The following is a 115,343-nucleotide window of genomic DNA, read 5'->3' as shown; positions in this document are numbered from 1 at the left end:
CTCGCTTAATGTTGGCGAACTGATCGTGCTTATTTTTTGGGTAACAACAGGAATGGATTGATTACTCGATATTAGTAAACGAGTTGTAGTTGCTTGCTGGGTTGCGGTTACACCCAATCTTTTCAAGGTATCTTGCAACCGATAAGCACAATCAAAAGCAGGGTCGGGGAGCGCAACAGAAATTCCTGTCTTGCTGATTCCCATGCCCCAATTGCCTCGCAAATAGGCAACATTACTGTAAGGAGGTAGAAAAGCATAACTTCTATCACCAGTACCAGTTGCTCCGGTTTTTAACTCATTTACAATTTGAATGTATGGTGTTTCAGGAGTTGTTTTTACAATTTTTACTTCATCGCTAATGCCTGTACCCGGGCGTAAATGAATATCGAACTGATTTTCTCTCCAGGCAAGGCCAGAAGTTCCGGCACCGTAATAGTTGCCAATATCTTGCCAAACCCAACCCTCAGGTGTCGTTTGTGTACCAAAAATTCTATCATCGCCAATTATCGAACCCTCAATTTTCTTAATTCCAGCAGTACTAATTGCCGTAACCCATTGTTTTAAAACTGTATTTTCTTTGTTTTGATAACGCCATGAGCCTAATGTTGGGTCGCCACTACCGATAATGATTAAGTTTCCTTTTAAAGTTCCATCTGCAGTGATATTTCCGGTATAAGCTAAAGATGTTTGAAATCGAAAATCTTTACCTAAAATACTGAAAGCTGTTGCTGCTGTTATTGTTTTTAATGTCGATGCTGTTGCTAAACCAATCTGCTCATTTTTAGCAAAAAGCGTTTTTCCTGTATTGGCATCTAATACACAAAGGGATGCAATGGCGTGTTTTGTTTGCTCATCATTTAATAAATTATTAAAAGCTTTTTCAAGGTTTTGGATTCTGTTTTGAGCAAATGATTGAAAAGATAGCGCAATTAAGATTATGGATACTTTAAAAATCTTCATTGTAAATATTTATATTAAAAAGCTTGAATAATTTTTTTTATTAATTACAGATGTAGTGTTAATAAGATAAGCATCTGTAAAAGTGGTTGGAAATTTAACTTTTTTATTTTCGTTCCACTTAATTTCCATTGCATTGATATTTCCATCAACTTCTTCAATTAAATCTATTTCTTGTTGCTGAAAACTTCTCCAGAAATAATATTTGGCAAATCTTCGTTTATTGTTATTCTTCTTTATAAATTCAGCTATAATATAATTTTCAAATAATGCTCCTGTATCCTGTCTTAATGCTAAAGAGCTAAAATTTTGGATTAATGCATTTCGGATTCCGTTATCATAAAAATATATTTTTCTGCTCTTTTTTATTTCGTTTCGAAGATTTTTGCTGAAAGCTGTAAGTTTAAAAATTACAAAGCATTGTTCCAACAAATCGATATACTTTTCTACCGTTTGTTTATCTGCATCGATAATTTGTCCAAGTTCTTGGTAAGAAACTTCATGCCCCATTTGTAAAGCCAACGCTTGAACCAATTTTTCTAATTGTATCGGTTTTCTAATGCTAGTTAAGGATAAAATATCTTTAAATAAATAACTGTTGGTTAAATTAAGTAAAAGCTCTTTTTCCTCGCCAGGATAATTTATGGCATCAGGATAACTGCCATAAATCAATCTCTTTTCTAAAGCCTGTTCTTCAGCTAATAAATTTTTGTCATTTGCCAATTCTGATATCGAAAAAGGGAAGAGATTGTATTCAAATTTTCTGCCAGTTAGTGGTTCTTTTATTCCTGTAGCTAGCTCTAATGATGATGAACCAGTAACGAGAAGCTGTATATCAGCAAAATTATCAACTATAATTTTTAAAGTTAATCCAATTCCATTTACTCTTTGTGCTTCATCAATAAAAATGATTTTATTATTTCCAATTATCGATTTCAGTCTTTCAACGCTTGTGTTTTCTAGAGTATTACGAACTTCAGCTTCATCACAATTTAAAAAAACAAATGGTAGTTCAGTTTCTTTTACGAGCTGTTTTAATAAGGTTGTTTTACCTACTTGCCTTGCGCCAGTTAAAATAATAGCTTTTCCTTTAAAAAACTTTGATTTAATAACTGAATTTAAGTCCCTCTCAATCATAATTTTATCTATCAGTTTACATAAAGGTATATAATATTTAGATTATAATCTCTAATTTATATATAATATTTAGATTATAATCTCTAATTTATATATAAATTAGAGATTAGGATTAGTTTTATCATAAAAAAGCGATGGGTGGTTAACACATCGCTTTTAATAAAAAGATCTACAAGGTTTTCAAAACCTTATAGATCTGGTAATATTTATACTAATTCTTTCTGGATTAAATATTCTGCAATTTGAACTGCATTTGTTGCAGCGCCTTTACGCAGATTATCAGCAACAATCCAAAGGTTTAAAGCTTTAGGTGCCGATTCATCTCTACGAATACGACCTACAAAAACTTCATCTTTTTCATGCGCATCTTTCGGCATTGGGTATTTTAAATTTGCAACATCATCAACAACGATAATGCCAGGTGATTTTTCTAAAATACTGCGAACTTCAGCCAAATCGAAATCATTTTCAAATTCGATATTTACCGATTCTGAGTGACCACCCATTACCGGAATACGAACGGTAGTAGCGGTAACTTTAATGCTGTCATCGCTCATGATTTTATTTGTTTCTTTCACCATTTTCATCTCTTCTTTGGTGTATCCATTTTCCATGAAAACATCAATGTGAGGAAGAACATTTAAATCAATTTCGTAAGGATAAGCTTTCGGACCATCAATGCCTTTACGCTCATTCATCAATTGCTCAACAGCTTTAACGCCTGTTCCGGTTACAGATTGGTACGTAGAAACCACTACACGTTTGATTTTATATTTATCGTGCAAAGGTTTCAAAACCACCACCATTTGTATGGTAGAACAATTCGGGTTTGCAATTATTTTGTTATCGATAGAAAGCTCATGGGCATTAACTTCAGGAACAATTAATTTAACTGTTGGGTCCATTCTCCATGCCGAAGAATTATCAATAACAGTCGTTCCAGCCTCTTTAAAACGTGGCGCATGTTCTAATGAAGTATTTCCACCAGCAGAGAAGAGGGCAATATCTGGTCTCATACCGATTGCAGTATCCATGCTAACGATTGGGAACTTCTTACCCTTAAAAGTAATTTCCTTACCAACACTCTTTTCAGATGCTACAGGAATTAACTCTGTTAAAGGGAAATTTCTTTCCTCCAATACTTTTAACATTACGGTACCAACCAAACCAGTTGCTCCAACTACTGCTACTTTCATTTTAAATTTTAATTATTATATTTATTAAACATTTGATATAAGCCCAAATATGAAGAAAATTCTGCTTATATCCCTATTGTTATTTTCTAAAATTGCATTTTCCCAGGTTATCGATTCGTTTTCTGATGGCGATTTCTCCCAAAATCCGACATGGAAAGGCGATGTTAATTATTTTCAGGTAAACCCGCAGAAGCAACTACAATCTAAAGGACAACAACTCGCATCGCAAGTTATTTCGCTTTCCACGGCAAATCAACAAAGCTTAAACGTTAGCTGGGAATTTTTAGTGCAACTAGATTTCAATCCATCAACAACTAACTTAGTGCGCATTTATTTAACTGCTGATAAGGAAGATTTGAAAGGGAGTTTGAATGGATATTTCATTCAAATTGGCGAAACTAGAGCAGCAGATGGTTTTCATTTATACAAGCAAACTGGGACTACAGTAACTCGTATTATTACCGGACCACAAAAAGTAAGAGCAAATGCAAATCGAGTTTTTGCGAAGGTTAAAGTTACTAGAGATGCTAATGGGAAATGGGATTTATTTACCGATGTTTTAGGGGGTAATAATTTTAATCTTGAGGGAAGCGCTACAGATAAGACGTTTACAACTTCATTATTTACAGGTATTTATTGTAAATATGCAACGGCTTCCAGATACAACCTATATATTTTTGATGATTTTAAAATTGATGACCTTTTACCAGATATAACTCCACCAACTGTTAAAAATATCGAAGTTATAAATGCTTCAACATTGGATGTTGCTTTTTCTGAAGCTTTAGACATAAGTTCTGCATTGGTAAATACCAATTACACTTTATCAAACGGTTATGGCCATCCGGCAAATGTTGCTGTAACTACTTTGCCAAATGTATTTCGGTTTACTTTCTCCAAAGATTTTAATTCTGGAGAATATATATTAAATATAAACGGCGTAAAGGATAAAAAAGGCAATGTTATTGCTGCAAACAGTAATGTAAAATTTAGCTTTATTAAGCCATACATAGCTAAATTTGGTGATGTTGTAATTAACGAAATCTTTGCAAATCCAACGGGCAGTTCTGCTTTGCCGCAAAAAGAATTTGTGGAGATTTGGAATACCACCAAGGAATATATTCTAACTCAAGGATGGAAATTTAACGACCAAACTCCCACATCTACTTTACCTATTGATACAATTAAGCCGAACCAGCATATAATTTTAACCGCAAAAGCTGATGAAGTTTTGTTTAAGTCTTTTGGTAAAGTGATCGGAATTTCGCCATGGCCTAGCTTAAATAATGATAGGGATGTACTTACTCTAAATGATCCAACTGGTAAAATAATTGACAAGGTTGCATATACTGATAGTTGGTACAGAGATGATGCGAAGAAAAAAGGTGGCTATAGTTTAGAATTAATTGACCCGAAAGGCATTTGTAAGGGCAGTCAAAATTGGGCTGCTTCTGTTGATGCTTCTGGAGGAACACCCGGCAAGCAAAATTCAATATACAATACCCAACTGAGCAAAGAAATTCCTAAGCTTGTATCGGCAAATGTTATTGATAGTGTTACCGTCCATGTTGAATTCTCAAAATCAGTAGATAGTTTATCGGTAGCGCAAATCACTAATTATTCTATCAATCATGGTATTGGTCAACCGAAATCAGTAATTGTCAATTCTCCAAATTTTAACACTGCTACGATGGTGTTGTCTAGTCCGTTAGCAAGAGGTATAGAAAATATTTTAACCTTAAACAATATAACGGATTGTGCTGGTAATTTAATAAGTCCTGATGCGAATACAGCTAAATTATTTATTGCCAGGAAAGCAGATAAAAACGATATTTTGATTTCTGAAATACTGTTTAATCCAAAAGTTGGAAGCGTAGATTTTGTTGAAATTTATAATAAAAACGACCAAGTTCTGGATCTGAAAGATTTACAATTGGCCAATCTAGATGCAAATGGGAAGGTTGCAAATATTAAAAATTTATCAGCTAAGAGCTTGTTAATATTTCCAAAAACTTATTGGGTTATCACTACAGATGCCTCAATTATTAAAGCAAATTATTTTTGTGAAAATCCTAATAATTTTATTCAACTAAGTAGCATGCCAGGGTTTAACAATGATAGAGGCACGGTGATAATATTAAGCAACAGTTTGCAGATAGATAGGTTTGATTATAACGAAAAAATGCATGTAGCTTTACTTCAAAACCCTGATGGTGTATCTTTAGAGCGGGTTTCTATGGAGAAAAATGCAAACGAAGTTGGTAATTTTAAATCTGCCGCGGCTTCAGTTGGCTTTGCCACACCAACCTATAAAAACTCTCAAGAATCAAACGGAGATGAAGTTTATGTGAAATTGTTATCTAAAACTTTTTCGCCTGATGGAGATAACTTTGAAGATTTATTGACTTTAGATTATCAGGTAACTGAAAATGCTAGTTTTGCTACCGTAAATATTTATTCGGATAAAGGAAGATTAGTTAGAAAGCTATTGAAAAATCAAACTATTGGAACAAAGGGAAATTTAAGCTGGGATGGTATAAATGATAATGGTCAAAAAGCCGCAATAGGCATTTACGTTATCATTTTTGATGTATTTGATTTGAATGGAAAAACCAAGCAATTTAAAAATACGTGTGTGCTGGCGGCGAAAATAAATTAAATTATAGATTCTATAGTGGATGCTTAGGTATAGATTTTGAATAGGAATTCAGTAGCGCAGGGGAAAAATCTTTTTAATCTGTTAATTGACTAAGTTTTCTCCATTTGGCTATGCTTCGGTTGAGACTACCGTAAAATGCAAATAACAGATTTACTAAGTTTCATCCATACAAGAACAAAACTTAGTAAGTCTAATAATCTATATCAAATTTGCTTTTATATAGTCACAACTGGTTTTAATAGATTCAATGGGAGTTGGGTTATAATTGGTTTCATGCTCTACAAAATAATGCTGCATACCCGAAAGTTTAGCCTCTGCAAAAATTGATTTAAAATCAATTGAACCTTTTCCAACTTCAGTGTTCCATTCTGGCTTTGCCTTGTCCATATCTTTAACATGCCACATGGGGAAACGTCCTGGATATTTTTTAAATAATGCTAGCGGATCATTTCCTGAACGAACAACCCAATATAAATCCAATTCGAAGTTTACGAGATTTTTGTCTGTTTCTGTTAAGTAAACGTCATAGCCAGTTGTGTCGCCTATTTTTTTGAATTCAAAATCATGGTTATGATAAGCAAATTTTAAACCAGAAGCCTTAGCAAGTTCGGCAACTTTATTAAAATCATCAGCAGTTTTTTTGAAACCGTCTACGCCCATCGTCATGTCTACATGAGCACCCGCAATAGTAAAATATTTACCACCAATTGCGGCCGAAGATTCGATATCAGCTTTAAGTTTATCCGTTTTCCCGGTTTTCCTGAAATCATCCATACTGTAGTGTCCACTTGGAGCTTTCAAACCATTATCCTTCAATAGTGTTTTAAATTCTTTTGGTGTTAATCCCCAAAACTTTCCATTAGCAAAACCATAAGTTTCAACTTCTTTGTAACCTGCATCAGCAACTTTAGCAATTACACCTTTAACATCTGCAGGTAATTCTTTTCGTAAGGAGTATAATTGTAAGCCAACATTTTTAGTTACTTTATCAAAAGCAAAAGATGGAATTAGCAATGCAGCACCAGCCGCCATTCCTGCCTGTTTTATAAATGTTCTTCTAGAATTCATGGTGAAGCTTTTATAGGTTATATCAATTCTTTTTTAACGTAGTCACAGCTAATTTTTACCGATTCAATTGGATTTGGCTTGTAATTAGTTTCATGCTCAATAAAGAAATGTTTCATGCCCGAAAGTTTTGCAGCAGCGAAAATTGCTTTAAAATTAATTGAACCCTGACCAACTTCAGTATTCCACTCTTTTTTCGTTTTATCCATATCTTTAACATGCCACATGGTAAATCGCCCTGGATTTTCTTTAAATAATGCTACAGGATCCATACCTGAACGAACAACCCAGTATAAATCCAGTTCAAAATCAACAAGTTTTTTATCCGTGCCTTTGAGTAGAATTTCGTAGCCAGTTGTATCGCCTTGTTTCTCAAATTCGAAATCGTGATTGTGATAGGCTAGTCGTATTCCTGCATCTTTACACATTTGGCCAGCTTTGTTAATCTTGGCTACCAGCTTTTTATAATCATCTGCATTTTTCCTTAAATCTGGACTTAACCAGGGAATTGTTACATATTTACTACCTAAAACTTTTGCAGCAGCAATTGCAGCTTTAAGTTCTTCAGTGTTGTCATCAACTAAATAACTGCCTAAACCATAATGGCCACTAACAGCCTTTAATCCATTGGCATCTAAAATTTTCTTTAATTCAATTGGAGTTAAGCCCCAAAACTGATCTTTAATAGAGAAACCATAAGTTTCTACTTCTTTAAATCCTGATAATGCGACTTTTTCCAAAACGCCTTTTACATCTTTAGGTAAATCTTCACGTAAAGAATATAGTTGTAAACCAACTACTTTTTCGTCCGCTGCGAAAGCAAATGATGGCATTAAATATATTGCAGCTGCTGCCATGCCACTTGTTTTTAGGAAATTTCTTCTTGATACCATAATTATTTAAATATCGCAAATTGATATGGCCTTTTTTAAAGAAGCCAGTTTATCTGCATTTTTTGGAATAAATTCTTGTGCTACGAAACCTTTAAAGCCAGTTTCGACTATGGCTTTCATTATTGCAGGATAGTAAAGTTCTTGCGTATCATCAATTTCATTTCTGCCTGGAACGCCCGCTGTATGGTAATGCGCTATATAATTGTGGCTTGTTTTAATTGTACTAATTACATTACCCTCATCAATTTGCATGTGATAGATGTCATAGAGCAATTTGAAGTTTTCAGAACCCAAACGTTTACATAGTTCTACACCCCAGGGTGTATTGTCACACTGGTAATCTTTATGGTTAACTTTACTGTTTAGCAACTCCATAATCAGTATAACGTTATGTTTTTCTGCTAAAGGAATTAATTTTTTTAATCCTTCAACACAATTATTCCATCCTGTTTCATCATCTATTCCTCTGCGGTTGCCACTAAAACAAATCAGGTTTTTATAACCTGCTTCGGCAACTCGAGGAATCATCTCTGAATAGTTTTTAACCAACTGCTCGTGAAATTTTTTATCATTGAAACCATCTACCAGATTAATTTCAGCTCCATTACACATACTTGATGTTAAACCATGTTTTTTAAGGGTTGGCCAATCTTTAGGCCCAACCAAATCAATGCCGGTTAAACCTAGTTTTTTAGCTTCGGTACACAATGTTTCTACATCAAGCGTACTGAAACACCAACGACAAACCGAATGATTAATATTTCCTTTCAGCTTCCAAGGCTGTTCTTGTAAATCTGTTTTGTTCATTGCAAGCGATGAAAATCCTGAAGAAACACCAATAGCTGCGGTACCTGCTATGATGTTTTTTAAGGCATTTCTTCTATTTAAGTTAGATTTCATGTTTTATATTGCTTTAACTTCGATTTCAGCTTTTGTTTTATCATTAAATAAAACGGCAAAAAGTAAAAATACTACTGCTGCAATTCCTGCCGGGATAATCCAAACCATTTTCCAATCGGTAACATCGCCAGATTTGTACATATCAGTTATGTAACCTGCTACAATAAAACCGATAAGCATACCTACACCATAAGTTGCTAAAGTTATAATTCCTTGAGCTGCACTTTTTACCTTTTCACCAGCTTTAGAATTGGTGTAAATTTGACCAGAAACAAAGAAGAAATCGTAACATACACCGTGTAATGCAATGCCTATAATAAGCATAAAACTTAGATTATCTGCGTTGCCATAAGCGAAAAGAACGTAACGAACTGCCCAAGCTAGCATACCAATCAAAATCGTTTTCTTAAAACCGTATTTAGAAAAGAATACAGGAATTGCAAGTAAAAATAATGCCTCAGAAACCTGACCAATGGCCATTTTACCTGTTGGGTTAGATACTTTAATATCAGCAAGAAATAATCCCGCGTTTTGATAATAAAATGCCAAAGGAATACAAATCAGAATAGAGGAAATAAAGAATATTGCAAAGTTTTTATCTTTAAGTAATTTTAAAGCATCTAGTCCTAAAATGTCTCTAACCTTAATGCTACCTTCAGCAACTTTTGGAGGTGTGACTGGTAAAGTAAAACTAAACAATCCTAAAACTAATGATGCGATTCCTGCCATCAAGAACGTATTCTTCAATAATCCGGATTGAATTCCTTCAGGAGAGTCCCAATGAAATACGAAGCTAATAAGCAAGCCTGCGATAATCCAACCGATGGTTCCGAATACACGGATATTAGCAAATTCTTTTTCAGGATCTTTCATTTGATTAAAAGAAACTGAGTTAACCAAAGCAAGTGTTGGCATAAATAAAATCATGTAACCTAACACATATGGGTAGAAAACACTTACATCGGCGGCAGTGTACATTTGGTACATTAGTACAGCACCTACAATATGTAAAACACCTAGTATTCTTTCAGCGTTAAAATATCTATCTGCAATTAAACCTACAATAAATGGTGCAATTATAGCTCCCCATGATTGAGTTGAAAATACGGCTCCAGTTTCAGAACCTGAGGCTTTTAAGTTGTTACCAAGGAAAGTTCCTAAAGTTACAAACCATGCACCCCAGATAAAAAATTCCAGGAACATCATGGTAGAGAGTTTAAAGCGAGTAGTGCTATTCATTTGTGTTTATATTTGGTTTAAGAGTTAAGGTTAAGATCGAGATTGAGATTAAGACTGAGTTTAAGGTTAATATTGGCTATAGTAAGTAGATATCTTTTCAGTTATAAATCTTAATCTAGCTTCCGATATATTTTTCTTGCTTGATCTTAACCTCAGCCTTAATCTCAACCTTCTCATCCTACAATTCTTTTATCATAATATTTTTGTACCATACTTCATCGCCATGGTCTTGTAATGCAATTTTCCCGGTTTTAAAAGTTCCCCAATCTGTCCAGGTGGCAAATTTACTTCCGGCAACTAGGGTTTTCCAGTTATCATCCCATAACGTTGTTTTCACAACAGTAACTCCATTAAGAATTAGTGTTAATTGGCCTTTTTTACTGACGATTTCTGCAGAATTCCATTCGCCAATAGGTTTTACAGGTTCTGATGAACTTTTAACTAGATCATATAAATCGCCTGCACGGTGTTTCGTAATTCTTCCATCTGGATGACCATCGTTATCCAAAACCTGCATTTCTAATCCCGTTGAATAAGTTGCACTAAATTTTGGATCTTCATGTATATAAAAAATTAAGCCACTATTAGCTTTTGGAGCAACTTTCCACTGATATTTTAAATGGAAATTTCCGTATTCTTTATCAGTAACTAAGTCGCCACCGCCATCTGTACCTTTTTTTGCAGGATCGAGGTGTAGAGCACCATCCAGAACTTGCCAAGCACTTCCAGCCGTACTTTTATTATAAGTATGCCATCCGGAAGTTGTTTTACCATCGAATAATGGTTTAAAACCTTTTTGAGCTTTTGATACTTGAGTTACAGCCAATAAAATACAAGCTGATAGAAGAATTTTTTTCATTTTTTTTATATTAAACCTCACAGGATATTAACTCTGTGAGGTTTGTGTCGATTATAGAGTTAAATTATTCCAGCCTTTACGATATTCGCGTTTTACAAACTGGTTTGCCTCATCAAAATTGGTAACTTTCATATTGTCGTTATCCCAAAGCATTTTAGTATATCTTCCTGGATACGTTACTTTACCGTTTACTGTTTTTTGAATATCAAAACTTCTAATTGCTAAATTGGCCATTAATAAAGCTTCTGTTAGTGGGCCAGCAATTTCAAATGGAGAACTAACTTCTTGCTTACCGTAACCAGCGATTGATGCCTCTACCCATTGTTTGTAATGACCGTTTGCACCATCTGGTACGCGGGCATATTTAGGTGCAACTTTAATATCATTATTCTTGCTAAGCGGTAAAAGCTTCGGATTTGCACTGTAGGTTTCGCTCATCATTTTACCTTTTGTACCAACAAATAAAGTACCGTTACCACCATCGCCAAATGTTTCGTTAGCTTCTAATTCTTCCGGACGTTCAGGTTGAATACCACCGTCCATCCAATGTAGCGTAACATCACCTTTAGTTTTGTTGGTTTTTGGGAATTTTAAGGTTACATGACTAGAAGGAGGGCAACTTTCTGGGAAGTAGCCACGTTTAAATTCATCAACATAAACTGAACCAACGCTTGCTTCAACCTCTTTAGCATATTTTAAATTTAAAACACTAAACGGAGCTTCAATTAAGTGACAACCCATATCGCCTAATGCACCTGTTCCGTAATCCCACCAGCCACGCCAGTTGAATGGAACCAATTTATCAACGAAATCTTTTTCAGGAGCAGTACCTAACCATAAATTCCAATCTAATTCTTTTGGTATTTCTGCTTTTGTTGTAGGCCATGGAATACCTTGTGGCCAAACCGGGCGATTGGTCCATGCGTAAACCGTGTGTACATCGCCAATTAAACCGGCTTCATACCATTCTTTCATTTGGCGTGGACCATCATTTGATGCGCCTTGATTACCCATTTGAGTAACTACTTTATATTTTTTTGCAGCAGCTGTTAAAATTCGAGCTTCGTAAATATCATGGGTTAAAGGTTTTTGAACATAAACATGCTTACCTAATTGCATTGCTGCTAAAGCCTGAATAGCGTGGTTATGATCCGGAGTAGAAACAGAAACAGCATCAAAGTTTTTATGCTCTTTATCCATCATTTCTCTCCAATCTTTATAATATTTAGCTTTTGGAAAAGCTTTTACGCTATTTGCGGCTCTGCGGTCATCAACGTCGCATAAAAAAGCAATATCAGCTTTACCGCTTTTAGCAAACATAGCAATATCACTTTGTCCTTTACCGCCTGCACCAATACCAGCAACAAGCAAGCGATCGCTTGGGGCTAAAAATCCTTTACCACCTAAAACATGGCGAGGAACAATCATAAATGCAGCGGCAGCTATGGCGCTGGTTTTAATAAAATCGCGGCGGTTACTCGCGGTTTTATTTTCTTGCTCTGTTTTCATTATCAATAGGGTTTAATCTGGTTATGATTTTACTTTTTCTTCAATGATAAAATGTATTTTGCCATTAATTTAGCATCATCTTTTTTCAAGCTAGCGTGAGCTGTCATAGGCATTGTTCCCCATACACCTGTACCGCCTTTAATAATTTTATCTGCTAAGTAATTAATGCTTTTTTCGTTGTTTGGATATTTTTTTGCAACCTCAATATATGCAGGGCCAATAATTTTATTGGTTTTATTATGACAGCCTAAACAATCAGATTTATTGATTAATTTTTCTCCAGCAGATACTTGATAAAATGCGTTATTGTTATTTGTAGCAACAGCAGGTACAGCTTTTTCTTTTGCTAAATCTGCTTTTGAGAAGGAGGCCATGAATATTACCACAGCGCCTAAAATTAAAAATGTTTTTTTCATGTGTGTGTTTATTTATTGTGTTTTAACCTGCATAAATCGTTTTATAGATTCATTTAGCAGATTTTCATTTGTGTGTGTTCTTATTAATTTATAAACCTAATATTTTTTTATTAAAATCAGCATCACTTCCTGAAGCTGCAAAATCATCAAAGGCTTTATCAGTTACCTTAATGATGTGGTTTTTTATGAATTCAGCACCTTCTCTAGCTCCATCCTGTTGATTTTTAATGCAACATTCCCACTCCATAACTGCCCAACCTTTAAAATCATATTGAGCCAATTTACTAAAAATGGTTTTAAAATCAACTTGACCATCGCCTGGAGAACGATACCTCCCCGCACGATTTGCCCAACTTTGATATCCACCAAAAGTACCCTGTTTGCCTGTTGGATTAAATTCCGCATCTTTTACATGAAATGCTTTAATTCTTTCATGATAAAAATCGATGTATTGAATGTAATCTAATTGTTGCAACACAAAGTGCGATGGGTCATACAATAAGCATGCCCGAGAATGATTATTTACGGCTGCTAAAAACATTTCGTACGTTTCACCATCAAAAAGATCTTCTCCAGGGTGTATTTCATAACAAACATCAACTCCACAATTATCAAATTCATTCAAAATTGGCATCCAACGTTTGGCTAATTCGGCAAAACCTTCTTCTACTAAACCAGCAGGGCGTTGAGGCCATGGGTGGAAATATTGCCATAATAACGAACCACTAAAAGTTGCGTGAGCATTTAAACCAAGGTTTTGCGATGCTTTTGCCGCATATTTCATTTGTTGAACTGCCCAATCTTGTCTTGCTTTTGCATTGCCATGAACTTCTTTTGGTGCAAAGGCATCAAAAAGTTCATTATAAGCCGGATGAACAGCAACCAACTGACCTTGAAGATGCGTAGATAGTTCGGTAATTTCTAATCCATAAGAAGCGATGGTACCTTTTAGCTCATCTGCATAGGTTTTACTTTCGGCGGCTTTTTGTAAATCTATAAAGCGTGAATCGAGTGTAGGCATTTGAATGCCTTTAAAACCCAAATCTTTAGCCCATTGACAGATATTTTCTAAAGAATTAAATGGTGCTTCATCACTAATAAACTGAGCTAAAAATACTGCAGGTCCTTTTATTGTAGTCATAAATTAAATTTTATAGTCCCACCATTTTTGGTCAGAATTGCTTGAGTTAACCACATTTTCAATAAATGCCATCCCACGAATACCATCTTCTGTGTTTGGAAAATCAAGCATCTCATCGGTAGGTTTTTGGTTATTTAATTTAGCGTCAACTGTTAACGCAAAATTTCTATAAATATTTGCAAAAGCTTCTAAATAACCTTCTGGATGACCTCCAGGTGTACGGGTGTTATGTTTTGCAAAACTGCCCATATAACCGTTTCCTGTTCTGTAAATTTGTGCAGGCTCGTTTAACCATTTAACGGTTAAAGTATTTGGTTCCATCTGATGCCATTCCATACCACCTTTTTCGCCGTAAATTTTAATTTTTAAGGCATTTTCTTCTCCTGCGGCAATTTGAGATGCAATTAAAACACCATTTGAGCCATTATCGAATTTCAATAATACATTGCCATCATCATCAATTGCTCTACCAGGAACAACAATGCTTAGATCAGCACATATTTTATTAATCTTTAATCCTGAAATGTATTCAGCTAAATGGGCGGCGTGTGTACCAATATCGCCCATGCTTCCGCTTTTGCCGGTTTTAGATGGGTCTGTTCTCCAGGCAGCTTGTGCATTTCCTTCTCTTTCAGAAAGTGTGCTTAACCAACCTTGAGGATATTCTACGATAATTTTTCTTACTTTGCCCAAGGTACCTTCGCTAATCATTTGTTTAGCTTGCTTTACCATTGGATAGCCTGAATAAGTATGAGTTAAGCAAAGTGTTAAACCTGTTTCTTTAACCTTCAAATCAAGCTGTTTAGCTTCTTGTAAAGATAATGTCATAGGTTTTTCTATCACAACATTAAAACCTAAATCAAGCGCTAACATAGCAGGAGCAAAGTGAGCGAAATTAGGCGTTACAATCGTTACAAAATCTATTTTTTCATCAGCAGGCAGTTTACTTTCTGCGTGAAGCATTTCTTCATAATTTTTGTAAATTCTATTATCAGGAAGGAAAAGCATTTTGCCAGATTCATATCCAACTTCAGGATTTACACTTAGCGCACCGGCGGTTAATTCTATTAAACCATCCATATTTGCTGCAAGGCGATGCACAGCACCTATAAAGGCGTCTTTTCCACCGCCTATCATGCCCATTCTTAATTTTCTTTGCATAAGGTTAAGATAATGACAAAAGGCTTAAGGTTAATGGACTTATCCAAAAACCTTAAACCTTTCGCATTTAACTTTTTATTAGATGTTATTTTTCTTTAATTCTTTTACTGCATAATCAGCAGCACGTGCTGTTAAAGCCATAAAGGTTAACGATGGATTTTGACATGCAATTGATGGCATACATGCACCATCCGTTACAAATACATTGCTTACTTCGTGCATTTGGTTCCATTTATTAAGTACCGAAGTTTTTGGGTCGTTACCCATTCTTGCAGTTCCCATTTCATGGATAGCCATACCTGGAAAGCAACCATTATCGTAAGTTCTGATGTTTTTCATGCCTGCTTTTTCTAACATTTCTGCAGCATCATTCATCATATCAACACGCATTTTTTTCTCGTTTTCCTTGTATTCGCAATCAATAGCCAAAACAGGTTGTCCCCATTTATCTTTCTTAGTTTTATCGATGTAAACTTTGTTTTCATAGTATGGTAACATTTCACCGAAACCACCTAAGCCCATACTCCATTTACCTGGTTTAGTCATTTTTTCTTTTAAACCAGAACCAAATGATAATTCGGCTACATCATCTTGCCAGTTTACTCTACTTGCACCACCTTGATAACCGAAGCCACGTAAATAATCGCGTTTATCGTTACCAACGTTTTGATATCTAGGTACATAAATACCGTTTGCACGTCGGCCATAAGTGTATTTATCATCAAAACCTTCGGCCTCACCAGATGCTCCGCAACGGAAATGGTGATCCATTAGGTTATGGCCTAATTGTCCGCTGGAATTTCCTAAACCATTTGGATGTGCATCAGAAGTTGAGTTTAACAAAATAAATGTTGAACCTAAAGTTGAACCATTTACGAAAACAATTTTCGCATAAAATTCCATTGTTTTGTTTGTTTCCGCATCAATTACCATTACACCTTTTGCTTTTTTGGTGTCTTTATCGTAAATAATATGATTTACGATAGAGTATGGTCTTACTGTTAAGCGCTTTGTTGCCATTGCAGCAGGAAGCGTTGAAGATTGTGTACTGAAATATGCTCCAAACGGACAGCCACGGCTACATAAGTTACGGTATTGGCAATTACCGCGACCTTTATGAGGTACAGTTAAATTGGCAACACGACCTATCATCATGATACGTTCTCTTTTGTAATGCTCTTCTATACGGGCTTTTACCGATTTTTCTACAATGTTAAGATCCATTGGAGGTAAAAATTCACCATCAGGGCAAGTTGACCAGTTTTCTTTAGAACCACTAATTCCCGCAAATCGCTCTGCATAATCATACCATGGAGAAAGTTCAGCATAACGAACCGGCCAATCGTTTCCATGACCGTCTTTTGCATTATCTTCAAAGTTATGATCGCTTAAACGGTAACTTTGGCGACCCCACATTAATGATTTACCACCAACATGAAAGCCACGATACCAATCGAAACGCTTATCTTCGGTATATGGGCATTCCAAATCGTTTACCCACCATTTTTCATTGGCTTCGCTATACGGATAATCTCTTTTTTGAACTGGGTGAGTACGTTTTTGCTCTTCGGTTAATTTACCTGCATGCTTAAAATCCCATGGATTTTTCATCGCAGTTTCATAGCCTGTTATGTGCTCAATGTTCATTCCTCTTTCGAGCATTAATACTTTCAAGCCTTTTTCTGTAAGCTCTTTTGCAGCCCAGCCGCCACTAATCCCCGATCCTATTACAATAGCATCGTAAGTATTTTCTGCTTTTAAATTTGTATTTAAATTCATGATGTTTTGTTGTTATAGATAGAAATTAACCAGTTGCCCAAGATTTTTGACCTGGTTTTAATGGAGCGCTTCCATCATATCTACCAGGAATAAGAACGTATTCACGAGCCTTGGTGCAGCCAATTTCTGAAGAGTAATAGCCTAATAAAGTTAAATCTCTAGCAGTGGTAAAGAAGTAAACCAAATCTTTATTGTCTTCAGATTTACTTGCTTTTTGAGCAATAGCCATTGCTCTTAAATCAACCATTAATTTGGTTTTTTCAGCAGTTGTTAATGCTAAATAGTTTTTCTTAAAATCGGCCATTGATTTTGCCTGAAGTTCTTTGAAACCGTTAGCAAAAGAAGTTTGCATGGTTGCCGGATAACAGTCTTTCATCATCATCGGAATAAATTTACCTAAGCCTGCTGCTTTGGCTCCGGCTGATGATTTTGTTGTAGGTACAATAATGTCTGCAAATTCTGCTAAAATCTTTTCATCTTCAAGTGAAAATGATACGAAGTTTTTTTCATTTTCGGGGAGCGTAAAACTTTCGAATAAAACGCCCATTGTAGTTGCTGATATGGCTCCTCCCAACAAGAATGCGACGTTTCTTAGTGCTTCTCTTCTGTGCATCGTGTTTGTGTATTTATATATTGGTTATTTATATACTGGTTGGTAATATTAAAAAAAATATGGGATAAATTCAGTTAAAATCTAGTTAAATAAATGGCCTGCAATGGGATTGTTACTGAATAGAATTGTTCTAAATAATATTTTTTATAATGGATTAATGATGTTTAGAGGCTATTTTTTGATGAAAACAGCTTCGTGTAAAATGTACATTAATTTTTAATAAATATTATAGCTGCTACAATAGTAAAACACAGAATAATATTGCTGAAAAATAACTCTTATTATATCGGAATTACATGTAAATATAATGATTAATTTATATCACTCTTAATTGTTAGCGGCTCTAAATACTACCAGATTTAATCTTTCGAATAATGAAACTAAAAGTCACTACTTAGTTTAAAAATTTTATATGCCTTTTATTTCATTTTTTTACCTTTGCTAAATTCTTAAAAAAAATATGCACGAAAATATAGTTGTTTTAGGTTCAAATGGGCAAATTGGTACAGAGTTGGTTAACATGTTGCGTACAATATATGGTGATGATCATGTTGTGGCTTGTGATATCCGCAGGCCGGATTATGACATAAAAAATTCTGCACCGTTCGAGTTTGTTAATGTGCTTGATAAGGAAATGATTAATGGCATTTTTAAGAAGTATAAACCTACCCAGGTTTATCTCCTCGCAGCCTTATTATCTGCTACGGGAGAGCAAAATCCCAAACTTGCCTGGGACTTAAACATGAATGGTTTGCTCAATGTTCTGGATTTAGCGCTGGAATATAAAACTGCAAAAGTTTACTGGCCAAGCTCAATTGCTGTTTTTGGTCCAAATTCTCCTAAATATAATACTCCACAATATTGCACCATGGACCCAAATACGGTTTATGGAATTAGCAAATTGGCGGGTGAACGTTGGTGCGAATATTACCACCAAAAATATGGTTTAGATGTTAGAAGCATTCGTTACCCAGGATTAATTAGCTGGAAAGCGGCACCTGGAGGTGGAACAACAGATTATGCGATTCATATTTTTCATGAAGCATTAAAGAAGGGAAGTTATCAAAGTTTTTTGAATGCTGGTTCTGAACTTCCGATGATGTACATGGATGATGCCATTCGCGGTACAATTGAGCTAATGGATGCACCGGCAAACCAGATTTCGGTTCGTAGCAGCTATAATTTTGGTGGTGTAAGTTTTACTCCTGAAATTTTAGCTGCTGAAATTAAGAAACATATTCCTGAATTTAAATTAACTTACAGCGATAAAGACCCCCGCCAGCAAATTGCAGATAGCTGGCCACGTTCTATTGATGATAGTTTTGCTAATAAGGATTGGGGTTGGAACCCAGAATTTGATTTAGCAAAGCTTACAGCGGATATGTTAATTAATTTAAAGAAGAGCTAAAAGATTAAAGCTGAAAGGCTAAAGCTAAAAGAATAAAGGCTAGAGCTAAAAGACTAAAGCTGAAAGAACAAATTAAAAATATAAAAAAATTGGTTGAAAGGTGTGTGTATAGGTTTTAATCATGATACTAATACTAAATACTAAGCACTCGAAACTAACTACTTGATACTAAAAATGGGAAGAGCATTCGAATTTAGAAAAGAAAGAAAATTTAAACGTTGGTCTAAAATGGCCGTACAATTTACCCGTATTGGTAAAGATATTGTGATGGCTGTGAAAGATTCGGGTCCTAATCCAGAAACTAACTCACGTTTACGTACAGCAATGCAAAATGCTAAAGCTGTAAATATGCCTAAGGATAGAGTTGAAGCTGCAATAAAACGTGCTTCTGATAAATCTATGGCTGGTTATGAAGAAATTGTTTATGAAGGTTATGCCCCTCATGGTGTCGCCGTTTTAATTGAAACAGCAACAGATAATACAAACCGTACGGTAGCGAATGTTCGTAGTTATTTTAATAAAACTGATGGTTCTTTAGGTAAAACAGGTTCATTAGATTTCGTTTTTAATCGTAAATCTATTTTTCGTTTTCTGCCTGCAGAAGGATTGGATTTAGAGGAATTAGAATTTGAATTAATCGATGCAGGTTTAGAAGAATTATACGTAGAAGCAGATGAAGAAGGAAACGATGTTGCGGTAGCTCAAGGTGCTTTCGAAAATTTTGGTTCTTTACAAAAGGCTTTAGAGGAAAAAGGTATTGAGTTAAAGAGTTCTAAATTAGAGCGTATTGCGCTTTCACATCATGAGGTTACTGAAGAACAGGCTTTAGATGTTTTGAAATTAATTGATAAGCTGGAAGAAGACGATGATGTGCAGGCAGTTTACCACAATATGGCAGAGTAAGCTAATCTTATAAATTTTTGAAACCCTGAAAGACATTAACTTTCAGGGTTTTTTATTTAGAATAGAAATTTTATTTCTACAGCCGCCGATATTAGTTATCAAAAAACCTAATTTTTCTTGTGTCCAAATAACCAAGGTAGCAAATCTGGTTCAGCAAAAGCACTATCCCAGCTGTTATGGTTTGCATTTGGGTAAAGCGTAAATTTAACTTCATCACCTACCGTTTTTAATCGTTCTGATATTGCAATTGAAAATGCAGGATCTACAACATCATCCTTACCTCCGTGAAAAATCCAAAGCGGTATTTTTTTATACTTCTCAATGTTGTTTGTATTATCACCTCCGCAAATGGTAATTGCTGCGGCAAAAGTTTTTCTCTGCCTTCTTAGCAACTCAAAAGTCCCCATTCCACCCATCGATAAGCCACCAACATATATTTGCTCTTTATTTACGAAGGGTTTTTTTAGAAAATCTTTAACCATGTTTTTTAAAGCATGCATTGCTTTGGTAGGTTTGCCGCCTTCGATAAAACTAAAACTTCGCTTTCCTTGGTTTTTGGGTATAATATTTACATTTGCCCAATAATCGTTCGCTGGGCATTGTGGAAAAATTATTATCGCCGGAAACTTCTTTCTCACGTCATCCTTCAAGAACAATTTGCCTCCATGAACCAATTGACTTTCATTATTGCTACCACGTTCACCACTACCATGTAAGAAAAACACTACCGGATATTTTTGTGATGGATTGAAATTATCTGGGAAAAGTATGCGATAGTAGATGGAATCTTTGCCTTTAATATAATTTCCAGAAGCATATTGATTAAAATCTTGTGCTTTTAAAACGATTATAAAAGTCATCAAGAAGATGGTTAGAAATATTTTCTTCATTTAACAAAATTAAAAAACCCCAGCTATTATGCAATAGACTGGGGTTTAACCAACCAATATAATTTTATTTTAAGGAGAATGATGCTTCTTTTACATCCCTCGAATTAGAACCGATAAATACTTTAAAATCTCCAGGCTCAGCAATAAATTTTAAATCTGAATTGTAGAACTTTAAATCTTGTTCTGAGATAGAAAAAGTTACATTTTTAGTTTCTCCGGCTTTAAAATATATCTTTTGAAAACCTTTTAATTCTTTTACCGGGCGAGTAATGCTTCCAACCAAATCTCTTATATAAAGTTGTACAACTTCTTTGCCATCAACTTTGCCATTATTAGTAACCGCAATAGTTGCTGTAATACTTTTGCCCTTTGTTAGTGTATTTGAGCTTAACTTGATATCTCCATAACCAAATGTTGTATAGCTTAAACCATAACCAAATGGGTAAAGTGGTTCATTGCTTACATCTAAATAATTGGAACGAAACTTCTCAAACCATTTACCTTCTGCTAAAGGGCGACCAGTATTTTTGTGTGCGTAATAGATAGGAACCTGACCAACATTTTGAGGAAAAGTTGCACTCAATTTTCCAGATGGATTTACATCTCCAAAAAGTACATCGGCGATGGCATTTCCAGCTTCACTTCCAGGGAACCAAACATTTAAAATTGCCGGTACATTTTCGTTTTCCCAGTTTAAGGCTAATGGGCGACCGGTAAACAGAACCAATACCACAGGCTTACCAGTTTTCATTAATTCTTTAATTAATTTCTTTTGCGTTTCAGGCATTTGAATATCCGTTACGCTACTGCTTTCGCCTGTAAATTCCGAACCTTCACCCACTACAGCAACCACAACATCCGATTTTTTGGCAACATTTACTGCTTCTTTAATCAGTTCATCTTCTGTCCTTGAATCGCGGATGTATGTTTTATTGTGAATATTTACATAGCGATTTTCCATAGTAGAATCTGCCAGGAAATTTGAACCTCGGGCGGTCAATATTTTTGCATTTTCACCCAAGGCATTTTTCATTCCTTGTAATACGGTAACCGATTTATCAAATAACGCAGCAACACTCCAGGTGCCATACATATTTGCCGTATTATCTACCAAAGGGCCAATTAAGCCAATTGTTCCTGATTTTTTTAATGGCAAAAGGTTATTCTCATTTTTCAATAGCACAAAGCTTTCTGCAGCAATTTCTCTTGAGGCCTGGCGGTTTTGAGGTGTGAAAACTTCAGTTTCTGCTCTTTTTACATCGCAAAATTTGTATGGGTTTTCAAATAAACCTAATTTATATTTTGCTTGAAGAATTAATCTACATGCTCTGTTAATTTGTTCAATGCTAACTTTTTTCTCAGCTAATGATTTTTTCAATGTTCCCAAAAATCCTTCGCCAACCATGTCCATATCTACACCAGCATTTAAAGCCAAAGCCGAAACTGTTTGTAAATCGCCCATGCCGTGTGCAATCATTTCAGGAATTCCGGTATAATCTGTTACTACGAAACCTTTAAAACCCCATTGATTACGCAAAACCTCTGTCATAAGCCATTTGCTTCCGGTTGCAGGTATACCATCAACTTCATTGAAAGATGCCATGATGCTTGCTGCACCAGCTTCTACAGCTGCTTTGTAAGGCGGTAAGTACTCATTGTACATCCTCACTTTGCTCATATCTGTCGTGTTATAATCACGACCACCTTCTGCAGCTCCATATAAAGCGTAATGTTTTACACAAGCTAAAATCTGATTATTTGATTTTAAATCGCCTTGATAGCCTTTTACCATTGCTTTTGCAATTGCAGAACCCAAAAATGCATCTTCACCGTTTCCTTCAGAAATACGGCCCCAACGTGGGTCACGAGAGATATCAACCATAGGAGAAAATGTCCAGTTGATTCCACTTGCACTTGCTTCAATCGCTGCAATTCTTGCAGATTTTTCTACCGCATACATATCCCAGGTGGCACTCATACCTAAAGGAATAGGAAAAACAGTATTGTAACCATGAATTACATCCATTCCAAAAAGTAAAGGGATTTTCATTCTACTTTCTTCAACAGCTACCTTTTGTACTGCAGCTATTTTTTCTACACCTTTTATATTAAAAAGTCCACCAACTTCACCGTTTCTTATTTTTTTTCCAATATCGCTGCTGTTTGCTTGTCCGGTTGTGATATCGCCAGAGCTAGGTAAATTCAGCTGACCAATTTTTTCATCAACCGTCATCTTCGACATTAGATTGTTGATGAAGGTATTCATTTTTGCTTCTTCAGCGGGAATTGGCTTCTTGGTTTGAGCTGATGCATTAATCGCCAGCATAAGCATGATACTAAATAGGATGTTCGCTTTTCTCATTATATTCTGTGTGTTTTATTCTTTTAATAATTATTCAACTGTTTTAATAGCAGTTTTTTTAGAGATACCATTCTCATTTATGGCTTCAATAGAGAAGTAATATGTTTTCTTTAAATCCATAGCTTTAAACCAATATTCGTTTAAATCATGAATCATTATGCAATTGTAAAGTTTATCAGGAGCTGTGCCATAGTATAAATTATAAGCAAAGGCATTATCAACCGGCTGCCATTTAATGTAAGCGCTACGTTTATCTTTTTCTGTTCTTAAAACAATTAAATTTTTAACCGAATCTGGTTTTGCTCCGTTGCCATTACCAAAAACCCGTAAACCGCTAATGGCAAACTTGCCTGTTGGCATGTGGATGTTAACCATTTTGATGAACCTTGTTTTTACAGGTTTTTCCAACTCAATGTAATCATGCGGAACATCAGTTTTATTTTTGCTTTTATCTACAAGGGTTGTCCATTTTTTTCCATCTGTTGAGGATAAAATTTTATACTGATGGTAAATATTAGTTTGCTTCCCTAAAAATTCTGCGTCTTGGTCGGCATAATTTATTTGGATTGCGTTTACGGTAGCAAGGCTTCCCAAATCAGTTTGAATCCATTCGTTACCGTTAGAAGTTTTCGCACTCCAATAAGTTTTTATACTTTCATCGACCGCGTTATTTGCATTAAAAGAACCAAGTGTTGATGACACCGTTACCGGTTTTTTATAGTTAATCAACATCCAACCCGGACCAGCAGGACCACCTTCTTTTCGTTCAGCTGGTAAATACAAAGGATAGTCGCCAAATGCAGTGTTTGTCCACATTACATCGTCTTTATCAAAACCTGTCGGCCAGATTCCTATTCGTCTTTCCCAGGTATTTTTTACACAAATGATACTTGTAGAAACATGCCAATAATTTTTGCTGTTATCTTCAAATGTTGCACCATGACCTGCACCCCTGGAAAATCCTCCAGCTTTGAAGCTTAATGGATCGGATTGTGGAGTAAATTGAGTATCGTAAAAAAGTGGTTTGCTACCTACTACAACACCATCGGCATAGCCGCTAAATTCTGTTCCTGGAGCACCATATTGAAAGTAATATTTTCCATTGTGCTTTGTCATCCAGGCGCCCTCAATAAAAGGATCGAGAAAGGTATTATCCATATTTTCGCCGAAACGTTGCCAACCGTAACGCCATGATTCTAAAATATACATTGGCATTCTGGTACCTTTGGGCTTAAAAGTTTTTCTATCTAACTCTACACCATATACAGGGTAGTTGTTGCTACTGCCGTTGTACATGTAAAATCGTCCATCATCATCAGTAAAAAAAGCTGGATCCCAGCCTCCAATTTCTAAAGAATCTACTAAAGGTTTCCATTCGTTGGCTTTCGGATTCGTACTCATCCATAAAGTGAAATTTTTGGTGTAGGTACTTCCGAAAACAACCATGGTATCACCAAGAATACCGACAGCAGGCGCACAAAGTTCATCTTTAGTTTTGTTCCACGGGCGAAGAAATTTACGTTCTTCGAATTTCCAATTTAGCATATCGGGGCTGTGCCAGTAACCCCATTGGTTGGTGCTGAAAAGATAAAAATCTCCTTTGTAGTTTACGATTACCGGATCTGCAGTTGCACGATGTTTACCCCATTCGGTAAAAGATTCGAAAGGAGTATAACCATAATCGATGTTAATCGGATTACAATAAGTTTTTTGTTTCTGAGCAAAAACTGCCAGAGATGAGATGAACAAGAAAATTGTAAGTATGGTTTTTTTCATTATTTGCTTCAGATTCTTTAATTTTCTGCCACAGATTAACAGATTATTTATTTATAATTCTCTTGTATTGTAAAGATTTCTCGTTGAATTAATGATCAATCCCATTTCTAAATTTGCTATACCTAAATAATTAATCACCTGTGCATAGTGTTTCTCAATTATTCCTTCCTTTTATTTTATCTCAACAATAATCTCATCATAGATTAAAAAATCAGCATAAAATCGATGTGGTAAAATTGTTCCTTTATAATTGATTGCATACTATTTTTCTCTTTATAGTGTATTCCCCTTGTAATCAATTCATATTCAACAGCATCTTTATACACGACTTCTAATAATCCTTTTCCAAGTATTCTGTGCACCTCCATTGCAATTCCAATTATCTGATAGGTTTCATCTTGAAGAGAGTAATCATCTTGGTTATAGATTTTAGTCATTTCAATTTATATTTGAAAAGGATATATTAATCGTTTTATATGTTAATCTAAAACTGTGGCTAACCTAAATTTAAAAGTATTATTTACTTATTTAATGCGGGGCTTTCAAAACCTAATTTTTTTAACCCGTTTTTCACTTCCTGATTCTGCATAAATAATTTCCATAGCAACCCAGATCTGTAATTTTCAATCATAACCACCATTGGGCCCTGGTCTATACCTAAATATCTTTTAGGGTACCAATTGTCAGTTTCAGAAAAAGCATCATAAAAACCATATTTACCCCAAACTTTGTCACCTAAATCTTCATATAAATGCCTGATAACTTTTATAGATTCTTTTGGTGTGTAAGGAATTGAAGAAATGGCTGCGGTAGGAGAGATTACACCAAAATCTTCTTGTGGATTGTGTGCTGCATAACCTTTTACTGAATAGCTTGCTGTTAAGCCCCAATTATTTGTTCCGTAACCTTTAAAGCCTTTTGGGTTTGCAACGCAATAATCATGAATGGCTAAAGTGTGGTTTTTATTATTTTCCCAATAGTCTGCATATCTGTCTTTCAATCCTTTTGGGTTTAAACCTAGATAGGAGTAATGTGCCCAAAATAATGGTCCGACGCTATTTTTCTGCCCTTGATAATCTAAAGTAAATGGATGGCCATAAACTTTAAAATTGGTTTTGATGTCACCATTTCTAGCCCATCCTTCATGGTAAACTTCTGCAGGGATGGTATGAGTAGGAGAAGATGCTGCCATAACATACATAATAAGGCATTCGTTATATCCTTTTACGGGGAAATTCATTTCCCAGGCATAGTCTGGCGACCAATGCCAATAAAGCACATTTTTACCACCATTTCTATACCAGCTAAAATCAATTCCTTTAAAAAGTTCATCGGCTTTATTTGATAATGATTTTTCTGCTTCGGTTCCGTTTTTATAATATTCTTTAATGCAAATTAGCGCTTGCGCAACGAAAGAAGTTTCAACTAAATCGCCACCGTTATCCTTCTTGCCAAAAGGCCTAACTTTACCGGTTTCGCCATGTATCCAATGTGGCCATGCGCCATGAAAACGGTCTGCTTTTTCAAGGAAGCTTAAGATTTTATTCAGACGATCCAAACCTTGTTGTTTAGTTACATAACCTCTGTCAATTCCACTCAATATTGCCATCAATCCAAAACCAGTAGCTCCGGTGGCAACAGTACTTTTATCGTTTTCTGGATAAATATTATCGGCATGGTAGCGTTCGCGACCAGCACCAGAATTTGGTTCGGCACCATCCCAAAAGTATTGAAAAGTTTGTTTTTGCACCACATCAAGCAATGCATCATCTGATAAACCCTTTTTTATGGCAGGCGCAGATTGAATTTGTTCAAATGTTTGTGCTTCAGTGCTGCATTGATAGCCTGAGGTGATTAAAATAACGAGAAGGATTCGGAATGTATATTTCATTGATTGTGTAGATTTTAAAGATTCGGACTACTAAAGCCTAAATTTCGCATGCTTGCTTTAACTTCAGGTGCACTCATAAAAAGATTCCAAATTAGGTTAGAGCGATAGTTTTCTATCATTACAATTATGGGGCCTTGGTCTATAGCAAGTGTTGATGATGCAAACCACTGATCTTGCAAAGAAAAGGCATCATAAAAACCATAGTCGCCCCAGGTTTTGTTCCCCAGTTTGTAGTAAAAATATTTTAAAGCCTGCATCGATTCTGTAGGCGTGTATGGGAAAGACGATAACGCAGCTGTCGGTGCAATAACACCAACATCATTACCCGGAGCGCTTGCAGTATATCCATTTTTAATATCGCTTGCAGTTAAACCCCAACAGTTTTCACCATAACCATAAAAGCCCGATGGATTTGCTTTGCAATAATTGTAATTTATAAGCGTATGGGCTTTAGTTTGCGTTTCATAATTGGCATAGGCATCGGTTAAGCCTTTAGGGTTAATTCCCATAAATGAGTAATGAGAAAAGAATAATGGACCGCCATTGGCTGGTCCTAATGGGAGTTGAACACCGTAGTAAGTATTTCCATTTTTCATTGCTCCGTTTTGTGCCCAACCCGAATCGTAAACTGTTTTAGATATGGAGTAAGTAGGAGAGGCAGCTGCCATAACATAAGTAACCAAACATTCGTTCCAGCCTTTAACAGGTAAATTCATATCCCAATTGTAATTTGGGCTCCAATGCCAGTAAAGTGTGCTGCTATTATCTTTACGATACCAACTCCATTCTACGCCATTATAAATTGCGTTTATATCAGCTCGTAAGTTTGCTTCAGAAGCATCAGCGCCGTTAAAATATTGTCTGGCGGTAATTAAGCCAGCCATTAAATAAGATGTTTCTACTAAATCGCCACCATTATCTTTAGTGCTAAATGGGATTACTTTTCCAGTATTTCCATCTAACCAGTGTGGGTAAGCACCATGAAAACGATCTGCTGTTTTTAAAAAGGCTACAATCTTTTGCATTCTTGCTAAACCGTCGGCCCGGCTTATAAAACTGCGACTAATACCCGTAACTAAGGCCATTATCCCAAAGCCCGAACCGCCAGATGTTACGGTATTGCCTGAAGTATTTCTCTCGCGAGCTAAACCACTTGTTGGATGACCAAAATCCCAAAAATATTTAAATGTTTGCTTTTGCACTAAAGTCAACAGTTCATCATCACTGATTCGGGCGAATTTATCGATATCATCTACAGCGGTAATTAAGTTAACCGTTACTGCACTTTGTAATTTTGTGCCGGTTTTAGAAACTAAACCTGTACCAGCAGTTAATGTATATTTTGTAATGGATTGCAATGCTGCGGTAGGCGTTATTACAATCGTATTATCGTTATTCTCTAAGGTTGAAGTATATGCTACTGTTGTTCCCCCTGCATCTGCAAGGGTAATGTTTCCATTTACGGAAGATAAATTTATGGCAGACGAAAATGTGATTTTAACAACAGGGATGTTGTTTAAGCCATAATAGGTAAAACCTGTAAAAGTTCCGTTTACTTTTAAATCGGAAAATGAAAATGATGTTGGTGTAACCGGTGGATCTACCGGAGCAGGCGAATCGCCTTTTTTGCATGATAGTACAAAAAGAAATAGTACTAAATAGTATGGAAATATTTTTGTCATCATAGGAAATTAAAAAGGGCTGCCGTTATTGGCAACCCTTTATTTGTTTGTGCCGTTTATAAGTTATGTGGCTTATTTACCTCTACCTTCTAACTTGGCTAAGTATCCAACTTCTTCGTCAGATAATGCTTTGTTAAAGATTTTAACTTCATCTAACTGACCAGTTAAATAGCTAGCCCAAGGCTCTTTAGAATGGCTTGTTGTTTGGCTAGGTGTAGTCATAAATTGCGTTGTACCAAAAACCAGGTTTCCAGAATTAACAAAGTTTAACGAACCAGTAATACCATCTAACTTGCCAGAACTTACTCTAGAACCATTTACATAAACTTTTACCGTTGAAGTAGTTTCATCGTAGGAAACAGAAAGTGCATTCCATTTACCGAAGAAATTAACCACGTTACTTGCTGTATAGGTTTTATCACCAGTTCCATTATTGATGAATACAATTTTTAACGTTGCATTATCATTTGTACTACCGTTTTCTACGAAGATTTCTAAATTTCCCCAAAACTGAGACTTGTTAGAAAGGCTAAATAAACCAATAATTCCGTTTGATGGAGGTGGTGTATTAACCCATTCTGTAATGGTGAAACTTTTTAAACTTAAAACTTTTGCAGAAGGCGCACTTAAAAAATAACTATCTGTTGCACCTTGTAACGACTTACCTTTGATACCTGTGGCAAAAGTTGTACCTGTATTTACTCCTGCACCGTTTGATACACTATCAATTAAACTACCGTCAAACGCCCAGTACGCCGCTAAATTACTTGGAGCAATTTGTTTTGCGCTATTAAAACCGCCAATGCTTAAAGCAGGGGCATAGCTAGATGGTTCAAATTCTTTCTGGCAAGATGATAACCCTAAGGTTATAACAGACGCCATCAATAAAAAATATTTTGTTTTCATTTCTATTAAAATTTATCGATTAATAACCTGGATTTTGAGTTAATACACCTGCGCTCTTATCAATTTCGGTGGATGGAATTGGCCAAACTTCATTTTTGTTAGCTTTCCATCCTTTAGCGCCAAAAACAGCAGCAGCACGACCTTGACGAACAACATCAAAATAACGATCTGATTCCATTGCTAATTCTACTTGTCTTTCTTTTTGAATCGCAGTACGTAATGCATCTTTATCAGATGTTGTAACATCAGGTAAAACACCAGCAGCACCACCTCTTGCACGAGCACGAACACGGTTTAAAGAAGTTCTTGCCAACGCAGGGTTTCCTTGCTCATTGGCTGCTTCTGCATTCATTAATAATACATCGGCGAAACGGATTACCCTAACATTTTGTTGCGCACCTTCAGGAAATCCGGTTTTGATTAAACTAAACGGAACGTAAGATTTCTGATTGTACATAGGGTTATCACCAGTAGCTGAAATTGCGTCGCCCTGCGGGGTCGTTTCGCCTCTAAAAATAATTGTTGCGTCTCTTCTGGTATCACCTATTTCATAAGCGCTAGCTAAAGTAGCTGTTGGATTATTAAATCCCCAACCACCAACACTACCTCGTACGCCTTGCACTTGGCTAAATTGTGAAGTTGCTGAACCAGCTATAGTTTCTACAATTTCGCATTGAATTTCGAATACAGATTCTACACTATTTTCATTATTTAAACGGAAACTTTGTTCATAGTTTGGAACAAGGTTGTAGCCCATCGTCATAACAGTATTGGTAAAATTAAGCACATCTGCCCATTTTTGCTGGTACATGGCAACTTTAGCGTGTAAAGCTAAGGCTGCACCTTTTGTAGCTCTACCTAAATCAATTGCTGTATAGGTTTGTGGTAGAACTCCCGCAGCATCATCTAAATCTTTTTCTATAGCTGCATAAATTTGTGCTTTTGGTGTTCTTGGTATATTAAATTGAGATGCATCTTTAGGAACAGTTAAACGCAATGGCACATCGCCAAAAGCTCTAACCAGCCTAAAATATGAATAAGCACGGACGAATTTCGCTTCAGCAATGTAGCGAGCTTTTAAATTTGCATCCATACTTATTGCAGGAATGTTATCTAAAACCTGGTTACAAAGGTTGATATTTTGGTATTGTCCAGTCCAAAAGCCCTGTAATTGCCCTTCAGTTGATGTTACTGTGAAGTTATCATAGCTATTTAAATAACTAGCATCATTAGCAGAACTACCTTTTTCAGCATCATCACCAGCTATACTTTCTATAGCGAGTGCAGGGAAGGCTGTGTTTTCCCAGCTTCTTAAGTTACCGTAAATAGAGTTTACTGCTTTTGTAGCGTCATCTTGTGATTTCCAAAAGGTAAGTGCTGGTTGTTGTGCTTGAGGATCTACATCTAAAAAACTTTTTTTACATGCAGGTAATACTAAAAGACCTGAGCATAAAGCAAGTAATCCAATCTTTTGTATGTAATTTTTATAATTTGTTTTCATTGCTTTATTTATTAAAAAGTAACTTGAAGACCTAACCTATAAGTAGCCGATAAAGGATAAACGCTGGCATCAATACCCGCGTTTGTTGGCGTACCACCAATTTCTGGCGTAAAACCTTTGTAGCCGAAAATGTTAATTGCATTTTGAGCATCAACAAAAACCCTTACTCTTTGCATTTTCCACTTACTCATTAACATAGATGGTAATGCATAACCTAACTGGATGTTTCTTACGCGGATGTAAGAGCCATCTTCAACATAAAATGAGTTTGGAGCAGCGTTAGTAGTTGAACCTACATTAGCTGATGGATATGTGGTTGATGTATTCGGACCAGTCCATCTGTTATCGTAAAAATCTTTACTGAAATTCTCGTTACCGAAACGATAGGCGATGTTTGCATTATAAACGTCAACACCCGCAACACCTTGTACATCGATAGATAAATCGAAGTTTTTGTAACCAAATGATGTATTTAAACCGTAACTGTATTTAGGATTTGGATTACCCAAAACCACACGGTCTTTTCCATCAATAATATTATCACCATTTTGGTCAACGTATCTAAAATCACCAGGTTTAGCGCCAGTTTGTGCAGAAGCCGCAACTTCAGCAGCTGTTTGGAAAATCCCGCCAACTTTGTATCCGAAAAATTCGCCAATTGCACCACCTTGAATGGTACGGGTTGCTAAAGCTCCGTTTGCAATACCGGCACCACCAGCATAGATAGGGTTTTGACCCGTTACAACTGATAATACTTTGTTATTGTTAATACCAATATTTCCACTGATGGAGTAGTTGAAACCGCTTTCTGTTTTATCAGCATAAGTTGCTAAAAACTCAAAACCGCGGTTTTGAAAATCTGCCTGATTACCAACTAATGTTCCTGATGAAGTACCGATTGAGCTTAAAATCGGAATTTCGAAGATAGCTTGTTCAGTTTTTTTATTGTAAACACCGGTTTCGATGCTTAAACGGTTATCTAAAAATCTTGCCTCAATACCGATATCTGTACCTGTTGTACGCTCCCAGTTTAAAAATGAAGGAACCAAAGAGTTAACATTTGCGCCAGTATAACCAACACCATTAAAAAACGCTACAAGATTTCCACCTTGTGCTACAGTTAAAGTAGTTGGATTAACCGGTACACCTGCGTTACCTACTTTACCCCAAGAACCTTTAAGCTTTAAATAATTAACCACTTTTTGGTCTTTCATAAAATCTTCATTGGTAACTACCCAACCCGCACCAACTGCCGGAAAATAGCCCCAAAGGTCGCCACCACCAAAAAATTGTGAAGCTGCATCACCACGAAGTGTTGCATTTAACAAATACTTATCCTTAAATGAGTAGTTTACACGACCGAAGTATGAGTTAGATGTTGATAGTGAACCACCATCTACAACAGTACGAGTTGCTGCTGTTCCTAAAGAAAGATATAAGTCGCCATCGCTGGTGTTTGGTACATCAAATGCAGTAGCGTTTACAAAGTAAGATTTTCTTCTCTGCGCTGTTGTACCTGCTAAAACAGTAATACTATGATCACCAAATGTATTTTTGTAAGTTAACGTATTTTCAAGAATCCAGTTTCTGGTTTCTGATCTGTTAATTCTTAAAGTACTTTGCGTAGTTCTTTGCCCTTGAGTAGCAGCATAAAGTGGCGTATAACCCCTAACTTCATTTTGTCCGAAATCTCCACCTGCACTTGTTCTGAACGTAAAGTTTTTTAAGAAAGTTAATTCTGCATAAACGTTACCATTTATACGATAGTTTTTAGATTGCTGGTTGTAAAAATCTAAAGTAACCTGAGGGTTAAAGTTATTTCCTCCACCTAAGCTAAAATCATTCGCATCACCATAGCTGCCATCTGCATAATATACAGGAACGACTGGTCCGGCTGCATATAACTGACGGAAGATACCGCCATCAATATCATTTGAATTAATTGATGTACCTGAAACAGTATAACCAATTTTCAAAGGTTTTAAAACCTGAAAATCATTCGAAAGTTTTGCTGTGTAACGTTTGTAGTTTTGTGTTTTTACAATACCATCTTCATTTGTATAACCTAATGAGAAATTATAAGTTGTTTTCTCTGTACCACCATTTACAGATAATTGATGGTTAGTTTGTAATGCATTTCTTAAAGCTTGGTCGTACCAATTTGTACCAACACCAAAAGATGAAGGATTTGCAAATAATGGACTGGCACCGTTTGAAGCAGATAACTCATTAATAATGGTTGCGTATTCTGTTGCATTCGCCATTTCAACTTGATTGGTTACTGCTTTAAAACCGATAGAACCATTGTAACTGATTACTGGTTCGCCAGTTTTACCTTTTTTAGTAGTAACCAATACAACACCATTTGCAGCACGAATACCGTAAATAGATTGCGAAGACGCATCTTTTAATATACTGATATTTTCGATATCTGCAGGATTTAAGAAACTAATCTCATCATACCATACACCATCTACCACATATAATACACCTGTATTACCATAAATTGTACCAGTACCACGAATGGTAATTTGTGGAGATGAACCTGGCGCACCATTATTTGTTATGGAAACACCAGCCACTTTACCTTGTAAAGCACTAATTGGATTAATTGAGGCTTGTTTAGAAATTTCCTCACCTTTTACCGTTGCTACAGAACCGGTAACATCAATTTTTCTTTGTGTACCGTAACCAACAACAACAACTTGCTCTAGTTGTTGAGAAGATGAAGCCAACTCTACATTTATGGTTGTTCTATTATTAACAGCAACCTCTTGTGTAGTGTAACCCAAATACTGGAAAACTAATGTTGCGTTTGCTGGTGCGCTGATGCTATACGCTCCTGAAGGATCTGTTTGTGTACCTGTTTGTGTACCTTTAACCAACACACTTACACTCGGGATGGTGGATTTATCTCCGCTATCCATAACCCTACCTTTTACAGTAATGTTTTGTGCAAATGCTACGTTAATTGTAAGTAAACAAATTCCGACCAGAACAGAAATTCTTGTAAAAATTCTTTTCATGCTTATTAAATATTTAGTTAATTGTTAGGATAAATGTGAGGTTGTTTTTCTGCCTCTGCAAGGAAATCGACCTCTACATTAATACATCAAATGGAAAAGTGTAGTATCTCACTATGCTATACCAAATGCCCAAACAGGCTGAAAACGCAGTTTTGGCGATTGTAACTGATTAATTACGGATACACAAGTGTACAAAGTACACCAAGTAATTTGAAGGTACATTATTTAGGCTATGAGAGGTAATGATGTAGTGCTTGTTTTGTGGTAATACCCGTTTTTCACGAATAGGGCAGATTTGTGCAAACTTCCTCGATTTGTATTGATTTTGAATTTCTCGTGATTTTACAGCTCCATCAAGAATTCTGTAAGATTTTTATCATGCGGAACGTTAAGCTTTTTACGCAATCTGTACCTTCTAATTTCAACCCCTCTTAGTGTAATATTTAGCAAAGATGACATCTCCTTACTGCTCATATTCATCCTTAAATATGCACAAAGTTTTAAGTCGTTTGGAACCAAGTCCGGATGACCAATTTTAAGTTTTTTGAAGAAACTTTCATGCGCCTCATTAAAGCTATTTTCAAATAAATGCCAATCCCTTTCATCATTCATTCCATCATTAATAACTTTCTGAATTTTGCGTAATTGGTCATCGGCGAGTTTTTTCCCATTTTCGTCCTTAAGCTTCAGGATTTCTTCGCTCAATTTTTGAAGCAATTCATTTTTATAAACCAATGTCATAGCAGAATTGGCAAGTTCTCTGTTTTTAGATGCTAGCTCTGCTTGCAGTTTTTCAGTTTGTAATTTGTTTATTTGTTTCTCATTTGCTTCTGATTCTTGTTTCAGAATTTCATCCTGTTCAGCTTTTAACCGATTGCTTATCTTTAAGCTATCACGTTTAAGCTTTCGTTCATATATTTTTTTTCCGGCAATAAGCGCAACTACAAATGCAAAAGCATAAAATAATATTGCCCAGTTACTTAAATACCATGGTCGTAGAATTCTAAATTCAAATGTTGTAATTTTACTGATGGATGAGTCATCTATTTTAGCCCGAACTTTAAATACATATTTTCCACTGCTAAGATTTGTGAAATCTTTTTGCGTAGCATAACTCCAGTCCGACCAATCGTTAGAATATCCTTCTAAGTAATATTGAAATTTAATTTTAGCTTCACGATAATAGGGCATTGAGAAAGAAATTCGAATGTTATTTCTATTGTTTTTTATGTCGATTTCTGTACCGTTATCCCCATTTTCACTTAGAATAGAATATTTATCCGTAATATCTTCAATACGGCGAATCAGAACACTCTGATGTACTTTGCTTGCTTGGCTAGTCACGTTTTGACCAGCATTGTAAAATACAAAGCCATCATCTACACTAATTAGATAAATGGAATTGCTTATGCGGCTAATGTTTTCATAATACTGAACCATCTTACCATCAAGAATACTGAATCGATTGGAATCGATTGAAATTTTTCCAGCTTCGCTGAAGTTTGCTAAGGCTGTTTTACCATGGTTTATAAACCAATATTTTTTAGCACCCGCATTAATAATTTTATTTGAGGATGAAAATGAACCTAGCGCATTATTAAGCACATTGTATTTTGAAAATTTATCACTCAGGTTATCATAAGTGAAAAAACCAGCGTTACTGGCAAAAACAATTCTTTCTTCAAGGTTAAATAAATTTAAATTGTAGTTGCTAGGCAAACCGCTTTTTTCATCATAGTATTTGTTAGAAATTACGGTACTATAATCACTGCTTAATTTTAATTTGTACAAACCTTTGTAAGCGTGACTAACCCAAATCTCACCCTTATTATCTTGTTCTACATATCTTGCGGGCACATTGAAATTTGCAATTTTTTTATAAAACTGCCATTTGCCTTGAGCGTTTTTGTTAAAAAGAAGTAAACCTGTGTAAGTGCCTTGAATTAAAAAATTTGGATTGCTATTTAGTTTCTTAATCGTCCAGCCGCCGCTGTAGGTTGTGATTTTTTCTATTTTATCACCAATAACATTAAAGGTTCCGTTATTATGACCGCAAAGCAGTTGATTATCAATTATATTTAATTCCCAAACCTGACCTTGCGAATTTGGAATAAGCTTAAAATTTAAGGTAGAAAATTGATTATTATTTTTCCATTCGCTATAAAATAAGCCCTGATTGGTACCGAGGTATATTTTTCCTTTAAAAATAACGCTAGAGTAAACGGTGCCAAAAACGCCGGTTTTATCAAGGTAAAAATACAATGGAGAGTTTAACTCAATTCTATCAATTCCATTATCTAAACCTGCCCAAAGATTTTGCTCATCATCACTATATAAGCTTAAAACAGTATTATTTTGTAATCCGCTTGATTTATTAATACGCTGAATGATGTTCCCATTTTCATCAATCACGATAATTCCGTTTAGAATTGTGCCGTAAGCATAATATTTATCTAAAATTTTGGCACCATTATTTAATTGGAATGTTGATAGAAATGCATTGGCAGGTGTATTAAATGGTGTAAAGGTTTTACCATCAAATAAGAATAAGCCATCTTTACCTGTGCCAATAATCAATGTATTTCCTTTAAAGGGTAGTATGGATAAAACGCCTGTTCTACAAACCAAATCGCTACCCGGAATAAATACCAATTTGTTGCCTTTAAGCTCGTAAAGCCCTTTGTTTTCTACAATAAACCGATTGCCAATTTTGTAAGAAAAGAGAAAATTGCTGGCATTTTTGAGAATAGAAATCTTACCATTCACGTAAATATAAATGGTGCTGAAAGATTGGAAAATTATTTTATTACCGTAAATGTGAATTTTCCAAATCTCATCTTTTAATGGGTCAGACTTTGGAATTAAATGAGTTAAAGAGGTGTATTGAAATTTATTTTTTTTAAATGACCAGTATCCGAAATCGCCGAAACAGCCGCTATAAATTTTACCGTTATCATCGGCAGCTACAGAGCGTACAATTTGATTGTTTGGCATTTTATATTTTTGCCAATATCTTCCATCGAAGGTAAGTAGTCCTTCTGTATTACCGAAGTACATTACACCGTTTTTATCTTTAGCAACGCTCCAATTTTGGTTGCCAGATGCATAAACCGATTTAGAATAATTTTCTATGTATGGAACACCAATACTTTTAATATCAGCGGCATGTATATTTAATGAAATGCAAATTAGAAAGAAAAAAAAGCCGTATAAGGATTTTTGCATGTAAATTTCAGTAAGCCTTTATTGTACAAAGTAATAAAAATAAAGGGAGATATTATTTTGTTTTATTTCTTGATAAAAGCAAAGAAAACAGCAAGTAAAATGAGGCAAAAAGCAACAATGTGATTCCAGGCAATTTTTTCAGTTTTAAAAAATAGTATGGTAAAGATTAAAAATACGGTGATGGAAATTGCTTCCTGCGTAACTTTTAGCTGCATTAAACTAAAAGGACCACCATTCTCTTTAAAACCAAATTTATTTGCAGGAACTTGAAAAATGTATTCAAAAAGTGCAATTCCCCAACTAATTGCAATAATGCTAATTAGGCCAAGACTTTTACTCCATGCCATATCCTTAAATTTTAAATGGCCATACCAGGCCAAAGTCATAAAAGTATTGGATATGATAAGAAAAAAAACTGTTAGCGCTGCTCGCATTGATTAAATTTAAAAGTAAACTGAGAAAACTCAGATTTGTTTTAACGAACTATTTTTTTAGCCAATCGTTTCAACCTTCTTATTTACTGGTTGAGGAACTTTTACATAATATCCTGTTCCATCGTAAGGGCGTTTTCTTGGGTTGGTTGTGCATTGCACAGAACAACAACCTTGTATTTTTTCGCCACAATCATCGCACTGTGTAATGTGCTCATTACATTCCGGATTCGCACAGTTTATCATTTTTGGTGTAGTTTTTCCACAGTTGTAACAAACAGAAACAACCGTTGGGTTTACTACATTTACATTAACTGCAATCCGATTATCAAAAACATAACATTTACCATCAAAATCTTTTCCGCCAGCTTCCTTGCTATACTTAATAATACCACCGTGCAACTGATACACATAGTTAAAGCCATGGTGTAAAAGCAAAGCGGAAGCTTTTTCGCATTTTATGCCGCCTGTGCAATATGTTAAAATTTTCTTATCCTTATATTGCGCAAGTTGATTTATCTGTTCTGGAAAGTCTCTAAAATTTTCTATATCAAGCGTAATTGCATTTTTGAATTTTCCAAGATTATGCTCATAGTTAGACCTAACATCAAGAATTATAACATCTTCATCATCTTTCATTTTCATAAAATCGACTGGTTCTAAATGTTTTCCCGTTTGTTCACTAGGATTTATAATTGATGTGTCTCTTAAGCCAGAATGAACGATTTCTGATTTATAGCGACAATGCATTTTAAGAAATGATGGTTCCTCAACATCATCAATTTTAAATTCAGTTTTAGCAAACCTTTCATCAGCATGAATTGCTTTCATGTAAATTTCACAAGCTTCGGCTGTACCAGAAACTGTTCCATTTAAACCTTCATCGGCTACAATAATCCGCCCCACTAATCCTAAAGATTTACAAAATTTTAAATGGTCTGCGGCAAATTGTTCCGCATCTGCTATGTAACTATAGCAATAGTAAAGAATGGTTTGATATTTTTTCATAACGCTGTTGATACCGTTGCAAACGGCGTTTAAAGCGGTGCAAAGATAATAAAAAAAGGTATAAGGTAAAAAGGTTCAAAGTAGAAGGTTTTTCCTCAGCCTTTCTACGCTATACCTTCTACCTTTTAAAAACCGTAACTAATTCTGAAACCTTGGTTAATTTTTTTAGCAGCATCATAAGCAAAACCATAGCTAACCCTTAAAACTAGGCGCTGCAATCCGAAATAAAACTCTTTATAATTTCTTTTTTCTGGTGATGATAAATAGCCTCCGCCGATAAATTCTTCGAGTTTAGCTTTACGTAATAAAGGAACTTTATTTAAAAAGAAACCTGCAAAGTTATGCTCTAAATGCGCTTCAAAATATTGTTGATTGGTACTAAACTGATAAAAATCTAAGTATTGAAACTTCCTTAAATTAGGGGGAAAGATGGTAGAAACATTACCTGCAAAATGCTTATATTCTGGATAATACATTTTACTGTTGTTGAGAAATTTTCCTGCGCCAACTAAGAATGATGTGTAACCCCATAATCCTAATCCGATTCTATCCTGATAAACTTCAGCTTTAACGAAGTCGTAATCTACATCACTATTTAAGATTCCATTAAAGCCTTTTTTATACAGCAATGTTATTCTTGGAAATCTCGATTCTGTATAAAATTTACCATCTGGCCTAGTAATATATTTTTGGCCAATAGTGTATGTAAGGCTTGCTGACGCACTGAATGAAGTATATGTAGGAAAAAGTGGCGTTTCAGCTGTTGGTGTAAAAGGATTGTTGGATGTAAATTCTCTGGTCTTATTATCGAAAAATTTAAAATCAGAAGTGTTGGTTAGGGTGTGATTTCTGGTGTAATCAACACTAATTGAACCTTGAAGTCCGCTTGCTAATTCTCGGGTAGTGTTGATGTTAACGAAGCTTTTTTCATAAAATTTTGGGAAATTCTTTTCGTAAAGCAGTGAATTTATTGCGTTACCAAGTGATGTCATTGAACCTAAATTATTCAAATCGAAAATTCCTTTTCCAAAAGAAGCACCAACACTGGCTCTTTTTAAAGGGTCGTAGTAGTAATTTCCAGTTAAACTTCCAGTTAGTTTTTGGTTTGCAAAACCATACCTCAACTCTGGTCTGATATTGTATGAACGCCTATCTCCAAATACCTTACGATAATTTACGCCGTATTTTATAGCAAAACCTTCAACCGTATTATACATTAATGCCCGTAATACCGGATCGAAAGAAATGTAAACACTATCATATCTATCATTAATACTATATCCCCTAAGTAGCAATTTGCCGATTCCAAAATTGTTATTTTCTTTTTCAAGCGAATCAAGATAAGTTTTCGATTCTTTACGCTTTGCGATGCTATCTTTAACTATGTAATTGATTTTTTCGTCAGCAGTTAGCGGAATCGGACGATTATTATTCCAATAAATAGAATCTTTTTTATTTACCAATTTGGTAACTTTTAAAATTTCACCATTAAAAAAGTTTTTAGGGAAAACAGGCAATACATCGTAATTGCTGTAAACGCCAACAAAATAACCAGCAAACTTGAAACCTAAAATGTTACCATTAAATTGAAAGTTTATTGCTGTCGGCATATAAACATCTTTAACTTTAGTAAACTGTTGACTAATATTTAAGGTATCGATAAAATTAATACCAGCACTTTTTGTAAGAAATAAATCTGTATTGTAAATCCTCCAGCTTTCATCTATAATGTAAATAATTCCTCTAAAAACAGGGTCGTTAGGCCTGCGAGGAATAACTTCTATTTTATTTACTGTTTCGCCATTTTCTTTTGTTTCACCGAGATATTTGTATTTGTAATAAAATAAGGCATTATCAGCAATGGGCGATATATAGCCTCTGGCACTAAGTTTATTTTCGAGCAAGTAATTGTCATAAAAATTGATTATTAAATCTGAAGCTTTATTAAAGCTGAAAGCATTATTTCTACCCGCAACTTTAGAAGAAATCATTTCTTCATGAACATCATTTGGTCTTCTAAAACTAAATTTACTTTGCGATTCTGAAAGGTAAATAATGCCTTGCCGGTTGGTGTCAAGTTCCATTATTTTTCTAATATCCTGACCCATAAATTTTTTTGGAGCACTTTTTAAACGCTGCACGCCCTTAATGTAAACATCACAATTAAAAGCTTTTACTTCTTCTAAATGGGTTTTACGTTGTTTTATTGCTTTGCGAATAATTGCATAAGCAGGATCTTCAGCATTGGCTTTTATAGTAACATTGTTTAACGTGTAGCTTTCTGAAGTTAATGAAACGTTTAACGTTGTCGAAGTAATTACATTTAAAATATGGTCTTGCTGTTTATATCCAACCGCTCTAAAACTTAAAGTTTGTTCACCATTCTTTAACTTAATCTCATATTTTCCATCAATATTTGCCGAAGTACCCTGTGTTGTGTTTTTTAAATAAACTGATGCAAATGGAACGGGTTGCCCACTATTATCCTTTATCATTCCAGAAATTGTAAATTGTTGCGAAAATGCAAAATTAGCAAAGGAGCAGAAGATTAGGAGTGCGCAGATTTTTATCATATTTTGTTGACCAGTTAAGCTATAAATATCGAATAAGTTTTACACTATACGTATAGTTGTGTATTAAAGTTTTTTAATCCTGAAAAAAAATATAAAATATTTAAACTCTTTTTATAAAAATTTTAATTTAAGATTTTATAATTCAACAGGCATCTTATTCTTTCATTCCTTTACTTTCGGGCTTTTTTATAACTTTGAACACAAATTCAAACAGTAAAAAGCCATGTATAAAACATTACAACCTGTTCTTCAAAAAGAACTCGAAGAAATCGAAAACGCAGGATTATTTAAACGCGAACGCATTATTGTTACTCCTCAGGGTGCTGATATTAAGGTAAAAGGTGGTGCTGAGGTTGTAAACTTTTGTGCTAATAATTATTTAGGTCTTTCATCTCACCCTAGGGTAATAGAAGCTGCTAAAAAAGCGATAGATGATTACGGGTATGGTATGTCTTCAGTTCGTTTTATTTGCGGTACTCAGGATGTACATAAAGAATTGGAAGCTAAAATTTCTAAATTTTTGGGTACGGAAGATACAATTTTGTATGCTGCGGCTTTTGATGCAAATGGTGGTGTTTTTGAGCCTTTGTTTAATGCAGAGGATGCAATTATTTCAGATGAATTAAATCATGCATCAATTATAGATGGTGTTCGTTTGTGTAAAGCACAACGTTTTCGGTATAAAAATACCGATATGGAAGATTTAGAGCAGCAATTAATTGCTGCGGCAGGTTGCAGACATAGAATTATTGTAACTGATGGTGCTTTTTCTATGGATGGGTCGGTTGCACCACTAGATAAAATTGCTGATTTGGCAGATAAATACGAGGCTTTAATTATGATTGATGAATCGCACTGTTCTGGTTTTATTGGCAAAACCGGTCGTGGAACGCATGAGCATTTTAATGTTATGGATCGTATCGACATTATAACAGGAACTTTAGGTAAAGCTTTAGGTGGGGCATCCGGCGGATTTACATCAGGCAAAAAAGAAATTATAGATATGCTTCGCCAGCGGTCTCGTCCATATTTATTCTCTAATACTTTAGCTCCGGCAATTGCAGGTGCATCCATTGCAGTTTTGGATATGTTAAGTCAGACAACTTCGTTAAGAGATAAGTTAGAAAATAATACAAAATATTTTCGTGAAAAAATGACTGAAGCTGGTTTCGATATTAAACCCGGCTTTCACCCAATTGTGCCTGTAATGCTTTATGATGCTAAAATTGCACAAACATTTGCCGCAAGAATGCTTGATGAAGGTATTTACGTAATCGGATTCTTTTATCCTGTGGTAGCACAAGGAAAAGCAAGAATTCGTGTTCAGTTATCTGCAGCGCATGAGCAACATCATTTAGATAAAGCCATTGCCGCTTTTACTAAAGTTGGTAAAGAATTGGGCGTAATTTAATTCCTAAAAATGCTAAGATATTTTTAAAGCTGCAATTCTTGCAGCTTTTTTTGTTTTTGGTTCATTTCCTTGTAATAAATAGCTTTAAGCAGAACTTTTGAACCGAGAGAGCTAAAAAAAATCAGAAAATTTGCTGTATATTTGAAGCCATGTTACAGGATAAAATAACACAATATACTGAGAAAATTAATGCTTTCGTAACAGATAAAGCAGACGAATTAGAGCAGTTTCGCATAAAATATTTAGGCAGCAAAGGTGTAATTAAAGAGATTTTTGAAGATTTTAAATCGGTATCAATCGAAGAAAAAAAATCGTTGGGTAAAGTTTTAAATGAATTTAAACAGCTTGCGGAGGCTAAATATCAAAATTTAAAGGAAGCTAATGAGGCAAATCAATCTCAAGTATTTGAAAATCAGCAAGATTTAACGCTTCCTGGCGAGGGTTTCGAAATTGGATCACGCCATCCATTGGCTTTGGTTCGTCGCGAAATTGTTGAGATTTTTGCTAAGCTTGGTTTTACTGTAGCAGAAGGACCAGAAATTGAAGATGACTGGCATAACTTTTCTGCTTTAAACTTCCCTGAAGAGCATCCTGCTAGAGATATGCAAGATACTTTTTTTATAAAAAAGGGTGGTGAAAAGGGAGACATCGCATTGCGTACGCATACTTCATCTGTTCAGGTGCGTATGATGGAGCAAGGGCAACCTCCTTTCAGAGCCATTATGCCTGGTCGTGTTTATCGTAATGAAGCCATTTCGGCAAGAGCACATTGCTTTTTCCATCAAATAGAAGGTTTATATGTTGATGAAAATGTTTCGTTCGCAGATTTAAAGCAAACTTTATTTTATTTTGTGCAAGAGCTGTATGGCGAAGGTACCAAGGTTCGTTTCCGTCCTTCTTATTTTCCTTTTACTGAACCATCTGCCGAAATGGATATTTCTTGTACCATTTGTAACGGATCTGGTTGCCAGCTTTGTAAACACAGTGGGTGGGTAGAAATTTTAGGTTGCGGAATGGTGGATCCTAATGTACTTGAAAATTGTGGTATCGATTCTAAAAAATATAGCGGCTTTGCATTTGGAATGGGTATTGAGCGCATAGCGAATTTAAAATATGTGATAAAAGATTTACGGTTATTCTCTGAAAATGACGTTCGTTTCTTAAAGCAATATAAATCGGCATTGATATAAAGATGAAGAAAATATTCAGTTCGTTATTAGTGTTTGTATTATTTACAAGTTGTGGAAAGGAAGAAAACTACATTCCGGAAGTTGTTGTTAATTACAGTGTTACTGTAACAGAGTTTAGTTTAAAGGCAACAAACAACGTGCTTTTAGTTGCTAATAATGGAGTTGCAGGCTTAATTATTGTTAAAACCCCATTGGGTGGTTATGTTGTTTTTGATAGGTGTAGCACCGTGAACCCAGAAAAATTATGTAAAATTGTTCCCGATGATAGCGGATTAACGGCAACTGATCCCTGTTCAGGTGCTAAATTTTCTCTATTTGATGGTAGTCCGCAGAAAGCGCCTGCCGAAAAAAGTCTTAAGAGTTACAACATCTCTTTACAAGGCAACAACCTTATAAAAGTAACTAATTAATGGAAGCCGAAAAAATTAAAGAGACTGTAAAAAAGGCAGCGAAAGAACTTTTTAGAAAGTACGGATATCACAAAACAAGTGTAAACGAAATTGCTAAAAAAGCTCGTATTGCAAAGGCAACTATTTACAAATACTTTGAAAGTAAAGAACAGGTTTTGGATAGTATTTTAATGGATTATCTTGATCAGAATTTACACGAAATATTACATAATAAATTAAGCTATGCTTCAGAAGAAGAACATCTAAAAGCTTTGGTTATGAAAACCAGCCGACTCTCTTTTACGGCTTGCAACGAATTTATTGGTTGGGATTTTGTGCGGGAAAACGCAAATTCGCAAGAGTTTTTAAAACATTTATCTGATCAGTTAGAAGCTTTATTACTTGCGGCTTATTTGCAGTTAGATAACTTTAAAAATAATCCTGCAAGGAGAGAAGGCTTAGCATTTTTATTGAAGGCAAGCAAAAGTATTGTTTTTTCTTTTGCTTTTACATCGGTAAGCGATTCTGATGTTCGCAAAAATTTCGTGAGTTTTCAGAAAGAAATATTGCCATTTTTGGTAAGGGCAGCGCTTTAACTGAAATAGATATTTTAAAAAAAGGGATAAAGCCGACTGGCATTATCCCTTTTTTTGATTTAAACGCTGGGTTATTCCCACTTAAATACTTTAACAGCAACTGCGTAAATTCCAATACCCCAAATCACTAAAATCATTATCTGGAATTTTACATCCCATAAATTCAATCCTTCAAAAGCCACTTTACGCATTGCATCATTTAAATAGGTAAGTGGTAAAGCTCTACTAATGGGTTGCAACCACTTCGGAAATGCTTCTATCGAAAAAAATGTGCCTGATAGTAAGAACTGAGGTAGTGTTACGATATTTGATATCGGTGGTACCATACTTTCGTTTTTCGCAATACCTGAAATTATAAAGCCAAAGCCCATAAATACGATTACGCCTAAAGTGGCTAAAACAAGCATATTAACGACTGTTATGGCGCCATGAACTAGCGTAAAACCAAAAAACAGATTACCTAAAACTATAATAAACAATGCACCAATTAATGCGAATCCAATTCGGGCGATCCCTTCTCCAATTACAATGCTCGATCGTTTTACCGGAGTAGCAAAAAAGCGTTTTATAACCAAGGTTTGGCGTAAACTTAAAAACACAAATGCAGTTCCAAACACACCTGTGCTAAGTAAAGAAAATCCTAACTGACCAGGTAAAATAAAATCTATGGTTTTATATTCGCGACCATGAATTGTACTTTCTTTAATTTCAGCAATTGATGGTTTCAGGTTTTTATCATAAAAAAGATTGTTTAAAACAGATTTTAGGATATTACCTTTATCCATGGAGGCTGATGTATAAACCACATTTACAGAATAAGCAACCGAATTAACTTTTCTGTGTACATCAATCATTGCATCTACATTCCCTTTTTCAAGAAGTTTGGCAAAATCCTTTTTCGATTTATCTTTAACCAGTCTTATCATTCCGGTTTTCTCAAGCATAACAATCACCGGATTTTTGAGGTCTGATCCTGGTGAAATGCCTATATCTATATGGGTACCACCGCCACCTAAAAATCCGAAAACCAAAATAAATATAAGCGGAAATGCTAATGTGAAAACCACAGCAGAAGGACTTCTTATGATAGAACGAAAGCTAGCCTTAGCAAGCGCCAATGTTGCTTTTGTGTTACTATAACCGCTAATTCTATTTATATTTTCTTTTTTCATTCCACTATTTAATTCCTCACGATCTGGTTGAGCGTTTATATTATTATCGTTCATATGATATGAATGTTGTTTATATTTTCAGCTGTATAAAACCTCAATAACTAATTATTCTTTGTACTCGTTTAAGTTCACTTTCATAGAGTTAGCGGATTCTACTCCCGCCACTCTTTACCTGTAAGGTTTATAAAAACATCTTCCAGATTGGCCTTTTTAACTTCTTTTTTACGCTCGAAACCAGAGCTAACCAGTTTATCTATTAGGTTATCAGGAGTATCTAAAGCGATAATTTGTCCGCGTTCTACAAAAGCAACTCTATCGCAAAGCTGCTCAGCCTCATCCATATAATGCGTAGTAATGACTACCGTTGTACCATTGCTTCTAATTTCAGTAATTAAATCCCATAAATTACGTCTTGCTTGTGGGTCTAAACCGGTAGTTGGTTCATCAAGAAATATAATTTTGGGTTGATTAATTAACGTTGTTGCTATTGAGAAGCGTTGTTTTTGTCCTCCCGAAAGTGCTTTGTATTTCGCCTTAGCTTTATCTTGAAGGTTCACTTTTTCGAGCATTTCCATTGGCTTAATGTTAGCGCCATACAATCCTGCAAAAAGTTCAATAAGTTCTATAAGATTCAAATTTGGGTAATAACCTGCGGCTTGCAACTGAACACCAATTATCTGCTTAATTTCATGCGCTTGCTTATCAACGGAAAAACCATCAACAATAATTTCACCCGAAGTTTTTGCTCTTAAGGTTTCTATTATTTCTAGTGTAGTCGTTTTACCTGCACCATTTGGGCCAAGTAAGCCAAAGATTTCATTTTCATAAACATCAAAACTTAAATCTTGTACTGCTACAAAATCATCATACTTTTTTACCAGATTTTTGACGCTAATAATGGCTTTTTTTGTTTCCATGATACGAATGTAAGAAGCTTTAAATGAAATGAATATAAATATTGTTTAAAAACCTAAAAATAATTAGAAAGAGCAACTTTTTTACTTGCGAAATGCTATAAAATTAAAAATGCGAATCGTTTAGATTCGCATTTTTAATTTTATCTGGTGTAATGTATAAGTTTAATCCTTAAACTGTGAGCTAAAAAGCTATAACTTACAACTAGTAAACTGTCAACCAAACTACCAAACCAACTCACCTTTCATTACATCAACGAAATCATCGAATAAGTAACGAGAATCATGTGGGCCTGGAGAAGATTCTGGGTGATACTGAACTGAAAATGCTTTTTTACCTTTTACACGAATGCCTTCGATAGATTTATCATTTAAATTTACATGTGTAATTTCAACTTTATCAGATTTTCTAACTTCATCAGGGATAACGCCAAAGCCATGATTTTGAGAAGTAACTTCACAATGATTTTTGATGATATTTTTAACCGGATGATTTAATCCACGGTGACCATTAAACATTTTCATGGTACCAATATCATTAGCTTCAGCCAATAATTGGTGACCTAAACAAATGCCAAATAACGGTTTATCTTCAGCTAGTATTTCTTTTATGGTTTCTACAGCGTAAGGCATTACCGATGGATCGCCTGGGCCATTAGATATAAAATAGCCATCAGGATTGAATTTTTCCATTTCAGCAAATTTTGTTTTTGCCGGGAAAACCTGAACATAAATATCGCGATTTTCAAAACTGCGTAAAATATTTTTCTTTATACCTAAATCCAATGCTGCAACTTTTAAGCTCGCTTCCGGATTACCATAAAAGTAAGATTCTTTTGTGCTTACTTTGGATGATAGTTCTAATCCTTCCATTGATGGCACTTCATCTAATTTCTGTTTTAATTCATCCAAATCTGTAATCTCAGATGAAATAATTGCATTCATTGCGCCTTTATCTCTAATATGACGAACTAAAGCACGCGTGTCAATATCAGAAATTGCTACTAGATTATCATTCTGAAAATAATCCTGAATGGATTCTGTAGCTTGCTTACGGCTATAAACAATGTTGTAGTTTTTACAAACCAAACCTGCAATTTTTATAGAATCAGATTCGATTTCATCTTTTTGGATACCGTAATTCCCAATATGAGAATTGGTAGTAACCATAATTTGTCCGAAATAACTTGGATCGGTAAAAATTTCCTGGTAACCTGTCATCCCGGTATTAAAACAAATTTCGCCAGTAGTGGTGCCAATTTTTCCGGCTGCTTTGCCGTAAAAAACAGTGCCATCGGCCAGTAATAAAATCGCAGGTAACTTGGTGTAGTTAGTCATGGTAATTACAATATGGATTTTGATTTAAAAAAGACTTGAAAAAAGGATGGCTTTCGGCATTAAAGCCGTTTTTGCAGATTGCAAAAAAAGATGAATAAATCCCTTCCATTTCGGGGTACGAAGATAGGCTTTAGGATTGGGAATGTAAAGAAAAATTTGAAATAGGAATTAGTTGAAAGCTAAAAGACTTAAGATTAAAGCGAAATAGTACTTATGAGACAATTATCTATTATCAGTAAATAAATAGCAATAAATGAGAATCAACTATAATAATGAAATTCTTGATTGCCCAGCATTGTTCTTTTAACTTTGTGCTATAGTCTTTAAGCTTAATTTTAAATAAAAAAACAATACTTTTGAAGCAAAAAAACGCAGCCCATGTCGGTACATAAAGAAATAAAACGAATCACCACACATATCTTACAAGAGATGAAGCAGCGTGGCGAAAAAATATCCATGTTAACGGCTTACGATTATTCGATGGCAACAATTTTAGATGATGCCGGATTGGATGTTTTACTTGTAGGTGATTCGGCTTCGAATGTTATGGCTGGTCATGAAACAACATTGCCTATAACGTTAGATCAAATGATTTATCATGCTTCTTCAGTAATCAGAGCCGTAAAAAGAGCTTTCGTTGTTGTCGATTTGCCTTTTGGTTCTTACCAGGGAAATTCTAAAGAAGCCCTGAATTCTGCAATTAGGATTATGAAAGAATCAGGCGCACATGGCGTAAAGTTGGAGGGTGGCGAAGAAATTATTGAATCTGTACAACGCATTATTGCTGCTGGTATTCCGGTTATGGGTCACTTAGGTTTAACTCCTCAATCCATTTACAAGTTCGGAACTTATACCGTTCGTGCGAAAGAAGAGGAGGAGGCTAATAAATTAAAATCTGATGCATTAGCATTGCAAAATGCTGGTTGCTTCGGAATCGTTTTAGAAAAAATACCTGCTTCTTTGGGTAAAGAGGTTTCGGAAAGTATTCAAATACCAACAATTGGCATTGGCGCCGGACCAGATTGCGATGGGCAGGTTTTGGTTGTTAACGATATGATTGGATTAACAAAAGGATTTAAACCACGCTTTTTACGTCAGTATATTAATTTGTACGATGAAATTTTAGGTGCTGCTCAATCTTATATTCGTGATGTTAAGGCAAATGATTTTCCTAACGAGAAAGAACAATATTAAGTTTAGAGTCTGTTTACAAGCATACTAACAAACAAATGAAACAATAATGCCAATAACCGACAAAGACATACTTTTTGAAGATAATCACCTTATTGCAATTAACAAAAGGGCAGGAGATATTGTACAAGTAGATGAAACAGGGGATGAGCCTTTGGATGAGCAAATAAAAAAGTACATTGCCAAAAAATATAGCAAACCAAATGGCGCTTTTTTAGGTGTTGTTCACCGTTTAGATAGGCCAGTTAGTGGCGTTATTCTTTTTGCAAAAACCAGTAAAGCATTAGAGCGGATGAATGCTGTTTTTAAAAATCGGGAGGTTAAGAAAACTTATTGGGCTGTTGTAAAAAATAAGCCTGAAGTAGAATCTGGAACCTTGGTTCATTGGCTGGTAAAAAACCCTCAAAAAAATGTTGTAACTTATTATAAAACTGAAGTTACTGGTAGTCAAAGAGCGGAGTTGTCTTATCGTTTAGTTGCTCAATTGGGCGATTATTTTTTAATTGAAGTTGATCCGCTTACTGGGCGTTCTCATCAAATTAGGGTTCAGCTTTCATCAATGGGCTGTCCAATTGTTGGGGATAATAAGTATGGTTATCCACGAGGAAGCAGGAAGGGAAGTATTTGTTTACATGCCAGAAGATTACAATTCATGCATCCTGTAAGAAAAGAACCTGTTAACATTTTTGCCAAACTTCCTGTAGATGGTTTTTGGGAGCGATTTGAAAATCTTTAACTAAAAGGAAAAATTATAAATAATATAAAATAAGTCCATTTGTTAAAAAAATAGTTTTATTATTTACAATTGGTTTTACTAAGTATTATTGATTTACCAAATGTTAGTTTGTTGATGTTTTTGAATTTAGTATCACCATTAACCTGGTATACATCACCATAGCCTTCTATAAGTTGATCTCCCTTTCTTAACCAAGCAACCTCTCTATGTGAATACATACCTTCTGATTGAAATTTATAATCTACAATAATTGTATCGCCTTTTATAAGTCCATATATAACCCCATTATTTTTATCTTTTCCATCAAACTTATAATTTAGTTCTCCTAAAACCTTATTGTCCCCTGTACCGTACATCCTTAGTGAGGCAGTACTTTTATCTTTAACGTATTCAAAGCATTCATCCGGAGCTGTATATCCCGTTTGTTTTTCACTCATTATAGATGAATCAACAGTTGTATATTTTTTGCTATCACTTTGGCATGAAGTCATTAAAATTGATATTATTGCAATAATTAAGAATAGTTTATTCATTATATAGGGATTAATTTGTAAATCTTTAATTGCTTTGTCAAACTTAAAATTAGCAATTCTTTATTAATTGCAACGATAGTTTTTTAACGAATAAACTTACAACAATTCATTTGTTATGTGTAGTGATTACAGATTCATCTATGGAAAGATTAAACTAATATTAGTTCCTTTTTTTTCTTCAGAATCTATATTAATTTCAATTTTATGAAATTTTGCTATACTCTGCACAATAGCTAGTCCTAATCCAAAACCATTTTCTTCGGTATTGCCTCTTTTAAAACGGTCAAAAGCGTCTTCTAAAAGTTCTTTGGTCATACCATTCCCTGTATCACTAATGATTAAATGATATTTTTGGTTGTTAATCACTCCATTTATATTAATTTCTCCACCATCTTTATTGTATTTTATTGCATTATTTAAAATATTAATCAGTAAGGTATGTATAAGCGCTTTATTGCCTGTGAAATGGAAATCGTTTTTTAAATCAATTTTATAATTTATGTTTCTATCTGCTATCCGGTCTTCAAGGTCATCATAGATATCATTAAGCTCCTCTTTAATATTTATTTTCTCGGTTTTCAAATATTGATTGTTTTCAACCTTAGAAATTAATAGTAAACTATTTATAATAACTTTTAAGCGGTTAAGCGTTTTTAATGATGCGAAAATTTTATTTTCATGTTCTACAGGGATATCAGGTGTATTCAACATATTCTCGAATCTGGTACTCAGAATCGAAATTGGTGTTAATAACTCATGAGATACGTTTGCAATAAATTGTTTTTCTAATGCAAAAAGATTATTTATTTTTCGCATTAAAGAGTTTATGCTATTATCTAAAATTTTAAAATCATCTGTATTTGTATGAATATTTTGATAGTTAAAATGTGCTGGATCATCTACTTTATTAATTTTCTTATCAATAATTAAGTAGAAAGGTTTGAGTAAAAAATTTGTAAATGCAAAATCGGTTAGTAAAGTAACAACCAATGAAGCCACAAGCACAACTAACATATAAAACCTGATGGAGTTTTTAATGGATTGTAAAGAGGTCATACTTTCACCCAGTTCCAATTTATACCAATTTTTGTGGTAAAGAAATTTGTAATTCAAAATTCTGTAAAATTCAACATCACCTTCAATTTCCCGCTTTTCGGTAATTATTTTAGCTGTAGAATCTACCAGGTTATCAGATATATCCGTTAGGATAATAAATTCTTCTTTTAATATATTATAATCGGTAAAAGTTTGTTCGTTGCTTAGTAAACTATCAATTTCTGCATCGTTTAGATTTTTAATAATTTTCCCCTTTTTCTTTATCAGGCGATTATCTAATTGATTATAAGCGATTTTATCAAGTGAGAATAATATAATTGCCCCTAAAACTAAAATAATTGCAATTTTAGTGATGGCATTATATAATGAAAACTTGACTTGTAACTTCATTTTTTATGAAAGATGCAACATTAATTAATTTAGTCTTCGGCAGATGATTATTCCGATTTAAGGATTATGTAGACCCCTAAGCTTCTGACCTCCGACATCGGACTTCCCACTATTTAACAATTTATTCTATATCCAATGCTTCTTACGGTTTCAAACCAATCGGTTGAGTTAACCGCAGCTAATTTTTTTCGAAGATTTTTAACATGAACATCAACAAAGTTAGAATCTGAATTTACTTCCAGAATATCGCCCCATACATGCTCCGTTAAATTCATTCTGGAAACAACACGGTTTTTGTTTAGCACTAAGTAATTAAAAATTTCGAATTCTTTTTTTGTGAGGTTTAATCTTTCATCGGCAAAGGAAACAGTTCTATTTTGAATGTTCAGTAAAAAACCGTGGATGTTTACTTCATTTTTTTCAAGCTTATGTTTTCTACGGATAATGGCATGCATTCTGGCTAAAAGCTCATTTAAAGAAAAAGGTTTTGGCAGGTAATCATCGGCACCTTCATCCAAACCTTTTATACGGTCATCAACCGCACTTCTTGCTGTTAAAATAATAACCGCATCATCTCTGTCTTTTAACGATTTTAATTGTTTTAAAACCTCAAAACCATCTCCGTCTGGCAAACCTAAATCCAATAAAATAAAGTCGTAACTGTTTACAAAAATTTTCTCTTCAGCAGATGATTTTTTCCAGGCATGTTCTACAATGAAACCTTCATTGCTTAAAAATTCATCCATTTCAAGCGCCAGGCTTTTTTCATCTTCAACTATTAAAACGTTCATTTTAGTATCAGGTATTTAGTATCAGGTATTAGGTATCAAGTATCAGGTATCAAGTATTTAGTATCAAGATGAATAGCCAACATTCTAATTGAAAATTCCGGTTTATTTGGTCTTTTGGCTTAATCTTCTAACTCGTAACTAAGTTAATATTTTTAAGTATGATTTGACAAGCTTCTTCTATTTCTGCCTTTGTTATAATTAACGGAGGGGCAATACGCATGGAATTACTACAATGTAAAAACCAATCTGATAAAACACCATCTAAAATACAGGCATCGATAATTTTTTTATTGATTTCGAAGCTTTCGAATTCTACTGCAAGCATTAAACCTTTTCCGCGAATTTCTTTAATTGCTGGATGCACTAAAAGTTGTTTAAAGAGTTGTCCTTTTTCTTCTACTTCATCAACAATTTTGTCTTCTGTAAGAATTTTTAATGTAGCTAAACCTGCCGCACAGCATACCGGGTGACCTCCAAAAGTTGTCATGTGACCAAGAATTGGTGTATGTGAAAGTACCGACATGATCTCAAATGAGCTGATAAATGCACCAATTGGCATACCACCACCTATACCTTTTGCTAAAAGTAATACATCTGGTGCAATATTATAATGTTCAAAGGCGAACATTTTACCACTACGACCAAAGCCCGATTGTATTTCATCAAAAATTAATAGTGTTCCTGTTGAATCGCACTTTGCTCTTAGTGCTTGCATATAAGTCAAATCTGCAACACATATACCCGCTTCACCTTGTATAGGTTCGATAAAAACGGCTGCAATTTCTGATGTAATCTTATCTAAATCAGCAACATTATTATGTGTAATAAACTGAACGTGAGGTAAAAATGGTCCATAACCTGATGAATAGAAATCGCTTTCCATTAAGCTTTCTGCACCATGGGTACTCCCGTGGTAGGCATTTTTACACGCAATAAAACCCTTTCTTCCTGTATAACGTTTCGCCAGTTTCATAGCGCCCTCAACAGCTTCTGTTCCGGAATTAAGGAAATAGGTACAACTAAGGCTTTCTGGTAGAATATCAGCTAAAGCTTTTGCGAAATTTACCTGTGGCGTTTGAATATATTCGCCATAAACCATTAAATGCATGTAAGTTTCTGCTTGCTCTTGTATAGCCTTAACCACTGCAGGGTGGCAATGACCAACATTACTAACACCAATACCTGCAATAAGATCTAAATGTTTTTTATTTGATGAATCGTAAATATAAACGCCTTTTGCTCTTATAAATTCGAGCATTAAAGGTTCTGGAGAAGTTTGTGCATTGTGTTGTAGAAACAACTGGCGTTGTGTTAACATGATGCAAAAATACGGAAATGAGATTGCTTTTAAACAAAAAAGTCTTGCAGGTTTAAATGCAAGACTTTCTATTATTATTTGTCTCTAAAACGATTCAGTAACTCTCGTTTAAATGCTTCTTGAGCCCGGTAGTATTTTCCAATTATTTTTATAGGCAATACCGCTTTAAATTTGTTGTAGTATTTCTTTTCAATATTTAAATCCCGTTGCCTGAAATCGAATTCGCTTGTAATTAAACTTTGAATTTGCGAATCGGTTAAATTATCTATTTCAGTTGTTTTTCTGAATGAGATCATTTTTTGAAAGCGCTCTTTACGAATTGCATTTTGTTCCGCTTGCATATCATTGTAAATAGGCCAGAAAACTTTTGCTTCGTCAGGAGATAAATCAAGCTTTTTGGTAAAAAAAGCAATTTTTAACGATTCAATTTCTTCTCCTTTAGGTCTTTGTGCCCAAAGCATTGATGGTAATACAAACAATAATGTGGCGAAAAATAAATTCTTCATTTTCATTTAATTTTATAATTCCTGGGCTAAATCACTTGATGAATAATTACTCAGGATGTAGTTTTCCACTTCTGTATCTGAGGCAGAAGTTGTTTTTATGATAGATGTATTTTGTGCTTCTAAATGATCGATAATTGTCGTTTCATCGATATCGTAAAGCATTTGATCGTTTGCTACATCTGCACTTTGCATTTGTGGAACATTTACAACATCGGCAGGTTGATTGTTCTGGTAAAAATAAACCCCAAATGATGAAATAAGTATAAAACATGCAGCACTAGCGTATTTAACAAAGCCTTTTCGCCACAAAGGAATAATTTTAGCTTCTTTTTTAACAATTTGTTCAGCTTCAATTTTATCAGTAATTCTACTCTGTAAGGTTTCAAAATAATTTTCAGGAACAGCAAAACTATTGTTTAATTGGGCCGAATTTTCAATTGCAATTCTGGTTTCAATCATTTCTATAAGATCTTCAAAATAATTTTGAGGAACTTCAAAAACATGTTGGTTTGTATTTTGCTTTAAGCTATTCAAGAACACCTCGCTTAATACATCTTGCTCACAATTATCGAAATATCCGTCAGGAACGGAAAAAGGATTGCGTTTATGCATTGCAGCAAGGGTAGGCGCTTCATTTATCCAATCGTTATTTTCTAAATTTTCGTTCATCACAGATATATGATACAATTAATGTCAAAAGGTTTAATAATCTATTTCATCATTTGTAATAAAAGCTTCAATTTTTTTTGCTGCGATGTGAAATGATGCTTTTAAAGCACCTACGGATGTTCCGAGCACAGCAGAAATTTCTTCATATTTCATATCATCAAAATATTTCATATTAAAAATAATCCGTTGTTTTTCAGGTAAAGTAAGAATTGCTTTTTGAAGTTTTAACTCCAGTTTATCACCATTGAAATAAGATGAAGCGACCAGATTTTCTGCAAGTTCTGCAGAGACTTCATCCATTGGGGTATTGTTACGCTGCTTTTGTTTATTTAAAAATGTAATTGATTCGTTGGTTGCAATACGATAAATCCAGGTATAAAGCTGAGAGTCGCTGCGGAATTTATCCAGATTTTTCCAAACTTTAACAAAAACTTCCTGAATTAAATCATCGCAGTCATCGTGATTTAATACAAGGCGGCGAATATGCCAATAAATTTTTTGCTGGTACTTTTTTAATAACAGGTTAAAAGCTTCATTTCGAGTGCGCTCGATGGCAAACATTGCAAGAATTTCTGAATCTTCAACTTGTTTCATTAAGGATTAATTTAATTATTTACCATAAAGGCACCGAGACCACCAAGACGTACTTTGTGTTCTCCGTGCCTTTATAGTTATTTATTTTATGCCTTTTTTCTAGCGATTACTTTTTGCACAGCTTCAACTATGTTTACAGCATCTAAGCCGTATTTAGACATTAATTGATCAGGTGTCCCGCTTTCTCCAAAAGTATCATTTGTTGCAACGAACTCTTGTGGTGTTGGCAATTCTGTTGTTAATAAACGAGCAACACTTTCGCCTAATCCGCCAAATTTGTTATGTTCTTCGCAAGTAACAACACAACCTGTTTTTTTAACTGATTTTAAGATTGCTTCATCATCCAAAGGTTTAATCGTGTGGATATTTATAATTTCAGCATCAATACCTAATTCTGCTAATTTCTCTCCTGCTTCTATGGCTTTCCAAACCATGTGGCCGGTTGCTATAATGGTTACATCAGTACCTTCATTAACCATCCAAGCTTTACCAATTTCAAATTTTTGATCAGGATCTGTAAATACAGGAATAACCGGGCGGCCAAAACGTAAATAAACCGGGCCTTCATATTCTGCAATGGCTAATGTTGCTGCTTTGGTTTGGTTGTAATCGCAAGGATTGATAACCACCATGCCAGGTAACATTTTCATTAAACCTATATCTTCTAAAATTTGGTGCGTTGCACCATCTTCTCCTAAAGTTAAGCCAGCATGTGATGCACAAATTTTAACGTTTTTGTTTGAGTAGGCTACAGATTGGCGAATTTGATCGTAAACACGACCAGTAGAAAAGTTAGCAAAAGTACCTGTAAAAGGGATTTTTCCACCAATAGTCATTCCAGCTGCAATGCCAATCATATTGGCTTCTGCTATACCAACTTGTGTAAATCGTTCTGGAAAATCTTTAATAAAAGCATCCATCTTTAATGAACCAACTAAATCGGCACACAAAGCAACAACGTTTTCGTTTTTCTTACCAGCTTCATGTAAACCAGCACCAAATCCTGAACGTGTATCTTTTTTTTCTGTATATGTGTATTTTTTCATTGTATTTTAGATATGAGATGTGAAATTTTAGATGTGAGATATTAGTCTCCAATCTAAAGCCTCCAATCTGATTTAATAATCCCCTAATGTTTCTGGTAATTGTGCTAATGCGGTGGCCAATTGCTCATCGTTAGGAGCGGTACCGTGCCATTTATGAGAACCCATCATATAATCTACACCAGCACCCATTTGGGTACTCATTAAATTCAAAATCGGTTTCCCTTTTCCGGTTAAAGTTTTCGCATAGTGTAAACCTTCAACAATAGCTTGCATATCATTACCATCGGTATTAATTACATGCCATCCAAAGGCTTCAAATTTAGCCTGTAAGCTATCTAAATTAAGTACTTTTTTAGTCGGACCATCAATTTGCTGGCCATTATAATCTACGGTGCAAATTAAAGTATCTAATTCATGAAAAGGAGCAAACATTGCTGCTTCCCAGTTTTGTCCTTCTTGCAATTCGCCATCGCCGTGCAAAGTAAAAACGTATGATTTATCACCATTTAATCTTTTGGTAAGCGCTGCGCCAATAGCTACAGACATACCTTGACCCAATGAACCAGAAGCTATACGAATACCAGGTAAACCTTCGTGGGTAGTCGGGTGACCTTGTAACCTCGAATCTAATTTACGGAAAGTAGCCAGTTCGCTTTTGTCGAAAAAACCTGAATGCGCTAAAGTACTGTACCAAACAGGGGAGATGTGACCGTTAGACAGGAAGAACAAATCTTCTCCAACGCCATCCATATTGAAATCTTTATTGTAGTTAAGAACTTCGAAATATAGTGCTGTAAAAAAATCTGCACAGCCCAATGAGCCTCCTGGATGGCCTGATTGGCATCCGTGAACCATTCTTACGATATCTCGTCTTACCTGCGAAGCAATATCTTCTAATTCTTTTATTGTATGTTTCATTAAAATAAGAGTTGTTGTTGTATAGCAAAGTTAATATTTTAGCTGCTATATCATAATTAGTTATTGATTAAATCGAGTACTTGCTGAGTTGAGTTTTTAGTATCAACCTTTTTAATAATGTGGGCAATTTTGCCTTCGCCATCTATAATAAATGTAGCACGCACAGTACCCATATATTTTTTACCGTACATGTTTTTTTCTGCCCATACGCCATAATCATTTACAATTTTCTGGTCGGTATCTGCCAGTAAGGTAAATGGTAAGTTGTGTTTGGTCACAAATTTTTGGTGAGATTTTTCATCATCAATACTTACACCTAAAACCGTAATGCCTTTTGCTTGTAAGCCTTGATAATTGTCTCTAAAATCACAGGCTTCTGCTGTGCAACCTGGTGTATCGTCTTTTGGATAAAAATATAGAACTACGGTTTTACCTTTATAATCAGTTAAGGAAACTTCTGCCCCATTTTGGTCTTTTGAGGTAATTGCAGGAGCAATATCACCTTCTTTTAACTCTGCCATATTATATTATTTCTGATTTTTGAATAAATAATTTTTGAATCTTTAATTTAAACAGTTTTACTTGTTAATGTGTTCATCTCTTTTTAAAATATGACAGTTCAAAGTTTTTGCGAATAGATAATGATTAAATATAGGTGCTAATCTCGGACACTTATATCCTAAAATCAAATAATCTTATAAATTCTAATTCTACTTATAAAAACTCACTGTATATTTTCTGGTGTTTTCCTTCATATCAATAACCACTAATTCAAGCGTATGTTTACCAGTTGAAGTTCTTTCATCGAAACTATGCCAAAGCGTTGCTGTTTTAGTGTCAAATTCCATTAAGGCCCATTTACCATCAATATAACCATTAAAACTTTTGATGCCAGATAAGTTATCACTTAACCGGAAAAATATTTTTGACAAGCTCGCCATGCTTTTTCCTGCGGATATGTTAACAGGAATAATCCTCGGTGCAACGGTATCAACAGAAATATAAAAACTTCCAAAATTTTTGGGTGTGGCTTTAACATAACCATTATCAAAACTTCCCCCTTGTGATGAGCCATTTGAATTTACAATGAGCGCTTTGCTTCTTAATTCTTCTGGTAAATTATCAGCGCTAATCCATAAATCGAAACCAATATGCAATGGCGTATAACGATTATGAATCTGATGCAGGGTCGAATAGGCATTGCCTTGTGGTTTAGGCAGTTTTTTATACGTGAAATTTAAATCACTGTAAAGCGTTCCGTTTGGAAAAACAACTTTAATATCTTCCGAATTGAATTCGTTAACTTTATTATAAGGATAAATAATACCCGACGGAATGACTGTGGCCACTACTGGTGCGGAACCAGCATGTACCGAAAAAGAAAGTGTAGAAGCATTCCCCTTTGAATCAGTAATGATATAGCGCAGCTGATGTATTTCACCATCATTAAAGTTTATCCTTCCGTTGTTTACTAAATTGCTGTAAATACTTAATGGATTGCCGGGTTCGACAAAGCTTTTCTGAATACTTCTTTTTGTATTTAGGTAGGTTGGATAATCAATGTGCGAATTTATCGCCTTACTATCTTCAAAAGCAAAACGTTCCAATGCGGAAGTATAAACCATTTTGCCATCTAATTCTAACTGAATAGAATAAACACCATTAGTGCCTGATAAACCGTTATGCCTGTCGGTTGTTACCACACCAAATCCAACCTCTCCAGTTAAACTTATGGGCGCTGTTGCTTTATAATTCCCTCCTGAACCACTAATAGCAATAGCCTGTTTAGGTGTTGATTCGTTAAAAGTCTTTCCATTTAAGCGATAAGCATATAAACTGTAAATAACCGGAGGAATATTATCAGGAATATCAATTCCGAAAAACTGTGGGTTTATTGTTTCTTCAGTTTTTGTGTCTCTGATTTCGAAGTGCAAATGTGGTCCGCCCGAACTACCACGATTCCCAGACCAGGCAATAACTTCGCCTTTGCGCACAGGAATTAAGGTTTCATTTGGGAATTCATCAATCTCAAAAGATTTTTTCTCATACTCTAAGTTTTTTACAATGGTTGCAATTTTCGGTGAGAAACGTTGTAAGTGGCCATAAACTGATGTAAACCCGTTAGGGTGATTAATGTAAAGTGCTTGTCCGAAGCCGCTATTTTGAACTCGAAGCCTTGATATATAACCATCAGCAACGGCATAAACAGGATAGCCTTCACGTTGGTTGGTTCTAAAATCTATACCAGAGTGAAAGTGGTTACCTCTAATTTCGCCAAAAGAACCGGCCAAGGCAGGCGGGCTAATGTCTAAAGGCTGCCTGAAATAGGTAAGCGGATATTTATTAGCACTAAATATTTGTTGAGCATAAGTTGAAGTCGCGGAAAGCCAAAAACAAAAAATGTAAGCGTAATATTTAAAATTAGAACTAGTTTTTTTTTGCATTCTGTTTATTTAACATCAAAACTTAATAACTGTTTGCCTTCTAACCAGGCTTCTAATTTGTCACCCTTATTTACTTTGCCAACACCAGCAGGCGTTCCTGTAAAAATTAAGTCGCCTTTTTTTAAGGTGATGTATTGAGAAACAAAGCTAATAATCTTCTCGAACGAGAATAGCAAATCTTTAGTATTGCCGTTCTGGCAATTTTCTCCATTTACTTTTAACTCAAAGCTTAAATTATAAATGTTTTCAAAATTAGTTTTTGATAAAAAAATGCTAACTGGGGCGGAGTTATCAAAAGCTTTTGCAAGCTCCCATGGCAATCCTTTCTCCTTGTGTTTGGTCTGAATATCTCGGGCAGTAAAATCGATTCCTAATCCAATTTCATCGTAATAATTTGATGCAAATTTTTCTGCGATGTGCTTTCCTTCTTTACAAATTTTTAGTACAACCTCTAATTCGTAATGAACATCATCAGAAAAATCTGGGTGGTAAAACGGCTTATTATCTTTTAATAATGCTGTATCTGGTTTTAAAAAAATTACAGGTGTTGTAGGGACAGGATTATTTAATTCCTTTGCGTGTTCGGCATAATTGCGACCAATAGCGATAATCTTCATTTTCTGTTAGATATGAAATTTGGTAATTTGATCTGAAATTTTCAAATCCTTCCAAAAATAGAAAAGAAAATGATGTTATAAAACTGAGATTCGTTTTACCTGGCTTTCTGAACCTGCCATTACGCGTAAAAAGTATATTCCGGCGTTTAGTCTGCTGGGAATTACAAAGGTTTTCGTTTGTTCGCCTGCGTTTAAACGTTCATTAGATAAGGTTACAACTTCATTGCCTAACAAATCGATAATTTTAATAGTGGTTTGTGTGCCGTCTTTTCCAATTGATAAAATAATATTCAGTTGATCCTCTACAGGATTCGGATAAATTTTAACTATTGTAAGGAGTTTGTCTTTCACTAAAACGCCGGTATTTTTGCTCGTTGCAGAATAGGTATTAAACATACTACCACCATTAACCGACATATACAGCGGTCTGTATGGTTGAATGTTAGCTTTAATTTCTGGAACTTTACTTACTTTTTTCGCTCTTGTTTTAAGGCTTATTCGAATACTATCACTTTGTTGTGCCCAAGAACTTAATCCACACAGAATCGCCATGCATAAAATGCAGGTGATTTTTAGGAGAAGCGTTATTTTTGGGTAGAGTTTCATCAAATTGAATAGACAAATGTATTAATTTAAAACAAAGAAATTAAACATTTTGTTTAATCGATATATTTTAACACAATTTAACAATAAATTTTGTTTTTTAACGTGTTAGGTTATTTTATTTAATCTGAATTGGTAAGGGTATAAATAAATCTTCTGCTCCTCTTAAACGGTCAAACAGTTTCTTAGTGTTGAAAATACACAATAAATTGGTTGTTAAATTGTTATAGTTAGTTTACTTTTGCCGCACTAAAATAAATAACGAAGTGTCAAATCATAAAAATGTAAACGCGTTAACTGCCGGCGGTGTTCTGATAAGTTTAGGAATTGTTTTTGGCGATATCGGTACTTCACCCCTTTATACACTAAACGCAATTTTTACAACAATTTTAGGTGGCAAGCAAGATATAAACCCTGTAAATGTATTGGGTGTTCTTTCCTGTATTATTTGGACATTAACACTCCAAACCACTATTAAGTATGTAATTATAACACTCAGAGCAGATAATAAAGGAGAAGGAGGTATATTCTCACTTTTTTCTTTAGTTAGAAAAAAAGCAAAATGGCTTGTTGTTCCTGCTGTAGTTGGTGGTTGTGCATTACTTGCCGATGGTATTATTACACCAAGTATTACAGTTACATCAGCTATTGAAGGTTTAACAAATAAATTTGATGTTCCTGTAATTCCTATTGTTTTAACCATATTAACTATTCTTTTTATCATTCAGCAATTCGGTACAAATCTGGTCGGTAAATTATTCGGGCCAGTAATGTTTGTTTGGTTTGCTGTTTTGGGTGTATTAGGAATGTTGTTTATAGTTAAAGATTTCAGCATATTAAAATCCTTCAATCCATACTACGCAATTCATTTATTGGTAACCAATAAGCTCGCTTTCTTAATTCTTGGCGGTGTATTTCTGTGTACTACAGGAGCAGAGGCATTATATTCGGATTTAGGCCATTGCGGAAGAAATAATATTCGCATTAGCTGGATCTTTGTTAAGCTTACTTTAATACTGAATTACTTAGGGCAAGGGGTTTGGATTTTGCAGAATAGCGGAAGCTACGTTCCGGGTGCTAAAATGAATCCTTTTTTTCAAATAGTTCCCGATCAGTTTCAGGTGCCAATGGTTATATTAGCTACCATGGCTGCGGTTATTGCAAGTCAGGCTTTAATTAGTGGTTCATTTACACTTATAGCAGAAGCCGTTCGATTAAACCTTTGGCCAAAAATTAGAATTGTTTATCCTTCCGTTTCTAAAGGGCAATTGTATGTTCCCTCTATAAACTGGATGTTGTGGATTGGCTGTTGCGGTATTGTTTTATTGTTTCAAAAGGCAGAAAGGATGGATGCTGCTTATGGTTTATCTATAACGATTGCCATGTTAATGACAACCATCTTATTGAGTTTTTATTTACGCAGCAAGCGTTTACCAAAATATTTAATTGCAACTTTCTTTTTCACGTATGTCATTATCGAAGGAACTTTCTTAATTAGTAATTTAACAAAGTTTTTGCATGGTGGTTGGGTAACGGTATTAATTGGCTCTTTGTTATTTACGATTATGTGGAGTTGGTTTGTGGCCAGAAAAATTAAAAATCGTTTTGTAAAATATGTTGAAATTGAAGATTACTACCAGATTTTAACTGAATTAAGTAGTGATGAATCGGTACCAAAATATTCATCTCAATTAGTCTATTTAACAAGCGCTAATTTTAAAACCGAGATAGAATCTAAAATTATTTATTCTATTATACAGAAGGAACCAAAACGTGCTGATGTTTATTGGCTGGTTCACGTTGATGTTATGGATGAACCATATACCTTAGATTATAAAGTAGAATTTCTAATTCCTGGTAAATTAATACGTATAGATTTTAGGTTAGGTTTTAGGGTAGAGCAGCGGGTAAACTTGCTGTATCGTAAGGTTGTAGAAGAGCTGGTTAAAAACGGTGAGATTGATATTACCAGTCAATATACTTCGTTAAACAAGCATAAAATTGCCGGAGATTTCAGGTTCGTGTTGTTAGAAAAGCACTTATCAAAATTCACAAAACTAAGTTTCTACGAACGCCAGATAATGGATTACTATTTCATTTTAAAGAAACTTAGCTTATCAGAAGAGCGAAGTTTTGGTTTAGATAGCAGTTATGTTGATGTAGAAAAAGTTCCTTTAATTTTTGTAACGCCTGATGATATTGAGTTACACAGATTGCCTGTTTAAATGAGAAAAATTCTATTAGTATTAGCGATTTGCCTTTTTTTGATTGGTCCTGCGGCGAAGGTTTTGCACTGGCCGAATGAAGATAAATATATGATTGCTTCAGTTTTAGGATTAATTTTGATAACTATAATGGCTTTCGTTAAGAAGAAAGTTTAAGCTGAGGGCTGCTTTTAATAAAACTTGTCTTCATCCCATTTTGCAGGATTATTAATAATATAATTTGCAATATTTTCGTAAGCACCTTCATCTCTTATAATATGTTCATAATAATTCCGCTGCCAAAGTTTTCCCATTGATTTACTTTGTGCTTTACAGATTTTTAAGCATTCATTTGATACAATAGATTTGTAGGCGCCGACTATGTCAGCAATGGTCGGGGCAACCCTTGCTGTTGTACTTATAAGACTTTCTTTATCATCTTCTTCATGTAAGGCAACCACAAGGGTTGCCCCGACCGCAGTTTCCTCAACAGCCTGAATAATATCTTTCAATACAATGATTCCATGAAAATGATTAGGCATGATTTGAAACACATCCAATTTGAAATTCGAAAATCTTTCGGATAATTTTATCCATTCGTTGTAAGCTATAACACCAAATGGATTTAAAATCATTTCATGATTAACAACTCTTCCAAATCGATGGATTATATCTTCACAACATATTGTAATAAAATATGCTCCACTTTTAGAATAGTCATACCCTTTTAATCGAATAGAACGCCTATGATGTATAAGTGGATTGTAGGCCAAATTTTGCTAACGCTCTGCTAATCCTAATTTACTATGTTTAAACCCATATGCAAAATATACAACCAAACCAATTACCAGCCAAATACTAAAACCAATCCAGTTGGAAATGCCTAATTCACACATCATATAAAGGCAGCTAATCAAGCCTAAAACCGGAATTAGCGACAAGTTCTTAGTAACACTGAAATAAGTAATAAATACACATATTATCAGGAAAATCCACATTGGGATTTTATGTTTAAACAAGCCCCAACCACTTTCATATTTCTTCTCTACAGGGATTTGAGCGTTGGCTATAAACTGCTCGTATTTATCTGCTGGTAAATTACTTAGGTAAGATTCTGCATCAACTTTATCAGTTAGATTTATTTGAGGTGCAGCATCTTTAATTATTTCCTCCTTAACAATCTTCAGTTCATTGTTATTTAAGGAAGTTACAAATGTTACTGTTTGAATGGTTTTAGGTGTATTAAATAAGAAGGCTTTGGTTTCTGCATTGTATTTTGTTAAAGCAAAAGCAATTACTGCGATAAATACAACCGGAATAATATATTTACTGTTTGCGTATGGAATTTTGAATTTGCCTCGTTGTACATCAGGCCGATTCTGTAAGACTAAAACGCCTGCGCAAACCAATACGAAAGCAAACAAAGTACCAATTGAACACAGATCGGTTACTATGGTTAAATTCATAAACAGCGATGGAATAGCAACTACGAAACCTACGACAATTGTTGCAAAAGATGGTGTTTTATATTTTGGATGTATTTTAGAAAACGATTTCGGTAATAAGCCATCACGACTCATGCTCATCCAGATGCGTGGCTGTCCCATTTGGAAAACCAAAAGTACGCTAGCCATTGCGAATACAGCGCTGACAGCGATAATTCCACTCATCAGTTTTAAATCTATTTGGTCGAACACAAATGCTAATGGATCGCCAACGGCTAATGTATCAGATTTTACAATTCCTGTTAAAACCAAGGCAATTGCAACATAAAGGATGGTACAAATAATAATTGCCCACATCATTCCACGTGGTAAATCTTTTTGAGGATCTTTACATTCTTCGGCCGTAGTAGAAATTGCATCGAAACCAATGTAAGCAAAAAACACTGCCGAAACCCCTTTTAATACACCTGAAACACCATTAGGTGCAAAAGGATTCCAGTTTTTTGTATCGATATAAAAAACACCAACCGCTAAAACCAAAAGAATTACAGCAAGTTTTACAACAACCATTGCATTACTTGCATTTCGACTTTCCTTCATACCGCGATAAACTAAAGCAGTAATAAAAATGATAATTCCGAGAGCAGGTAAATCTGCAACTAAATGGAAACTTCCTATTTGAGGAGCCGTTAACCATGCATTGTTTGCTATTGAAGTTGCGGCATCAAGTCCGCCGATATTTTTGCCAGCAGCTAAAAGTGCTTGTGCATGCGTATGACCGTTAAAGGCTGTTAAATAATCCATTGTTGCCCATGCAGGAATGTTTATTCCATCGATTCCTAAAGCTGGGATTCGAATAGAAGAGAGTAATCCTGTAAAGTAATCAGACCATGAAATGGCTACCGTAATATTGCCAATTGCGTATTCCATGATAAGAGACCAACCGATAATCCATGCAACCAATTCACCAAAAGCTACGTAAGAATACGTGTATGCACTACCGGAAACAGGAACCATTGAGGCAAATTCTGCGTAAGCAAAAGCTGCAAAACTACATGCAACAGCGGTGAAAATGAATAAAAAAATTACCGCAGGCCCGCCATCTGCACTGGCTTTACCAATTGTACTGAAAATCCCAGCGCCAATAATTGCGGCGATACCAAAAGCGGTTAAATCTCGAACACCAAGTGTTTTATTTAAAGAATTTTCATGGTCGCCATAGCCTTTTGCTGCATCTTGTAGTATCTTGGAAATAGATTTCTTTCTGAATAGCTTTTCGAACATCTGTTTTGGTTTGTTGTATTCCTCAAACTTAAAAAAATATCAGTTAAAAACGTTTATAGAGGGGTATAAATTTCATCACACCCAATAATACTGATTTATGCACTAAGAATTAAAACGCATTTGATGCTGATTTATACTCTTTAATGTAAAATTCAACTTTTGTTTGTTTTGCAATACAGATTATGTGATTCTAATAATAAATCTGAATGTTAAAAGATTAATTTTACCCCCCCCCAATTATCAGTTTTTGTAACTAATTATATTTGATTTAAATAAAAAGTAATGCTTAAAAAAGCAATCCATGTTAAATATATAAAGGAAGAAAATCAACGAATTTCTACTTTACTTGCCTTTGCCCTTATTCCATTATCCGGCTTTGCTACAGATATATATATTCCTTCGTTACCAACCATGGCCGGAGCAATGCAGGTAATTAGCGTTCAGGTTCAGCTTACATTAAGCATCTTTTTAATAAGTTATGGAATCTCTCAACTTTTTATAGGCAGCATATTAGATAGCTTCGGCAGATATAAAATTGGATTGGTTTCATTGGTGATTTTTGCTCTTGCGAGTATCGTGATCGCAATTACTCATAATATTTATTTGATTTATCTAATGAGGGTAATTCATGGACTAACAGTTGGGGCAATTGTAGTTGCAAAACGTGCTTATTTTGTCGATTTATTTTCGGGTGATAAATTAAAACATTATTTAAGTTTATTTTCAATCATCTGGTCAACCGGACCAATTATAGCCCCGTTTATTGGTGGTTATCTTCAATCTGCTTTTGGATGGGAATCTAATTTTTACTTTCTAGCGGGTTTTGCACTTATTTTTGCACTTCTAGAGTTTATTTATAGTGGCGAAACCCTCAAAAACTTCAGTAATTTTCAACTCAAAACAATTTTAAAGGTTTACATCAACATGATTAAAACAGCAAGCTTTACACTTGGCATTGTAATGTTGGGTTTGGCTTATTGCATGGTTATGGTTTACAACATGACGGGTCCTTTCATTATTGAGCACGAGTTGCATTTTTCGCCAATTGTAGCGGGTTATAGTTCGCTTGTGTTAGGTTTTGCCTGGATGGTTGGCGGCTTTATTGGGAAAGCAACTATCAATAAACCTTTTTTTAAACGGTTGCTTATAAATTCACTATTGCAGGTGCTATTTGTAATCTTAATGATGATAAGCATTAATTTTATTTCAAACATCTGGTCGCTGATATTTTTTGCATTTTTAATTCATATTGGGGCAGGCTTTACCTTTAACAACTACTTTACGTATTGCCTTAGTAAATTTCCAAATAATGCTGGGATTGCAGGAGGGTTAACTGGAGGAATTACGTATGTAATTGTTTCTTTTTTAAGTTATGGAATTGTGAATTTGTTTCCAGCAAAAGATGATAGAAATTTAAGTTTTAGCTATTTAGTAATGATTATTCTGTCTGTATTGGTGATGTTTTTGATTATGAAAACGAGGAAGAAAGATGAAGTTGGTACTTAGTTATTACCTTGATTATCTACGTTATTAAGCGAAATCTGCGGGAGATATATTTCTATTTCAAGTCTCTAATTTTTTTCTCCCACAGATTTCGAAAATGTTCGTAGAATTTTATATACAGTTATCTATTATTTTATTCTTCCCTCTTCATCAGCAACACTTGTTTTTCGTTCTCTTGTAGCTTTAATAGCGTTGCTGCCGAAACTGTAATTTAAGCTAAGCCTAAAAATTCTACTTTCTTGTTTTTGGGTGAGGTTGTAATTTAAGGTAGATAAAGCACTGCTGATTCTGGCTTTTCTACTGTTTAAAATATCATTTATAGCAAACTTCAGATTTAATTTTTTATCGAGGAACGATTTTTTTACGCCAAAATCAATTCCATAATAAGACTTGATGGCGTAAGTTCCATAAATTTGAGCAGATACAAATTCTCCAGAAAGTTCGGCGGCGGTTGATGGTGTAATCGTGAAGTTATGGCTACTGTTTAACGTGAAATTTACTTTCTTCCTGTCATAATCTATTCCGCCTAAATTTGCCGATTTTATTTGATTATAAGTGCTCGTAACTGTATTGTCCATACTCCAGAATTTGGTTATGGTTGTTGGGTAACCGATTGTTAAATCGTACGAGAATTGTTTATCCAGATTTTGCACAGTTTGATAAAGGGTTTTGTTTAAATCATCAGGTAGCAAAACATCGAGAATGAGATTGTTTGTAATGCTGTATCCCAAGGAAATGTTGAGTTTCTTTTTATAATTATAAGAAAGTTGGAAAGCATTAGTGTATTGTGGATTAAGGAACGGATTTCCTTGACTAAACGTGTGCAAATCAACAAAATAAACGAATGGATTGAGGGATTTGTAGTCTGGTCTATCTATTCGCCTGCTGTATGAAAATCCTAACTGATTATTTTCTGATAAAGTTTGATTAACAGAAAAACTAGGGAAGAAATCGAAGTAGCTTCTTTTAACAACTTTTTGCTCGTTTACAGAATTACCTTTTGAGTTGGTTTGTTCTGTTCTTAAGCCAACTTCAATACTTGTTGATTTGAATTCGTGTTTAAAATTAATGTAAGCTGCATTGATGTTTTCATCATATATAAATCGATTACTTCTTGTTAAATCATTTTGCCACTGCGAAGCAACCAGATTTTCAAATCTAAAATCATTATCGGTACTTACCCAACTACTTTTTAAACCGAAATCGAATTTTGTTTTAGCATTTAATGGTAACGAATAATCAATTTTTGCAGCTTTAATTTTTATTAATGAAGGCGTTAAATTCCTAAAAATTAAAGGTGATTTATATTGATAACCGCTCGCATCCGAAAAATGATTATTGTAAACGGTATATTCTTCACTGCGGTATTGTGCGTAATCCAAATCAACGGAAAACTCCTGACCAAGTGTATCAATAACTGATTTGTAATTAAGGTTATAAGCCTGATTTCGATATTTACTTGTTGATGGATTATCAGCTAAAATGGAAGAATCTATTTTTATAAAGCTTGTGCCGATATCCGTTGTGCCATTCGAACTGTCGTGTCCGTTATTAAAATAGCCCGTCGTTAAAAAACCAATGGTGTTTTTTTCGTTTAGGAAATAATCCAAACCGAATTTATAATTATTATTGTGTGATGAACGAATTTGAGTATTGTACTGGTGGAAATAAGTATCGGCAACACCATCATTAGTAATTCTATTGATGTTTAAATCTTCCTGATACTTATTGTTATTATTCGTATAACTTCCAAAAATATTAAAGTTTTTATTTCTATGATTCATAGAAATCCCTGCGTCACTTTTAGGGTTTTTCCCATAGCCAAAACCCAAATCAATATTTCCATTTGTACCAAATCCAGCGTTCTTCTTTAGTTTAATATTAATTATTCCAGCATTTCCTTCGGCATCGTATTTAGCTGAAGGATTTGTAATCAGTTCAATGGATTTCAGCTCATTACTGTTCAAAGATTTTAGCCTTGTTGCCAATTGTTCATTGGAAAGGAAGGTCGATTTTCCATCTATCAAAACATTAACACCCGATTTTCCCCTGACACTGATAATTCCATCCTGGCTTACTGAAACTCCAGGCATTTTTGCTAGAACTTCAAGTGCCGTATTTCCTGTGGCAACCAGACTATTTTCAACGTTCATCACCGTTTTGTCGCTAAATCTTTCGATTAAAGGTTTTTTTCCTGAGATATTTATACTACCTAAATCATTTGATTCAGGTACCATTTTATAGATTTTATTGATAGAAAATTGATTGGGTGTAATTTCTACTTTTTCATTAATGGTTTTAAAACCAACTGCATTTACAGCAATTGAATAGCTACCAAATGTTAAATCGTTAAAGCTGAATTTTCCTTTGTCATCTGATGAAATTCTTTTTACAAATGTCGTATCGCCTAAATTCTTCACTACTATTGTTGCTGAAATTGGTTTCCCTTTTTCATCAATCAATAAACCTGAAATTTTACCATTTGTAAATTGAGCTTTCGCTTGTGGCAGAAGAAAAAGAGATAGTAATATGAAAAACGTAGAGCTTAGTTTCATGTTAATTTGATAGCCTGATGATTAGTATTTTCCTCGTTTGAAAGGATAATGCTACTAAACTAAATGATTAGGTGTATCAAACGGGACTTTTTAACAATGTTTAACTCAATTAACAAAATTTTACAAAATGCTGTTATTAGAATCTTAATCAGTATCAACGCATTTGAGGTGGATTTTTCTCTGCGTGAATCCGCGAAATCTGCGGGAGATATTTTATTATATGGATCTAATCTTTTTCTCCCGCAGATCACCGCAGATTTTTTATCCTGAGTTTGATTTTTAAACTTAATATTTTGTTGTTTTATTGCCGTATTGCTTATCCCACACGTCTTGCTGAATTTATTTCAGCATCTTTCTTGCGAAAAAGACATTGAAATATTCAGAGTAACGTAAGCTTTTTCTTCCCCAGATTTCGCTTATCTCCGCAGATTTTTTTGAGTAAATCTTTTAATGATTATCAGAAAAAAGCAAAAAAGTCGCAACGTATGCTGCGACTTTTTTAATTTAAAACAAATTAATGTTTATCGAATTGACCCTAAACCCTAAACCCTAAACCCTAAACCCTAAACCCTAAACCCTAAACCCTAAACCCTAATCTATCCCAACTTTTCCAACTCTTCTTTTACAAAATCGGCTAATTCTTTTACATATTCTGCACTAAAATCGAATTTGATTCCTGCAGTTTCGTAAATCTCATTCATTGGTTTAGTGTATCCCAAAGCAAGAGCGGCCAGGTATTGGTCTAAAGCCTTTGCTGGATTTTCTTTGTAATTTTTCCACACGGCGATGGCACCCAATTGCGCAATGGCATATTCGATGTAATAAAATGGAACTTCGAATAAATGCAACTGTTTCTGCCATCCATTGCCAAACTCTTTTTCTAAATCTGTCCAATCGGCAAAACCCGCACCAAAACGATTATAAATTTGTTTAAATGTTTCTTCTCTATCTGCTGCAGTGTGATTAGGATTTGTATAAATCCAGTGTTGAAACTGATCGATAACTGCAACCCAAGGCAACGTTTTTAAAACATCGGCAAGCTGTTCTTTCTTAGCACGGTTTAAATCTTCAGTGTTATCGAAATAAACATCCCAATTATCCATAGAAATTAATTCCATGCTCATAGAAGCCAGTTCAGCAACTTCCGACGGGCAATGTTTAAAATCGTTTAATTCTAAATTTGCTGTTAAGAAAGTATGGATTGCATGACCGCCTTCGTGAACCATAGTGGTTAAATCGCGAAGTGAGTTTGCCGAATTCATGAAAATGAATGGTGCGCCAGTTTCTGCTAAAGGATAATTGTAACCGCCTGGTGCTTTACCTTTTCTACTTTCTACATCGAAAAGATTGTTGGCCTTCATGGTTGCTAATTTCTCACCTAACTTTTCATCAATGGCATTAAAACAAGCAATACTTTTATCAATTAATTCTGCTCCGCTATTAAAAGGCTTTAATGCAGGTTTACCTGTTACACTTACTTCTAAATCCCACGGTTTCAATTCAGGCAACGTTAATAATTCTCGTCGCTTTTCGGCTTGTTCTCTTAATATTGGTACAATTTCTTTTTCAATCGCATTAGCAAAATCATAGCAATCTTGTGGTGTATAATCAAAACGACCTAAAGCCTGGAACATGTAGTCGCGATAATTTTCAAAGCCGGCATTTAATGCGACCTGATTACGTAATTTAATCAACTCATCAAATAAGATATTCAAATCATCTTTATCAACCAATCGGCGTTGTTGAATGGTTTTCCATGCATTTTCTCTTACTTCACGGTTTAAATCTTTAATAAAAACAGAAGCTTGCTCTAATGTATATTCCTGCCCGTTTATTTCTACACTCATGGCACCGGTAATACCTTGATATTTCTGTTGTTTAACTTGCAATTCGGTAAACAGTTGGATATTCTCTTCGCGATAAAGTTCTAATGCTTTCTTAATTGCTCGGCTGTAAACAAAATATTTTTCTTTGTCTAAATCATCCATAAAAGGATTTTCAACAAATTTTTTATTCAGCTCGTTAGATAAAGGAGATATTTTCGGATCGATTTCGGTGGCAAAATATTGAAAGCTTTTAACCAATTCTTCATTAGCCGTATCGCAGCTCATTTTAATGTATCGCCATGCAAAATCTTCTTCTAAAGCTGCTTCCAATTCCGAACGATCTTTAAGCCACTTTTCTAATTCAATAGCACTGGTAATTTCACGATTTTGTAATTCGGTAAATAGCGGTTCTAAGCTTTCCCAGGTAATGCTTAAATCGTTTGGTATGTATATTCTTGGTTTTTTATTTATGATCATAATCTATTAAATTATTCAATTTTGTATGCGTGATTAAGTGAATATTTTAAAGCACAAAGCCAAACATTCTCTCATTCAAAACGCACTCATTCTATCATTTACTAATAATCTATCATTTGTTTCTGATGTAAGCATCAATTAAAAAGCAAACGGCAAATACAACTGAAGCGTATCCATTTAAAGTTTGAAATGCCCTGTTTACTTTACTAATATCGTTTGGTTTTACAAGTAGGTGTTGGTAAATCAGCATTGAACAGAAAAATACGATTCCAACATAATAAACCCAGCTAAATTCTGTAAAAAAAACAGGTATGATAACGCAAGCTGCAGAAAGTATATGCAAAACCACTGATACATTTAAAGCATTTTTAATACCCAAAGCTGATGGAATGGAATGTAAATTTTCTTCACGATCGAAATCTTCATCCTGTAAAGCGTAAATAATATCAAAACCACTAACCCAAAACAATACCGCGAAAGAATAAAGGACTGGGATCAATGCAAAATGCCCGGTTACTGCAATATATGCGCCAATAGGAGCTAGCGATAAACCTAAGCCCAAAACCAAATGGCAAAGTGCTGTAAATCTTTTAGTATAACTGTAAAATAATACAACAAATAGTGCAATTGGCGATAAGTAAAAGCAGAGACTATTAATAAAAAAGGTAGATATGATAAAGAAAACACAATTGGCGATTACAAAAATCAGTGCTTCATTAGCAGAAACTTTTCCTGCGGGGATATCACGCATTTTCGTGCGAGGGTTTTTAGCATCAATATTTCTATCCAAATAACGGTTAAAAGCCATTGCCGAATTACGTGCGAAAACCATGCAGAGTAAAACCAATATTAGTTTTTCCCATCTAAAAGGGCTATCAGTGGTAGTAACGCCAAGAAAAAAACCAATCATAGCGAAAGGCAAAGCAAAAATAGAGTGTGCGAATAATACGAGTGAAAAGTATTTTTTCATTTTAGTATTTACGAAATTTATTTAGCTTCAGACTGATTAAAACTTACTGATAATAGGCTTAACGAAATCTTTATTCACCTCATAGATAAAGTTTAAAACCTCTTCTTTACCCGTATATTTTTCTGCCGATGTTACTATTGTTGTTGGTACTTCTTCAAAAAATTCACCAAGCTTTTTCTTAAATGCAGCAACGTTTTTTAGTGATTCATTCATGCCTTGTTTATCTGCCTTAGTAAAAAGTAAAGCAAATGGGATTTGTATTTCGCCAAGCCAATAGCAAAATTCAATATCTATTTGTTGAGGTGTTAAACGGCTGTCAATCAAAACGAAAACACATTGCAGGCTTTCTCTTTTAGTAATATAGGCACGGATAAATTTCTCCCATTTCTCCCGGCTTGTTTTAGAAACTTTTGCATAACCATAACCAGGTAAATCGACAATGTACCAGGATTCGTTAATTAAGAAATGATTAATTAACTGTGTTTTACCTGGACGCTGTGATGTTTTTGCCAAACCATGGTGGTTAACCAACATATTAATTAATGAAGATTTCCCTACGTTAGAGCGACCAATAAATGCATATTCGGGCATTGTAGGCGCAGGTAAGGCCGAAATTTGGGTGTTGCTGCAAACAAATGTTGCCGTTTTGATAATCATAGTGCAAAGGTAGGGTTTTGAGTCGGAAGTCGGAAGTCCGAAGTCGGTTGCCCAAAAGGAATAATCTCGTTGAAATGTAAACTTTGGATTTTAGAATAGTTTAGCCTTACAGACTTCTGACTACGGACAAAAGACTCACGACTTTTTCCTTATCTTTGCCTCATATCATGAATCAGAACATTACACCATATCCAGTAGAAAATGCAACCAAAAAAGAGCAGGTTGCAACCATGTTTAACAACATTTCGGGTACTTACGATTTTTTAAATCACTTCCTTTCTTTAGGCATAGATGTTTTATGGCGTAAGAAGGCAATAAAGGAATTGGTTTCGCTTCATCCTCGTATAATGCTTGATGTTGCCACCGGAACTGGCGATTTTGCTTTTGAAGCAATTAAGAAACTTCATCCAGAGAAGATTATCGGCGTAGATATTTCTGAAGGTATGCTTGACGTTGCGAAGAAGAAAATTAACGAACGTAGTTTAAATGAAACTTTCTCGGTTCAATTGGGTGATTCAGAAGGTTTGCATTTTGCTGATGATACTTTTGATGCCATTACAGTTGCTTATGGTGTTCGTAATTTCGAGCATTTAGAACAAGGCTTGAGTGATATGTTCAGGGTATTAAAACCTGGCGGAAAACTGGTTGTGTTGGAGTTTTCTAAACCAAAGGTTTTTCCTGTAAAACAATTATATAATTTCTATTTTAAACAGATAACACCCTTTTTTGGTCGGTTATTTTCTAAAGATGCACGAGCTTATACTTATTTGCCGGAATCTGTTGCCGCTTTCCCTGATGGAAAAGATTTTACAACTTTAATGGAAAAAGTAGGTTTTAAAAGTACCAAACAAACAATTTTAACGTTTGGAATTAGTTCGATATATACGGGTTCTAAATGATAAAAAAATTAAGCTTTGTCATCTTCTTTTTTATGGTTAGTACAACTGCTTTTGCTCAAAATTGGGGTGGAGGCGTAGATGATGAAGACTTACATTTTGGATTTAGCTTTCAATATATTTCTGCAGAATACAAAATTTTAAAAGCTGCAAACTGGCGAAATGCTTTTTACGAAACTGTTGATGGCAATGGTGTTACTTACAGCCCAGAAAGCGGAAGGCAAATCACACAACCCATGCGGGCAATATCAAGTCCACCATCAGTTGGCTTTGGCTTAGGTTTTGTTGTTAACAGAAGAATTTCTGAAAACTTTGATTTGCGTGCAACACCATCACTAATTTTTAGCGATAGAGTTGTTCGTTATGAATATGAGCCAGGACCCGAACAGCAAGCTCCTGTAGATGGATTAATCATCTCAAACTTTCAAACTTCTATAGATAAAAAAGTTCAGGCCACCATGTTTGAGTTCCCTTTAGGGTTAAAAATAAAATCAAATAGGTTAAACAATTTCAGGGTTTACTGGCTCGGCGGTGCAAAATATTCGATGGATATTGCTTCTAAAAAGAAGACCTTTGATGAAGGTGAAACTCCAATTAATAAACTGTTAAAAAACAAGAGAAATTATCTTTCTTACGAAACTGGAATTGGTTTCGATTTATATTTCGAATACTTTAAAATGTCGCCAGAGATAAAAGTTTCGTATTCAATGAATGATATTTTACAGCATGACAACACTGTTTTTGCAAATCCTTTGGATAAAACCAAGTTGCGTCATTTTACATTCAGCTTGTTTTTCGAGTAGACTAGCAAACCAAAAAAACTTACCTTTGTTGCCATAATGGATTACATATAAAATGTTTTCCGGTTTATGAATTTATCAAAATGTCTAAAATTGCTTTAATTACAGGTGCAACTTCGGGTATTGGCGAAGCTTGTGCACATATATTTGCTCAAAATGGTTACAACTTAGTTTTGGTAGCCCGAAGAACGGAACTTTTAGCTAAAATTTCTAATCATTTAGAGGATAAGTATGGCATAACAATTAAACAGATTTTGGCAGATGTACGTGAAAAAGAAAATCTAAATAAAGTTTTTGATGCAATCCCGGCTGATTGGAAAAAGGTAGATGTTTTGGTAAATAATGCCGGATTAAGTCAGGGATTAGATCCAATTGAGAAAGGTAATACTGATGATTGGGATACCATGATTGATACCAATGTTAAAGGGTTGCTTTATGTAACCAAAATTGTTTCCAACTGGATGATTCCAAATAAATCAGGACATATCATAAACATTGGTTCCATAGCTGGTCAGGAAGTTTATCCTAATGGAAACGTATATTGTGCTACCAAACATGCAGTTGATGCATTGAGCAAATCAATGAGGATTGACCTTTTGAAGCATGATATTAAAGTGACGGCTATTAACCCTGGAATGGTAGAAACAGAATTTTCTATAGTTCGTTTTAAGGGCGATGCAGAACGTGCAAAAAATGTTTATGCAGGTTTAGAACCATTAATTGCTGATGATATTGCAGATGCAATTTGGTATGTGGTAAGCAGACCAAAGCATGTTAATATTAATGATATGTTAATTATGCCGACTGCACAAGCAACGGCTACGCTTATAAATAGAAATTAGTTGGTTGGTTTTTTAGTCTTATAGCTATTTAGGTTGAAAAGCTTATCAAAAAACTAAAAAACCAATCACCAAAAAACTAAAAACAGATGATACAAATAGATCAGGAAATAAAAAAAGCCATGTTGGCTAAAAATAATGCGCAGTTAAGAGGTTTAAGAGCGATAAAAGCAGCAATTCTTTTAGCTAAAACGGAAAAAGGTGCTATAGAAGAAATTGACGAAGAAACCGAGTTGAAAATTCTTCAAAAATTGATTAAACAACGTCGTGAATCGGCTGATATTTACAAGCAGCAAAATCGCGAAGATTTATATCAGGTTGAAGAAGAAGAGATTGAAGTTATTAACCAATTCTTGCCTAAGCAATTAGATAGAAGTGAGGTTGAGGCAATAATTGCTGATGTAATTAAACAATCAGGCGCAACTTCGGTTAAAGATATGGGTAAAGTGATGGGTATGGCGAATAAGGCGCTTGCGGGTAAAGCAGATGGTAAGCTAATTGCAGAAATTGTTAAAGAAAAACTGGCTTAAGGGTAAAAGACTAAAGCTTAAAGACCAAAAATAGGACTCAGCTTAAGGATGAACGGTTAATGCAAGAATATTAAATCTTTAGCGTATCTTGATATCTACTACTTGTCTTGATACTTGATACTAACTTCTTGATACTAACTACTTGATACTTATTTCTTGATACTCCAGCAATTATTTTTATACCGTATTCTGTTTTATTTCAGAAAAATGGTGCGGAAATGCCAAAAATTAATTTTACTCTACTAACTTAGTAGCAATATACCACCTAATACTATATATGAAATACCAGGTAATAGAAGAAGACGGATTTAAATATATCGAAACCGGCAAGGGAGAAACACTGGTGCTATTACACGGTCTAATGGGCGAATTAAGTAATTGGGAGCTTGTTATTGAGCAATTCAAAGATCGTTATCGTGTTGTTGTTCCTATTTTACCCATATACGATTTACCTATTTTAACTTTAGGTGTAAAAGCTCTGTCGAGGTATGTTCATCGCTTTTTAAAGCACAAAAATTATGGTCAGGTGGTGCTTATTGGTAATTCTTTAGGCGGCCATGTTGGTTTGGTTTTTACGGTTGCGCATCAGGAGTTTGTAAAGGCCTTAGTGCTTACCGGCAGTTCTGGTTTATATGAAAATGCTTTTGGAGGTTCATTTCCTCGCAGAGAAAGTTACGATTATATTAAAGAGAAGGTAGAATTTACTTTCTATGATCCTGCAACGGCTACTCCTGAGCTTGTTGATGAGGTTTTTAAAACCGTAAACGACAGATCAAGGGTAATTCGCATTTTAACCATGGCAAAATCGGCAATTCGCCATAACATGGCTAAAGAAGTATCAAAAATTACCATTCCCGTTTCCTTAATTTGGGGTAAAAATGATAAAGTTACACCGCCGGAAGTTGCCGAAGAATTTCATCAGTTACTACCCAACTCAGAATTAAATTGGGTTGATAAATGCGGGCATGCACCAATGATGGAGCATCCTCAAATATTTAATGCTTACTTAGAGAAATTTTTAGATAGGATATTATTAAAATAATGTTTGCTCAGGAAATCATATCGAATGCTATAACTCCAATAAAAACGGACGACACGGTGCAAAAGGCTTTGGATCGTATGAACGAATTTAAGCTTAAGCATATGCCTGTGGTTAATGATGCCCAGTTTTTAGGTTTACTTGCAGAAGATGATTTGTTAGAAATTCGTGATCACGAGGTTTTAATAAAAGATGTGTCTGTTAACTTACTTAATGCATTTGTTTTTAACAATGCCCACACTTATGATGTTGTTAAGTTACTGAGCACATTAAAATTAACGGCCGTTCCAGTTTTGGATCAACAAAAAAATTATGCAGGTTTAATTTCCATCAATAATATTATAGATTCTGTAGCTGAATTATATGCAGTTAGCGAGCCTGGAGGAATTATCGTATTGGAAATAAGTAATCGCGATAATTCACTGGCTCATATTGCTCAAATAGTTGAAGCTGATAATGCACAAATACTATCATCTTATGTAAATTCTTTCGAAGATTCTACCAGGCTGGAAGTTACCTTAAAAGTTAACAAAACAGAAATTACATCACTTGTAGCATCTTTAGAGCGTTACAATTATCAGGTTAAAGAAGTTTACAATAATACTCAGGTTGATGATGGTTCTCAGGAGCGTTTCGATTCTTTCATGAACTATTTAAACGTTTAATTTCAATATGAGAATTGCAATTTATGGTAGAGACTTTAACGATTCGGTTTTACCCTACGTTCAAGAAGTCTTTGACCATTTAAAAAATCATGGCATCCAGCCGGTTCTGCACCATAAATTTAAAAACTCTTTGCATGGTAAAATAAAAATACCTGCACACACCATCATTTTTCATAACCACGAAGAATTAAAGCAAACTGCCGATGTTTTGTTGAGCTTAGGTGGCGATGGAACATTATTAGATACGCTATCTTTAATCAGAAATTCAGGTATTCCGGTAATTGGGATAAATTTCGGCCGGTTGGGCTTTCTGGCCAGTATTAATAAGGGCGAAATAGAATCAGCTTTAAAAGCGTTGATTCATGGAGATTACACTTTAGATGAACGTTCACTTTTACGTTTAGAATCTGATAATAATTTATTCGGAGAAGAAAATTTTGCTCTAAATGATATTACCATTCACCGCCGTGATAATTCGGCAATGATGATCATTCATGCCTCCATGAATGGCGAGTTTATAAATTCATATTGGGCTGATGGATTAATTATTGCAACACCAACAGGTTCAACAGCTTATTCTTTAAGTTGTGGCGGCCCCATTATTTATCCCGATTCGCAAAGTTTTGTCATTACGCCAATTGCACCACATAATTTAAATGTTAGGCCAGTAATTATTCCTGATGATAATATTTTATCGTTTGAAGTTGAGGCAAGGGAATCAAAATTCCTGGTATCCTGCGATAGCAGAACGGTTACGGTAGAGCGATCGGTAAAAATTAGTATCAAAAAGGCCGATTTTTGCGTAAATCTTATTCGTCTTAACAATGAAACTTACTTAAACACGTTAAGGAATAAATTATTATGGGGCATTGATACCCGTAACTACTGAGTATGACGCTAAACAAACCTACTTTATTCATTCTTTTTTTCTTATCATTTTCTTACCTATGCAAAGCACAATCTGTTCCCGGTACCTGGGAAATTGGCGTTGCGGTAGGTGGCGCAGGTTACATAGGCGATTTAAATCAGAATAACCTGGTGCAAATTAGTGGTTTTAATGCCGGTGCTTTTGTTAAACGTAATTTCACATCGTATCTTGGTTTAAGGTTAAACTATAATTACGGCCAAATTGAGGCCAATGATGCCAATTCCAGTAATCAGCAATTTTTAGATCGTAACTTAAAGTTTAAAACTGCTTTAAATGAAGGGAGTGCTTTATTAGATTTTAATTTTTTCGATTATCAAATTACTGGCGGTAACCGTAGATTTACACCTTATCTATTTGCTGGTGTTGGTTTTGTGAATTTTAAACCAACCGCTAAATATGATGGAACTACCTACAGGTTGGATAGGCTTGCAACCGAAAAGCGAGAAAATCCATATCCAACTACAGTTTTAACCATACCTTACGGTGGTGGTTTACGCTATAATTATAAAGATACCTGGAGCATTTTTTCGGAAATAGGTTATCGAACCGCATTTACCGATTACCTGGATGATGTTAGCGGTGTTTATCCAGAAAATCCGGAAATTGTAGGAACTTCACCAAATCAAATAAACCTATCAAACCCTTCTTTAGTGCCTGGTATTGGTGCTGCAGGAACCCAAAGAGGCGATTTTAGAAAAAGAGACACATATCTATTTGTTAGTATTGGCATATCTTTTACCTTTGTATCCTCAAAATGCTATTCCTTTTAAGCTGATTTTGAAATAATTAATGGGATATAAAGAACAAATAGACTATAGCCGCCTGCCAAAGCACATTGCCGTAATTATGGATGGTAATGGACGTTGGGCACAAGGCCAGGGTAAAATGCGTGTTTTCGGACACGAACATGGTGTGCTTTCTGTAAAAGATATTGTAGAGGGCTGCGTAGAAGTTGGTATAGAATACCTTACGCTATACGCTTTTTCAACTGAGAACTGGAGTCGCCCGAAAGAAGAGGTAGATGCATTGATGCAAATCCTCATTTCTACAATAAACAAAGAAACTGAAACACTGAATAAAAATAATGTTAAGTTAAATGCCATTGGTAATATAGAATCATTACCACAAGAATGTATTGATGATTTGAAAGAGGCAATGGATAAAACGGCCCATAATAAAAAATGTACATTAACACTTGCTTTGAGTTATAGTTCAAAGTGGGAGATTGTTAATGCCGCAAAAAAAATTGCAGTGGCTGTAAAAAATAATACAATTGATATTAATGATATTGATGAAAACCTATTTTCGTCAGAATTAACAACTGTAAATATTCCTGATCCTGAATTGATGATTCGCACCAGTGGCGAGCACCGGATAAGCAATTATTTGCTTTGGCAAATGGCTTATACCGAATTTTATTTTACTGATGTTTTATGGCCCGATTTCAGAAGAGAAAATCTTTTTGAAGCCATTGTTGATTACCAAAAACGCGAACGCCGTTTTGGCAAAATTAGCGAACAATTAAACTAATTTTTCTTTTAACACTTTTTAACAAGCGTTTAAATTAACTTAGCAGCACTTTTATACCATAAATGTAACCACTTCAGAGGTGTGTAAAATAAAGCAATTTTGCTTTGTAAAACATTGCTACCTTCGTGGCCATTACTGAACAAATTATTTTAATGAAAAGAATATTTCAAGTTTTAATCCTATTAGTTTTAGCCGCTCCTGCCTTTGCTCAAATTCGTCCACAAGGCCAGGCACAATCAACCCCATCTTTAAAGGTTGGAGGCTTAGATCTCGATTACTTTAGTCCAAAAGAATTCATCATCGGCGGTACAAAAATTACAGGAACAGAATACCTTGATAAAGAAGTATTAATTACTTTATCTAAATTAACCAAAGGTGATAAAGTTGTTTTACCTGGAGAAGCTACTTCCGATGCAATTAAAACACTTTGGGCGCAGGGTTTGTTTGATGATGTTAAATTAAATATTGAAAAATTTGTTCAAGATACCGTTTACTTCGAAATTGAAGTTGTTGAGCGTCCCCGCTTAAGCTCTATTGATTTAAAAGGTGTTCGTAAATCTGAAAAAACTGCCATTCAGGAAAAATTGAATGATAAGACCGGTAAAATTGTAAACGATAACTTATACAACACTACTTCAGCCATTGTAAAAAAGTACTTGCTTGATAAAGGTTATTTCTTTACCAAGATAAATTATACAACGCGTAAAGATCCGAATTCTGAAAACAGTGTTATTTTAGAAGCAAATATAGATAAGGGCCATCGTGTAAAAGTTCAGCACATTGATTTTACCGGAAACAAAGATTTTAAAGCAGCAAAACTAAGAAAGTATTTAAAAAGCCCTAAGCAGTTTGCATTTTGGAGATTTTGGGGTTCAGGTAAATTCAGTAAAGAAAAATACGAAGAGAATAAAGTTAAAATGATTGCCAAATTACACGAAAAAGGCTATCGTGATGCAGAACTTTTAAAAGACAGTATTTCTCAGTACAACCGTAAAAAAGTAAATATCATGATGGATATTTACGAAGGAAAGAAATACTACTTCGGTAAAATAACATGGGCTGGGAATGCAATTTACAATACTGATGTGTTAAATAAAGTTTTAACCATCGAAAAAGGAGATATCTTTAGTGAGGATAAATTGGATAAGAAAATTAACGGTGGTGGAGAGAATGGTGGTGACATCAACAGTTTATATACCGATAATGGATATTTAACCTTTAATATCGATCCTGTTCAAACTAAAATTTACAATGACACTGTTGATGTAGAGATGCGTATTTATGAAGGGCCGCAATACACCAACAATCGTATTACATTAAAAGGTAACACCATCACAAATGATAAAGTTGTTTTGCGTGAAATTCGTACTAAACCAGGACAGAAATTTAACAAGAGTGATTTAATTCGCACTGTTCGTGAGATCGGCGCATTGGGTAACTTCGATGAACAAAAAACAGTTCCTACGCCTCGCCCTAATCCAGCAGATGGAACGGTTGATATTGAGTATGCTGTGGAAGAAAAACCTTCAGATCAGATTGAGTTATCAGGTGGTTTTGGTGGAGGCCGTATCATTGGTACATTAGGGTTAACTTTTAATAACTTCTCTTTAAGAAATTTATTTAACCTTAAAGCTTATAAACCATTGCCAAAAGGCGACGGGCAAAAACTAAGTTTACGTGGTCAAACGAATGGTAAATATTATCAATCTTACAGTTTCTCTTTCTCTCAGCCTTGGTTTGGTGGCGAGAAACCGGTTAGCTTTGGTGTAAGTGCATTTACTTCATTACAATCAAGTGGAATCGGCGATTCAGGCGATCCTAATTATTACAAAATCCGTTTAAATGGCATAACGGTAAGTTTAGGCAGAAGGTTAAACTGGCCTGATAACTATTTCCAATTAAGTCATTCAGTTAATTTGCAGCAATATATTTTACAGAATTACCCTGGTTATTTATTTAGTACAGGTACTTCTTACAACTTAAACTTATCACAAGAAATTAGTCGCGATTCAAGGGATTCACCAATTTTCCCTACATCAGGTTCATTCCTTCGTTTCACTATCCAGGCAACGCCGCCTTACTCATTGTTTAATGGTGTAAATTATGCAACTGCATCTGATAAAACGAAATATAGATTTACCGAGTACCATAAATGGAAATTTGATTCGCAATGGTACCAAAGAGTTGCTGGTCAGTTTGTAATTAAAGCACAAGCTCAATTCGGATTTTTAGGTCAGTATACTGCTGCAGTTGGCCAATCAGCATTCGAGAGATTCAAACTCGGTGGTGATGGTATGCAGGGATTCGATTTCTTGCAAGGTTCGGAATTAATAGCCATGCGTGGTTATGCAAACAACACTGTTATCCCGGTAGGCTCAAATCCAACAATTGCACAACAATCGGGTAGCCCAATTTATACCAAGTACGTTTTAGAGGCTCGTTACCCGGTTATAAAAAGCCAGCAGGCCACAGCCTTTATATTGGCCTTTGCTGAAGGTGGTAATACCTGGAACAGGTTTAGCGATTTCAATCCATTTAACATTCGCCGTTCAGTTGGTGTTGGTGCACGTATCTTCTTACCAATATTTGGTTTGTTAGGTATTGATTATGGTTATGGTTTTGATGCTATCCCTGGTTTACCAGATGCTAATAAAGGACAGTTTCACTTTAGTATCGCACAACAATTAGGTGGATTTTAATTGTTTATAATTAAAAAATTAATTAATTATGCAATAAAAAATAATAACCGGAGTTTAAAGAAAGCTTAACTTATTGCAACGACTTATAAAACACACAAATGAAATTTTGCTTAAACTAAAAACACATTGGTTTAGGCAGACTGAATATCTAAAAGAAAAAACAAATGAAAAAGTACTTTTTTATAGCATTTTTACTTTGCACAACTTTTGGCGCATTTGCCCAAAAGTTTGCTTACGTAGATACAGAATACATTCTTAAACAAATGCCTGAGTATAAATCGGCATTGAGCCAACTGGAGGTTGCTTCGAAACAATGGCAACAACAAGCTGATCAAAACTTCAGTGAAATTGACAGGATGTACAAAGCTTATCAGGCCGATCAGGTTTTGCTAACTGATGATATGCGCAAACGACGTGAAAACGAAATCATTGAAAAGGAAAAGGCTGCAAAAGAATTTCAACGTCAAAAATTTGGTCCTGATGGCGATCTTTTCCAAAGCAGAGCAAAACTTATCAAGCCCATTCAGGATAAAGTTGCTGATGTAATTAAACAAATTGCTAAAGCAAAGTTTCTTGATTTTATTTTTGACAAAAGCAGTGAAGCCACAATGATGATTTATGCAAGCAGCAGTTACGATGTTAGCAATGATGTAATTGTAAAATTAGGATACAAGCCGGGTGCTGTAAAAAATTAGTATATTCGCCCCTCGAAATAAGGAAAAACAATTAAAAAAAATAAAAGTTAAATAGAAAATGAGAAAGTTAATTAACGTATTCATTGTAGCGGCAGGTTTATTGTTCACAGCGAATATGGCAAATGCACAGCAAAAGATTGGTCATGTAAATTCAGAAGATGTATTTGCAAACTTGCCAGAATCTAAAACAGCACAAACTACTTTAGAAAACTTAAGTAAAACTAAGCAAGCTGAGATAGATGCTATGATTAAAGAATATCAAACACAATTATCATCTGCACAAGCTAAAGAAAAATCGCGTAGCGAGGCAAATAAAGAAACAGTTGATAAAGAGTTGCAAACAGCTGCAACTCAATTACAAGATTTGCAAAAACGTATTAGCGATGCACAAACTAAAGCACAACAAGATTTAGGTACTAAACAAGGTGAATTGTTTCAACCAATTCAAGCAAAAGTAGCAACAGCTATTTCGGCTATTTCAAAAGAAAAAGGGTTAGCTTACGTTTTCGATATTGCAAACGGACAAGGTGGTAACAATTTAGTATTCTGGGAAGGTGGTGATGATATCACTGCAGCAGTTAAAACTAAATTAGGAATTTCTGCAACAGCAGCAAAAGCACCAGCTCCTAAAAAATAATTCAATTATTTAAGGAATTAACCTTTAATAATTTTCATGAAAGCGGATTTAAGTTAAACTTGAATCCGCTTTTTTTTGTTTTTCAATTCGTCATGCTGAATTTATTTCAGCATCTTTAATGCATGCTCTTTTTATTTTTAGATCCTCAAACAAGTTCAAAAAGGCGAATGTTCATATCTACTTTCTAAATTCAATATCTCTACCAAAATGCAACAAACATCACCAATAGGTATTTTCGATTCAGGTTACGGCGGTTTAACCATTTTCCGTTCCATAGCTGAAAGGCTGCCTGATTATAATTATATTTATTTAGGTGATAATGCCCGTTCACCTTATGGCGACCATTCTTTTGATACCATTTATCGATATACATTAGAATGTGTAGAGTGGCTGTTTAGTAAAGGTTGTAAGCTTGTGATTTTAGCTTGCAACACAGCATCAGCAAAGGCGTTGAGAACCATCCAGCAAAAAGATTTACTGTTAAAATATCCAGATAGGAGAGTACTTGGTGTAATTAGGCCAACGGCAGAGGTTATCGGTAATTATACATCGAGTAAGCAAGTAGGGGTAATGGGTACTAGAGGTACCGTTAATTCAAAATCTTATCTATTAGAAATCAATAAGTTCTTTCCTGAAATAAAAGTTCATCAACAAGCATGCCCAATGTGGGTGCCAATAATCGAGAATAACGAACATTTACAAGCAGGTGCCGATTTCTTTGTGAGAGAATATTGCGAGGCTTTAATGGCTCAATCTATGGATATAGATTGTGTTCTTTTAGCTTGTACACATTATCCGTTGCTGTTGCCAAAGCTTAAAGCCATTTTTCCCGATTACATCAATATTTTAACCCAAGGCGAAATTGTTGCATTGAGTTTGGCAGATTATTTGGAAAGGCATCCAGAAATTGAGAAACTGATAGGAAGAACGAAACAAAAATCTTTTTACACCAGCGGCGACCCTGAAGCTTTTGATGAACACGCATCGATATTTTTTGGAGAGGATTTGAAATCAGGCAGAGCTGATATATAATCCTTTACATTTCTACTATAAAAGAAAACACTTTTGTTTAGGTTGTAATTGTTTAAAAAGATAACTTTGCGCCTTCAAACCCACACCATGAGTGATCAGATAAAACACGAATGCGGAATCGCTTTTATTCGCCTGTTAAAACCACTTTCTTACTACCAGCAAAAGTACGGTACAGCACTTTACGGCCTTAATAAACTATACCTTTTAATGGAAAAGCAGCATAACCGGGGTCAGGATGGCGCAGGTATTGCAACCATTAAACTGGATATGAAACCTGGCAGCAGGTATATTAGCCGATATAGGAGTATGGCTTCGAATGCAGTAGCAGATATCTTTGAATATGTTCAAAACAAATTTGTAGATATACAAGAAAACACACCTGAATTAATGCAGGATACAGAGTGGCTCAAAAACAACGTAAGCTTTATTGGCGAGGTGTTAATGGGCCATTTGCGTTATGGTACACATGGTAAAAACAGCATCGAAAATTGTCACCCTTTTTTAAGGCAAAACAACTGGATGACTCGTAATCTTGTTATTGCAGGTAATTTCAACATGACGAATGTTGATGAGCTTTTAGAGCAATTATATGAGTTGGGTCAGCATCCGAAAGAGAAAGCAGATACCGTGACTGTTCTGGAAAAAATTGGTCACTTCTTAGATGATGAAAATCAGGAGCTTTTTGATGAGTATAAAAAAGAAGGACATGATAACGTAGCCATTACTCAAAAAATAGCCGAAAACTTAAATATTGCAAATATTCTTCGTCGTTCTGCGAAAACATGGGATGGTGGTTATTCAATTTGTGGTATGGTTGGTAACGGCGACTCTTTCATTATGAGAGATCCGGCAGGTATCCGTCCGGCATATTATTATTATGATGATGAAATTGTTGTAGCGGCATCAGAGCGTCCTGCATTGCAAACCGCTTTCAATATACAGTTTAAAGATGTTAAGGAAATTGATCCTGGTCATGCTTTAATCATCAAGAAAAATGGTGAGGTTAGCATGGAGCAATTCCGTGAGCCTACAGAAAGATTATCTTGCTCGTTCGAGCGCATTTATTTCTCAAAGGGAAGTGATGTAGAGATTTATCAGGAGCGTAAGCAATTAGGGCGGTTACTTTGCGATCAGGTTCTGAAAGCTGTTAATTATGATTTAAAGAATACGGTATTTTCATTTATACCGAATACTGCAGAAGTTGCATTTTTTGGTATGGTGGATGGTGTAAATCAATACGTGCGTAACCATCAAAAAAACGTATTGCTAAATAATAAGGAACAATTAAGTGATACTGCGCTTGATGAGTTGCTTTCTATGACACCAAGAGTAGAAAAATTAGCTGTTAAAGACGTAAAGCTTCGTACTTTTATTACGCAGGATGCCGATCGCGGTGAAATGGTAGCACATGTTTATGATACAACTTATGGTATCATCAAAAATCATCAGGATACTTTAGTTGCTTTAGATGATTCTATCGTTCGTGGAACAACACTTAAGCAAAGTATAATAAAGATTGTAGATCGTTTACATCCTAAAAAGATCATTATAGTTTCTTCTGCACCTCAAATCAGGTATCCTGATTGTTATGGTATCGATATGAGCAGAATGGGGCAGTTTGTGGCTTTTGATGCAGCGATACAACTGTTAACCGAAAGAGGTATGTGGCAGGTAATTGAAGATGTTTACACAAAATGTAAAGCTTCTTTACTTTTACCTAAGGAGCAAATTGTAAATCATGTTAAAGAAATTTACAAACCATTTACTCCTGAAGAAATTTCTGCAAAGATTGCACAAATTATTACGCCTAAAGGAACGGTTGCAGAGGTTGAAGTTATCTATCAAAGTTTAGAAAATTTACACAGTGCTTGTCCTAAAAATAAAGGCGACTGGTATTTCTCTGGAAATTATCCTACGCCGGGTGGTAATAAAGTGGTTAACAAAGCTTTTGTTAACTGGAAAGAAGGAAACAATCAAAGAGCTTATTAAAGCCTAAATTTTAAGGGAACTTTGAATAACGAATAGCTCACATTTTATGTGGGCTATTTTTTTTTAAGATGGGTTCTACTATTAAGCTTTATTACCGCTTTTGCGATTTGATACTCTTTTTGTTTCAAGTTTAGACTGAAAATTATTAACTTTAACTTATTGTAAAACAGTATTATGTATATGAAAAGATTGTTTTTAGTATTCTTTCTTGCTTTAACTATTTTTAATAATCATGTAAGTGCACAATCATCATCTATTGGAATTGAATTTTTTAAGGGTACTTGGACTGATGTACTTGCCGAATCCAAAAAACAACAGAAATTAATTTTTATCGATTTTTATACTGATTGGTGCCCTCCATGCAAAAGAATGGATGCAGAAATTTTTCCGGATAAAATGGTAGGTGAGGCTTATAACGAACTGTTCATTAATTATAAAGTTAATGCTGAAAAAGGAAATGGAATTGAGTTGGCAAAAAAGTTTGGGGTTAGGGCTTATCCAACATGGGTTTTTGTTGATGAATTAGGTAATATGGTTTTACGGGCAGATGATTATATGTCTGCAGCAAATTTTATTGGTTTAGGAAAACGAGCTGTTTTACAGAGAAATGCTAAGGGAAGTTTGGCGCAGTTTGAGAAACGATTTTTAAATGGCGAAAGGGAATTAGCCTTTCTTAGGGAATATATAGCAAAGCTGACAAGCATGAAAGTAACGAATTCATCTGTTCTCAATACTTATGTAAAATGCTTACCAGCCGATAAGATTAACCATGCAGATGAAATTATGTTTCTAGGCAAAAACATAGGTTTTGTCAAGTCTGATGCAGCTCAGTTAGTTTTATCAAACTTCAATGTTCTAAGCAAAGATCAGCAGCAGGAGATTAATAAACCTATGTTTGCAATGCTAAGAAATGAATTTGCAGAAGCTAGAAAAGATAAGAGGTATAGTGATGAGGAAAAAGCGATAAATGATATAGACTTACTTTTACCTTCGATGAATGAGGCGCAACTTAATACAGTTAACCATTTTAAATTGCTTTTTTACACAGAACGTAAAGATGTAAATAGAATGAAGGTTGTTGGTTACGCTATCGCTTCGAAATTAATACTAATCCCTGACGAAATAATTGATAAGAAAAATCAAGAGTTTTATAATGAAATTATGGCTCCTTTTTTATCTGGCAAAGAAGATAGCACAAAAATACCAGGGTTTGCTGAAGAAAAAAAAATAATAAAGAAAAACTATTCTGCTGATATCGCATCTCGCCTATACATGGTTTCTGAAGCTTATTTCAAAACGCTTCAACCTAATGATCGTGCCTTGCATGATGCACTTCAATGGATAGAGCGTGCTCATGCGCTAACCCCAAATGAAGCCACATTAAAATTAAAGGAAAATATTAAAGCTAAAATTGCTAGTTAAATTACAATTTATGATCATTCACTGAAATTTTTGCATTAAGATTTCCGCCTGCGTGAGAAAGACGGATCGAGAGTTACAGGTGGCATGAAAATCCTTTCCAATTTGATGTGCTTAGGTGTTCTTCAGGTTTCTAAGGTGGTTAAACTGAAAATTTAAGATGGGTGCTATATGACGGTTAATCGAGAGAAGTAAAGGCTGGTATTGTTTTATAACCTTGGATGCTAAAAATCCTCTTTGTAATACGCTAATGTATACTTTGTTAATAAAGAGAAGACAATTAAGCGTAAAATTTGAAGTAGGTTTTTATAACCAGCCAAAAGGCAAAAAGGATAATTACTACGCCTGCTATTTTGTTTAATTTTTTTAAAGAATCTTCCTTTATTCTATAACGAAGTTCGCTCGAATAAAAACTTTTAGCACCATCAATTGCGAGTTGTGTAGCCATGGCAATGAAGAAACAAACGAGTTTTTCATTAAGCATATTATTTAACTTAACTGAAATGATACCGCTTACAATAATCCAAAACATTAATGTTGATGGTGTAAGAATACACATTAAAAATCCTTTTATAACATATCCACGCTTGCTTACTTTTTGAAGGGTTGCGCTATCATAATGGATAGTAATTTTAGAAACCAGATAATATATACCAACGGCAAGTAAAAATAAACCACCAACTAAACCTACATATTTATCGAAATCTGCTTTGTATTCAAAAAACTGGCTTCCAAAAAGAACCAGTGCAATTAGAATAACATCACTTATTATTACACCAACAGCTAAAGAAAAACCTGCTTTAAAGCCTTTCTCTATGCTGGTTTTTATCATTGCAAAAAAAACCGGTCCTGTTAAAAACGATGAAATAATCCCTGCCCCTATACCTAACAATATGGCTTCAAACATGCATTGTGTTATTTATGAATATGCGAATATGCGATTTATAGATAAACATATCAACTTTATTTTTGTTGCACTGGTTGCATAATATTGATGTTTTTAATTTTATTTTATTTAAGTTTAACCCCATAAAAACTTAAAGCATAACAGATATAAAATGTCAAAAGAAACAACAAAAAATTATGGTACAGCGCTATACACGATTATAACTGTATTCTTTTTTTGGGGGTTCGTTGCCGCTTCAAACGGTATCTTCATTCCCTTTTGTAAAACGCATTTCAAATTAACACAATTTGAATCTCAATTAATCGATTTTACCTTTTATGGGGGGTATTTTATTGGGTCACTAATATTATATTTCGCTTCACAGGCCACAAAGGTTGATATTCTAAATAAAATCGGTTACAAAAAGGGTATCATCGTTGGATTAATCATTTCAGCTGCGGGTGCATTATTAATGATTCCTGCAGTTCACTCAGGTTCATTTCTATTTATTTTATTTGCATTTTTTGTTATTGCACTGGGTTTCTCCTTACAGCAAACGGCAGCAAATCCATTTGTTGTTGCATTGGGTGAGCCCGAAAGTGGTGCACATAGATTAAACTTAGCTGGTGGTATTAATAACTTTGGTGGCTTAATGGGCCCCGTAATTGTTAGTGTTGTACTTTTCGGAACTGCAAATGATGCCGTAGCAAAAGTGGTAGAAATCTCATCCATCAACAATTTATATTACATCCTTGCAGGCTTGTTTGTAGCTGTTGCTATATTCTTTGCAGTATCAAAACTACCAGATGTAACAAGCACAGAAAAAATAGAAGCAAGTAGTAAACCAACCGGCCCATTAGTGGTAATGATAATCGGATTTTTAATGGTTGCAGCTGCTGGTCCGCTGGCTAATCTAACCGGAATAAGCGGTTCTATATTTGTTTATTCATCATTTGCAATTATTTTAGGTGCCTTGCTTTATGGATATTTAGCTAAAAAGGAAAATTCAGCAAGTTGGGGAGCAATGCAATATCCTCAATTAGTATTGGGGATGTTGGCCATATTTATGTACGTTGGTACCGAAGTAACGATTCAAAGTAATTTGGGTGCGTTGTTAAAACTTCCTGATTTTGGTGGTTTGGCAGACGCTGAAATTAAACCATATATATCTCTATACTGGGGTAGTATGATGATTGGACGTTGGGCTGGAGCAGTAAGTGCTTTCAACCTTACAAAAATGACTAAAAATGTATTAACGGTTATTGTTCCTTTCGTGGCTTTTGGTATCATTTTAATTGTTAACCATGCAACTGGTACCGATGTTGGTAATTTATATGTTTATGCAGTTTGTATTGCAATAATGGTTGTTGCCGTTTTTATCGGACAAGAAAAGCCTGCTAAAACGCTAGCAATTTTTGGTACTTTAGGTGCAGTAGCAATTACAATCGGGTTATTTACAACTGGTCATGTAGCCATTTTTGCTTTTGTAAGTGGTGGTTTATGTTGTTCAATTATGTGGCCATCTATATTTTCATTAGCCATTACAGGCTTAGGTAAATATACTGCTCAAGGCTCTTCATTCTTAATTATGATGATTTTAGGTGGTTCAATTATTCCTCCAATTCAAGGTGAACTTGCTGATAGTGCAGGAATACATAACTCTTATATTATTCCTGTGATTGGTTTTGCTTACTTAATATTCTTCGCTTGGAAAGTTAGTGGTGAACTAAAAAAACAAGGCATTGATGTAGAAAGTATAGCTGCTGAAGGCGGACACTAAAATCCAATAAACTAACTTTAACGCCACAGAAATTATTTTCTGTGGCTTTTTTAATTAATAAATGACTGATAAACCAAGCTTCGATAGCATTTTTATGAATTTGGCTACAGAATTGGCCACTCGTTCTCATTGTGTACGTGCACATGTTGGTGCCGTTTTAACTAAAGATACCCGAATCATTTCAATAGGTTACAATGGTCCGCCAGCTGGAACCCACAATTGCGATGAAGAGTGGCCCGATACAGGCTGCGCCCGCGATAGTAAAGGAAGTTGCTCTTTAGCGCTGCATGCAGAAGAAAACGCAATACTTTATGCATCAAAGAATGGTGCTAAAATAGAAGGATGCACCTTGTACACCACATTATCACCTTGTATCGCATGTGCAAGATTAATTCTCTCATCGGGAATTAAACTCGTTTACTATTCAAAATCTTATGCTGCCTACAAAGGTTTGCCAAGCGATGAAGGTGTAGATTTTTTAAGAAAGTTTGGTGTTGAAGTGAAGTTGATGGAATCTTAAGGATGATTAGAATTATGCAATAAAACAATTTAACAATTCCCATTCTTTATCTATCTTTGCGGATGCAAGAAAAAATCATTATCGTCGATTTTGGTTCGCAATTTACTCAACTAATAGCCCGTAGGGTTCGCGAACTAAATATTTACTGTGAAATATATCCATTTAATAATCTTCCTGAAATTAATACTGCAGATGTAAAAGGAATTATCTTTTCTGGTAGTCCATATTCAGTTCGTCAGGATGATGCGCCTCAAGTAGATTTAAGTAATTTTCATCTGAAATTTCCATTATTGGCTGTTTGTTATGGTGCTCAATATATCGCACAAAAATCTGGCGGCGAAGTTCAGGCTTCTTCAACCCGCGAATATGGTCGTGCAAACCTTAATTTCGTAAACCAAGAAAATAAATTATTCAAGGGAATTAATATTGATTCTCAGGTTTGGATGAGCCATGGTGATACCATAACTAAAATGCCCGAAGGCGCTGAGTTAATTGCCAGTACCGAGAGTGTAAAAGTTGCTGCCTACCATATTAAAGATTCTGATACTTACGCGATTCAATTCCACCCTGAAGTTACACATAGTATAGATGGAAAAATTCTTTTAGAAAACTTTCTGGTTGATATTTGTGGCTGTAGTCAGGATTGGACATCAGCGGCTTTTATCGATACAACTATTGCTGATTTAAAGCAAACGCTTGGTAATGATAAAGTTGTTTTAGGTTTATCTGGCGGGGTTGACAGTAGTGTGGCTGCAGTTTTGTTGCATAAAGCGATCGGTACAAATTTACATTGTATTTTTGTTGATAATGGCCTGTTACGTAAAGATGAATATGAACAAGTGCTTGAACAATACAAGCACATGGGCTTAAACATTAAAGGTATTGATGCTAAAGATCGCTTTTTAAGTCAGTTGGCTGGATTAAAAGATCCTGAATTGAAGAGAAAAGCAATAGGACGTGTTTTCATAGAAGTATTTGATGATGCAGCACATGAAGTTACCGGCGTAAACTGGTTAGGTCAGGGTACAATTTATCCTGATGTTATAGAATCTATTTCAGTTAATGGGCCATCAGCAACTATAAAATCTCACCATAACGTTGGCGGTTTACCAGATTTTATGAAACTGAAAGTTATTGAGCCGTTAAAAACTTTATTTAAAGATGAAGTTAGAAGAGTTGGTAAGGCTTTAGGTATTGATGATGTTATTCTAGGTCGTCACCCTTTTCCGGGTCCAGGTTTAGCCATTCGTATATTGGGCGATGTAACTGCCGAAAAGGTTGAAATTTTACAACACGCAGACTCTATTTACATTAATGAACTAAAAGCGGCAGGCTTGTATGATAAAGTTTGGCAGGCAGGTGCTATCTTTTTACCAGTTCAATCTGTTGGTGTAATGGGCGATGAGCGTACATACGAAAATGTAATTTGCTTACGTGCTGTAGAATCAGTTGATGGTATGACAGCAGATTGGTGTCATTTGCCTTACCCGGTTTTAGCTAAAATCTCTAACGAAATAATCAATAAGGTTAAGGGTATAAACAGAGTGGTTTACGATATCAGTTCGAAACCACCAGCAACTATTGAATGGGAATAATAAATCGGGTACGCTGATTTAATTTTTTATCACTAATATTATTTATGCTGGCGAAGAATAATAACCTTTGGCAGCATATTTTGTTAATAAGAATGAAATGAGTTTAAAAAGAAAGTATTTTGTTTTGGTATTATTTAGTTTGATTTTGGCTGCCTGTTCTCCTAAGATTGTAACAACTAATAAATCAACTCCAAAGCCAGAGGTTAAAGAAAAGCTAATTGAAAAGAAGGCTGCTAAGCGGTTTTCTCAGGCAAATATTTCGCTTCTAGTTCCTTTTAAACTTAATGAAGCAAATTTAAAATTTATGAGCAAGGCAGATGTTGAAAAATATGCCATGCCGATTGATTTTTACCAGGGATTTAAACTTGGTTTGGATTCTGTTGCAGCGTCTGGTTTAAATTTTAAACTTAATGTTTTTGACACGCAGGATGAAAATTCAAGAATTGGAGATATCTATAATAATGATAGTTTTAGAAAGAGCAATTTAGTTGTAGGCCCTGTGTTTCCAAATGGAATTAAATATATAACCAACTATTCAAAACTGAATAATGTGCCTGTTGTTTCTCCCTTAGCGGCCTCAAGGCCATCAGACTTTAACAACCCAAATCTTATTTCTATTGTAAGTAACATTGATTTGCATGCTAAAAAAATTGCTTCCTATATCGATAAGAATTTTAGTCCTTCAAATACAATCATAGTAATTATTAACCCGAAAAAGACAGATGATGAGCAATTCGCTTCGCCGTTAAGAAACTATTTCCAATCCCAAAGCTCCAATAAATTCATTGTTCAGGAGTATGCATCGGTTTTCACATTTGAAACAAAAATGATAAAAGGTAAGCAGTATATTGTTGTTGTAGCATCATCAGACAGAGCTTTTGTTTCGCCAACAATAGATAAGTTATTTAAGCTTAAAAATTTGCCAACAGGGGGTTATGCTATAAATTTATTTGGACATCCAATTTGGTCTAAACAAAATTATCCTACCGATAAATTGCAGGCATTAAATGCAGTTATAACATCTTCTTATAAAGTTGATTACAAAAATATAAATGTTATCAATTTCATTAAAAAATACAGAAAAAAATACGGCTTTGAACCAGGTGAATACGCTTTTAAAGGTTTTGATGAAGGTTATTATTTTGGTAAACTTCTGGCCACTTATGGTGAGGACTATTTAAGTTACTTAACTAAAGAGCAATACAAAGGGCTTCATAATTCGTTTACATTTATGTTTGATGAGCAACATGGTTACGTTAATACAAGTTTAATGCTTTTACGCTATCGAAATTTTGCTTTAAATGTTATTGAGTAAAATTTATAATTTAACCAAATGAGAGTTGAACATCAGCTTAGAGCATTTGAACAGGCTCTAAAAAGTTACGACGGAAATTTGCCTTTACACAGATTTCTGCCAACATATTTCAAACAAAATAAGCAAATGGGCTCATTCGACAGGAGGTGGGTTACTCGACATTTATACAGTTTTTTTAGATTAGGAAAGGCTTTACCGCAACTTAATAGTGAACAACGATTAAGTGTTGCTGATTTTCTTGCTCATGATACTGTGAGTTTAATTGTAGAAAAGAATTTACCCGATTTTGTAGCTAAAATACATGCTCCATTCGAAGAAAAATTGCAATTCGTTAAATCACAATATCCCGATTTTAATTTGGAAGACGTTTATCCTCCTCATTCATTTCTTTCATCAGATGTAGATAAAACTGCATTCTATAAATCTTTCTTCAGTCAACCGAATTTATTTATCAGGGTATCTGCCGAAGATGTTTCTACAATACTATCAAAGCTGCAAAACGCAAATATAGTTGTCGAACAAATTTCTGAAACAGCTTTATCTTTACCTAACGGAACAAAACTTGAAACGATTTTAGAAGAGGGTTCTTACCAAGTTCAGGATTTATCATCTCAACATACAGGAAGTTATTTTAAGCCTAATAAGTATGATAAATGGTGGGATTGTTGTGCCGCATCTGGTGGAAAAACCTTGTTACTGCATAGTTTAGAGCCAGTTGTAGAATTATTAGTAACGGATTTACGTGAAAGCGTATTGCTAAACTTAGATGAACGTTTTAAGCATGCAGGAATAAGAAAATACCATAAAAAGGAACTCGACTTATTAAAAAATAACGACCAAATTTTACACCATTACGCATTCGATGGAATTATTCTAGATGCACCTTGTACCGGTTCAGGAACTTGGGGAAGAACGCCCGAAATGTTAACATTTTTTGAAGAACGAAAGATTAGTCAATTCGCAACAATACAAAAAGTAATTGTACAAAACCTAGTTAAATATTTAAAACCTGGCAAGCCATTGATATATATTACTTGCTCTGCTTTTTCTGCCGAAAATGAAGATGTTATAAGGCACATTACAGAAACATTACCTTTAACTTTAGAATCTATGGAAGTTATAAAAGGCTATGAAAAAAATGCAGATACCATGTTTGTAGCAAGGTTAATCAAGACCCAAGATTAAAGGATTATTGGATTAAAGTGCAAGAGATTTAAGATTAAAGGATTTCTTGCTTAAAGATATGCATAGAGTGAATGTGGTTTAAATATGCTCAAACCATTGCTTCAAGTTCTTTTTAAGATATTTTGCCGCTTCTATTAAAACAGCAATTGCCCCAATTAACAGGGTATATTGTTCAAAGCTGTTCATTCGCTTTATTATTTAGATAAATATAATGAAAATTGTTAAGGATAACTAATTTCAAACTTCAAAAAAAACGTTTCCTAAAGTCCGGTATTATTTCTGAATAGTTTGATGGCTATCGCCAATAATATTACGCCGAATGCTTTACGAAGTATATTTAGGCCAGATTTTCCAAAAAGTTTTTCGAGCCTGTTTGTATTTTTTAAAACGAAGTACACAAACAATATATTTAATAAAATACCAACAAGAATATTCTGAGTATGGTATTCGGTTTTTAACGAAAGTAATGTAGTCATTGTACCAGCGCCCGCTATTAATGGAAAAGCTAAAGGTACAATTGAAACCGTTTCGGGTGCTTCTTCTTTAAAAATGGTTAAGCCTAAAACCATTTCCATAGCAATAAAGAAAATTACAAATGAACCTGCTATTGCGAAAGATTCTACATCTAAACCAATTACTTTAAGTAAAGATTCACCAAGAAATAAAAATAGAATCATTAAACCTGCGGCAACCAGAGACGCTTTCTCAGACTCTATGTGGCCAGCTTTTCTTCGTAATTCGATTACTACAGGAATTGCACCCAAAATATCGATGATTGCAAATAGAACCATCGTTGTGGAAAGAATCTCACTTAGGTTAAATTTCATAAAATCGAGTTTCATAGGCTTACAATTTTAAGTAAAGGTATAGCAATTTGTTTTAAAACCTTATTAAATTAATTAGAAATAGAATTGGGTTCTTAAAGTGAAAACATTGTCTTTCCTGTCTGAAGTATATTCCGAAATTTGTGTCGATTCATTTTTGATAATATCATAGTACAAAACTGCTTTAAAATGCATATTAAAGTGATGTAAAAAACCAAAACCGAAAGTATCAAATCTAATATCAGCAGGCGATAAACCCGCATTTGATGAGATATCACTTCCTTTGACTTTGTTATTTGGGTCGTACCAATCGTACTTAAAAATTAGTTGATTGCTGGTGCTGTTTAAAGTTTGTACGAATGTGAAATAAGCTCCGTTAAAAGGTCTCGTGTAGTATGGCAATGCTATCGAATTATTATCTACCGGATAAGAACCTGGCGTTGTAGATGTTGTGGATGTTCCGGTTTGTAAACCCGAAATTACTTCTGCTCTTAATTCTGATTTCCAACTTTCGGTATTTGTTGCCAATTGAATGTCTGCTCCGTAATATCTTCTTGGCGCAATTTTATTAATTTTCATAGCCGATGAATCTTTTGCCATGTGCCATAAGTTATTGGTTTTTTCCATTTTATAACTTACTGGTAAACGGTGGTTTAAGCCTCCCTGTAAAGTACTAATTCCACCTGCAATAGAGAATTTTGAAAATTTATATGTTTTATGGCTTAATCTAAGAATAAAATCCTTGCTGTTGTCGAATTCTCCCGGACCGGCTAATCCTTGCCCATTATAAATTCCAAAATCTAATGAGATATTTTTTAATTTCGCATCTTTCCACCTCGGGTTTAAGGTAAATGTTACACCCAAATCGCGTTCGGTTTTCATTAAAATTTGCGACATTCTACCACGTTCAGGAGCTTCCCTTACGGATGAAGAAAGTTGTAACTCGTTTCCGAATGGTCGGCCGGATAAACCTAAAGTAACAGCCAAAATTTTCCATTCATTTTCATAATATCTGCCCCAAAAATCTCTAACAGCAACACCTTGTTCTGTGCCATCAAATTGAAGTACAAAATACGTTGAAGGTGCGCCGTCATCAGTTAGAAGCATATAATCCGCTCTCAATCGACCTCTTCGCAATCTAAAACGGTTATTTGTAAATTCACCAAAATTGCCTCCTTGATATTCTGCCTGTGTACCATTGGTTTGAGCAGCCTGAAATTGTGGTTGTAAATATCCACTAAACGATAATGAACCGTATTTTTTTGAAATAATTAATAAATGGTTTACTGTAGTCGAATCCATTACATCGTTAATTGTTCGCTGGGCAAAAGCTTGTGGTGAGGTAAGTAGCAAAACAATAACAATTGATAAGTAGTTGTGCTTAACAGATATTAATGAAAAATTCATGTATTAGTTTTTCCGCAAAGTTAAATTTTTAGGCATAAAAAAACCCCGATTTTATGTCGGGGCTTTAAAATATTATGAGATAAGTTATTTTGAATCCTTTAAATGAGAGTTCTTTTTGCTATATCCGAAGTAGATTATAAATCCAAGTGCTAACCAGCCAAATAGCCTTAACCAGTTGGTCCAGCCTAAACCGAGAATCATTAATCCGCAGGCAGCTACACCAAGAATAGGTATTAACGGTACCCACGGTGTTCTGAATTGACGTGGAAGATCCGGATCAGTTTTTCTTAGTATAATTACGGCTATACAAACTAGCATAAATGCGAATAAGGTACCAATACTAGTCATATCACCAACCACATCTCCAGGAATAAATGCGGCAAATAAACCTACAATTACCAAAATTACCAGGTTTGCTTTATAAGGTGTTTTAAATTTTGGGTGTAATTCACTAAACATTTTAGGCAATAAACCATCTTTACTCATTGAATAAAATACACGGCTCTGACCTAATAACATTACCAATATTACTGAAGAAAAACCTGCTAAAATTGCAACTGTAACTAATTTAGCTAACCAACTATAGCCGGTCATATATTCACTAATTGCAGCTACAACTGATGCTTCACCACCTTTTGTTCTGAAAAATTCTACAGGAGCAATGCCCGTTAATACGTGTGCAAATAAAATATAAAGAACTGTACACACAGCCAATGATCCTAAAATACCAATAGGCATTGCTGTTTTAGGGTTTTTTGTTTCTTGTGCCGCTGTACTCACCGCATCGAAGCCAATAAAAGCGAAGAATACCGTTCCTGCAGCCCCAATAACACCCCAAAACCCGCCAAAACTATGGCTAATTCCAGCATGATCTACATAGGTTGTTGCTTCAGGAATGTATGGATGATGATTAGCTTCGTGAATAAAGTTCCAACCCAGTACAATGATTAAAATTACAATAGCAACTTTAGTAATAACGATAACGCCATTTACAAAAGCCGATTCAGAAGTACCTTTAATTAAAAGTAAGCTTAATACACCTACAATAAATAATGCAGGTAAATTCATAATACCATTTACGGTTCCATCAGGATGCGATTGGAATGGTGAATGGCACCATTCATACGGTATGGGGGCAATATGTATTACTTCTACTAATAACTTATTTAGGTATTCGCTCCAGGCAATGCCTACAGTTGCAGCACCAACAGCATATTCGAGAACTAAATCCCAACCAATTACCCAAGCCATTAATTCGCCCATAGTTGCATAAGTGTATGTATATGCACTACCGGATATTGGAATAGATGAAGATAATTCAGCATAGCATAAACCTGCCAGAGCACAGCCTATTGCAGCTATTATAAATCCGATGGTAACTGAAGGACCTGCGTTTTGAGCTGCTGCTGCAGCAGTTCGAACAAATAGTCCGGCCCCAATAATTGCTCCTACACCCAGTGCTACTAATGCACCTGCGCTAAGTGTACGCTTTAAGCCTTTGCCTGAATCGCCTGCTTCTTCTAGCAATAGATGCATTGGCTTTTTAGTAAATAAACCCATATTATAGTTTTTGTTTAGATTAATTCAGTTCCAAACGTAATTAAAAATTACGGAAAAATAAAAGGGATTTTGGTTAAAAATCCCTTTTATGTTATTATAACTTAGTTTTTACAACTAACGTGCTAAAGTGTCTGTCTTATTTATTAAAGTATCAGTAATTATGTTTCCTAAACTATCAGTTTTTTGTTCAATTCTTATTTCTTTGCGAACTTCTTGCTTGTAATTACCTTCAACAGCCTTAACTGCTATGTATGGAGCAATAACTAATGAAACAATCGACATTAATTTAATTAAAATATTCATAGATGGGCCTGAAGTATCTTTAAAAGGATCACCAACAGTATCTCCAGTTACAGAAGCCTTGTGCGGTTCAGATTTTTTGTAGAACATTTCGCCATTAATCATTACGCCTTGTTCAAATGATTTTTTAGCATTATCCCATGCGCCACCTGCATTGCTTTGAAAAATTCCCATTAATACACCTGTAACCGTTACACCAGCTAATAATCCACCTAAAACTTCGGGTCCAAAAGTGAAACCGATTATAATTGGGGTAATTAAGGCAATTGCACCAGGCATCATCATCTCGCGGATTGATGCTTTTGTAGAAATGGCTACGCATTTATCGTATTCAGGTTTTGCTTTGTATTCCATGATTCCAGGAATTTCGCGAAACTGGCGACGAACTTCCTGTACCATATCCATCGCGGCTTTACCAACAGCTTGAATACACAATGCAGAAAATATAAAGGGTATCATTCCGCCAACAAATAAACCAGCTAAAACAGGTGCTTTGTAAATATCAATAGCCGTAATACCTGCAATACCAACAAAGGCTGCAAATAAAGCCAAAGAAGTTAATGCTGCCGAAGCAATGGCAAACCCTTTACCAGTTGCAGCGGTTGTGTTACCAACAGCGTCTAAATTATCCGTACGTTCACGAACTTCCGGAGGAAGCTGACTCATTTCTGCGATACCGCCTGCATTATCTGCAATAGGTCCAAAGGCATCAATAGCTAACTGCATTGCCGTAGTTGCCATCATGCCTGCAGCCGCAATTGCTACTCCATATAAACCTGCAAAGTGATAAGAAGCCATAATTCCGCCCGCTAAAACTAAAATTGGAATAACAGTAGATTTCATCCCAACTGATAAACCTGCTATAATATTTGTTGCATGGCCAGTTGAAGATTGTTGTATAATCGAATTAACAGGACCTTTACCCATTGCTGTAAAATATTCGGTTACAATACTCATAATTGTGCCTACAACTAAGCCAACAATAATGGCGTAGAAAACATTTATGCTAGAAAACTCGTAACCGCGTAGGCTTAAATTCTCTGGCAACATCCACTTTACGATAAAAAATGAAGATATGGCCGTAATTAAAATTGAAGACCAGTTTCCTAAATTCAGCGCTGTTTGCACGTTAGATTTTTCATCTTTAATGGTTACAAACCAAGTTCCTACGATAGAGAAGAGGATACCTAAACCACAAATTACCATTGGTAAAAGGATAGGAGACATGCCACCGAACTTGTCCTCAACCTTTATTTCCTGGCCTAAAACCATGGTGGCCAGTATTGTAGCTACGTATGATCCAAATAAATCGGCTCCCATTCCGGCAACATCGCCAACATTGTCGCCAACATTATCGGCAATTGTTGCCGGGTTACGCACATCATCTTCCGGAATGCCGGCTTCAACTTTTCCAACTAAATCGGCACCTACATCGGCAGCTTTAGTGTAAATACCACCACCAACACGAGCAAACAGCGCAATTGATTCAGCGCCCAAAGAAAATCCGGTTAAAACTTCTATAGCCGTTCTCATTTCGATACTGTTGGCACTTGTAACGTGAAATACCTGCAGGAAAACAATAAACAAACCACCTAAGCCTAAAACGGCTAAGCCCGCCACGCCTAATCCCATAACAGTTCCACCTGTAAAAGAAACTTTTAGTGCCTGTTTTAAACTGGTTCTGGCCGCTTGGGTAGTTCTAACATTTGCTTTTGTTGCGGCTTTCATGCCAATGTATCCTGCTGTTGCAGAAAATACAGCTCCAATAATAAAAGCGATAGAAATTATCCAGCTAGAATGCATCGGAACACCATTAATTTCGGTTATTGTACCAGAATAAGCTAATAGGGCTGCTGTGAAAACAGCAAAAATGCTCAATACTCTCCACTCTGCTTTCAAAAAAGCCATTGCGCCATCGGCAATATAGCCGGCGAGTTCCTGCATGTTTGCATCACCTGCATCTTGCTTGCTTATCCAGGCGCTTTTAAATAGCATTACAATAATTCCAATAAGTCCTAAAGCCGGAACAGCATAAATTAAATTGTTTTGTAAAAAATCCATAGTTGATATTTGGTTTTGATTTTTTGAACCAATGTTTGCCAGCTCATAATATTAATAAGTATGGTTAATACTTATTTTGCAAACATTGAATTATTTAGTTTTGGTTATTTATTTAGCAATATAATAATTTTATTTTCAGATGATGAAATAATTAAAAGTATAGAATTAGAGATTTTAGGAATGATAGAAGAAGAGATTGATAGAATGAGTTAATGTTGGTTGGTGTTTAAAAACTATTAAAAACGTCGTCTTCAACGCTTATGCGGGTAACTTAATATTATGATTGCTATATACCTTGAGATTCCCAATCAAGTTGGGAACGACGTTGAACTGCTCTCTCTAATTAAAATAATACAATTTAACTCACCTCTGAATTGGATTTTTTAAATAAATTAGCCGTAACTAAACCTAAAAACCAAACAAAAAAAAATGGAAAAATTTGAAGAAAAGGAACCTGTTAAAAAGAAACTCGGTCTTTTTGATGGCATAATGCTGGTAATGGGTTCAATGATTGGTAGCGGTATTTTTATTGTAAGTGCCGATATTATGAGGAATTTAGGTTCTGGCTATTGGCTAATTGTTGTTTGGTTAATAACCGGAGTAATGACAGTTGCAGCCGCAATTTCTTACGGAGAACTTTCTTCTATGTTTCCAAAAGCGGGTGGGCAATACACTTATCTGAAAGAGATTTTTGGTAAAATGATGGGTTTCCTGTATGGTTGGGGATTATTTACTGTAATCCAAACGGGTACTATTGCCGCTGTAGCTGTTGCCTTTGGGAAATTTACGGCCTATTTAATTCCGGCTCTTAATGATGCGGCACCTATATTTCAAAGTGGCGGCTACAAAATTACCTGGATCCAGATTATGGCTATTGGTGTTATCGTGCTCTTAACTTATATTAATACAAAAGGTGTAGAAAGTGGTAAAGTATTACAGAATGTATTTACAGGTTCTAAAATTATAGCCCTTATTGGTTTAATTATTTTAGGCTTTTTTTTAGTTAAAAGTAGTTTCTGGTCGGAGAATATGGGTTTTGGATGGAGTGCTTTTAATAATCTGAAAACAGATTTAAGCGGTAACTTAACAAAATCTGGATGGGAATCTATATCCGGAATGACCATAATGGGCGGGATTGCAGCTGCAATGGTTGGTTCTGTATTTTCGAGCGTGGCATGGGAAAATGTAACATTCATTTCCGGAGAAATTGAAAACCCTAAAAAGAATGTGGTGCGTTCTATGGTTTTGGGTACTTCGGCAGTAATGATTTTGTATTTATTGGTTAATTTTATTTACCTAAACACCTTAGGAAGAGATGCGATAGCTTTTGCTCCGAATGATAGAGTTGCGGTAGTGGCTTCAGAACAAATATTTGGTAGCGGTATCGGGACTATTGTGATGGCTATTTTGGTGATGGTTTCTACTTTTGGTTGCGTAAACGGATTGGTAATGGCAGGTGCAAGGGTTTTTCAAACCATGGCTAAAGATGGCATGTTTTTTAAAGCTGCCCTTCAGAATAATAAAAATGGCGTTCCAGAAAAATCACTCTGGATGCAAGGCATTTGGGCTTCGGTTTTGTGTTTAAGCGGGCAATATGGTAATCTTTTAGATATGATTTCTTTTGTAATTGTACTGTTTTATATGATTACTGTTTTTGGTGTTATTTATTTAAGGTTAAAAAAGCCAAGTTTAGAAAGACCATACAAAACCTGGCTGTATCCAATTACACCTATAATTTACTTATTAATCGGTGCTGCATTCTGTATTTTGCTGCTTATGTATAAACAACAATACACCTGGCCTGGGCTTATTATTGTTTTGCTGGGTGTTCCGGTTTACTTTTTTATTAATAGGGAAAGTAAAGCTTAAGGATTGTGCTGTTGCAAATCGTAATATTTATTAAAGGTTAAATCAATTATTTTATATCAAAGTTGATAACTGGAAATTTTAATTTATGGGAAAACGGAAGAAAAGAGGTTTTGGTATGGATCAGAGGCTGAACGAATTGGATTAATACAGAACTTAAACGTTTAGGTTGCGCTAAGCAGTTAATTAGCTGTAAGCGTAACAGACCTTCACTTACAGATTGAAATCAATGATAGAAAAGAAAAATATTTTTGTAATTATTGGAAGTGCAAGTAAGAACTCTGCAAACGAAAAACTTGTAAACAATTTAGCCGTTTTGACAAAAGACATTTTTAATTTGACAGTTTTTAATGACTTGAAAACACTTCCCCATTTTGACCCAGAACTTTCGACAGACAATCCGCCAACAGAAATAATAGAATTTAGAAAAAAAATACAACTTTCAGACGGAATAATAATTTGTACACCCGAATATGTTTTTAGTATTCCAAGTGGACTGAAAAACGCAATTGAATGGTGTGTTGTTACGACTGTTTTCTCTGACAAACCAATCGGACTAATAACAGCTTCTGCAAGTGGGCAAAAAGGACATGAAGAATTACAGTTGATTATGAAAACTGTAATGACTAAATTCACAAACGACACAACATTATTAATACAAGGAATTAAAGGTAAAATAAGCGAACAAGGACAAATTACGGACGGCACAGTAAAACAAAACTTTATGAAATTTATAGATGCATTTAAAAACATATTAAACTGAACAAATACGCCTGCAGGTAACAGCAAATTTGTATAAAAATGGCTGACGGTGGTTTACGTTAATTATTTAGTTCAGTGCGCTGCGACAATGTTTCTGCAAGCAATGCCAATGCCATTCCTACAAAAATTTTCAAAAAATTAGTAGTAATTTTAATTGCCGACAATAAAAACCACAAAAAAAATCTTCAAAATCCATTCTGTATTTGTTCCATTATTCGTTAACTTTTTTGGGGGAAAACAAGCAGAGAAATTGTTTTTTATAAAGAATACTTTAACGACTTTTTTGAAACCTTGACTGATAAAGTAAAGGACAAAATTGACGAGGTACTTTTTATGATGACTATTCTTGAACGTGTCCCGAACAAGTTTTTCAAAAGTATTGAAGGTGTAAAAGGACTTTTTGAAATTCGGATTGAATATGAAAGTAATATTTACAGAATATTTTGCTGTTTTGACAAAGGTAATTTAGTTGTATTGTTTAATGGATTTCAGAAGAAAACGCAAAAGACGCCAACCAAAGTTTTGAAAAAGGCAGAGAAAATAATGGAAGAATATTTTTACGAACAAAAAGAGCAGGAAAATGGAAACAAAAAATAAAAATATCGCAACTTTTGCCGAACATCTTGATAAGAGGTACGGAAAAATGGGTACTGAAAGTAGAACTACTTTTGAAATTAAAGCAAAATCTTTTGCTATTGGTGAATTAATTAAAGCGGAAAGAAAATTAGCGCATTTGACACAAGAGCAACTTGCTGATAAAATTGGCGCTAAAAAAAGTTTTATTTCAAGAATAGAAAACGGACATAGTGATATTCAACTTTCTACACTTTACAAATTGATTGAATTTGGACTTGGACGAAAAATAAACTTTACAATTCAATAAAAAACCATCGCTCTGTTTTAGCTAATTTACTTTTTTGCAGGAAACGAAAATTTCCTAAATCCGACATTGCGGATACCGGCCTCGAGCCTAAGGCCTGCAGGCGTATGAGCAAATGGCGGGAATAACGCTTAATTGAAATGCTGAATTTGCTTTTCTAATAATATATAGCGTTTGTAACCTGTATATAAGTCTTTGCGCTCGATGCCCAAATCTTGATAGTATTGTGTATTTTTGCAGCCAATGGGAACACAGGTTGATTTAGGTATAAAAGGATATAAGAATTACGGTACGCATTTGCGTGAAAAATACAATGGGCAAAGGGTTTTTAAAACGATTGTTGATGGTGGCTTTACCTGCCCAAATCGCGATGGGAGTAAAGGTTATGGCGGTTGTACTTATTGTAATGTAGATTCTTTTACGCCAGAAATTTCCCGTAAAATGCCTACCATCCGCGAGCAGCTGGAGAAAGGAATGGAGCGCGGTAAAAATTTTTACAAGGCAGATAAGTTCATTGTTTATTTTCAGCCGAATACCAATACTTATGCGCCGGTGCATTATTTAAAGATGATGTACGATGAAGCGCTTGCTGTTAATCCTGAAGATGTGGTTGGTTTTTCGGTGGGTACGCGGCCAGATTGTATTGATGCCGAGAAGGTTGCTTTGCTTGAAAGTTATACAGATAGATACGATGTGGATTTGGAAATGGGGATGGAGTCTATTTATGATGAAACCTTAAATCAGATTAACAGAGGCTGCAGCCACGGTGAATTTGTAGAAGCTGTTAAGCTTTTAGAAAATAGCAAGTTAGACTTATGTGTGCATACCATTTTTGGTTTCCCCTGGGAAACTAAGGAAATGATGTTGGGTTATATTCATGAGATTAATCGTTTCCCACAAATCAAATTCGTTAAATTTCATCATTTACATATCGTAGAAGGTTCTATAATGGGGGCTAAGTACAAAAAAGAACCATTTAAGCTTTTTACTTTAGAGGAATACACAGATTTACTTTGCGAACTGATTCCATTGTTACGTCCGGATGTTGTAATTCAGAGACTTTTTGGTATTTCGGATTGGGATTTACTAATTGCGCCAAATTGGGGTTTAAATAAATCATCAATTCAAACTTATATAGATAAAGAAATCGAAAAACGAGGGGTGATTCAAGGTTCGTTGTATTTAAGCTAAAAACATAAAAATATTTAATTTTTTTTGAAAAATCCATGAAATTTCATAGATTTTTTATTTTTTGTATCTCTTTTTAAGATAATTTTTTATAAATTATAGATAAAATTGTATAATTCTTAATTAAAACTTAATTTTCTTTTTGATAAAAACACACTTAATTATGGTGTGTTTTTTTTATTAATTATATTTTTTGTATTTTTTTTTGGCATATTTTACAAAAATATATTGATTTTATTAAAATATTTCTATTTAATAGTGTAAAAACTACAATATGTTGTATTTTTATCAAAATAAAATCAGAGAAATCAAACTATTTAATCAACCAAACAAACTAATCTTAAAAACTATGGGTAAATTTTCCTTAAAACAAGTTGCTCCATTTCTGGTGCTGGCAATTGTTGCGATAGCTGCCATTTTTGTTCCCGCTTTACCAAATTATGATGTGGGTAAGTACAATGCTGCTGATGTTGCTTGGGTAATTGTTGCAACAGCGCTAGTATTTTTAATGACACCAGGTCTTGCCTTCTTTTACGGCGGTATGGTACATAGAAAAAATGTACTCTCTACAATGATTAAAAGCGTTGTAGCAGCAGGTGTAGTATCTGTACTATGGGTAGTAGTAGGGTTTAGCCTTGCATTTGGTAAAGATATTGGTGGTTTTATTGGAGATCCTTCTACGTTCTTTTTCTTTAAAGGTGTAAATTCAGGAGAGCCATGGAGCCTTGCGCCTACTATTCCTTTAACCCTATTTGCATTATTTCAATTAATGTTCGCCATTATCACCCCTGGGCTAGTTGTAGGCGCTGTGGCAGAACGTATACGTTTTACATCGTACATTTTATTTACTGTTCTTTTTGGCTTATTGGTTTATGCGCCATTAGCACACATGACCTGGAGTCCTGATGGTTTACTAATGAAAATGGGGGTATTTGATTTTGCTGGTGGTACTGTTGTACACATTTCGGCAGGTATGGCTGCTTTGGCCGGTGCTCTTGTTCTGAAACGTAGAAAAGCACATTTGGATCATAAAGAAATTCCTCCAGCAAACATTCCTTATGTATTAATTGGTACAGGTTTATTATGGTTTGGTTGGTTCGGTTTTAATGCCGGTTCAGCATTAGGAGCAGGTTCTTTAGCTGTTTCAGCATTTGCTACCACAAATGTTGCAGCTGGTGCAGCAGGTTTATCGTGGATGTTTTTTGATGTACTTCGTGGTAAAAAACCTTCGGTATTGGGTTTTTGTATCGGTGCTGTTGTTGGCCTTGTTGCCATAACGCCAGGTGCTGGTTATGTAGCCATTCCTCAAAGTATTTTTATTGGAGCTTTTGCAGCAATTTGTTCGAATCTTGTTGTTTATGGCAAATCTAAAACTACTATTGATGATACTTTAGATGTATTCCCTTGTCACGGTGTTGGTGGTATTGTTGGTATGATTTTAACAGGTGTTTTTGCAACCAAAACGGTAAACTCGGCGGGTGTTGATGGTTTGTTATATGGTAACCCGGCATTCTTTTTTACTCAGTTAAAAGGTGTGTTAATTGTAGTGATTTTCAGTTTTGTTGTCTCATTCATTATTTTCAAATTCATTAATTTAATTCAACCAATTCGTGTATCTGATGAGGAAGAAGAAATGGGTCTTGATGCGTCACAACATAATGAAAAATATAGCCAAGGCACATTGTTAGTTGATGAAAAATCCGAGTACATTGCAAAAAATAATCCTATAACCGAATCCATATCTTAAAGATTTAAATATTATCTAAACCCCAACAAAGCTCAAACATGAAGAAATTTTTAACTGCTATATTTAGTGTAGCAAGCACTACGTGTGCGCTGGCGCAAGAGGCTCCAACATCGCCACTCGAATTTTCGGGTTCGGTTGATACTTATTATAAATATGATTTTGCAAAAAAATCTAATATTCCAACTTCCTTTGCTTCCGATCATAATTCGGTTTCATTAGGGATGCTAGATTTAGTATTGAAGAAAAAGACTGGTAAAGCATCATTCGTAGGTGAGATTTCTTTTGGTCCACGCGGTCAAACTCAATCCATTCCTGATGCAGCTAATGATGGCTCTTCATTCCATATTCAAAATTTATATGTTAATTATGATTTTTCTGATAAGTTTTCAATGACTGCAGGTTATATGGGTACTTTTATAGGTTATGAAGTAATTTCTCCGGTTGGAAATTTTAACTACTCAACTTCTTATTTATTTACCAATGGTCCTTTCCAAAATGCAGGTATTAAGGCAACCTATAAGTTCTCTGATAAAGTTAGTTTAATGGCTGGTTTATTCAACGATTGGAATCTTTATAGCGCAACAAGGGGTGTATCAAGCATTGGCGGACAACTTATGGTTTCTCCGGTGGAAGGATGGACAGCTTATTTAAATGTTTTATCAGGTGCTGATCCGACAGGTTACGGAACAATAGAAGATTTAACAACATCATACCAAATAACTAAAGCATTTAAATTGGGTTTAAATGCGGCTAATTATGATAAGGCTGATGATGCAGGTGGTTACGCTGGCGTTGCTTTGTATCCTCAAGTTGCTGTTGCTGATGCTGTTACTTTAGGCTTAAGAGGTGAATATTTTAAAATTAAAGACGTTGGTACAACTCAAGGCACATCATATACAGGTTTAACATTTACTGCGAATATTAAATCTGGCGGTTTAACTTTCATTCCGGAGGTTAGATTAGACCATAATGGTGATAAACCCTTTGCTAATAAAACGGGAGGTGCTGCACCAAATGCAGGTCAGTTCTCTTTAGCAGCTGTTTATGCTTTTTAATAAATAGTATTTTTTTTTAAATCAGCCTCCGGTTTCTAGCCGGAGGCTTTTTATTATCTTTATGTTTTAATTTTTTGAAGTTTTTGCTTCAATTTTTTTGCCACAGATTCATACATTAAAAAAGTATTTTTGAAAATCTGTGAATCTGTGGCTATTATTGTGCTACTATCTCTGAGGTTTTGCCTCTTAGATATTTTATTATTTACCAATATGAAATACACCTTAATTTTATTACTAGCAATCTCCTCTTTAAAAGTTGCAGCACAGCAAAAGCAATTCTCTTTAGATGATAGCGGTAAGTTTATTTACTATGAAGTTGTAGATGTAAAAACAACCACAAAAGATAGTTTAATTTTAAGGGCAAATTCTTTTCTAAATCTTTACAAAAAGACTGTAATAAAAAAAAGTTCTACTGATACATCAATTATTGCCAGGGGCACGATGATTATCGATAAAACGATTCTTGTTGCAGGTCATCCAAGTGGAGAGGTTAACTACAATTTAATGTTTGAAGCTCGCGACAAGAAATACAGATTCTGGTTTACTGATTTTGAATATATCCCTTACCAGAGAGATCGGTATGGAAATTATGTTGCGACTACGAAAATTGCAACACCTTTAGAAAAAACACCAGGTAAACTTAGTGCGGGCGAATGGAAAGATGTTGTTGAAAGTGCTTATGCGAAAACAACTAAACTTGCAGAAAACTTTAAGAAAATACTTTCAACCAATCTAACTGAAAAGTCAAAGAAAAAGACAGAAACAATTTCTACTAAAAAGTGGTAGTTAAGGATTAAATTTTGCCAAATAATTCTTCTACTTTCTTGTATCTGAAATTAAAAATTCCGTTTATTTTATTATTTACTACAATCGCATTTGCAATAGAACCAATTGGTCCCCAACCAATGGCGTAGTGCAAAATATCATGCATTAACACGCCGCCTTCTACAGCTTCGAAATGATGGTTGTGATGCCAAAATGCAAAAGGACCAAATCGCTGCTCATCGATAAAATATTCTTTATCTTTAACATGCGTTATTTCTGTCATCCAGTTTAATTTAATACCCAGCAAAGGCGAAACTTTGTAAGTAATAATCATCCCCGTGTACATTTTTGTGTCTTTTTGTATCGGCGATGTAACATCAAAAGTCATATCTTTTGGTGTTATTTCAGAAAGGTTAAGTGGTGATGAAAAGAAATCCCAGGCGGTATCTAAAGAAACAGGGATTTTTTGCGAAAATTCTAGTCTGTAAGTTTTCAAGTTATAGTTTTATATTCAAACACCAAACATGTTATTTTGTTATTTTTTGGGATAATTTATTGTCAATCAATTTAACTAGAGATTGAAATTCTTTTTCCTCGTAACCAATTGATTGATAAATAATTTTACCATTTTCATCGATTAAGATGTTTCTTGGTATAGATTGCTTAGCAAATTTGCTAAATACATCTCTTTTTAAATCGGGTAATATTTGGAAAGTAAATCCTTTTTTTGCTTTATAGGGAATCAATTTATCCCAGCCTTCTTCACGACCAAATACAAAAAATGCGAAATTTTTATTGTCTTTATGCTTATCCCAAATATCTTTTTGAACTAATGGCAACTCGATATTGCATGGCGGGCACCAGGTTGCAAATAAGTTAATCAATATAAGCTTGCCTTTGTAATCTGATATATTAACGGACTTTCCTGTTTCTATTTCGAAATTGAATTTAGGCAATTCATCACCAACTTTTGTGTAGGTATCCTTGTCTTCACTTTGTGCGAAAACCGAAACGGAAATTATTAAGACAAAAACAGAAAGGAATATCTTTTTCATAGTATTGAATTATGAATTAAAGATACTCCTATTAAGTTTAATTTCAAACCTAATGCACCATTTTATCGGCACAGGTAGAGCTTGCAAAAGCTTCGGGTTTCGCTTTAAAAATAAAGCCCATGCTTAAAATGTAGCCCATCGCATCGTTTAATGCCTTGTTTGATTTAAATGAAGGATTGGTATTTATATCGGCATGTACCTCTAGCGCAACATCATAAATATCAAGTAAATCGCAAATAGAGTATGCAGTTTCAATAGATTTTTGAACTTCCATTAACATACGTTCCTTTATGCTTACTTGTTGCGATGACTTTTCCTGGTGGATATACATAAAGCCACCATGATGCTCTCTAAGCAAAACTATTACTGTTGCAAAATCGGTGATTAGGCCTTTAACTTGCGAATCTGTACCAATACAAACCTTAAGTTTATAGCCCTTTTCTGTTTCTCTAATAATTGCCAATTCTACTTCTTCTAAAATAGAAGATTGTATTACTTCTCCACTAAATTTTTTCCATGTCATACATTGTTGTTTTTTGAGGTTAACAAATGGTAATCAGGTTTTTATAAAAATAAGCGCTATAAATTAAATTCGTGTTAAGCTGAGGTTGTTTATTTGCTAACAAAAGTTTAGTTATCAACAAGTTAGTTCCTTTTTGTTAGTTATTTTTAATATTTTTTGCAACAAATCTTGTTTATTAAACGTTACATTTATCTATTAGTTAATCAAATCCCTTAAGTTATGAAAGCAGAATTAATACAGGAACTTCAATTGCTGCAACAGAGCAGAGCTAATAAATTTGCCGATGAACTGGCTGATAGAATTATATCATCAGTTGATGCTGTTAATGAGAAAGTTACAAATTCTATGTCGCAAAGAGGCAAAATGCTTTTTTTATTAGAAAAAAAACTTAACTTTTCTGCATTGAAAAGATTAAAGGGTAAATATTTAAAATTCTAATAATTTTTTTACAGAGTTTGCAACAATTTGAAATGCTTACCTTTGGGCGTAATGATAGAAAATGCGCTTAAAAAATTAAATATTACGGCACTTAATGATATGCAAAATGCATCCATTAAGGAAATTAAAGCAGGTAAAGATGTCGTACTGATTGCACCAACAGGTTCGGGTAAAACGCTTGCTTTTTTATTGCCATTATTAACTGGTTTGAAAGTCGATTATAACGGCATACAGGCGTTAATTCTTGTCCCCTCCAGAGAATTGGCCTTGCAAATAGAACAGGTTTTTAAGCAGATGGGTTCGTCTTTTAAAGTAAACTGTTGTTACGGTGGTCATGCTGTACGAATTGAAAAAAACAACCTGGCGCATCCCCCAGCAGTTTTAATCGGTACGCCTGGCCGCATCGCCTATCATTTAGAACGCCACAATTTTGATGAATCCTTTATTGAAACTTTGATTTTAGATGAGTTTGATAAATCCCTTGAATTTGGTTTTGAGCAGGATATGTCCTACATTATCGGCACTTTGTTATCGCTAAAGCAAAGGGTTTTAACCTCAGCAACAAAAATGGAGGGTATTCCACCTTTTGTTAAATTAAAAAATCATGCTGAAATAGATTTCTCAAAAGATTTACAGGTAAAACCAGATTTAAAACTTAAAAAAGTAATTGCACCTGCGGCTGATAAATTGGATGTTTTATTTAAGCTATTAAGTAAAATAGGTGGTGCTAACACCCTGGTTTTTTGTAATCACCGGGAAACAGTAGATAGAATAAGCGACTTACTTTTTGAACATGACTTAGGCCATGATGTTTTTCATGGAGGGATGGAGCAGGCAGACAGAGAAAAATCACTTTTAAAATTTAGGAATGGTAGTCATAAAATATTAATCACAACAGATTTAGCTGCCCGTGGATTGGATATTCCGGAGGTAGAAAATATCGTACATTATCAATTGCCTTACACCGAAGATGCGTACATTCATCGAAACGGAAGAACCGCACGTATGAATGCCAAAGGTACTGCTTATGCAATTTTAACAGAAGAAGAGCATTATAAATATCTGCCCGAAAATATTGAGTTAGAGCAGTTAGGCGATAAATATAAATTACCTGAGGCCAGTGATTGGGTGACTTTATACATCGCAAATGGAAAAAAAGATAAAATTAACAAAATCGATATTGTTGGATTATTTTTGCAAAAAGGTGGTTTACTAAAAGAAGATTTAGGCTTAATTGAAGTTAAAGATACAACTAGTTATGTTGCTGTTAAAAGAAAAGTTGTAGAAAAGCTTTTGAACGCGTTAAGTGGAGAAAAAATAAAAGGGAAAAAATTGAAACTTGAGGTAGCTAGTTAGGCGTTCATTGGTTCATTGGTTCATTGGTTCATTGGTTCATTGGTTCATTGGTTCATTGGTTCATTGGTTCATTGGTTCATTGGTTCATTGGTTCATTGGTTCATTGGTTCATTGGTTCATTGGTTCAT

The 115,343-nt window shown here is 34.8% G+C and carries 101 protein-coding genes (1 of these 101 running past the window's edge); 43 read left to right on the top strand and 58 right to left on the bottom strand.

Going from position 1 to position 115,343, the window contains the following annotated elements; all coding sequences use genetic code 11:
* The 3 genes from dacB to IEV50_RS14055 form a co-directional block, all read right to left on the bottom strand.
* Positions 1–960 carry the 5' portion of a D-alanyl-D-alanine carboxypeptidase/D-alanyl-D-alanine endopeptidase gene (gene dacB / locus IEV50_RS14065; protein WP_188415427.1) on the bottom strand. The gene continues 447 nt to the left of window position 1, outside the view, so only the first 960 of its 1,407 coding nucleotides appear in the window; the start codon lies at positions 958–960; its stop codon lies beyond the left edge, outside the window.
* A 9-nt stretch (positions 961–969) separates the two neighbouring features.
* The gene (locus tag IEV50_RS14060) at positions 970–2,094 is read right to left on the bottom strand and encodes an ATP-binding protein (protein ID WP_188415425.1); all 1,125 of its coding nucleotides are present in this window, start codon (positions 2,092–2,094) and stop codon (positions 970–972) included.
* A gap of 206 nt (positions 2,095–2,300) precedes the next feature.
* Complete coding sequence (locus tag IEV50_RS14055; protein WP_188415423.1) at positions 2,301–3,290, bottom strand: aspartate-semialdehyde dehydrogenase; 990 nt, start codon at positions 3,288–3,290, stop codon at positions 2,301–2,303.
* 49 nt (positions 3,291–3,339) lie between these two features.
* Between IEV50_RS14055 and IEV50_RS14050 the strand changes: the two genes are divergently transcribed.
* On the top strand, positions 3,340–5,949 hold the full coding sequence (locus IEV50_RS14050) for a lamin tail domain-containing protein (RefSeq protein WP_188415413.1): 2,610 nt from the start codon (positions 3,340–3,342) through the stop codon (positions 5,947–5,949).
* Positions 5,950–6,147: 198 nt separating this feature from the next.
* Here the strand turns inward: IEV50_RS14050 and IEV50_RS14045 are convergent, their stop codons facing one another.
* The 11 genes from IEV50_RS14045 to IEV50_RS13995 form a co-directional block, all read right to left on the bottom strand.
* On the bottom strand, positions 6,148–7,017 hold the full coding sequence (locus IEV50_RS14045) for a sugar phosphate isomerase/epimerase family protein (RefSeq protein WP_188415411.1): 870 nt from the start codon (positions 7,015–7,017) through the stop codon (positions 6,148–6,150).
* 17 nt (positions 7,018–7,034) lie between these two features.
* Positions 7,035–7,907, bottom strand: a complete 873-nt coding sequence (locus IEV50_RS14040; protein WP_188415409.1) for a TIM barrel protein — start codon at positions 7,905–7,907, stop codon at positions 7,035–7,037.
* Positions 7,908–7,913: 6 nt separating this feature from the next.
* The gene (locus tag IEV50_RS14035) at positions 7,914–8,807 is read right to left on the bottom strand and encodes a hydroxypyruvate isomerase family protein (RefSeq protein ID WP_188415407.1); all 894 of its coding nucleotides are present in this window, start codon (positions 8,805–8,807) and stop codon (positions 7,914–7,916) included.
* A gap of 3 nt (positions 8,808–8,810) precedes the next feature.
* A complete protein-coding gene (locus tag IEV50_RS14030) occupies positions 8,811–10,046 on the bottom strand; it encodes a nucleoside permease (protein WP_188415405.1) in 1,236 nt (411 codons plus the stop codon).
* A 178-nt stretch (positions 10,047–10,224) separates the two neighbouring features.
* Complete coding sequence (locus IEV50_RS14025; RefSeq protein WP_188415404.1) at positions 10,225–10,905, bottom strand: 3-keto-disaccharide hydrolase; 681 nt, start codon at positions 10,903–10,905, stop codon at positions 10,225–10,227.
* A 51-nt stretch (positions 10,906–10,956) separates the two neighbouring features.
* Complete coding sequence (locus IEV50_RS14020; RefSeq protein ID WP_188415402.1) at positions 10,957–12,414, bottom strand: Gfo/Idh/MocA family protein; 1,458 nt, start codon at positions 12,412–12,414, stop codon at positions 10,957–10,959.
* Positions 12,415–12,443: 29 nt separating this feature from the next.
* A complete protein-coding gene (locus IEV50_RS14015; protein WP_188415400.1) occupies positions 12,444–12,830 on the bottom strand; it encodes a c-type cytochrome in 387 nt (128 codons plus the stop codon).
* A gap of 88 nt (positions 12,831–12,918) precedes the next feature.
* Positions 12,919–13,971, bottom strand: coding sequence for a sugar phosphate isomerase/epimerase family protein (locus IEV50_RS14010; RefSeq protein WP_188415398.1), 1,053 nt, complete (start codon positions 13,969–13,971; stop codon positions 12,919–12,921).
* 3 nt (positions 13,972–13,974) lie between these two features.
* A complete protein-coding gene (locus IEV50_RS14005) occupies positions 13,975–15,132 on the bottom strand; it encodes a Gfo/Idh/MocA family protein (protein ID WP_188415396.1) in 1,158 nt (385 codons plus the stop codon).
* A 78-nt stretch (positions 15,133–15,210) separates the two neighbouring features.
* Positions 15,211–16,911 carry a GMC oxidoreductase gene (locus IEV50_RS14000; protein WP_188415394.1) on the bottom strand — a complete coding sequence of 567 codons (1,701 nt, stop codon included), beginning with the start codon at positions 16,909–16,911 and terminating at the stop codon, positions 15,211–15,213.
* Between the two features lie 25 nt (positions 16,912–16,936).
* Positions 16,937–17,524, bottom strand: coding sequence for a gluconate 2-dehydrogenase subunit 3 family protein (locus IEV50_RS13995; protein ID WP_188415392.1), 588 nt, complete (start codon positions 17,522–17,524; stop codon positions 16,937–16,939).
* 460 nt (positions 17,525–17,984) lie between these two features.
* Here IEV50_RS13995 and IEV50_RS13990 point away from each other — a divergent pair, with 460 nt between their 5' ends.
* Both IEV50_RS13990 and IEV50_RS13985 read left to right on the top strand, forming a co-directional pair.
* Positions 17,985–18,932, top strand: coding sequence for an NAD-dependent epimerase/dehydratase family protein (locus IEV50_RS13990; protein WP_188415390.1), 948 nt, complete (start codon positions 17,985–17,987; stop codon positions 18,930–18,932).
* Positions 18,933–19,106: 174 nt separating this feature from the next.
* Positions 19,107–19,835 (top strand): YebC/PmpR family DNA-binding transcriptional regulator, encoded by a 729-nt coding sequence (locus tag IEV50_RS13985; RefSeq protein WP_188415388.1) that lies wholly within the window; start codon positions 19,107–19,109, stop codon positions 19,833–19,835.
* 107 nt (positions 19,836–19,942) lie between these two features.
* Here the strand turns inward: IEV50_RS13985 and IEV50_RS13980 are convergent, their stop codons facing one another.
* The 14 genes from IEV50_RS13980 to IEV50_RS13920 form a co-directional block, all read right to left on the bottom strand.
* The gene (locus IEV50_RS13980) at positions 19,943–20,725 is read right to left on the bottom strand and encodes a carboxylesterase family protein (RefSeq protein WP_188415387.1); all 783 of its coding nucleotides are present in this window, start codon (positions 20,723–20,725) and stop codon (positions 19,943–19,945) included.
* Between the two features lie 64 nt (positions 20,726–20,789).
* Positions 20,790–23,087, bottom strand: a complete 2,298-nt coding sequence (gene bglX / locus IEV50_RS13975; RefSeq protein ID WP_188415386.1) for a beta-glucosidase BglX — start codon at positions 23,085–23,087, stop codon at positions 20,790–20,792.
* A 30-nt stretch (positions 23,088–23,117) separates the two neighbouring features.
* Positions 23,118–24,863 (bottom strand): discoidin domain-containing protein, encoded by a 1,746-nt coding sequence (locus IEV50_RS13970; protein WP_188415385.1) that lies wholly within the window; start codon positions 24,861–24,863, stop codon positions 23,118–23,120.
* 51 nt (positions 24,864–24,914) lie between these two features.
* Positions 24,915–25,022: a GxxExxY protein gene (locus tag IEV50_RS20010; protein ID WP_503826697.1), complete on the bottom strand. Its 108-nt coding sequence runs from the start codon at positions 25,020–25,022 to the stop codon at positions 24,915–24,917.
* A gap of 44 nt (positions 25,023–25,066) precedes the next feature.
* Complete coding sequence (locus IEV50_RS19770) at positions 25,067–25,300, bottom strand: GxxExxY protein (protein WP_262890412.1); 234 nt, start codon at positions 25,298–25,300, stop codon at positions 25,067–25,069.
* 83 nt (positions 25,301–25,383) lie between these two features.
* Entirely contained in the window at positions 25,384–26,754 is a 1,371-nt protein-coding gene (locus IEV50_RS13960; protein ID WP_188415384.1) for a glucoamylase family protein, read from the bottom strand.
* A gap of 14 nt (positions 26,755–26,768) precedes the next feature.
* Positions 26,769–28,439 carry a glucoamylase family protein gene (locus tag IEV50_RS13955; protein ID WP_229746740.1) on the bottom strand — a complete coding sequence of 557 codons (1,671 nt, stop codon included), beginning with the start codon at positions 28,437–28,439 and terminating at the stop codon, positions 26,769–26,771.
* A gap of 69 nt (positions 28,440–28,508) precedes the next feature.
* Complete coding sequence (locus IEV50_RS13950) at positions 28,509–29,342, bottom strand: LamG domain-containing protein (RefSeq protein WP_188415382.1); 834 nt, start codon at positions 29,340–29,342, stop codon at positions 28,509–28,511.
* A 19-nt stretch (positions 29,343–29,361) separates the two neighbouring features.
* The gene (locus tag IEV50_RS13945; protein ID WP_188415380.1) at positions 29,362–30,843 is read right to left on the bottom strand and encodes a RagB/SusD family nutrient uptake outer membrane protein; all 1,482 of its coding nucleotides are present in this window, start codon (positions 30,841–30,843) and stop codon (positions 29,362–29,364) included.
* Positions 30,844–30,854: 11 nt separating this feature from the next.
* A complete protein-coding gene (locus IEV50_RS13940; RefSeq protein ID WP_188415378.1) occupies positions 30,855–33,869 on the bottom strand; it encodes a SusC/RagA family TonB-linked outer membrane protein in 3,015 nt (1,004 codons plus the stop codon).
* Positions 33,870–34,211: 342 nt separating this feature from the next.
* Positions 34,212–37,094, bottom strand: coding sequence for a triple tyrosine motif-containing protein (locus IEV50_RS13935; protein ID WP_188415376.1), 2,883 nt, complete (start codon positions 37,092–37,094; stop codon positions 34,212–34,214).
* A gap of 62 nt (positions 37,095–37,156) precedes the next feature.
* Positions 37,157–37,528 carry a DMT family protein gene (locus IEV50_RS13930; RefSeq protein WP_188415374.1) on the bottom strand — a complete coding sequence of 124 codons (372 nt, stop codon included), beginning with the start codon at positions 37,526–37,528 and terminating at the stop codon, positions 37,157–37,159.
* A 57-nt stretch (positions 37,529–37,585) separates the two neighbouring features.
* Positions 37,586–38,533, bottom strand: a complete 948-nt coding sequence (gene trhO, locus IEV50_RS13925; protein WP_188415372.1) for an oxygen-dependent tRNA uridine(34) hydroxylase TrhO — start codon at positions 38,531–38,533, stop codon at positions 37,586–37,588.
* 125 nt (positions 38,534–38,658) lie between these two features.
* Positions 38,659–41,028, bottom strand: coding sequence for a DUF5686 and carboxypeptidase regulatory-like domain-containing protein (locus tag IEV50_RS13920; RefSeq protein ID WP_229746739.1), 2,370 nt, complete (start codon positions 41,026–41,028; stop codon positions 38,659–38,661).
* 301 nt (positions 41,029–41,329) lie between these two features.
* Between IEV50_RS13920 and kbl the strand changes: the two genes are divergently transcribed.
* The 4 genes from kbl (at position 41,330) to IEV50_RS13900 (ending at position 44,692) form a co-directional block, all read left to right on the top strand.
* Complete coding sequence (gene kbl / locus IEV50_RS13915) at positions 41,330–42,517, top strand: glycine C-acetyltransferase (RefSeq protein ID WP_188415368.1); 1,188 nt, start codon at positions 41,330–41,332, stop codon at positions 42,515–42,517.
* Positions 42,518–42,666: 149 nt separating this feature from the next.
* The gene (gene pheS, locus IEV50_RS13910; protein WP_188415365.1) at positions 42,667–43,707 is read left to right on the top strand and encodes a phenylalanine--tRNA ligase subunit alpha; all 1,041 of its coding nucleotides are present in this window, start codon (positions 42,667–42,669) and stop codon (positions 43,705–43,707) included.
* A gap of 2 nt (positions 43,708–43,709) precedes the next feature.
* Positions 43,710–44,117 carry a Rieske (2Fe-2S) protein gene (locus IEV50_RS13905; RefSeq protein ID WP_188415363.1) on the top strand — a complete coding sequence of 136 codons (408 nt, stop codon included), beginning with the start codon at positions 43,710–43,712 and terminating at the stop codon, positions 44,115–44,117.
* Entirely contained in the window at positions 44,117–44,692 is a 576-nt protein-coding gene (locus IEV50_RS13900) for a TetR/AcrR family transcriptional regulator (protein ID WP_188415361.1), read from the top strand. The genes IEV50_RS13905 and IEV50_RS13900 overlap by 1 nt, the downstream gene beginning before the upstream one ends.
* Before the next feature lie 71 nt (positions 44,693–44,763).
* Here the strand turns inward: IEV50_RS13900 and IEV50_RS13895 are convergent, their stop codons facing one another.
* The 3 genes from IEV50_RS13895 to carA form a co-directional block, all read right to left on the bottom strand.
* On the bottom strand, positions 44,764–45,918 hold the full coding sequence (locus IEV50_RS13895; protein ID WP_229746738.1) for an ABC transporter permease: 1,155 nt from the start codon (positions 45,916–45,918) through the stop codon (positions 44,764–44,766).
* Positions 45,919–46,016: 98 nt separating this feature from the next.
* A complete protein-coding gene (locus IEV50_RS13890) occupies positions 46,017–46,781 on the bottom strand; it encodes an ABC transporter ATP-binding protein (RefSeq protein WP_188415359.1) in 765 nt (254 codons plus the stop codon).
* Between the two features lie 222 nt (positions 46,782–47,003).
* Positions 47,004–48,116 carry a glutamine-hydrolyzing carbamoyl-phosphate synthase small subunit gene (gene carA / locus IEV50_RS13885; protein ID WP_188415357.1) on the bottom strand — a complete coding sequence of 371 codons (1,113 nt, stop codon included), beginning with the start codon at positions 48,114–48,116 and terminating at the stop codon, positions 47,004–47,006.
* Between the two features lie 378 nt (positions 48,117–48,494).
* On the opposite strand from carA, the gene panB reads away from it, so the two are divergent.
* The gene (panB, locus tag IEV50_RS13880; protein ID WP_188415351.1) at positions 48,495–49,310 is read left to right on the top strand and encodes a 3-methyl-2-oxobutanoate hydroxymethyltransferase; all 816 of its coding nucleotides are present in this window, start codon (positions 48,495–48,497) and stop codon (positions 49,308–49,310) included.
* Between the two features lie 46 nt (positions 49,311–49,356).
* Positions 49,357–50,043: an RluA family pseudouridine synthase gene (locus IEV50_RS13875; protein ID WP_188415349.1), complete on the top strand. Its 687-nt coding sequence runs from the start codon at positions 49,357–49,359 to the stop codon at positions 50,041–50,043.
* Positions 50,044–50,102: 59 nt separating this feature from the next.
* Here IEV50_RS13875 and IEV50_RS13870 read toward each other — a convergent pair whose 3' ends face one another.
* From IEV50_RS13870 to IEV50_RS13810, 13 genes are all read right to left on the bottom strand, one after another.
* Complete coding sequence (locus IEV50_RS13870) at positions 50,103–50,576, bottom strand: hypothetical protein (RefSeq protein WP_188415347.1); 474 nt, start codon at positions 50,574–50,576, stop codon at positions 50,103–50,105.
* Positions 50,577–50,714: 138 nt separating this feature from the next.
* Entirely contained in the window at positions 50,715–52,022 is a 1,308-nt protein-coding gene (locus IEV50_RS13865; RefSeq protein WP_188415344.1) for a sensor histidine kinase, read from the bottom strand.
* 113 nt (positions 52,023–52,135) lie between these two features.
* Positions 52,136–52,813: a response regulator transcription factor gene (locus IEV50_RS13860; RefSeq protein WP_188415343.1), complete on the bottom strand. Its 678-nt coding sequence runs from the start codon at positions 52,811–52,813 to the stop codon at positions 52,136–52,138.
* A 127-nt stretch (positions 52,814–52,940) separates the two neighbouring features.
* Positions 52,941–54,131, bottom strand: a complete 1,191-nt coding sequence (locus tag IEV50_RS13855; protein ID WP_188415341.1) for an aspartate aminotransferase family protein — start codon at positions 54,129–54,131, stop codon at positions 52,941–52,943.
* Between the two features lie 74 nt (positions 54,132–54,205).
* Complete coding sequence (locus IEV50_RS13850; RefSeq protein WP_188415339.1) at positions 54,206–54,637, bottom strand: hypothetical protein; 432 nt, start codon at positions 54,635–54,637, stop codon at positions 54,206–54,208.
* A gap of 12 nt (positions 54,638–54,649) precedes the next feature.
* Complete coding sequence (locus IEV50_RS13845; protein ID WP_188415337.1) at positions 54,650–55,306, bottom strand: hypothetical protein; 657 nt, start codon at positions 55,304–55,306, stop codon at positions 54,650–54,652.
* Positions 55,307–55,339: 33 nt separating this feature from the next.
* Complete coding sequence (locus IEV50_RS13840) at positions 55,340–55,900, bottom strand: RNA polymerase sigma factor (protein WP_188415336.1); 561 nt, start codon at positions 55,898–55,900, stop codon at positions 55,340–55,342.
* Between the two features lie 86 nt (positions 55,901–55,986).
* Complete coding sequence (locus tag IEV50_RS13835; RefSeq protein WP_188415334.1) at positions 55,987–56,946, bottom strand: transketolase family protein; 960 nt, start codon at positions 56,944–56,946, stop codon at positions 55,987–55,989.
* A gap of 72 nt (positions 56,947–57,018) precedes the next feature.
* Positions 57,019–57,864 carry a transketolase gene (locus IEV50_RS13830; protein ID WP_188415332.1) on the bottom strand — a complete coding sequence of 282 codons (846 nt, stop codon included), beginning with the start codon at positions 57,862–57,864 and terminating at the stop codon, positions 57,019–57,021.
* 56 nt (positions 57,865–57,920) lie between these two features.
* Positions 57,921–58,385, bottom strand: coding sequence for a thioredoxin-dependent thiol peroxidase (gene bcp / locus IEV50_RS13825; RefSeq protein ID WP_188415329.1), 465 nt, complete (start codon positions 58,383–58,385; stop codon positions 57,921–57,923).
* Between the two features lie 189 nt (positions 58,386–58,574).
* Positions 58,575–60,308 carry a M23 family metallopeptidase gene (locus tag IEV50_RS13820; RefSeq protein WP_188415327.1) on the bottom strand — a complete coding sequence of 578 codons (1,734 nt, stop codon included), beginning with the start codon at positions 60,306–60,308 and terminating at the stop codon, positions 58,575–58,577.
* 5 nt (positions 60,309–60,313) lie between these two features.
* Positions 60,314–60,925 (bottom strand): fumarylacetoacetate hydrolase family protein, encoded by a 612-nt coding sequence (locus IEV50_RS13815; protein ID WP_188415325.1) that lies wholly within the window; start codon positions 60,923–60,925, stop codon positions 60,314–60,316.
* A 75-nt stretch (positions 60,926–61,000) separates the two neighbouring features.
* On the bottom strand, positions 61,001–61,477 hold the full coding sequence (locus IEV50_RS13810; protein WP_188415323.1) for a T9SS type A sorting domain-containing protein: 477 nt from the start codon (positions 61,475–61,477) through the stop codon (positions 61,001–61,003).
* 317 nt (positions 61,478–61,794) lie between these two features.
* Here IEV50_RS13810 and IEV50_RS13805 point away from each other — a divergent pair, with 317 nt between their 5' ends.
* Positions 61,795–63,753 (top strand): KUP/HAK/KT family potassium transporter, encoded by a 1,959-nt coding sequence (locus tag IEV50_RS13805; RefSeq protein ID WP_188415321.1) that lies wholly within the window; start codon positions 61,795–61,797, stop codon positions 63,751–63,753.
* A complete protein-coding gene (locus IEV50_RS13800; protein ID WP_188415318.1) occupies positions 63,754–63,909 on the top strand; it encodes a hypothetical protein in 156 nt (51 codons plus the stop codon).
* A 14-nt stretch (positions 63,910–63,923) separates the two neighbouring features.
* Here the strand turns inward: IEV50_RS13800 and IEV50_RS19945 are convergent, their stop codons facing one another.
* The gene (locus IEV50_RS19945) at positions 63,924–64,274 is read right to left on the bottom strand and encodes a transposase (protein WP_229746737.1); all 351 of its coding nucleotides are present in this window, start codon (positions 64,272–64,274) and stop codon (positions 63,924–63,926) included.
* A 237-nt stretch (positions 64,275–64,511) separates the two neighbouring features.
* Positions 64,512–66,461 carry an amino acid permease gene (locus IEV50_RS13790; RefSeq protein WP_188415314.1) on the bottom strand — a complete coding sequence of 650 codons (1,950 nt, stop codon included), beginning with the start codon at positions 66,459–66,461 and terminating at the stop codon, positions 64,512–64,514.
* A 282-nt stretch (positions 66,462–66,743) separates the two neighbouring features.
* On the opposite strand from IEV50_RS13790, the gene IEV50_RS13785 reads away from it, so the two are divergent.
* Positions 66,744–67,967 carry an MFS transporter gene (locus IEV50_RS13785; protein WP_188415312.1) on the top strand — a complete coding sequence of 408 codons (1,224 nt, stop codon included), beginning with the start codon at positions 66,744–66,746 and terminating at the stop codon, positions 67,965–67,967.
* 125 nt (positions 67,968–68,092) lie between these two features.
* Here IEV50_RS13785 and IEV50_RS13780 read toward each other — a convergent pair whose 3' ends face one another.
* From IEV50_RS13780 to yihA, 4 genes are all read right to left on the bottom strand, one after another.
* Positions 68,093–70,519, bottom strand: a complete 2,427-nt coding sequence (locus IEV50_RS13780) for a TonB-dependent receptor domain-containing protein (RefSeq protein WP_188415310.1) — start codon at positions 70,517–70,519, stop codon at positions 68,093–68,095.
* Positions 70,520–71,115: 596 nt separating this feature from the next.
* Positions 71,116–72,822, bottom strand: coding sequence for a M3 family oligoendopeptidase (locus IEV50_RS13775; protein WP_188415305.1), 1,707 nt, complete (start codon positions 72,820–72,822; stop codon positions 71,116–71,118).
* A gap of 112 nt (positions 72,823–72,934) precedes the next feature.
* Positions 72,935–73,792 (bottom strand): UbiA-like polyprenyltransferase, encoded by an 858-nt coding sequence (locus IEV50_RS13770; protein ID WP_188415298.1) that lies wholly within the window; start codon positions 73,790–73,792, stop codon positions 72,935–72,937.
* A 36-nt stretch (positions 73,793–73,828) separates the two neighbouring features.
* A complete protein-coding gene (gene yihA, locus IEV50_RS13765; RefSeq protein ID WP_188415296.1) occupies positions 73,829–74,449 on the bottom strand; it encodes a ribosome biogenesis GTP-binding protein YihA/YsxC in 621 nt (206 codons plus the stop codon).
* 167 nt (positions 74,450–74,616) lie between these two features.
* Between yihA and ubiE the strand changes: the two genes are divergently transcribed.
* From ubiE to IEV50_RS13690, 15 genes are all read left to right on the top strand, one after another.
* On the top strand, positions 74,617–75,348 hold the full coding sequence (gene ubiE, locus IEV50_RS13760) for a bifunctional demethylmenaquinone methyltransferase/2-methoxy-6-polyprenyl-1,4-benzoquinol methylase UbiE (RefSeq protein WP_188415295.1): 732 nt from the start codon (positions 74,617–74,619) through the stop codon (positions 75,346–75,348).
* Positions 75,345–76,148 carry a type IX secretion/gliding motility protein PorT/SprT gene (gene porT, locus IEV50_RS13755; protein WP_188415293.1) on the top strand — a complete coding sequence of 268 codons (804 nt, stop codon included), beginning with the start codon at positions 75,345–75,347 and terminating at the stop codon, positions 76,146–76,148. Before ubiE ends, porT begins: the two co-directional genes overlap by 4 nt.
* Positions 76,149–76,228: 80 nt before the next feature.
* Positions 76,229–76,987: an SDR family NAD(P)-dependent oxidoreductase gene (locus tag IEV50_RS13750; RefSeq protein ID WP_188415291.1), complete on the top strand. Its 759-nt coding sequence runs from the start codon at positions 76,229–76,231 to the stop codon at positions 76,985–76,987.
* 86 nt (positions 76,988–77,073) lie between these two features.
* A complete protein-coding gene (locus IEV50_RS13745; protein WP_188415289.1) occupies positions 77,074–77,514 on the top strand; it encodes a GatB/YqeY domain-containing protein in 441 nt (146 codons plus the stop codon).
* Between the two features lie 277 nt (positions 77,515–77,791).
* Positions 77,792–78,556: an alpha/beta fold hydrolase gene (locus IEV50_RS13740; RefSeq protein ID WP_188415287.1), complete on the top strand. Its 765-nt coding sequence runs from the start codon at positions 77,792–77,794 to the stop codon at positions 78,554–78,556.
* Positions 78,556–79,218 (top strand): CBS domain-containing protein, encoded by a 663-nt coding sequence (locus tag IEV50_RS13735; protein WP_188415284.1) that lies wholly within the window; start codon positions 78,556–78,558, stop codon positions 79,216–79,218. The genes IEV50_RS13740 and IEV50_RS13735 overlap by 1 nt, the downstream gene beginning before the upstream one ends.
* A 7-nt stretch (positions 79,219–79,225) precedes the next feature.
* Positions 79,226–80,107, top strand: coding sequence for an NAD kinase (locus tag IEV50_RS13730; RefSeq protein ID WP_188415277.1), 882 nt, complete (start codon positions 79,226–79,228; stop codon positions 80,105–80,107).
* A gap of 2 nt (positions 80,108–80,109) precedes the next feature.
* The gene (porG, locus tag IEV50_RS13725) at positions 80,110–80,916 is read left to right on the top strand and encodes a type IX secretion system protein PorG (protein WP_188415275.1); all 807 of its coding nucleotides are present in this window, start codon (positions 80,110–80,112) and stop codon (positions 80,914–80,916) included.
* 19 nt (positions 80,917–80,935) lie between these two features.
* Complete coding sequence (uppS, locus tag IEV50_RS13720; protein ID WP_188415273.1) at positions 80,936–81,676, top strand: undecaprenyl pyrophosphate synthase; 741 nt, start codon at positions 80,936–80,938, stop codon at positions 81,674–81,676.
* A 152-nt stretch (positions 81,677–81,828) separates the two neighbouring features.
* Positions 81,829–84,375 (top strand): outer membrane protein assembly factor BamA, encoded by a 2,547-nt coding sequence (gene bamA, locus IEV50_RS13715; RefSeq protein ID WP_188415270.1) that lies wholly within the window; start codon positions 81,829–81,831, stop codon positions 84,373–84,375.
* A gap of 164 nt (positions 84,376–84,539) precedes the next feature.
* Entirely contained in the window at positions 84,540–85,070 is a 531-nt protein-coding gene (locus IEV50_RS13710; RefSeq protein ID WP_188415268.1) for an OmpH/Skp family outer membrane protein, read from the top strand.
* A gap of 58 nt (positions 85,071–85,128) precedes the next feature.
* Complete coding sequence (locus IEV50_RS13705; RefSeq protein WP_194443816.1) at positions 85,129–85,707, top strand: OmpH/Skp family outer membrane protein; 579 nt, start codon at positions 85,129–85,131, stop codon at positions 85,705–85,707.
* Positions 85,708–85,914: 207 nt separating this feature from the next.
* Positions 85,915–86,739 carry a glutamate racemase gene (gene murI / locus IEV50_RS13700; RefSeq protein ID WP_188415266.1) on the top strand — a complete coding sequence of 275 codons (825 nt, stop codon included), beginning with the start codon at positions 85,915–85,917 and terminating at the stop codon, positions 86,737–86,739.
* A gap of 87 nt (positions 86,740–86,826) precedes the next feature.
* Complete coding sequence (locus tag IEV50_RS13695) at positions 86,827–88,728, top strand: amidophosphoribosyltransferase (protein ID WP_188415264.1); 1,902 nt, start codon at positions 86,827–86,829, stop codon at positions 88,726–88,728.
* Positions 88,729–88,908: 180 nt separating this feature from the next.
* A complete protein-coding gene (locus IEV50_RS13690; RefSeq protein WP_188415262.1) occupies positions 88,909–90,150 on the top strand; it encodes a thioredoxin family protein in 1,242 nt (413 codons plus the stop codon).
* A 277-nt stretch (positions 90,151–90,427) separates the two neighbouring features.
* Here the strand turns inward: IEV50_RS13690 and IEV50_RS13685 are convergent, their stop codons facing one another.
* Entirely contained in the window at positions 90,428–91,054 is a 627-nt protein-coding gene (locus tag IEV50_RS13685) for a LysE family translocator (RefSeq protein ID WP_188415261.1), read from the bottom strand.
* Between the two features lie 151 nt (positions 91,055–91,205).
* On the opposite strand from IEV50_RS13685, the gene IEV50_RS13680 reads away from it, so the two are divergent.
* From IEV50_RS13680 to IEV50_RS13660, 5 genes are all read left to right on the top strand, one after another.
* Positions 91,206–92,813, top strand: coding sequence for an MFS transporter (locus tag IEV50_RS13680; protein ID WP_188415259.1), 1,608 nt, complete (start codon positions 91,206–91,208; stop codon positions 92,811–92,813).
* Between the two features lie 61 nt (positions 92,814–92,874).
* Positions 92,875–93,333, top strand: coding sequence for a deoxycytidylate deaminase (locus IEV50_RS13675; RefSeq protein ID WP_188415257.1), 459 nt, complete (start codon positions 92,875–92,877; stop codon positions 93,331–93,333).
* A 62-nt stretch (positions 93,334–93,395) separates the two neighbouring features.
* The gene (guaA, locus tag IEV50_RS13670) at positions 93,396–94,928 is read left to right on the top strand and encodes a glutamine-hydrolyzing GMP synthase (protein WP_188415255.1); all 1,533 of its coding nucleotides are present in this window, start codon (positions 93,396–93,398) and stop codon (positions 94,926–94,928) included.
* 97 nt (positions 94,929–95,025) lie between these two features.
* A complete protein-coding gene (locus IEV50_RS13665; protein WP_188415253.1) occupies positions 95,026–96,243 on the top strand; it encodes an ABC transporter substrate-binding protein in 1,218 nt (405 codons plus the stop codon).
* Between the two features lie 18 nt (positions 96,244–96,261).
* Positions 96,262–97,428, top strand: coding sequence for an RsmB/NOP family class I SAM-dependent RNA methyltransferase (locus tag IEV50_RS13660; RefSeq protein ID WP_188415251.1), 1,167 nt, complete (start codon positions 96,262–96,264; stop codon positions 97,426–97,428).
* Between the two features lie 260 nt (positions 97,429–97,688).
* Here the strand turns inward: IEV50_RS13660 and IEV50_RS13655 are convergent, their stop codons facing one another.
* The 4 genes from IEV50_RS13655 to IEV50_RS13640 form a co-directional block, all read right to left on the bottom strand.
* Complete coding sequence (locus IEV50_RS13655; protein WP_188415609.1) at positions 97,689–98,255, bottom strand: MarC family protein; 567 nt, start codon at positions 98,253–98,255, stop codon at positions 97,689–97,691.
* Between the two features lie 72 nt (positions 98,256–98,327).
* Entirely contained in the window at positions 98,328–99,659 is a 1,332-nt protein-coding gene (locus IEV50_RS13650) for a putative porin (protein ID WP_188415249.1), read from the bottom strand.
* An 84-nt stretch (positions 99,660–99,743) separates the two neighbouring features.
* The gene (locus IEV50_RS13645) at positions 99,744–101,219 is read right to left on the bottom strand and encodes an amino acid permease (protein WP_188415247.1); all 1,476 of its coding nucleotides are present in this window, start codon (positions 101,217–101,219) and stop codon (positions 99,744–99,746) included.
* Between the two features lie 114 nt (positions 101,220–101,333).
* The gene (locus IEV50_RS13640) at positions 101,334–103,580 is read right to left on the bottom strand and encodes a sodium-translocating pyrophosphatase (protein ID WP_188415245.1); all 2,247 of its coding nucleotides are present in this window, start codon (positions 103,578–103,580) and stop codon (positions 101,334–101,336) included.
* 60 nt (positions 103,581–103,640) lie between these two features.
* Here IEV50_RS13640 and IEV50_RS13635 point away from each other — a divergent pair, with 60 nt between their 5' ends.
* From IEV50_RS13635 to IEV50_RS13595, 9 genes are all read left to right on the top strand, one after another.
* A complete protein-coding gene (locus IEV50_RS13635; RefSeq protein WP_188415243.1) occupies positions 103,641–103,793 on the top strand; it encodes a hypothetical protein in 153 nt (50 codons plus the stop codon).
* A 216-nt stretch (positions 103,794–104,009) separates the two neighbouring features.
* Positions 104,010–105,449: an APC family permease gene (locus tag IEV50_RS13630; RefSeq protein ID WP_188415241.1), complete on the top strand. Its 1,440-nt coding sequence runs from the start codon at positions 104,010–104,012 to the stop codon at positions 105,447–105,449.
* 226 nt (positions 105,450–105,675) lie between these two features.
* The gene (locus IEV50_RS13625) at positions 105,676–106,209 is read left to right on the top strand and encodes an NADPH-dependent FMN reductase (protein WP_188415239.1); all 534 of its coding nucleotides are present in this window, start codon (positions 105,676–105,678) and stop codon (positions 106,207–106,209) included.
* Between the two features lie 248 nt (positions 106,210–106,457).
* Positions 106,458–106,805 (top strand): type II toxin-antitoxin system RelE/ParE family toxin, encoded by a 348-nt coding sequence (locus IEV50_RS13620; protein ID WP_188415607.1) that lies wholly within the window; start codon positions 106,458–106,460, stop codon positions 106,803–106,805.
* On the top strand, positions 106,789–107,091 hold the full coding sequence (locus IEV50_RS13615; RefSeq protein WP_188415237.1) for a helix-turn-helix domain-containing protein: 303 nt from the start codon (positions 106,789–106,791) through the stop codon (positions 107,089–107,091). Before IEV50_RS13620 ends, IEV50_RS13615 begins: the two co-directional genes overlap by 17 nt.
* Positions 107,092–107,331: 240 nt before the next feature.
* On the top strand, positions 107,332–108,279 hold the full coding sequence (gene mnmL, locus IEV50_RS13610; RefSeq protein ID WP_188415235.1) for a tRNA modification radical SAM protein MnmL/YtqA: 948 nt from the start codon (positions 107,332–107,334) through the stop codon (positions 108,277–108,279).
* 346 nt (positions 108,280–108,625) lie between these two features.
* Positions 108,626–110,023, top strand: coding sequence for an ammonium transporter (locus tag IEV50_RS13605; protein WP_188415233.1), 1,398 nt, complete (start codon positions 108,626–108,628; stop codon positions 110,021–110,023).
* A 38-nt stretch (positions 110,024–110,061) separates the two neighbouring features.
* The gene (locus IEV50_RS13600) at positions 110,062–111,078 is read left to right on the top strand and encodes a porin (RefSeq protein WP_188415231.1); all 1,017 of its coding nucleotides are present in this window, start codon (positions 110,062–110,064) and stop codon (positions 111,076–111,078) included.
* Between the two features lie 210 nt (positions 111,079–111,288).
* Entirely contained in the window at positions 111,289–111,864 is a 576-nt protein-coding gene (locus IEV50_RS13595) for a DUF4468 domain-containing protein (RefSeq protein ID WP_188415228.1), read from the top strand.
* Between the two features lie 7 nt (positions 111,865–111,871).
* On the opposite strand, the gene IEV50_RS13590 is transcribed toward IEV50_RS13595, so the two are convergent.
* From IEV50_RS13590 to IEV50_RS13580, 3 genes are read right to left on the bottom strand one after another with little or no spacing between them, the layout of a single operon-like run.
* Positions 111,872–112,339, bottom strand: coding sequence for an SRPBCC family protein (locus tag IEV50_RS13590; protein ID WP_188415227.1), 468 nt, complete (start codon positions 112,337–112,339; stop codon positions 111,872–111,874).
* 31 nt (positions 112,340–112,370) lie between these two features.
* A complete protein-coding gene (locus IEV50_RS13585; protein WP_188415225.1) occupies positions 112,371–112,898 on the bottom strand; it encodes a TlpA family protein disulfide reductase in 528 nt (175 codons plus the stop codon).
* Positions 112,899–112,947: 49 nt separating this feature from the next.
* A complete protein-coding gene (locus IEV50_RS13580; protein ID WP_188415223.1) occupies positions 112,948–113,421 on the bottom strand; it encodes a ribonuclease H-like YkuK family protein in 474 nt (157 codons plus the stop codon).
* A 219-nt stretch (positions 113,422–113,640) separates the two neighbouring features.
* Here IEV50_RS13580 and IEV50_RS13575 point away from each other — a divergent pair, with 219 nt between their 5' ends.
* Positions 113,641–113,859: a hypothetical protein gene (locus IEV50_RS13575; RefSeq protein ID WP_188415221.1), complete on the top strand. Its 219-nt coding sequence runs from the start codon at positions 113,641–113,643 to the stop codon at positions 113,857–113,859.
* A gap of 27 nt (positions 113,860–113,886) precedes the next feature.
* On the top strand, positions 113,887–115,215 hold the full coding sequence (locus IEV50_RS13570) for a DEAD/DEAH box helicase (protein ID WP_308785478.1): 1,329 nt from the start codon (positions 113,887–113,889) through the stop codon (positions 115,213–115,215).
* Positions 115,216–115,343: the final 128 nt, after the last annotated feature.

The sequence above is a fragment of the Pedobacter mendelii genome, assembly GCF_014635725.1.
In the GTDB taxonomy this organism is placed as follows: domain Bacteria; phylum Bacteroidota; class Bacteroidia; order Sphingobacteriales; family Sphingobacteriaceae; genus Pedobacter; species Pedobacter mendelii.
The sequence above is the reverse complement of the archived record's forward strand: the minus strand, read 5'-3'. Positions and strand labels throughout refer to the sequence as shown.

Coding starts and splice junctions, on each gene's coding strand:
- IEV50_RS14060 (WP_188415425.1), bottom strand. CDS start 2,094: ATGATTGAGAGGGACTTAAATTCAGTTATTAAATCAAAGTTTTTTAAA.
- IEV50_RS14055 (WP_188415423.1), bottom strand. CDS start 3,290: ATGAAAGTAGCAGTAGTTGGAGCAACTGGTTTGGTTGGTACCGTAATG.
- IEV50_RS14050 (WP_188415413.1), top strand. CDS start 3,340: ATGAAGAAAATTCTGCTTATATCCCTATTGTTATTTTCTAAAATTGCA.
- IEV50_RS14045 (WP_188415411.1), bottom strand. CDS start 7,017: ATGAATTCTAGAAGAACATTTATAAAACAGGCAGGAATGGCGGCTGGT.
- IEV50_RS14040 (WP_188415409.1), bottom strand. CDS start 7,907: ATGGTATCAAGAAGAAATTTCCTAAAAACAAGTGGCATGGCAGCAGCT.
- IEV50_RS14035 (WP_188415407.1), bottom strand. CDS start 8,807: ATGAAATCTAACTTAAATAGAAGAAATGCCTTAAAAAACATCATAGCA.
- IEV50_RS14030 (WP_188415405.1), bottom strand. CDS start 10,046: ATGAATAGCACTACTCGCTTTAAACTCTCTACCATGATGTTCCTGGAA.
- IEV50_RS14025 (WP_188415404.1), bottom strand. CDS start 10,905: ATGAAAAAAATTCTTCTATCAGCTTGTATTTTATTGGCTGTAACTCAA.
- IEV50_RS14020 (WP_188415402.1), bottom strand. CDS start 12,414: ATGAAAACAGAGCAAGAAAATAAAACCGCGAGTAACCGCCGCGATTTT.
- IEV50_RS14015 (WP_188415400.1), bottom strand. CDS start 12,830: ATGAAAAAAACATTTTTAATTTTAGGCGCTGTGGTAATATTCATGGCC.
- IEV50_RS14010 (WP_188415398.1), bottom strand. CDS start 13,971: ATGACTACAATAAAAGGACCTGCAGTATTTTTAGCTCAGTTTATTAGT.
- IEV50_RS14005 (WP_188415396.1), bottom strand. CDS start 15,132: ATGCAAAGAAAATTAAGAATGGGCATGATAGGCGGTGGAAAAGACGCC.
- IEV50_RS14000 (WP_188415394.1), bottom strand. CDS start 16,911: ATGAATTTAAATACAAATTTAAAAGCAGAAAATACTTACGATGCTATT.
- IEV50_RS13995 (WP_188415392.1), bottom strand. CDS start 17,524: ATGCACAGAAGAGAAGCACTAAGAAACGTCGCATTCTTGTTGGGAGGA.
- IEV50_RS13990 (WP_188415390.1), top strand. CDS start 17,985: ATGCACGAAAATATAGTTGTTTTAGGTTCAAATGGGCAAATTGGTACA.
- IEV50_RS13985 (WP_188415388.1), top strand. CDS start 19,107: ATGGGAAGAGCATTCGAATTTAGAAAAGAAAGAAAATTTAAACGTTGG.
- IEV50_RS13980 (WP_188415387.1), bottom strand. CDS start 20,725: ATGAAGAAAATATTTCTAACCATCTTCTTGATGACTTTTATAATCGTT.
- bglX (WP_188415386.1), bottom strand. CDS start 23,087: ATGAGAAAAGCGAACATCCTATTTAGTATCATGCTTATGCTGGCGATT.
- IEV50_RS13970 (WP_188415385.1), bottom strand. CDS start 24,863: ATGAAAAAAACCATACTTACAATTTTCTTGTTCATCTCATCTCTGGCA.
- IEV50_RS19770 (WP_262890412.1), bottom strand. CDS start 25,300: ATGACTAAAATCTATAACCAAGATGATTACTCTCTTCAAGATGAAACC.
- IEV50_RS13960 (WP_188415384.1), bottom strand. CDS start 26,754: ATGAAATATACATTCCGAATCCTTCTCGTTATTTTAATCACCTCAGGC.
- IEV50_RS13955 (WP_229746740.1), bottom strand. CDS start 28,439: ATGATGACAAAAATATTTCCATACTATTTAGTACTATTTCTTTTTGTA.
- IEV50_RS13950 (WP_188415382.1), bottom strand. CDS start 29,342: ATGAAAACAAAATATTTTTTATTGATGGCGTCTGTTATAACCTTAGGG.
- IEV50_RS13945 (WP_188415380.1), bottom strand. CDS start 30,843: ATGAAAACAAATTATAAAAATTACATACAAAAGATTGGATTACTTGCT.
- IEV50_RS13940 (WP_188415378.1), bottom strand. CDS start 33,869: ATGAAAAGAATTTTTACAAGAATTTCTGTTCTGGTCGGAATTTGTTTA.
- IEV50_RS13935 (WP_188415376.1), bottom strand. CDS start 37,094: ATGCAAAAATCCTTATACGGCTTTTTTTTCTTTCTAATTTGCATTTCA.
- IEV50_RS13930 (WP_188415374.1), bottom strand. CDS start 37,528: ATGCGAGCAGCGCTAACAGTTTTTTTTCTTATCATATCCAATACTTTT.
- trhO (WP_188415372.1), bottom strand. CDS start 38,533: ATGAAAAAATATCAAACCATTCTTTACTATTGCTATAGTTACATAGCA.
- IEV50_RS13920 (WP_229746739.1), bottom strand. CDS start 41,028: ATGATAAAGGATAATAGTGGGCAACCCGTTCCATTTGCATCAGTTTAT.
- kbl (WP_188415368.1), top strand. CDS start 41,330: ATGTATAAAACATTACAACCTGTTCTTCAAAAAGAACTCGAAGAAATC.
- pheS (WP_188415365.1), top strand. CDS start 42,667: ATGTTACAGGATAAAATAACACAATATACTGAGAAAATTAATGCTTTC.
- IEV50_RS13905 (WP_188415363.1), top strand. CDS start 43,710: ATGAAGAAAATATTCAGTTCGTTATTAGTGTTTGTATTATTTACAAGT.
- IEV50_RS13900 (WP_188415361.1), top strand. CDS start 44,117: ATGGAAGCCGAAAAAATTAAAGAGACTGTAAAAAAGGCAGCGAAAGAA.
- IEV50_RS13895 (WP_229746738.1), bottom strand. CDS start 45,918: ATGAACGATAATAATATAAACGCTCAACCAGATCGTGAGGAATTAAAT.
- IEV50_RS13890 (WP_188415359.1), bottom strand. CDS start 46,781: ATGGAAACAAAAAAAGCCATTATTAGCGTCAAAAATCTGGTAAAAAAG.
- carA (WP_188415357.1), bottom strand. CDS start 48,116: ATGACTAACTACACCAAGTTACCTGCGATTTTATTACTGGCCGATGGC.
- panB (WP_188415351.1), top strand. CDS start 48,495: ATGTCGGTACATAAAGAAATAAAACGAATCACCACACATATCTTACAA.
- IEV50_RS13875 (WP_188415349.1), top strand. CDS start 49,357: ATGCCAATAACCGACAAAGACATACTTTTTGAAGATAATCACCTTATT.
- IEV50_RS13870 (WP_188415347.1), bottom strand. CDS start 50,576: ATGAATAAACTATTCTTAATTATTGCAATAATATCAATTTTAATGACT.
- IEV50_RS13865 (WP_188415344.1), bottom strand. CDS start 52,022: ATGAAGTTACAAGTCAAGTTTTCATTATATAATGCCATCACTAAAATT.
- IEV50_RS13860 (WP_188415343.1), bottom strand. CDS start 52,813: ATGAACGTTTTAATAGTTGAAGATGAAAAAAGCCTGGCGCTTGAAATG.
- IEV50_RS13855 (WP_188415341.1), bottom strand. CDS start 54,131: ATGTTAACACAACGCCAGTTGTTTCTACAACACAATGCACAAACTTCT.
- IEV50_RS13850 (WP_188415339.1), bottom strand. CDS start 54,637: ATGAAGAATTTATTTTTCGCCACATTATTGTTTGTATTACCATCAATG.
- IEV50_RS13845 (WP_188415337.1), bottom strand. CDS start 55,306: ATGAACGAAAATTTAGAAAATAACGATTGGATAAATGAAGCGCCTACC.
- IEV50_RS13840 (WP_188415336.1), bottom strand. CDS start 55,900: ATGAAACAAGTTGAAGATTCAGAAATTCTTGCAATGTTTGCCATCGAG.
- IEV50_RS13835 (WP_188415334.1), bottom strand. CDS start 56,946: ATGAAAAAATACACATATACAGAAAAAAAAGATACACGTTCAGGATTT.
- IEV50_RS13830 (WP_188415332.1), bottom strand. CDS start 57,864: ATGAAACATACAATAAAAGAATTAGAAGATATTGCTTCGCAGGTAAGA.
- bcp (WP_188415329.1), bottom strand. CDS start 58,385: ATGGCAGAGTTAAAAGAAGGTGATATTGCTCCTGCAATTACCTCAAAA.
- IEV50_RS13820 (WP_188415327.1), bottom strand. CDS start 60,308: ATGCAAAAAAAAACTAGTTCTAATTTTAAATATTACGCTTACATTTTT.
- IEV50_RS13815 (WP_188415325.1), bottom strand. CDS start 60,925: ATGAAGATTATCGCTATTGGTCGCAATTATGCCGAACACGCAAAGGAA.
- IEV50_RS13810 (WP_188415323.1), bottom strand. CDS start 61,477: ATGGCGATTCTGTGTGGATTAAGTTCTTGGGCACAACAAAGTGATAGT.
- IEV50_RS13800 (WP_188415318.1), top strand. CDS start 63,754: ATGAGAAAAATTCTATTAGTATTAGCGATTTGCCTTTTTTTGATTGGT.
- IEV50_RS19945 (WP_229746737.1), bottom strand. CDS start 64,274: ATGCCTAATCATTTTCATGGAATCATTGTATTGAAAGATATTATTCAG.
- IEV50_RS13790 (WP_188415314.1), bottom strand. CDS start 66,461: ATGTTCGAAAAGCTATTCAGAAAGAAATCTATTTCCAAGATACTACAA.
- IEV50_RS13785 (WP_188415312.1), top strand. CDS start 66,744: ATGCTTAAAAAAGCAATCCATGTTAAATATATAAAGGAAGAAAATCAA.
- IEV50_RS13780 (WP_188415310.1), bottom strand. CDS start 70,519: ATGAAACTAAGCTCTACGTTTTTCATATTACTATCTCTTTTTCTTCTG.
- IEV50_RS13775 (WP_188415305.1), bottom strand. CDS start 72,822: ATGATCATAAATAAAAAACCAAGAATATACATACCAAACGATTTAAGC.
- IEV50_RS13770 (WP_188415298.1), bottom strand. CDS start 73,792: ATGAAAAAATACTTTTCACTCGTATTATTCGCACACTCTATTTTTGCT.
- yihA (WP_188415296.1), bottom strand. CDS start 74,449: ATGATTATCAAAACGGCAACATTTGTTTGCAGCAACACCCAAATTTCG.
- ubiE (WP_188415295.1), top strand. CDS start 74,617: ATGAATCAGAACATTACACCATATCCAGTAGAAAATGCAACCAAAAAA.
- porT (WP_188415293.1), top strand. CDS start 75,345: ATGATAAAAAAATTAAGCTTTGTCATCTTCTTTTTTATGGTTAGTACA.
- IEV50_RS13750 (WP_188415291.1), top strand. CDS start 76,229: ATGTCTAAAATTGCTTTAATTACAGGTGCAACTTCGGGTATTGGCGAA.
- IEV50_RS13745 (WP_188415289.1), top strand. CDS start 77,074: ATGATACAAATAGATCAGGAAATAAAAAAAGCCATGTTGGCTAAAAAT.
- IEV50_RS13740 (WP_188415287.1), top strand. CDS start 77,792: ATGAAATACCAGGTAATAGAAGAAGACGGATTTAAATATATCGAAACC.
- IEV50_RS13735 (WP_188415284.1), top strand. CDS start 78,556: ATGTTTGCTCAGGAAATCATATCGAATGCTATAACTCCAATAAAAACG.
- IEV50_RS13730 (WP_188415277.1), top strand. CDS start 79,226: ATGAGAATTGCAATTTATGGTAGAGACTTTAACGATTCGGTTTTACCC.
- porG (WP_188415275.1), top strand. CDS start 80,110: ATGACGCTAAACAAACCTACTTTATTCATTCTTTTTTTCTTATCATTT.
- uppS (WP_188415273.1), top strand. CDS start 80,936: ATGGGATATAAAGAACAAATAGACTATAGCCGCCTGCCAAAGCACATT.
- bamA (WP_188415270.1), top strand. CDS start 81,829: ATGAAAAGAATATTTCAAGTTTTAATCCTATTAGTTTTAGCCGCTCCT.
- IEV50_RS13710 (WP_188415268.1), top strand. CDS start 84,540: ATGAAAAAGTACTTTTTTATAGCATTTTTACTTTGCACAACTTTTGGC.
- IEV50_RS13705 (WP_194443816.1), top strand. CDS start 85,129: ATGAGAAAGTTAATTAACGTATTCATTGTAGCGGCAGGTTTATTGTTC.
- murI (WP_188415266.1), top strand. CDS start 85,915: ATGCAACAAACATCACCAATAGGTATTTTCGATTCAGGTTACGGCGGT.
- IEV50_RS13695 (WP_188415264.1), top strand. CDS start 86,827: ATGAGTGATCAGATAAAACACGAATGCGGAATCGCTTTTATTCGCCTG.
- IEV50_RS13690 (WP_188415262.1), top strand. CDS start 88,909: ATGAAAAGATTGTTTTTAGTATTCTTTCTTGCTTTAACTATTTTTAAT.
- IEV50_RS13685 (WP_188415261.1), bottom strand. CDS start 91,054: ATGTTTGAAGCCATATTGTTAGGTATAGGGGCAGGGATTATTTCATCG.
- IEV50_RS13680 (WP_188415259.1), top strand. CDS start 91,206: ATGTCAAAAGAAACAACAAAAAATTATGGTACAGCGCTATACACGATT.
- IEV50_RS13675 (WP_188415257.1), top strand. CDS start 92,875: ATGACTGATAAACCAAGCTTCGATAGCATTTTTATGAATTTGGCTACA.
- guaA (WP_188415255.1), top strand. CDS start 93,396: ATGCAAGAAAAAATCATTATCGTCGATTTTGGTTCGCAATTTACTCAA.
- IEV50_RS13665 (WP_188415253.1), top strand. CDS start 95,026: ATGAGTTTAAAAAGAAAGTATTTTGTTTTGGTATTATTTAGTTTGATT.
- IEV50_RS13660 (WP_188415251.1), top strand. CDS start 96,262: ATGAGAGTTGAACATCAGCTTAGAGCATTTGAACAGGCTCTAAAAAGT.
- IEV50_RS13655 (WP_188415609.1), bottom strand. CDS start 98,255: ATGAAATTTAACCTAAGTGAGATTCTTTCCACAACGATGGTTCTATTT.
- IEV50_RS13650 (WP_188415249.1), bottom strand. CDS start 99,659: ATGAATTTTTCATTAATATCTGTTAAGCACAACTACTTATCAATTGTT.
- IEV50_RS13645 (WP_188415247.1), bottom strand. CDS start 101,219: ATGGGTTTATTTACTAAAAAGCCAATGCATCTATTGCTAGAAGAAGCA.
- IEV50_RS13640 (WP_188415245.1), bottom strand. CDS start 103,580: ATGGATTTTTTACAAAACAATTTAATTTATGCTGTTCCGGCTTTAGGA.
- IEV50_RS13635 (WP_188415243.1), top strand. CDS start 103,641: ATGGTTAATACTTATTTTGCAAACATTGAATTATTTAGTTTTGGTTAT.
- IEV50_RS13630 (WP_188415241.1), top strand. CDS start 104,010: ATGGAAAAATTTGAAGAAAAGGAACCTGTTAAAAAGAAACTCGGTCTT.
- IEV50_RS13625 (WP_188415239.1), top strand. CDS start 105,676: ATGATAGAAAAGAAAAATATTTTTGTAATTATTGGAAGTGCAAGTAAG.
- IEV50_RS13615 (WP_188415237.1), top strand. CDS start 106,789: ATGGAAACAAAAAATAAAAATATCGCAACTTTTGCCGAACATCTTGAT.
- mnmL (WP_188415235.1), top strand. CDS start 107,332: ATGGGAACACAGGTTGATTTAGGTATAAAAGGATATAAGAATTACGGT.
- IEV50_RS13605 (WP_188415233.1), top strand. CDS start 108,626: ATGGGTAAATTTTCCTTAAAACAAGTTGCTCCATTTCTGGTGCTGGCA.
- IEV50_RS13600 (WP_188415231.1), top strand. CDS start 110,062: ATGAAGAAATTTTTAACTGCTATATTTAGTGTAGCAAGCACTACGTGT.
- IEV50_RS13595 (WP_188415228.1), top strand. CDS start 111,289: ATGAAATACACCTTAATTTTATTACTAGCAATCTCCTCTTTAAAAGTT.
- IEV50_RS13585 (WP_188415225.1), bottom strand. CDS start 112,898: ATGAAAAAGATATTCCTTTCTGTTTTTGTCTTAATAATTTCCGTTTCG.
- IEV50_RS13580 (WP_188415223.1), bottom strand. CDS start 113,421: ATGACATGGAAAAAATTTAGTGGAGAAGTAATACAATCTTCTATTTTA.
- IEV50_RS13575 (WP_188415221.1), top strand. CDS start 113,641: ATGAAAGCAGAATTAATACAGGAACTTCAATTGCTGCAACAGAGCAGA.